Genomic DNA, 113,097 nt, shown 5'->3' on the forward strand with positions numbered 1-113,097 from the left:
ACGTGTACGACGACGCCGGGCTGCTCACCACCCACTACCGGGTGGTGGTCTGACCGGTGACCGGGATGGGCATGCTGGGCTTCGCGCTCGCCGTCGCGCCGATCACGCTCACTCCCGGCACCAGCTTCGCGCTGGTCGTCTCGCGGGTGGGCGCAGGCGGCCGGCGCCAGGGCTGGTGGGTCATCCTCGGTACGGTGACCGGGTTGTACGTGCACGCCGTGCTGGCCGCAGCCGGCCTGGCGGCGCTGGTGCTGCGCTCGTCGCAGGCGTTCTGGACCGTCAAGCTGGCTGGCGCCGCCTACCTCGTCGGGCTGGGCCTCTGGCTGCTGGTCTCCGCGACCCGCCGGCGGCCCGCCGCACCTGAGGCGCCGCCCGCCCCGACAGGATGGCGTCGGCTCCCGGGGCGCGCCCGGCATCCGTACCTCCAGGGGCTGCTCGGGAACGTGCTGAATCCCAAGGCGGCCGCCGTCTACCTGACCCTGGCCCCGCAGTTCCTCGATCCCTCCGGGCCGGTGCTGGCGCCCATGCTGCTACTCGCCACCGCGCACGCCGTGCTGCACACCGGATGGCTGGCCGGCTGGACGGCGGTCACCGGGGCGGCCGCGCGGCTGCTGCGCACCGACCGGGTGCGCCGCGCGCTGGACCGCATCACCGGCGCCGTCCTCGTCGGCCTGGGCGTCCGCTCCGCGCTGAACTGACCTACCACCACAGTCTCGAGGTGATTTTCACCGACGTCGGATACCTGGCCTGCCCGACCCAGTTCCGGGATCCCCGGTTCGGCCTGGTCTACCACCACCGGGTGACAACCTTGCGCAGGGGAACGACTCGCCCCGGACCTGTGGCCGACAGAGCCATCGCGAGATCCACGCTCCGCCGGAGCCGCCGCTGCTCCCGACAGCGATGCAGCACGTTGACCCGGCCGGCACCTCTCCTCGCTCACTCGGTGAACTCGGTCCAGGAGACAGCGCGGTCGAACCGCTGGGCGGCGAGGTCGTCGACGCGGATCATGAAGCGGCCGAAGTAGACGTCGTCACGGGTCTCGAACTGCACCAACGGGAGCCACTCCCGGCGGACCCGCTGCAACTCCTGTTCCACGAGGAAGGCCTCCTGGGCGCGGTCGATGCCGGTGAGGCGGCCTCGAAGCTTCCTCTCCGCCATCTCCAGCTCAGGATCGTTGTACAGGTGGCCGTAGGACACGCCACCGGTGTGCCACGAGTAGCCGCCGAACTGGAAGGCGGCGGAGTCGGCGGCCGGCCAGAGCCGGTCGACCAGGGCACACAGTTCCCGACGATGCGGCATGTCGCGCGCCAGCTGCTGCGCAAAGACGGACAGGTCCGCATCCTCCGCGGTCAACCACGAGGGCACGGCGGCCTGGACGACAGCGAAAAGGTCCTGCTCGGGAGCGATGAAGTCACGGTCCGCGTAGTAGGGATGGGCAGCGTAGTTGGCTGGCAGCTGCGCCACGGTCTCTGTGCCGGCCCTGACATGAAGCAGCCGTCCGTACTGCTGCTCGTCGCTGCGCTCACAGACGTCGTAGTCCTCTTCGTGATGCAGGAACACCAGCAGGGAGCCGTCCGACGGTAGCGGCAGGCGCTCGACCCGCGGCAGCGCGGCACAGTCGAAAGACGCGATGAACGGCAGCGGGTAGCCCTCCGGGTCGGTGGGCCACGGCATGCCGACCGGGAGCTGCGGCAGGCCGCCGGCCTGGCCGACGAGCAGGTCGGCGGGCCGCTGGGGCGGCAGATCCCGAGAATGCGCCGCGAGCTCGCCGTTGTACTGCTGACTTGTCCCGATGGCGAAGCGCAGCAGTTCGGCGAACGTCGCCGTCTCCGTCTCGGTGAAGCCCGCGTCGGTCGCGGCTCGCCGCAAAAGCCCATAGTGATCCACGGACGTCATGCTGACAGGTCTGATTCGACCGGCGGCGGCGTCCCGTATCCGATCTTCGGCATTACCGGACGTTTCGTCTTCGGCTGACTGGCCTCACGAGGGCTGCGGTGATCGTCTTGCCTCAGAGCTGATAAGCCGCTGAACTGCGGTGGTGGAGGTGCGCCCGGCAGGATTTCGACCTGCGGCCTTGGGGCTAGAGGAAGATCGGAGTTGGTGGGTCGACTTGGCTGTACGGATGGCTGTACGGCTACGGCGGAACGACAGTGACTTGCGGCCAGCGTCTGCTGGGGTCATGGCGCGAGAGACGCGCTCGTGAAAGCTCGACCGTGATCCTTCGTGGATTGCGCCGCCACACCCCATCGAGGAGGTCCTCCAGCCCACGCGGGGCACAGACGTGCAGTGTCTCGGCAGAGTCGAGACGCACGGCGACACAGGTAGCGGTTTCGGGCCAGGTGGCCACGGCATCGGCTACGGATCCGAGTGCATCGACTGGACCCGTACCGAACACGCTCTCGTACCAGGTGTGCACCGCGGCTTGGTTGGTCGCCTCCCACGGGACCGCCGGATCATGGCGTCGTAGAAGCTCGGTTGCCGCGACGTCGCTGCCCGGGGTGAGGTCGCTGGCGTCGAAGAATGCAACGTCGACGTCCCGAACGTCCCGGGGGTTGAAGCCGGCTCCATACCGTTGGCCCCAGACGAGATCCCGCAGAACACCCGCCCCTACCCACGCGTCCGGTAGACCAGCTTCCCGCACGGTCGTCAGCACGTTGAGTAGCCACCGACACGACACGATCAGCTCGGCCAATTCGCCCGGTCGGGATGACAGTGCGTTGGCCACACGCCGTTGCGGATCACCCGGGAACTGATTTCCGTTCAAAGTGACGGTGTCGGTCTGCCACATCACGACGGCATCCTCTCACTTTCCCGGCACCACTAGACCGACCTCGTAGGCGCACACGACGAGCTGGGCTCGATCACGGGCCGACAATTTGAGCAGCAGTCGGCTCACGTGGGTCTTCACCGTGTTGAGGCTGACGGTGAAGTGTTCGGCGATCTCCGCGTTCGACCGGCCTGCCGCAACCTGAACCAGCACTTCCCGTTCGCGCTCGGTCAGTTCGTCGAGCGCTCCCGGTGCGGTTGCCAAGGTGTGGCCGGACGTGCTTCGCACGAACTCCGCGACCAGTCGGGTGGTCACCCGTGGGGTCAGCAGGGCCTCACCACTGGCGATGATGCGGATGGCGCTGAGCAGGTCTTCCGGAGGGGTGTCCTTGAGTACGAAACCGCTTGCTCCGGCACGCAGCGCAGCGAAGACGTGCGCGTCCTCACCGAAGGTCGTGACGATCAGCACACGGGCGTCGATGCTGTCGTCGTCGGCGATGTGCCGGGTGGCTTCGAGGCCGTCCATGACCGGCATGCGGATGTCCATGAGCAGGACGTCCGGCCGAAGTGCACGGCTCTGCCGGACCGCCGCGGCACCGTCGGATGCCTCGCCGACCACCGTGAGCCCTGGTGAGGTTTCCAGGAGCACCCGGAATCCGGCTCGTACCAGCGCCTCGTCGTCCACGACCAGGACACGGATCGGCTCGGTAGTGCCGTCGGCGCCGACCGCCGGTTCAGCCACGGCGCTTCCCCTCGCTGCGGTCAGCGTGTGCCGTCCGGCTCGTCGATCGTAGTGGGAACTGAACGCGCACTGCGTAACCACCGTCCGGACATGGGTCGGCCGTGACGGTGCCCTCGTACAACGCGACACGGTCCCGCATCCCGGCCAGGCCGTGTCCGCTGCCGGGCCCGGCCCCGGACGGACCGGCGACGGGGGCGGCGTTGAGCACCGAGATGCTGAGTCCGTCCGGGCCGCTGGTGACCTCGACGGATGTTGTCACCCGGCCGGCGTGGCGGACCACGTTCGTCAGCGCCTCCTGCACGACCCGGTAGGCCGACTCCTCGACCGGTGGTGGTGCGCCGGCCGTCTCGGACAGTGTGAGCGTGATCGGGTAGCCGTCATCGCGGAGATTGTCGACGAGCGACCGGATGTGTGCGAGTGTCGGTCGTTCGACGGCCGGGCCGGCCGTCAGCGCACCCGCCGTGCCCAACGGATTCCCCGAAGCGTCCCGCAACGAGTGCAACACCGCTCGTAACTCGTCCAAAGCGCTGCGGCTGGCCGTCTCGATCGCCGACAGCGCGGCCCGCGCCTCCTCCGGCCGCTGTTCGAGCACCACCCGTGCCACGCCCGATCGGACCGCGATCATGCTCAGCGTGTGCGACACGATGTCGTGGACGTCCGCCGACACCCGGACCCGTTCCTCGGCGCGGACCCGGCGCTCTGCCTCCCGGGCCCGCTCCGCCGTCTCCGCGCGCAGCCGACGCTCCGCCTGTCGACGGGTACCGAACGCGTACCCCACCAACCAGGCGGGAATGGCGAGAACCAGTTGGATCGCGTTCTTCCCGGTGGCCGGGTGCAACTGCATCGCGATCAATTCCGCCGTGGTGACCAGCCCGACCGCGGCCACGCTGGCCCGCAGCGACACCTCGCGCGGAAGCCGATCGGCCACGGTCAGCACCGCGATCCCCAACGCTGGGCCCGCGTTGCTGTGGAACACAGTGAAGCCGACATCGGCCAGCGCCGCCACGGCGAGGACCAGCGACACCGTCACGAGCACCGGTATCGGGACCGCCCGGCGCGCCGCCAGCGGCACGGCCGCGGCGGTGCCGAGGACCAGGATCGCCGCCGTCGGCCCATGTCCGGAACCGCGGAGCAGGACCGGGAGAGTGAACAGTCCGAACGACCCGACGGCCAGAGCGATGTCGAGCAGATCGGGCGATGGCAGATCGGTCCGGCCCAGTCGCATGTGGATCACGCTAGCGAAACGTATCGACGAAGGCGTCATGCGCGAGAATGACCGTGCCGCCTCCGAGGGAGGCCCCGGATCATGCTGGAGAGCGACGCCCGGGCCGGTCGGTGTGGCGCAATGTTCCAGTCATGACAAACCACCGGCTGCAGTTGTCCCGTCCCGCCGTTTTCACCGCGACCGTTTCCGTGATAGCCGGACTGGCCAGCGGAGTCGCGAGGTACCTCCACCGATCCGACACGCTCGAACCACAGATCGCGGGCACTGAGGCGTGGCTGCCGCATCTCGGCGTCCTCGCGGTCGTGACCGTCTGGTTCGCGGTGGCATCCCGCCGTAGCCCGCTCGGCTGGAAAGTGATCTTCGTGCCGCTCGGACGTCCGATGGCAGCACGGATCGGAGCCACATTCCGGTCCGGGGCCGGCGTTCCGGCTTTGCTGCGCTGCCTGGCCGTCGCCTTCCTCGTACTGCTGGAGGTGTACATGGCCTGGCGCATCGGACTGCAGGTCTTCGCCGGGCTGGACCCGAACTTCACCCGCAACGCCTGGGGCGGCCCGTCGTACCTCGGCGCGATGTTCTGCCACTACCTCGACGGCGCCCTGCTGTACCCGATCTGCCACTTCCTGCTCCGGCGAGTCACTGTCCCCGCCCCCCGGGAAGAAGGCGTCGCCGCGTGATCGGACGAGGTGAACCCGGGCCACCTACCGAATGCCGATTCGGATAGAGCGGAATTCGGCAATGCAATACGCCGACGGCTTGTCCTCCGTCGACTGATGCGCGACAGCCGTCCACCAACTGTTCTGCGACGCCATGCTTATCGCGGCAAAGGAGTGCATGCGCCTCTGCTGGTCGACGGCGGGCTGTGTGCCGTTCGAGATGTGATCGTCGCCGCATGTACGAGCGGGCGGACGAGTTGCGGCGATTGCTCGACGAGTGGGACTTGCTCGGTGTCTTCGATGCGGAGACCAACGTCGACGAGTACGGCTGCATGCTCTTGCCGTCGTTGATGAGGCTGGCTTGGTGGTGGAGCGGGCGGCAGCGAGATTCGGGAGTGTCTCGGCGAGGAGATTCGCGGTCACTTCGGCATGTCGCCTGAGGGCGCCGGCACCGGGCCCGTGGCCGAGCGTCTGGTGGCTTCGCGTCTGCCTGGGCTGCCCCGGTCGGCTGCCGAACGATCTCGGCGAACCCGACGTCGGCCAGGATCGAAGCCGGCCACCGCGCCGCCCCGGAGCGGTCGTTGCCGCCGCTGGGCACCTCGAGGACGGCTCAGGTTTCGTCGAAGAGTTGGCCCGTGCTGTGGATCAGGGCTGGGCCGCCACGGTGAGCTTCGCGATGTCTGGGGCATAGACGGTCATCCAGTGCGGATGCAGCCGGTAGTAGACCACGTCGTTGTCCCAGTCGAAGAGGTCGTCGCCGTAGAAGTCCTTCAAGTACGCGAGCACGTCCGGCCAGTCCGTGGCCTGGTCGCCGTTGCGGGGGTTGAGGATCTCCACCTTGCCGTGCGTGAAGACGCCGAGGTCCTCACCGCGCATGTGTGCGGCGCTGACGGCGGGCCGCGCCGCGAGGTGGCGCGCCTTGGCGGCGTCGGGCGCAGTGCCGAAGTACCACTTGCCTCGCAGGAAGTGCCCGTCGACACCGCTGATCCGCGGCTCACCCTTCGCCGTCACGCTGGACAGAGCGAGGGTGCACATGCCGGTGAGGACCTGGGTGAGCTGCTCCGCGTTCAGTGTGCGCGCGGTGTTGATGATCGAGCGGAGGTGGGAGGTGGAGCCGGCGAGGGAGGCGTCAAGGAGGGCTTGGAGCTTTTCGAGATCTTGTGGGGTTTCGCGCATGGAGGCCTTGTCTCTCCGCATCTGTCTGTGCCGTGGTCGGCGCCTCTCACCGGCGCCGACCGATGAACCCATGCTTCACCCAAAGCCTGACACCTTGCGTCATATTTCTTCAACTCTGCCTGCGACACGTCGGGTACCGCCGCCTGGTGTTGGGCGCGGGCGCGGGTGGCGGTGACGGCGGACGAGGACGTGGAGCAGGCGGCGTGGCTGAGGGCGACCCGCTTCGCGTACGCGCAGAGCTCCGGACGGGGCCGAGGGGGAGTTCCTGGCGGGTAAGCGGCAGGCGGCGCGGTACTTCTACCGGTGTGAGCTGCCGAAGATGGGGGCGCAGTTGGTGCGCCACACAGACAACTCTGTCGCCGTGTCGTGCCGGGCCCGGTGACAATGCTTGCCGGACGGTGATACGACGAGGGTCGAAGGGCGTTGCTGAAGTGGGTCGACGGTTGGGCGGAAACGAATGGCCGGTGATGGTCAGTACCGTTCACCTCGGGCGCCATCGGTACCGGGTCATGCGGCCGGCAAAGCCGCCGGGGTTCGCCGGTCTGTACGAGGGCCGTCTTGGAGCCCAGTTCTGCCTCGACAAGGAAACAGCGATGCTGCTCGCGCTGGCGTGGGGGCTGGCTGCCCGGTCGCCGCACACGATCGTCTATCTTCCCCTACGTCGCGCGACAGTTCCTGACCATCACGGTTGGGGGCGCCCGCTCGACCTGGTGTTGCTGCATCACCGCCTCGCGTTCCCGCCGTCGCGGTGGAAGCAGGTCCGTTCCCGGTTGGGGACGGGTCGGCCACACACCGTCGTCCTACCTGGCGAGGCGTGGCCGGCGCGGTCGACCGATGATCACCGGCGAGTCCGGTATCAAGAGTTCCGCGATCATCTGCGGCGGGACATCGCCGCCGACACGTTGGTGCTCACCGGCAGCCGCGAAGCGTTCGAGTTGGAAGCCGACCAGGTCCGTGCCCTGGCCGAGGAGTGCCCCGCCCATCGCGCTCGCATGCCAGGCACGCACTGTTGCGCCGAGATCGGCATGGGCAGAACCCGCCGCCACCCCGACCGACGCCGGCCGTACGCCGAACTTCATGCCGAATACGCGCAGTGACGTTACTGGATACTGCTTCGATGATCAGGTTCCGGTTCGAGCTGTACCCACTCGACGAGGTGTCGCCGTGGGGCAGGGGCCAGCCGAGGCTCCACTGGTTCGGGCTCACCGAGGGCTGGTACTGGCTCGAAGCAGGCGGGCAGGAGCTGCTGCGCGGCGCCCGGGAGGTTCATCCGCATCCCTACGTCGAGTACTACCTGGCCCGGCTCTGGGAAGACGTCATTGCCCTTACACCCGAGGTGCTGGAGCCGGTGCCCGACGATCTGCAGTCGTTCATCGCCTCCCACCCCGAGCAGTGGACGTGTGACCCTCTCGAGTTCGTGGCCGAACCGGATGAGGGACAGACCGACGACGGGAACGCGGACGTGCCCGACCATCCAGTCGTCACGGCCGCGATCTGGCACGGCGAGCATCACCTGGATTTCGGTTACCTGCGCAATCCTCCCGAGCTCCGATTCTGGCGTGCCATCCGTGGCGATCGCGACGAGATCACCATGGATTGGCGGCACGAGGACGACGGCGAGATCGGTTTCACCGCCGACCCCGCAGTCCGACGCAGCGTCCCGACCACCGCTTACCTTGAGGCCGTGCACATCCTCAACCGCGAGCTGATGGACGCCATGGGGCAGCGGGTCGAGGAGCTGGAACGCCGTGGCGGGCTACCTGGCGTGGACCTTGACGTCGTCCATCTGCGGCGGGAACACGAAGACCGGCGGCACTGGTTTGCCAAGAACCTCGATCGCTCCCCGAAGACCGACTGGGACGTTGTCCGCCAAGGTGCCCGCCTGCTGCTCGGCGACGTTCAACGGGCCGACGCCCCGGCGGGCTAGGCATTCCTTCGAGCACCCGACCGGTACATCATCCGCTTATCGGCTAGATGCGGATATCCGATCATGGGAGGTTGGTGGCGCCGTTCCTGCCTCGCTCGAGGTCTTCGGGGGGTACGCGGAACATCAGTAGGTGGACCTAGACTGCGGCTCGTGACGACACCCCCCACTGCGGTCGAGGTGGCCTTCGCGCTGTTGCGGGAGGGCCGTATGGGCGATGCCGAGAACCTCATGACGCGCGAGCTGCAGGCCGTTACTGACAAACACGGTCACGGCAGCCCGGAATGGGCCTCGGCCCAGTGCGACCTCGGCAATGTGCTGCTCAACGCCGATCAGCTCGACCGCGCGATCGAGTGCTACCGGCGTGCCGTCTCCGCGACGCCGCGGGATCACGAGTCCCGCAAGGAGCAGTTGACCTGCCGACTCAATCTGGGCTTGGCGCTGCGCATGGCCGGACGGTTCGACGAGGCCGAGACGGAGTTGCGCCTGGGGGTGCAGGAGCGGCTCGCCTTCTACGGCCGCGAGCACGCCGGGTACGCGTTCGGTCTTGAGCCACTGGCAGACCTGCTGCGGCAGCGTGGCGACGTCGCAGGTGCCCGGCAGGTCGTCGAGGAGGCGGTGGCCAACCTGTGGCGTAACGGGCACGAGCGGGTGGCCTCCGCGTTGGCGCTGCGAGCAGCGATTGTGCACGCCGGTGGCACCGGTGAGCCGCTCTTCGTGGGCCTGGACCAGCTGCCGGACCAGGTCGTCGAGGAGATCGGACGAGTCGTCATTCAGATGCTGGACCACGACGACCCGGCAACCAGGCCCCTGCTCACCTCCCTGGTCGCCGCGTTGGAGGAGCGGCTCGGCATCGACCACCAGGCGACGCTCAATGTCTTGTCCGCACTGGCGAACCTCGGCCGTGATCTCGGTGACCAGGTGGGGCGGGTCGACGCGATCGAGCGCGTGCTCGCTTCGTACGACCGGCAGGGCCGGCAGGAGGAGGCGCTGATGGCGGCGCTCGGCTTGGCTGTGGCGCAGGGCGAAGTCGGCGACGCCCAGGCGGCGCTGGGCACGTACGCGTCGTCGTACGCGAGGGCGGAGCGCATCGGTCGTCCGGAGCTGCGGAGTCAGGTGCTGCGCAACTGGGGTCTGGCGCTGAAGGAGGCCGGCCAGGTGGACCTGGCGGAGCAACGGCTGACCGAGGCAGTGAACCAGGCGCGCCGCGGCGCCGACCATGAGATGGTCGGGCGGGCCTGCATCGCCCTCGGACTGTTCCTTCAGCATCAGGCACGGCTGTCGGAGGCCCGCACGGTCCTGGAGGAGGGCCTGACCGTCATGGATCCCGTACACCCGGACGCGATCATCGGCCGCAGCCACCTCGGTGCGGTTCTGGATGGCCGCACCTGCGGATGCGGCGACATGGCGGGCACGATCGCCGACGCGTTCCGTGGGTTCGTCATCACCAGGCTCCCTGCGGACCTGCTCGACCGCCTCGACGTGGCGATCGTCGACGGCGACTTCAAAATCGACGTGGCACTGCGGCGAGAACCCACCGAGTCCGAACTCGAACGGCTCAACGACGTCTTCCAGACCGCCCACGCGGAGTTCCGCCGCCGGATCAGCGAGCCCCGCTACGCTGGTTGACCGCACGACAGCCGCCGCAGGACCAGGCCGTGCCGGTCGAGGTCCGGACGGGATGCGAGGCTGGACGCGTGGCTTCCCGATCGATGTACGCGTGGACGGCCCTCGGCTGCCCGTCGGCCATCCGGTAGGCACCGTGGACGCGTCGGTGTGTCTGACGACCGGCGAGAGTGCGGTGGAGTGTCACGGAACCGTGCTCACCCTGCGGCAGGCCCATGACAGCCTCGCCCAGGTGGAGATCGTCGCCCGGCTCCTCGGCTCGTACGCTCCGGACGCCCGCCGGCCCCTGACGTGGCGCGACGCATGAGCCTGGTGGCGGCGTTCGTACCGATCTGGATCCTCACCGCGGTGGGTTACGCGGCCTGCCGCTGGGGCCTGCTGGGCGAGGCGGCGGCGTCGGTGCTCGGCCGGTTCGTGTTCCAGCTCGCGATGCCGGCCGCCCTGTTCCTGGCCCTGGCCCGGATGCCGCTGTCCGGGTTCGCCGGCCGCTCGCTGCTCGCCTTCGGGGTGAGCACCGTCGCGGTCGTCGGGTTCGGGTGGGCCGGCGCGAGCCGGCTGTTCGGTCGCGAGCCCGGGGAACGGCCGATCTGGGGCATGGCCGCCGGGTACGTGAACTCGGCGAACCTCGGCATCCCGATCGCCACGCAGGTTCTCGGCGACGTGTCGTTCCTGGCGGTGGTGGTGCTGCTGCAGGTGCTGGTGGTGGCGCCCGTGATCGTGGTCGCCCTGGACCGGCGCAGCGACCCGGCCGGGCGGGTGCGGGTTCGCCGGGTCGCCTCCCTGCCCGTACGCAATCCGGTGATCCTGGCGTCGCTGCTCGGTGTCGCGTGCTCCGCGGCCGGCCTGCGTCTGCCGTCGGCGGCCGACGCGTCGCTGACGCTGCTTGCGGGTGCCGCGGCGCCCGCCGCCCTGGTCGCGCTCGGCGCGTCGCTGCACCCCACGGCGCCGTCGCGGGCCGAACCGACCGGGCCCGCCGAGCTGGCCGCGATCAGCGCGCTGAAGCTGGTCGCACAACCGGTCATCGCGTACGCGGCCGGGCTGGCCCTGAATCTGTCCGCGCCGCAGTTGCTCGCCGTGGTGGTGTGCGCGGGCCTGCCGACGGCGCAGAACACGTTCATCTTCGCCCAGGAGTACGGCGTCGGTGAGGCGGTGGCCAACCGGGCGGTGGTGGTGACCACGACGCTGTCGCTGGCCACCTTGGCCGCAGCGGCGGCGCTCCTCGGGTAGCCCGGCCATACAGTTCTGCCATGTCCGACGGCCCGTGCCACCGCCCCGATCGACACCTGTCAGCACCTGTCACTCTCGGATCTCCATTTCCGTCACCAGGCCGTTGTCGAGGCGGTAGACGTGCGTGACGGTGTGATCGGCGAGCTTCGCTCCCGCTTTGTCATGGACCACTTGGTGAACGGTGACGGCGATGCGGCCGTCGGCCTCGGTGCGGAACGCGGTCGGTGTGACGGTCGGATCGAGCTGGTCCCACTGCCGGCGCCAGTAGGCACCCACCTGGTCCCGGCCGTGAATGACGCCTCCCTCCCAGCCGTTGGGCCACGACACGTCCGGCGTCATGGCGGCCAGCAGCGTGGGGATGTCGCGCCGGTTGAAGGCCGCGTAGAGGTTCGTGAGCAGGGCCTGGGGAGTGAGGCGTCTCGGCGAATCCATCGAGTCAGCATGGCCCGTGGGCACGACCGCATGAAGTCCTCTTTGCGCTCAGCAGAACGCGCGATCCTCGCCGGAGGCGGACGGTAGGGAGCCGGATCGTCCGAGCGCGCCCGGCAGCTCGACGGATGGAAGCGGGTCGGTGACTGCGCCGACACGGGTGAGCGGCGGGTGCAGTGTTCCTGGTCGGATGACGGCGATCAGGTCAGGGCGAGGTGCGCCCCGGTCACGGTCGTCGCCGGTACGTCTCGGTCGGCGCGGTCGCCTCGGCGGCCTGCCGGCGCAGCGTCTCGATCCACGGGTACGACCCCGGGCTGTCGAGCAGGTGGTCCCAGATCACGCCGAGGGCGAAGGCGTCCCGGCCCCGTACCCCCTCGTGCCGCAGCGTGAAGCCGTCCGGGCCGGAGGTCAGCCGGACCGTACTCGGCTCATCGTCCGGCAGGGTGACGAGCGGATCAGGGAACACCGGCTCGTCGGCCGTGGTCCACGTCCATCGCAGAGTCTCGTCGTCGGCCCGGTCCAGCCGGATCGCCAGGTCACCGGCCGGTAGCACCACCGCCGGGATCTCGACTGGCGTGGGCCGGTGACGGACCACCGTCACCCGGTCCAGGTCGGCGTCGTCATCGTCATCGTCATCGTCCGGCTCGTACGGCGGCGGCAGCATCGCCGCCCGGCCGGACGGACGCGGCACCAGGGACAGCAGGGCCCACTCGGCGGCCGTCGCCGGCTTCTGCTCCCAAACGCGACCACCCGGGCCGGCCAGCACGGTGCGCCGGCGCGACTCCTCGGTCACCGCCCAGATGTGCAGCTCGTGCCGCTCGGGCGGGTCGTCGTCGGTGCGTACCGTCTCGTGCAACCGGTCGCGGGCGTGCACCCGCACACGGATCAGCCCGCGCGGGACGGCGACGTCGGTGAGCGCGTTCGGAGGCCCGCCCATCAGGCCGACGAGCGACAGCAGGCCACTGGGGCTCCAGATGGTCGCCTCACTGATGGCGTCCCACCCGCCCTCGACCTCCGCCGGCGGGCCGGGCAGGACCCGCACACGTGCCTCGATCCGGCCCGTGTGGGTGCCGCAGAAACCGGTGAACTGGTACGGCCCGCCGAGGTGCAGAAGACTGTCACCGACCGTGTAGATCGGCATGCCGGTTTCCCCCGGCACTGTCGACACGTCGTACTGGCAGTAGCTGACGGCGATCCGCGTCCAGTCGGACACCGGGCCCTCACCGCGCTGCTCGCCACCGCCCGCATCGGCCATCGCCGGATCGTAGCGCCGTCCTGACCGCACGGTGGGGGCGCCCGGACGGCGGTCCCCACCCCGTCGCGGACGATGACCGGGCCCCGGCGGGGCGTCGGCCGTGACGGCGCGGCGTCCGCGATGCTGTGGGCGTGGAGTACGTGTCCAGAGTGCCGCGACCGCCGCTGGACGGGCTGATCGACGGCCTCTACTACCTGGCGGGTACGCCCCCGTACCCCCGGCTGACGCTGCCGCCGATGCCCGCGGCGCTGCTCATCGTCAACCTCGGGGCGCCGTTCCGCATCCGCGGCGGCACCGACATCGAGACCACCGAGTACGCCGACGGTTGCGTGATCACCACTCCCACCCGCGCGTTCGAGTTCGGCTACCCACGCCCGACCCGCTCCGTCGGCGTACACGTCAAGCCGTGGGGTCTGGCGCCCTTCCTGCCGATGCCCGCGGCCGAGCTGCGCGACCGGCCGGTGACGCTGGAGCAGGTCTGGGGCCGGCCCGCCGTGGCTGAGCTGCGCGACCGGCTGGCCACGGCGGACGGGCCGCACGAGATGCTGACGCTGCTGGAGGAGGAGCTGACGCGACGGCTGTCCGAGACCACCGGCCTGGGCCTCGTCCGGCATGCGAGCGGCGTCATCGCGGCGACCAGCGGTGCGGTGCCGATCGGCTACCTGAGAACGGCGGCCGGTGTCAGCAGCACCCACCTGGCGCAGCGGTTCAAGGCACTCGTCGGCGTCACACCGAAGCGGCTGGCCCGCACCTACCGCTTCGCCGCCGCCGTGTTCGCGATCGACCCCGCCCGGCCCGTCGACTGGGGCGAGCTGGCAAGCGGCGCGGGCTACTTCGACCAGGCCCACTTCGGCCACGAGTTCCGCGCGTTCACCGGGCTCACACCGACCCGGTACATCGAGGTGCGGCGGCGGTTCCTGCGCGAACACCCCGGCCACGCGATCGACGGCTGGTCGCTGCCGGCCGATTGATTTCCTACAAGAACCGCGGCTCACGGCCCGCTAGCGTGGGGGCACCCGAGACAGAGGAGAGCCGGCGTGGGCACTGTGGTCCTGTACAGCTCGGTGTCGGTGGACGGCTTCGTCGCGGACGACAACGACCAGCCCGGCCCGCTGTTCGACTGGTTGACAAGCGGTGACGTCCCGCTGGACGCCAGCGGCGCGTTGACGGTGTCGCAGACGTCCCACGACTACGTCCGGCCGTACTGGGACCGGATCGGGGTGACTGTCGTCGGCCGGCACGTCTTCGACCTGACCGACGGCTGGGACGGGACGCCGCCGAGCGGGATCGACCACGTGGTCGTCGTGACCCACCGGCCCGCGCCCGACGGCTGGGACCCTGCGGCGCCGTTCCACTTCGTCGACGGCGTCGAGGCAGCCGTGGCAAGGGCGCAGGAACTCGCGGGGGACCGCATCGTCGAGGTCGCCGCCGGTGACGTCGGAGGCCAGGCGCTCGCCGCGGGCCTGGTCGACGAGGTACGCATGGACGTCGTACCCGTGGTGTTCGGCTCCGGCAAGCGCTACTTCGGGTCGGTGGACGCGCAGCACCTGCTGGAAGATCCGGACGTGGTGATTCCGGGCGATCGGGTGCTGCACCTGCGCTACCGGGTGCGCCGCTGACCGATCCGGGATGATGTCGCCGTGGACTTCCCGCCGCCGATACCGGATCCAGCTGACGGCACCATCCGCCGCTATGTCATCGCCCCGTCGGACCGGGGAAGCGCTCGCTATCTGGACCTCCTGCACGGTCGCCTCGTCCGTCCGGACGCGCACGCGAACGCTCCAGTGGTGCACGCCCTGCGCCAGGATGCTCGACGCGTCAGCGACGAGGAACTCGTCTTCCTGCTCCAACCCGGCGGCCTGCCGAACTGGCGCCCGCGGTTGGTCGCCGGCTACCTCATCGGGCTCGACAGGCGTACCCGGTTCCGGCAGACCGTCGGCGAGCTGCTCCTGGGCAGCGAGGTCTGCTTCAGCGGCCAGGGCTTCTGTTTCGCCCTCGCGGCCTTCGGTGACCACCCGGACGCGGAGATCCTGACCGCATACCTCGACCGCTACCTGCCCGCACTCGACCTCCGCTACGACCAGCACTGGGCGCTGGGTGCCCTGCGGTACGTCGATCTGCGACTCGGCACGAGCCACGCCGACCGCTACCTCGGCCCCGGCGGCCGGTGGGAACGCTGGGCCGGCGCCGTACCCCAGCCTCCGGACGCCGACACCTATCGAGCACTGATCGCTGATCTGTGCGTGCTGTGAGCGTGCGGCGGTGCCGTGACCGACGCGGTCAGAGCAGCGCGAGTTGGCCCGGCAGCGGCTCGTCGTCGAGGCGAGCGTCGAGCTGCCACAGCCGGAGCTGATCGTCCTCGTGCTGGCGGGTGAGCCATCGGCCCGGCTGGTGAGCGGGGTGGACGGAGCCGGACCCGTGGTGGCGCGGGTAACGCACCTCGGAGCGGCACCCGAGGCTGAGCGCCGACAGCAGGAGATGGCCCCCGGCGTCGTTCGGCAGGTCTGCGGTGTTCACGGCGATGAGGATCAGGTCCTCGGTGAGGAACAACGCGTGGTCCACGTATCTGGGGCTCGCGAGCCAGTGTGGCGCGCCCCGCAGATCTTCCAGGTGTCGTTCTGCGATCGCTGCGTCGGACGCGACGTCGCGGACGGACAGGAAGCCGTCGGTGGTCAGGGTCAGACAGCGGCCGCCGGCCGGGCTGAAACCGGCGAGATCTCCACCGGCGAGTGGCCGCGACACGATGTGCTCGGCGTCGAGCCTGATGAGCATGGCGTCTGACCGGTCGGGGTCGAGCAGCGTCAAGCCGGTCCAGGCATTGCGGGGCGAGTGCACGAACCAGGCGGCCTCGGGCCCGGGTAGCGGGATGCGATGGATCTCTGTGCCTCTCGCGCCGTGGAGGGCGACAAGTTCCCCGGTGCCGGCCAAACGGATCCAGAGGGTGTCGTCGCCGTCGAGGTGGAAGTCGGCGCCGGCGCTGTCGCCGATTCGCTGCCAGGTGCTGCGCCAGCGAATCGCGCCGTCGCGGTCGAGCACGACTATCTGTTGCTCGTCGCCTGCCGCCACCAGCCGGCGGGTGGCACTGACCTTCATCTGCGGGCCGTCGAGCGGCACCGCAAGTCGCGCCACGCGACGCAGTTCCTGGTCGAACAGGTTTACCGTGACACTGTCTCGCTCAGTGACCACCCAGCCGGGGCCCGTTGCCTGCGTGACCTGCCGAATGCCGGGCAGCCGCACCTCGTTGACCAAGCGGGGTTGCATCGCAGCAGCATAGAACCGCTGCATGAGCCCGTCAGGGTGCCGTGCGCGGACCCGCGTCGACTCGCCCGTGCCCTTACCGCGGCCGTCGGAATCGACCTGAGCCGAGGGCCGTCGACATCAGAGTCATGCGACTCCGCCCCGCTCGTCTCACCGCGGCCCGAGCCCGGTGCGACCGTCGATCAGCTCGCGGACGACGTCCAGGTGGCCGGCGTGCCGGGCGGTCTCCTCGATGACGTGCAGAACGATCCGCCGCAGGTCGGTGGTCTGCGACGCCAGCGTCTCGTCCAGGTGCCGGCCGGCGGGTGCCGCCGTCAACGGGGCCGCGGCGATGATCCCGTCGGAGACGTCGCACTGGTCGCGGTAGAAGCCGAAGACCTGGGACGGCGATCGAGTCGTGCGCAGTGGTGTGTTCTCGTCCGGCCAGGGCAACGGCTCCACCGAACCACGAAAGACCTCCTGGAACCAGTGGCGCTCCGCATGCCCGAGATGCTCCACCAGCCCGAGCGGCGACCAGCCGGAGGGCAGGACCGGCTTGCGCAGCGAGGCCAGGTCCAGATCGGCCAGGATGGCTCGGACACTGGCACGCTGATACTCGAGGAACTCACACAGCGCGGCCTTCTCCATATCGACCTTTGTCACGCCGGCAGGCTAGCGGCCGGCACCGACAGTTTCGCGGCCCCTTGCAGACGGCGGACAAGGCGCGTACCGAAGTTCCCCGAGTGAGGCGCACCGTCAACTCGTCCGTCCATTGCACCCGACGAGGACCCCCGCCCGATCTTGATCCACAAGCGAGATGCTTCTCGACGTCCGGCCGTACGCGGTTGACACGTCCAGGTCGGGAGGGGCAAGGTTGTGGTCGGCCACGCGCACCGCGTGGGCACTCTGCATGAGGGAATGACGCCTGTGATCCGGGTAGGCCGAGCGGCCGCCTGAGTGTCGACCACGCGACGGATGACCGCCGCGTGCCTGCGACACGGCGGGGCGGCCCGACGTTTCTTCCGCCCGTCGCAGCTTCTCTCATGCATCGAGGTTCCCCGTTGAGCATGGATGCCCGCATCCAACAGTCAGTCGTCGTCAACCTGTCGCGCCGGCCCGCGCCGGTCGAGGTGGGGCCGTTCGTGATCGGGCTGGACCCGACAACGGCCAGCCCGTACGTCAACTACGCGACGCCGCGTCCCGGCGCCGCCGTCACCGCGGCCGACGTCGCCGCCCTGGTCGTGGCGTTCCACGCCGCCGACCGCAAACCCCGCCTGGAGTACGTCACCAGTTGCGTACCCGATCTGGAGGCGCTGCTGACCGCCGCCGGCTTCACCGTGGAGGCCCGGCACACCTACCTGGTCTGCGTGCCGGACACGCTGGCGTCCCCACCCGTGCCGGACCACCTGAGGCTGTGCGAACCGGGTACCGACTCCCAGCGCGCCGCGCTGATCAGCGTGCAGAACGAGGCGTTCGGCGACGATCCGGTCGCCTCCGAGGCCGACGTGGCTCGCCTCCGGCGTCAGCAGGACGCCGGCGGCGTGGTCGTCACGGCCGTCACCGAGGACGGTGACTGCGCGGGCGGCGGCGGTGCGGCGGCGCCCGTCGGCGCGGTCAGCGAGGTGGCCGGCATCGCCGTCCGCGCGTCCTACCGCCGCCGGGGACTGGCGTCCGCGATCACCGCCGACGTCACCCGGCGGCTGTTCAACGCCGGTGCGGAGGTCGCCTGGCTGGAGGCCGGTGGCGAGGATTCGTGGCGGGTCTACGAGCGCGTCGGCTACCGGCCCGGCGGGCAACGGCTCTACACAGCGGTGAACTGAGCCCCGGCGAGGCGGCCCGGGCTGAGGTTCGACAACCGAGGCCCGGGCCGCGCGCTCCGGGTACACCTGGGCGGTGATCCTCATTCAGCGGGTCCGCGTCCGGTGGACCGCCGCCGCCCGCGGTTCGCCGGCGGCGAACGCCCGCCGCGGCCTCGTCCGGGCGATGCCGCCGCCCCGGCCGCTTCCGGACGCCGAGCTGGTCGTCCACGACGTGCTCGCCGACCAGGAGGTCGGCTACCAACACCGAGAAGGGGTACGCGCCGGAGGCGTCGCGCTGGCCCGCGAGGTCGGACTGTGGCTCGGGCACGACCGGGCGTCGGTCGCCTTTCGGGTACGGCGAGCCGGACCGCGACGTCGACCACCGTGTCCGGCTGTACGGGGGAGTGCGCGCGCGGCGATGAGTGAGAAGCCTCCTGACCGCGCGGGGCGCCGCTAGCTGTCGAACCAGACGACGAGCCGTACGTCGTCGTCGCCGTACCGCTCGGCCAGCTCGCGCATGCGGTCGAGCAGCGCGCGTAGCTGCGGGTCGGCGCGCAGCACATCACCGTGGGTCAGGCGCTCCACCCGCCACATCCGGTCGCCCGCCCGCCATTCGGTTCCCTCCGGGTAGCTGCTGCCCCGGTGGTCCGCGTGCTCGCCGGCCACCTCGCGCCAGGCTCGTCCGTGGTGTCCGGCCTTGCCCACGAAGCGCGGCCCCTGGCTCGTCAGCTCGTACTCATGGATCCGGTCGTCCACACGGGGCGCCTGCGCGCTCCAGTCGACGGATGCCAACTGCGCCCACGTCGCCCAGGTGTGGTCGTGTTCGCCGTCCGCGAGGAGAGCGCGCAGGTCGGCGCCGGCGTCGTCCGGCACGCCACGGCCGGGCGCGACCGGCTCGAACCCGGCATAGTTGCGGACACCGAACAGCAGCCCGAAGGCGTCGTAATGGCGAGGTAGCGCATCCAGGCCGACGTCGGCCAGCCTCCAGGGCGAACCCGGACCGTGCGGCCGGATCTCCACCCCACCGGCGATGTCGGTACCCACGTCACCCACCTTGCAGCCGAGATGGTGCCCGCCACCGGACCATTCGGAACGACGGCGCGGTGTCACGAACGCGGCGTCCGATCCCCGCCGGACATGCGACCCATTGTCGACCAGGCTCTCCACCATGAACAACGCACTTGACGGCAAGGTAGCTCTCGTCACCGGTGGTGGCCGTGGCATCGGCGCGGCGGACGGATCGTCAACATCGGCAGCAACACGGCCGAGCGGGCGGTCTTCCCGGGCTTCTCGCTCTACGCGATGAGCAAGACCGCCCTGATCGGCCTGACCAAGGCGCTCGGGCGCGAACTCGGCGGTCGAGCAATCACGGTGAACCTGGTGAACCCCGGTGCCACGGACACCGAGCTGAACCCGGCCGACGGCCCGAACGCGGACACGATCAACGGGTTCACCGCCCTCGGCCACTTCGCGCAGCCGGTCGACGTGGCCGCCGCCGTGGCGTTCCTGGCCGGCCCGGACGGGCGTTACGTCACCGGCGCGACGGTGAACGTCGACGGCGGATTCACCATCTGACCATCGGGACGGCCCCGAAGGACGTCGACGGCCTGCCACCGGACGGCGGCGCGGCGGCTAGGCTGTGCCGGTGTGGGAGGCGGTGTGCCGGGGTGACCGTCGTGGCTGATGCGGACGATGTCCGTCGGGTGGCGCTGTCGCTGCCGCACGTGGTCGAGATCGACAGTGACGGCTTCGACTTCCGGGTCGCCGGCAAGGGGTTCGTCTGGTCGTATCCCGAGCGCACGTCCGGTAGGCCGCGGCGCATCCGCACCGACATCGCCGTGCTGTACGTGGGCGACGAGGCGGAGAAGCAGGCCCTGCTCCTCGGCGAGCCCGACCTGTTCTTCACCACCCCCGCGTATGACGGGCTACCCCTGGTCATGCTGCGGCTGGCGCACGTCGGCGTCGAGCGCCTGACGGAACTGGTCACCGACGCGTGGCGGATGCGTGCCCCCGACTTGTCGACCGGTGACCCCGACGAGGGCGCCGGCGCGTGACGCCGGCCGTTACGACGACGAACCACCGCCGGCCGCCCGCTGTCCGTCGAGGATCTGCTCCCGGAGGATGTCCGCGTGCCCGCAGTGCTGGGCGAGTTCGCGCAGGACGTGGAGGTACACCCAGCGCAGCGGAAGCGGGCCCCGCCGGTGCCCGGTGAGGACGTCGTCCAGGCCCCGCGTGGAGGTCGCCCGGCGTGACGCGTCGCGGGCGTCGCGGTATGCCCGCCGGACGCCGGCGATCGTGTCGCCGTCGTCGAGGAGGAACGAGTCCTCCGACCGCTCGGGGATGCCGATCTCGGCTCGCGACCGGCCCGTGACGGCCTCGTCGAACCAGACCTTCTCGACGAAGGTCGCGTGCTTCACCAGACCCAGCAGCGTGGTCTGGGAGGACACCAGCGATCGGCGTGCCTGTTCCTCGGTCAGTCCGTCCAGGCAGCGGTCGAGCGCGTCGCGCTGCTCGTCGAGGAACGCCTCGAACTGGGCCTGCGCCGGCTGTGCGACGACCTCGGCGGAGAAGGTGGGCGGGAAGGACGGCATGGACGAAGCATCCCAGATCGACGCCCGCCGCCCGGCGGACAATCGCCGGACCGGTGTCGCGGGTGCCCACGTGCGGCCGGATGAGCGCGGGGTGTCTCAGGCGGGTCGCTCACGTGCCGCGACGATCTCGGCATGGTGGGCGACCGCCCAGTCGGCCAGCGCGGAGAGCGGCTCCAGCAGGCTGAACCCGAGTGGCGTCAGCCGGTACTCGACGCTCGGCGGCAACGTCGGAAACACCTCACGTTCGACCAGGCCGTCGCTTTCCAGCGCGCGCAGTGTCCGGGTGAGCATGCGCGGGCTGATGCCCTCCACGGCGCGGTGCAACTCGTTGAACCGGTGCGGATGCCGGCCGAGCAGGGTGATCAGCAACAACGTCCACTTGTCGCTCACCCGCCGCAGCACGTCGGTGACCGGGCAGCGATCGTACTCGCCGGCCGGAACCGGCATCGGCAGCCGATGATCGCGCAGCGAGGCACTCACATCGGTGTTACCTGTGGACATGAAAGTGCCTTCTTTCGCCCCCGTCGACCTGCTGCCCAGGATGAGGCAGGCCGATGAGCAAACGATAGAGGGGGCGTCGTGGGCGTCGTGGTGGTCAGTGGCGGCACGAACGGTATGGGGCGTGCGTTCGCCCTGGGGCGGGCCGAACGTGGCGACCGCGTCCTGGTGCTCGGCCGCAGCCGTGAACGTGGCGAAGCGACGGCCGGCGGCCTGATCACCTTCCTTCCCGTCGATCTGTCCAGCACGGCCGAGACGCGGCAGGTCATCGAGCACATCCTCGGCGAGTACCAGGTCGTGGACGCGTTGGCGTTGTTCGCCAATGCTGTGGCGCCCCGTCGCATCGAGACGGTGGAGGGACTGGAGCGCACGTTCGCGCTCTACTACGTCAGTCGCTACCTGCTCAGTTTCGGTCTGCGTCCGGCCCTGGACCGGGCGACCGCGCCGGTGATCGTGAACGTCGCCGGTGTCGGCGTCACGAAAGGCGAGGTGCGCTGGGCGGATCCACAGATGACGGCGGGCTACTCGGCCGTCGCCGCGCAGTTGCAGGCCGGGCGGGCCAACGACCTGCTCGGCGTGGGCTTCGCCCAGCGGTCCGGCAGCCGGGCCCGATACGTGCTCTACCATCCCGGGTTCACCAGGAGCGGTGACCGTAGCGCGCTCCCGTTCGTGGTACGGGGGCTGCTCGCGGTGGCGGCGGCGGTCGCCGCCCGGTCCGTCGCGGACGCGGTGGCGCCGATTCACCAGTTCCTGGACGCGCCGCCGACCGCGCCGGTGACCGCCGTCGACCGGGGGAAGCGACTTCCGCCCGGTTTCCCGACCCTCGACCCCCATGACGCCGAGCGGTTGATGGACCTCACGGAGAGGATGCTGCGGTGAGGTGCCGCGCCGACGCTACGGCCGGAAGTAGTCGGACATCATGCCGCTGACCCACTCCGGCTGCCTGACGTCGGCGGGGACGAACTCCTTCAGCACCGGCTTCAGGTCGATCACGGGCGTGCCCGACACCGCGTCGAGCCCCACCACCGTCAGTTCCCGGCCGTCGACGGACTCGATCCGGCAGCACGTCACGCCGATCCGGTTCGGCCGGCGCGGCCCACGACCGGCGAACACGCCCATCGGCGGCAGGTCGGCCCGGCCCCGGTAGGGGCGGGGCTCGCGGTGGTCGCCGCCGTCCGGGAAACCGTCGAAGACGAACAGCACCTCCACATGGGAGAACCCGTCCAGGCCCTGTAGACACGCCTCGCCGAAGCGCTCGTCGACGACGACGGTGCTGCGGACCGCACCCCAGTTGTCGCTGTGCTGGATGTCCGTCCGGTCGTTGCGGACCGTACCGATGGGGGTGATCTCGAAACTGGGCATGCCCGGAGATTAGTTCGGCGTGGCTCGTCTCGGGGCAGACGGGCCGGAGCGTCGTCGCTAGGCTCGTGATCATGGGCATTCTCCGATACGCCGCGTTCACCGCCGACCCCGCCGGTGGCAACCCGGCCGGTGTCGTGCTGGACGCCACCGGAGCGGGCGACGCGGAGATGCAGCAGGTGGCGGCCGAGGTCGGCTACTCCGAGACGGCGTTCCTCGTGCCCGCCGGCGGGGGCGGGCGGTTCACCGTCCGCTACTTCAGCCCCAAGGCGGAGGTGCCGTTCTGCGGACACGCGACGATCGCGTCGGCGGTCGCGTACGCGCAGCGGCACGGCCCCGGTGTGCTGCACCTGGACACCCGCGCCGGGCTGGTCGAGGTCGCCACGAGCGTGCAGGCCGACGGCGCCACCACCGCCACGCTGACAAGCGTCGCGCCGCGTACCGTACCCCTTGCCGCGGACGACCTGGCGGCGCTGCTCGCCGCGTTGCGCTGGTCGCCGGACGATCTCGACGCGACGCTGCCGCCGCGTGTCGCGTACGCCGGGGCCTGGCATCCGATCGTGGCCGGCGCGACCCGGCAGCGCCTGGCGGACCTGGACTACGACATGGCGGCGTTGAGCGCGCTGATGGCCGAACGGGACTGGACGACGATCGACCTCGTGCACCGCGAGTCCCCGCTGGTGTTCCACGCGCGCAACCCGTTCCCGCCCGGCGGCGTGGTCGAGGACGCCGCGACCGGCGCGGCGGCCGCCGCGTTCGGCGGTTACCTGCGCGAGCTGGGCCTGGTGCGGCCGCCCGCGACGGTGACCGTGCGGCAGGGCGAGGACATGGGCCGCCCGAGCCTGCTCACCGTCGGCATCCCCGCCGGGGACGGCGCCGGGATCGCGGTGACCGGCACCGCCGTGCCCATCCCGGAGGACGCCGGATGAGGCCGGACCACGACGACGGCTTCGCCGAGCAGCTTCGGCAGGGGGCACACAGCGTCGCATCCGGGGCGGCTCATTCGTAGTACGGGTGAGAGGCGGCCGCACCGGGCCGCCCGGACAAGGGAGTCATGGCATGCCGCGGTACCTGATCTCGTTCAACGACGGCGCGATGGACCACATCCCCGCCGAGGAGATCCCCCAGGTGGGCAAGGAGACGCACGCCGTCGTCCAGGAGGCCGTGAACGCCGGTGTGTTCGTGTACGGCACCGGGCTCGAACGCCAGCAGGCGACCATCGTGGGTACGGACGGTGCGGTCACCGACGGACCGTTTCCCGAGACCAAGGAGGTCATCGGTGGGTTCGTGATCGTGGACGTGGCCTCCCATGAGGACGCGCTGAAGTGGGCCGCCAAGTTCGCCGCATCGTGCCGCTGCGCGCAGGAGGTCCGCGCGATCATGCCCGACCCCGAGACGGAGGCGATTCTCCGCGCGGCCGGTAAGTGACAGGTCCGAAGTCGACGCGATGACGGGGTGGGCGTGGCACCCGGACGGAGGCCACGCCCACCATGATCGATAGCCTCGTGCGGTGAAACGTGAACTCGCCGCACTCTCCCTGCTGTTCGTCGTCTCCGCGTGCGCGCCCGCGGACCCCGCGCCGTCGACGTCCGCCACCCCGTCGTCGTCCGCCGCGGCGTCGGCCGCTCCTCAGGCCGGCTCGACCGCGCCCGCGGACAAGGTCGCGGCCGGTGCGTGCAACATGGTGGCCCGGGTGGTCGAGCAGCAGGACGTCCGTTTCACCTCGAACTCGCCGATCGCCATGCGTGCCCGCAAGGCGGCCGACCCGGGCGTCCGGGACGCCGGCGAACGACTGGCGGTGGCGGCGAAGGAATCCGGGGACATGTTCGTCCGTAACGACCCGAACGCGGACACCGGCCCGGTCGACGCGCGCATGGCCGAGGCGCAGCGCGGGCTCCTCACCGCGTGCACGGAGCTGTTCGGCCCGCAGCCGTGGCCGTTCGCCCCGTCGCCGACACCGTCCTCCTGAGCGGGGCGGCGCGCGGCGCTCCTGTGGTGGTCCAGCCTCATGCCTGGCCGGCGGCCTGAGCGATGGCGAGCGTGTGCTGGTACTCGCGCCAGTGGGCCAGCTTACCGTCCCGGGTCCGCAACACCCCGATGAATGGCGCGGATCCGGTCGCCCCGGTCACCGTGTGCGTGCCGACGAGTTCGTACTCGACCACGATCACCTCGGGATCCGCCGTCTCGTGTACGACCACGCCGCGGCAGTCGTCGAACCGCACCGGGAACACCGCCCGGCCCGCCCGCGTGTAGTCGAGAACGGGTTGCTTCCCCTCGGTGCGCGTCGGCTGGCCGGGCGCGGCGAAGGGCGTCTCGACCACCACGTCGTCGGCCAGCGAATCCGCGTCGAAGGCGGGCAGACCGGCCAGCCATCTGGCGCGCATGCTCTCGAAGATCTCCTGTGGTGTCATGCCGGCCTCCGAGATAATGAGTCGTCACTCGACTTGTGTCCGTGAGAATAATGAGTGGAGGCTCATTTTGGTAGAGGGTCCGCCGCTGCGCGCCGACGCGCAACGCAACAGGGCACGCATCCTGGACGCCGCCGAGGCGGTCTTCGCCGAGTTCGGCACCCGTACCTCCACCGAGCAGGTGGCCCGCAGGGCGGGCGTTGCCATCGGCACGGTATTCCGTCATTTCCCCACCAAGGAGGACCTGCTCGTCGCGCTCATGAAGCGACTGCTCGCACAGCTCGCCGACGAGGCGGGACGACACGACCTCTTCGGGTTCTTCAGATACACCGTGGCGCAGGCCGCCGCGAAGAAGACCGCAGTCGAACTGCTCGCCGGATCCGGGGTGGACATCCGGCTTCCGGACGCCGTGGGTCACCTGGAGGAGGCGGTGGGCAGGCTGCTGGAACAGGCCCAGGCCGCCGGAGCCGTCGCCGGCTCGGTACGGCTACCCGAGGTGATGGCGCTGCTCACCGGCATGTGCCAGGGCGCACTGCACGGGGGCTGGGACGAGCATCTGCAAGCCCGGACGCTGGCTGTCGTCTTCGCCGGCTTCGAGCGCGGCTGACGGTCCGGCGTGGATCACGCCGCGGTGAACCGCGATAAACCGGTTGGCCGGCCCCGGCGAGCGCTGCTAGCTTGCCGGTGGCCGTGCCGGAGAACGAGGGAGGTGGTACCCGTGACCGCAGTATCGACATGGGTGCTCCCCTCGGGGGTCACGGCCGGGCGATAGGTCGTCCGGGAGCGCCGTCGCACTCCCGAGAGGCACGACCATGCGCTTCACCTCCGAACAACGCCTCGCCGGCGACGTCCGCGAACGCGAGTTCACCCTCGGCGGGATCCCCGGCCTCCTGTGGACACCAGCGTCCGCGTCCGCGCCGGTCCCGCTGATCCTGCTCGGCCACCCCGGCGGACTGCGCCGGATGTATCCCCGCCTGCTGGCCCGGGCGGAGGACTGCGTCGCGCAGGGCTTCGCGGCCGCCACCGTCGAACTCCCCGGCGGCGGCGACCGGCCCGCGTCCGCCGCCGCCGAGCAGGCCCGCGCCGACCTGCGCCGGGCACTGGCAGCCGGTGAGCCGGTCGCCGACGAGGTGGTCGACCGGCTCGTCCTGCCGCTGGTGGAGGCGGCGGTCCCGGAGTGCCGGGCCGCGCTGGACGCCCTGCTCGCGCTGCCCGGGATCGGCGGCCCGGTCGGCTACGCCGGCGGCGTGATCTCGATCGGCGTACGGCTGGCGCTTGTCGAACCCCGCATCGTGGCCGCGCTCCTGTTCGCCGGGAGCTTCGTGCCGCGCACCATCGTCGAGGAGGCCCGGCGGGTCACCATCCCGCTGCATGTCCTGCTCCAGTGGGACGACGAGGGCAACGACCGGCAGATGGCACTGGACCTGTTCGACGCCTTCGGCTCGGCGGAGAAGACGCTGCACGCCAACATGGGCGGGCACACCGGCGTGCCGCAGTTCGAGGGGGAGCCCGCGAACCGGTTCTTCGCCCGGCACCTGAGGTAGGGCAGGGACGCCGGATGTTCGCCTACCAGCTCGCGGTCCAGCTGTACCAGGGACCACCGAGATGCGTGAAGCGCGGAGCTTCGAAGTCCTCGTTCGAGAGGTCCGCGGTGGGGCCCTGCGGCAGGTAGGCGAACCCGGCGTCGTCCAGCATGTACCCGTTGCTCTCGTAGAGCACCACTCCGCCGGGCACCGTGTAGGCCGAGGTGATGCGGTAGGCACCGATCCGGTGCGGCACCCGCACGCTCGACCACTCGGCGTCCTGCGGGCCGGCTGCGGGCAGCGTGGCGACCACCCGCTCGAACGCGCCACGGCTCACCGCCCAGCGGGCCTGGAACGGCGCTCCGGCCACGACCAGCGCCCCTGTCAGCACGACGATCACCGGGGCGACCAGGAACCGCCAGGACCAGCGGCGGCGCTCCACCACGAAGAAACCCACCAGGATGGCCCAGCCCAGACCGGTCACGGCGAGCAGGAGCACCACGCCGAGCATCACGACGAAGACGAAGCCGGGGACACTGACGGCCCAGAGCAGACACACCGCGGTGATCGCCACCCCGAGGTGCAGGGTCCGCCAGGCGTTCCTCGTCCAGCGGTCGGCCGGCCGGCCGCCGCGCGCGCCGGTCACGCGGACCCGTCCACCGGCGACGCCCAGGTGGGGCGCCTGATCAGGCAGAACGGGTGACCCGCCGGGTCGGCGTACACGTGGTCGCCCGGCAACCGCCGTGCGCCCAGCGCGAGCACCGCCTCGCCCGCCGCGTCCTGGTCGTCGACCATCACGTCGAGGTGCATCTGCTGCGGCACCGCCGGATCCGGCCATGTCGGCGGCGGCAGGCCGGGGGCGCGCTGGAACGCCAGCCCGGACGTCGCCGTGCTCGCCGACACGACGGTGAAGTCGTCGTCCGCGTACGTGATCGGGTCGCCGAGGACCGCGCTCCAGAACCGTGCCTCGGCCATCGGATCCGGGCAGTCGACGATCAGGTGGTGGAGCCGCCCGAATGGCACAGCGGTCACCCCGTCAGCTCAGCCGCAGGTCGTGCTCGGCGAGGGCGGCCTCGATGACGCCCAGCGCCTTCGGCCCCATGCCGTGCAGGCGGGCCAGCTCCGCGCGCGGCACCCCGGCGAGCTGGCGCAGTGTGGTGTAGCCGGCGGCGTTCAGCGCCCGCGTGGCTGGTGCGCCGATCTTCGGCAGGCGATCCAGGGGCGAGGTCATCGCCAGATGCTAGACCGCCATGGGTACGGCTCGCCTGCCGTACCCCGGCGTCAGGGCCGGAGTGGGGGAAAGACCCGACGGGCATATCGGGGCGTTTCCGTATGGGACTCGGGTGGGACGCCGCTGAAGAATCGACGAGCATCCAGATACCGGGAGGTGCCGTGTTCCGACGTACCATGGCCGTCGCTCTGGCCGCGCTCACCGTCCTGGCGGGACTGCCCGGCGCGGCGCGCGCCGGTCTTTCGTCGCCGCGCCTCGCCTGGGGCGAGTGCGCCGACGACCTGCCGGACGTCCCGCCGGATCCGCGCGTGCGGTGCGCCCGGCTCCGACTGCCGGTGGACTGGGCCCGGCCGGACGGCCCGACGTTCGACCTGGCTGTGGCACGCCGGTCCGCGCGCCTGCCGGAGCAGCGGGTGGGCACGCTGGTGTTCGGGCCGGGCGGCCCCGGCGACTCGGGGGTGGAACGCATCCGCAGGGGCGACCGGTTCAGCGACGAGTTGCTGGACCGGTTCGACCTGGTCAGCTTCGACCCGCGCACCGTGGCCCGCACCTCCGCGCCCGTCTGTACCGCGGATCCGGCGTCGCGCAGGCCGCCCGTCCCGCTTGCCGGTCAGGCGGACTTCGACGCCGCGGTGGCCTACAACCAGGCCTTGTGGAGCAGGTGCCGCCCGACCAGCCCGGTGTTCGACCACGCCGACACGCTCAGCACCGTCCGTGACCTCGAGGCGTTGCGGCGTGCGCTGGGGGAGCGGCGACTGTCCTTCCACGGCAGCTCGTACGGCACCCTGCTGGGCCAGCAGTACGCCGAGCGGTACCCCGGCCACGTGCGGGCCGTCGTGCTGGAGGGCGTGTTCGACCACAGCCTCGACGTGCGGTCCTTCATACGGACGCAGGCCGCCGCGTTGCAGGACGCGTTCGACGAGTTCGTGTCCTGGTGCGACAGCTCGGCGGACTGCGTGCTCCACGATCGGGACGTGCGATCGGTGTGGGCGCCGGTGCTGGCCCGCGCGGACCGTGGTGAGTACGCCCCCCGTACCGCCTTCGACGTCACCGCCGTGGCACTCGGCATGCTCGCCGGCCCGCGCTGGGCGCAACTCGCCGCGATCGTGCGGGACATGGACGCCGGTACGCCGCCACCGGCCGTGAATCTCTCGATCTCGGTGGCGGCGTTCTGCGCGGACTGGCCCGCCGAGGTACGCGACTACGCCGAGTACGCCGGCCTGGTCCGGGAAGCCAGGACGGCCGCCCCGGACGTCCGGTACGGCGCCGGTCTGCTGGCCGTGCAGACCTGCCTGGGCTGGCCGTCCCCGGTCCGTAATCCGCCGCACGAGCTGAACGTGCACACCCGCACGCCGCTGCTGCTGCTCAACTCCCGGCACGATCCCCGTACCGGCTACGCCTGGGCGGTGAACGTCGCCCGGCAACTCGGCCGGCACGGGCGTCTGGTCACCTACGAGGGCTGGGGCCACGGCACCTACCAGCGCAACGACTGCACGACTGCCGTGGTGGACAGGTACCTCGTCGATCTGACGGTGCCCGCCACCGGCACGCGATGCCCGGCGAGCTGACTCGGCGCCGCTAGACCGCCGGGTCCGACGCCCCGGCGAGCGTACGGGCCGCCGGGCGCCGGTGCGGCAGCGCCGCCAGGCCCAGCGCGAGCAGTAGCAGGACCGCGCCGAGCAGGAACGGCAGCGACAGGGTGGGCTGGCCGAGCCACTCCCACGGCACGTGCCAGCGGGGATGCGGCTCGTTCAGGTGGTGCGTGAGCATCATCGGTGCGCCGAGCAGGGTCGGCGCGGCCCAGAACACCATCGCGACGCCGTACAGAACCTTCGCCGGGCCCTGCACCAGCGGGCGTCGTCCCTCGGTGCGGCGGCTCGCCCAGCCGAACAGCACCCAGCCGCCCAGCGTGCCCAGCGCGAAGCCGAGCAGACCGGCGGGATACGCGGCGCCGGGGGTGGCGCGGCTGAGGGTGAGGTTCATCGAACCCTCGGCGTTGAGCTCCGCGGCGAGGATGTGGTCGCCGCGTTCGGCGTACACGGTGATGTCGGAGGGGATGGACGCCGGGTCGCACTGCGGACTGCCGGGGACGCAGCCGTACGCGTCGGTTCTGACGGGCTCGCTCCGCTCCCACCCGGCGGCGTCCAGGCGCTGCCGCAGGTCGGTAAGGCCGCCGGCCGACGTCTGGTCGAACGACGCGGTCAGCTCGGCCAGCGCGTACTCGCCGCCATCACCGAGGAGCAGCTCGGACAGGAGGTCCTCGTTCAGCGGGTGGCCGTAGATGAGGAACACGGCGGGCGGGTCGTCCCGGTCGATGTGGCTGACCTGCCGGTCCGGGTAGAGCTGCCCGACCACGGCGGCGAGGTCCCGGTGGTCGAGCGGGCGGGAGCCGAGCCACGCGAGCCAGGTGCCGAACGACGCGGCGAACAAACCGCAGACCACCGCGAAGACCGCCGCCCAGGCCACCACGGTACGGCTCGCCGGCCGCCCCAGCCGGGCACGCAGACCATGACGTACGAGATTCGCCGCGACCCGGGTACGCCGATGGGCCGGGCCGACGTCCCGTACCGTCTCCAGGATCTCGGCCCCGCGCGCCCGGCGGTAGTCGCGGGGGTAGGCCAGCAGCAGCCAGCGATGCATGGATGTCTCCCTCGGGAGCCGCGACGGTGGGGGTCAGGCGGTGCGGGGCCGTAGGGCGCGCAGCCGGGACTCGGCGGCGGACGCGAGCTGTCGCAGCCGCTCGGTCTGGCGTGCCAGCTCGGCCCGGCCGTCGGCGCGCAGCCGGTAGTAGCGGCGCAGCCGGCCGTCGACGACCTCTTCGTGACTGAGTTCGGCGAGGCCCTGCGCGACGAGGCGGTCCAGGGCGGCGTAGAGGGTGCCCGGCAGCAGGTTGACGCGACCGCCGGACAGGCCGGTGACCTCCTGGATGATCCCGTAGCCGTGGCGCGGCTCGTCGGCCAGCGCGGTCAGGATCAGGAAGGTCGCCTCGCGCATCTCATTCACCGAGGCAACATATACAGCCGATCAATACATGGTCAACGGTCGCCGAGAAGGTGCCGCTCGGCCATGAAGGCGCGCAACGTCCCGGCGTCCTCGGCGGACATCAGCCACCGGGGGATCACCGTGGCCGGCATGCGTCCCACGTACACGATCCAGAAATCAGGGGTCTCGGTGACCCGCGTGACGCCGTCCCAGGCGATGCCGCCGGACTCCGAACCGCTGCGCATCATGATGTTGCGGTCGTCGATGTCGTAGCCGCCCTCGACGGCGTACCCGCCGGAGCGGCGCCGGGCCCGCCACCGCACCCATGGCGCGTACAGCATCGACAGCACGCCGGCCACGATCAACGCGGTCCACAGCGACGCGAACCGCGCCGACGCCTGGGAGGCGATCCAGCCGATCACCCCGATCGCGGCGAGGACCGCGCCGATGTAGCCGAACCGGCGCAGCCGGGCGGCGGCGAGCGCGGCGGCCACGCGGGCCGGATAGGCGGGATCGGCCGGTACGGCGAAACGGATCTGCACGCCCGAACGATAGTGCCCCGCCCGCCTGTCCCGGGTCGGACCCGCACCGCCCGCCGCTCAGATCCGGCGCAGCACGAACGTCACGAAGCCCAGCATGTTCCGGTACCCCCGCAGCCACTGGTCACGGTGCTCGCGGGCGGCCGTCAGCGCCCCGGCGGCGTCCGGGTGACCGGGGTTGTCCAGCGCCCACTCGGTGAGCGAGCCGGTCCACGACCACTCGTAGTCGTCCCACTCGGCGGTGTCGCTGACGTGCGCGTACACCGGGGCCCAGCCCGCCTGCTCGGCGGCGTCGACCAGACCGGCGAGGTCGGCGTGGTCGTCCGGTTTCGCCCCCAGCGCCGCCAGCGCCCCCGGCGACGGCGGCACCTGCCAGAACCCCTCGCCGACCATCAGGATGCCGTCGGCCTTCACGTGCCGGCCGGCCAGCCTCAGCGTCTCGCCGAAGCCGCCGAGTGCGTGCGTCGACCCGACGCACAGCACCAGGTCGTAGTCGCCGTCCGGCACGTACGCGCGGGCGTCGCGCTCGTGCAGGGTGAGCCGGTCGGCGAGGCCGCGTTCGGTGGCGGCCTCGGCGGCGCGTTCGAGCGCGTACGGGCTGAGGTCCACGCCGTCGGCGTGCCCGTCCGGGTAGTGCGCGAGAGCCTGCAACGCCCAGGCGGCCTCACCGCAGCCGAGATCGAGGATCCGGGCCTCCGGCCGTCGGCCCGCTCGGCGCAGCAGCCGGTTGAGGCTGAGGCCGGAGATCGGGGCCGCGATCGGGTGGTGCGAGTGCGCGATGCTGCTCAGGCGTTGACGGTCCATCGCCGCAGTCAACACGAGGGCGGCGGACCCGCGCACGCGGGTTGCCGTGGCGGTTAGTGCCGGCAGACGATCGTGGCGTCGTCGGTGGCGACGCCCCCGCGTGCCTCGGCCTCGCGGACCCGGCGGATGACGTCCGCCGGGCCGTCGGTCTCCAGCAGGCGCAGCAGCCCCGTCCAGTCGGAGAGCCCGAACGTGTCCACGAGCCGGCTCGCGCCGTTGCTGAGCAGCGCCGCAGTGCCCACCTCGCCGGCCGGGCACGCGCCGGTGACCGCCTCGGCAACCACCGCCGGGTCGTCCTTCGCGACCCAGAAGCCACCAGGGCTGTTGCGGCGGGAGCGCAGTTCCATCAGCAGCCGCCGGTACTCGTCGCCGCTCTCCGGCACGTCCCTCAGCCGCTCCTCGAAGGACCGCGCGATCACCACCTCACGCGGGTCGTGGGCGACGAGCGGCTCACCGTCCGCACGGCCGACGACAGCCACCGCGTCGCCGAGGACCAGGTGCTCGACGCTGTCGCCGGAGAACCGCAGCATCGCCACCGCCGCGAACGGGCTGATCGGATGGGCGACGTCGCACGTGTCGCGGTGCGCGTCGGTGACCCGCTCGATGCCCTCGGCCAGCACGTCGCGCAGGCTCCGCCCCTGCGCCAGCGCGCCGAGCAACGCGCCGCCGAGCCGGGTCGCGTACCAGGCGATGCCGTGATGGCAGACCTCGGCCGCGCCGGCGATGCCGCCGGCACCGTCGACCAGGACCAGGCCGGACGGTACGGCGCCCGCGAAGTCCTCATTGGTACGGCCGGGATGCCCCGCGTCGGTCGCCATCGCTACCCGCATCGGCCCATCATGCCGGGGCCGGCCGGAACGCGATGTCCCGCGCGGCTTGATCTGAAGCCTGGTTGAGGTCCTAGCGTCGTGCTCACCCGACCACCGCCGGAGGTAGAGCACCATGACGACACCGCACCTGTCCGACGCCGAACTCGCGGGCCAGCCGGCCGCCTACTGGACCGGCGTCGCGTACGAGTCGCTCATCGCCTTCACCCGGGCCCAGCAGGCCGCGCACGGCTTCACCCAGCCCCAGTTCTGGCTCCTGCGCAACCTGTCCCCGAACGACCTCCTGCCCGGTGGCGGCGGACTGACCGTGCCCGAGCTGCGGCACGCGATGCGCTCGTACCTGCGGGCCGAGGACGACCTGGACGCCGAGGCGGAGGTGCTGCGCGAACGCGGCTGGCTGACCCGCGACGCGGACGGCCGGCTACGGATCACCGAGGCGGGGGAGGCCGCCCGGCTCCGCCTCAAGCAGCACGCGCCCGCGATCCGGGCCCGCATCCACGACGGCGTCGACGACGCCGACTACGTCACCACTCTCAAGGTGCTCCGGCAGATGATCCGGAACACCGGCGGCACCGGGTAGCGCACGGACCCGGCTCAGGGCGCCCGAAGCGTCCGGATCGCCAGGCGGGCTCCCTGGTGGAGCAGCACGCCGACGCCGGTGTTCGCGACGGCGAGCCCGGCCGCGCCGAGCAGCCCCGCGCCGACGTCCGCCACGCCGGTCGCGACCAGCAGGACCGGCCAGCCCAGCGCGGCGGCGACCAGCGACGACCGCCACCAGCGCCCGAGGAGAAGCCCGAACAGGATCAGCACCGGGATCATCGCGGGCGACCTCCTGCCGTCGGCTGGTTCGAGCCTACGCCCGGCTCACCCCGCCGGTCGCCGGGCGCGGGGTCGTCGTGGCTGCCGGAATCGGCCGTACGGGCGCGGCCGGGCCGCCAGGATGAGGTGATGCGCGCCAGTCAGAAGATCCGCCACCGGCACGCCGACGTCGACGGCCTGGCGGTGTTCTTCCGCGAGGCCGGACGCCCCGGTGACCCGGCGGTGCTGCAGCACCCTCCTCGACGGCGGCCATCTGCTGCTGGAGACCCACGCGGCCGAGTGCGCCGGCTTGATGCGCGCGTTCGTGCGCGACAACTCGTGAGCCGGGACGCGGGCGTACGCGGGTCACGGCGCGGCCGGCGGCTTCGCCTTCTGCGGGTGGATCGTCTCGTGGCGGGCCAGCATGGCGACGAACTCGCCGATCTTGCGCGTCCGGGTCTCCGCGCGTTTGACCGCGTTGAGCCGGTGGATGAGCGCGAACCTGTTGGCGCTGGTCAGGACGTCGAACATGGCCTGGGCGGCGGGCTCGGCCGCGATGGCGGCGAGCAGGTCGGCCGGCACCTCGGCCTCCGACGGCGGTGCGTAGGCCGCCGCCCACCGGCCGTCCGCCTTCGCGGCCTCCACCGCGGCCCGGCCCGCCGGTGTCATCCGCCCCTGCTCCTCCAGCCGGGCCACGTGCCCGACGTTGCGCTGCGACCAGGAACTGCGGGCCCGGCGCGGGGTGAACCGGATCCAGGAGCTCTCGTGGTCGCGCTTGCGGGCCTGCCCGTCGATCCAGCCGAAGCACAACGCCTCGTCGACCGCCTGCTGCCAGGTCAGCGTGGTGACGGTGCCGCCCTTGCGGGTCAGGGCGAGCCAGACACCGGGAGACGTGTCGTGATGGGCGGACAACCACGCGCGCAGCGCGTCCGCGTCGGCCACGATCAGCTCGTCCAGCTCAGCGGTTCCCATGACCGGCAGGCTATGCCGGGGGTACGACATCGGCGCCGGCCCGCCGCTCGTGCGACTTCCGGGCCGCCAGCACCTCGTCCAGGTGCCGCTCGCTCCACGACCGGGCCGCCGCGACGAGCGTCAGCAGGCTGTGGCCCAGCGGCGTCAGCGCGTACTCCACACGCGGCGGGTTCTCGTCGTAGGCGGTACGCGTGACCAGCCCGTCGCGTTCCATCGCCCGCAACGTCTCGGCCAGCACCTTCGGCGTGATCGTGCGCAGCGGCACCCGCAGCTCGGTGAACCGGCGCGGCCCGTGCTCCAGGCACAGCACCACCATCGCGGTCCACTTGTCGCCGATCTGCAACGGCACCATCCGCGACGGACAGGCGGGGTGGAACATGTCCGGATCGAGCGGCGTCACCGCCCGAGCGTAACCCCGGTACCGTTGCGGTAACCGGCACCCCGCGGCCTAGCGTCGCGCCATGACCAGCATCGTCGTCTTCGGCGCCGGCGGCCGGGCCGGCCGCGCCGTCACCGCCGAGGCCCACCGCCGCGGCCACCGCGTCACAGCCGTCGTCCGTGACCCCGCACGCCATCCCGGCCTCACCTCCGCGGTACGCGGCGACGTCACCGACCCGGAGGCCGTCGCCTCGATCGGGTACGGGCACGACGCCGTCGTCCACGCGGTCAGCCCGGCGTCCGGGCCGGAGGCGCTCGCCGCGGCCGGCCCCGACCCGGAGTTCTTCGTCCGGGCGGCAGACGCGCTGCTGCACGGCCTGGCCCGCGCAGGCGTACCGCGGCTCGTGGCGATCGGCCTGTTCGCCACGCTGAGCGACGCGCACGGCCGGCCCCTCCACGACGACCCGGCCGTCCTGCCCGCCGAGCTGCGGCCGTTCGCGCTCAGCCACGCCGCCGGCCTGGACCGGCTCCGCGCGGCGGACACCACTGTCGACTGGCTGGTGCTCACCCCGCCCGCCGCGCTGGACGTGGACGGTCCCCGCACCGGCCGGTACCGCCTCGGCGGCGAGCAGGCCCCGGTGCTTGCGTACCTGTCGTACGCCGATCTGGCGGTCGCGGTGGTCGACGAGATCGAGTCACCGCGCCACCATCGCACCCGGCTCTCGGTCTTCGGGGACGGGAAGGTCTAGCCGCCCGCCGCGTTGTGCCGGGCGACCAGGGCCGGCAGCTCGTCCAGCGAACCGATGCGGAACAGGCACCGCTCGGCCACGTCCGGCATGTCGAGGATGTGACCCCACGGTCCGCGCCGGATCAGGCACGCCGTCATGCCGGCGGCCATCGCCGGGGCGGCGTCGTTGTCCGGCCGGTCGCCGACGTACAGGATCGCCGACGCGTCGCCGCCGCCCTCGCGAACCACCCGGGCGAAGAACTCCGGCGCCGGCTTCGCCACGCCCCAGGCCGCCGACGTGCCGATGACGTCCACCGGCAGGTCCAGCGCCCGCAGCGTCGCCTCGGCGTGCTCCGGCTGGTTGCCGGCCAGGCCGACGCGCAGGCCCTGCTCCCGCAGGGCGGCCAGGCAGGCCCGCGCGTCCGGGTACAGGTCCTCCGCGCCGAACGACTCCGGGTCACCGGCAGCGACCCGGCGCGCGAGTTCGGCGGTGAGGTCGAAGTCCGGCCGGAACGCCCGGAACACCTCCTGGTAGTCCAGCCCTCTGGCGATCACCGCGCCGAAGACCGCGGAGAACGTGTGCCTCGGTACGCCCAGCCAGTCCGCCCAGGTCGCGAACTCGCGGGTCTCGTCGAGGATCGTCCCGCCCACGTCGAAGAAGACCGCCCGGATCATCAGCGGATCGTACTGTCGTTGATCAGCCAGTGGGGGGCCGCCCAGGTGGCGCAGACTGCCCGCATGAATCCCGCCTTCCTCCCCGAACCGCCGCAGAGTCCGGCGGCGAAAGCCGCGTACGAGGACGATCTCGCCGCGGACGGCTACGTCAACAACCTCACCCGCGTCTGGTGCTGGCGGCCCGACGTGCTGATGTCCTTCCAGAACACCCGCACCGAGCTGCTGTCCGAGTCCACGCTGTCCGCGCGTGAGGTGGCGGTGCTGGTCGCCGCCACGGCCGCCGCGCGGGGCGACTCGTACTGCTCGCTGGCCTGGGGCGCGCGGCTGGCCGGGATGAGCGACGAGGAGACCGCCGCCGCGGTGCTGCGCGGCGACGAGGCGGACCTGTCGGAGCGGGAGACGGCGCTTGCGGACTGGTCCCGCCGGGTCGTGACGGACCCGAACGCCACCATCGAGGCCGACACGCGACGCCTGCGCGAGGCCGGCCTGAGCGACCGGGAGATCTTCGAGGCGACCACGCTGATCGCGTTCCGGCTGGCCTTCTCCACAGTGAACGACGCGCTCGGCGCGCGACCGGACGCGCAACTGGCGGAGAAGGCGCCACGGCTCGTCCGGGAGGCGGTCACCTTCGGCCGCCCGGTCTGAACGAGCGGGGCCGCTTCCGTACGGCCACGGCATGTCGTACCGGTGTGGGAGGGTCCGGGCATGACGACGTTCGTGCTCATCCACGGCGGCGGGGGCAGCGCGTGGGACTGGCATCTGCTGGTTCCCGAGCTGGCCGCCCGGGGTCACGACGCGGTGGTGCCGGAGCTGCCGATCGGTGACCGGTCGGCGGGGTTCGCCGAGTTCCGCCAGGCGGTGATCGACACCGCCGGCGACCGCGACGACCTCGTGGTGGTCGGGCACTCGTACGGCGCGTTCACCGCCCCGCTGGTCGCCGACCGGCTGCCGGTGCGCCTGCTGGTCCTGCTCACGCCGATGATCCCGCGGCCGGGCGAGAAGCCGGGGGACTGGTGGGGCGACACCGGCTACCGCGAGCCGGAAGGGCTCAGCGAGGAGCAGCAGTTCTACAACGGAGTGCCGGCCGAGATCGTCGCCGAGGCGCCCGCGCACGGCCGGGAGCAGGTGAGCGCGGAGTGGGACGAGCCGTGGCCGCTGGCCACCTGGCCGGCCGTGCCGACGACGGTGCTGATCGGCCGCGACGACCGGTTCTTCCCCGCCGACTTCCAGCGCCGGGTGGCCGCCGACCGGCTCGGCGTGGTGCCGGACGAGATCGACGGCGGTCACGCGGTGGCGCTCAGCCGGCCGGGTCCGCTCGCCGACCGGCTGACCGCCTACCTGGCGTCCTGACCGTCGGCCGCCGGGTTCAGGAGACGGCGGCGGCCGGGCGCCGGCTTCAGACGACCGCGGCGGCCGGGCGCGCGGGTTCGGGGTCGCGCGTGTGCCGGCGCGTCGGCAGCACCAGCGGCGTGGCGAGCAGCAGCACCCCGGACACGGTGATCGCGGCGAGCGGGCCGACGACTGTGGCGAGGACGCCCCACCCGGCCATCAGCGCGGCCTGGGTGAGCCGGCCGGTGACACTCCACGCGGTCAGGACCTGCGCGGTGTGCGCCTGCGGGGTGCGGCGCAGGCGCTCGGTCGCGTAGATCGGGTTGAACACGCCCATGCACGTGATGAGCACCGACTCGACGGCGATCACGGTCAGCAGCCCGGTGGTCCCCGGATGGGTGAACGCGAGACCGAGCGGGACGATCGACCGCAGCCAGCCGGACGCCGTCATGACCCGCTGCCGCCCGTACCGCCGCACCAGGCGCGGGCTCAGCCGTGCGCCGAGCACGCCGCCGAGCGCGGAGACCCCGAAGACCAGCCCGTACTGCCACGCAGCCACCCGGTACTCACCCAGCAGGAGCACGGCGAGCAGCGGCGCGGTCGCCATGATCAGGCCGCCGACCAGCACCGAGTTGAGGAACAGCCGCCACAGCACCGGGTCGCGGCGCACGAACCGCCAGCCGGTGCCCAGGTCGGCGACGCGTGAGGCGCCCGCCGGGTCGCGGGGCGCGGCCGTGTCGGCGGCCCGGATCCGCCGGACCGCGAGTGCCGAGAGCAGGTGGCTCACCGCGTCGGCGGTGATGGTGACGACCGGGCCGAGCAGCCCGACGAGCGCACCGCCGAGCGGCGGCCCGGCCGCCGTCGCAGCCCAGCTCGTCGCCTCGAGCCGTCCGTTCGCCGCCAGCAGCCGATCACCCCGGACCAGGCTCTTCAGGTACGCCCCGGACGCGGCGGTGAACGTGATGCCGGCCGTCCCGCAGACCACCGCGACGACGAGCAACTGGCCGTACGACAACATCCCGAGCGCGTACGCGGCCGGCACGCTCGCCAGCGCCGCGAACCGGACCAGATCCGTCGCGATCATCACCGGCAGCTTCCGCCGATAGGCCACCCACGGCCCGAGCGGGACCGCCAGCACCGCCGCCACCGCCGGCCCCGCCGCCTCCAGGAGCGACACGGCGAACGCCGACGAGTCCAGCACCCGCACCGCGATCAGCGGGAACGCGCCGAACACCAGCCAGGTGCCGTACGTGCTCACCGCGTACGCCGACCACAGCCACCCGAAATCCGAACCCAGCCTCCGCACGCCCCGCCCCCGTCACCGATGCCCCGCGCATCAGACCGGCCGCTTGGACGCCGGAGCAAACAACCGCCGCCCGGCGCGTCACAACCATCGGCTGGACCCGCCTACTGTGGGCCGGTGGACAGCGAGGCGGTGCGGTCGTTCGTGCGGGCTGCCGAACTCGGGCAGTTCCGGCACGCCGCCGACGAACTGGGCGTCACCCAGCAGGCCGTGTCGAAGCGGATCGCCGCGCTGGAGCGGGAGCTGGGGGTGCGCCTGTTCACCCGTACATCGCGAGGGGTCGAGCTGACACACGACGGCCGGGCGTTCCTCCCGCACGCCCGGGGCGTCGTCGCCGGCGCGGACCGCGCGGTCGCCGCGGTCCGGCCCGGCGCTCGGGCGCCGCGCATCGACGTGCTCGGCCTGCGCAGCGCGCAGGCCGTCCTGCTGCACGACTACTGGCGCGCCCACCCGGGCGTCGACCTCGACGTGGTGACGCTGCGGGTCGACGACCCCCGGCAGGTCGCCACCGCCGTCCGGGCCGGCGACGTCGACGCCGCGTTCCGCACCGTCACCGACCCGGCCGCGCTGCCGCCCGAGGTACGGATGGTCCGCGCCTTCGACTCGCCGCTGCAACTGCTCGCCGGCCCCCGGCACCCGCTCGCGTCCGCGCCCACGCTCACGCCGTCCGAGCTGCGCGGACACCGGCTGCGGGTGCCGGGCATCGTGCCCGGAAGCGAGTGGGGCGAGTTCTACGGGCAACTCGCCGACGCCTTCGACCTGTGGGTGGACGCGACCGGGCCGAACTTCGGCACCGAGGTGCTCCTCGACGAGCTCGCGGACTCCGCGGACGTGGCGACGCTCGTCGGCGCCCGGGACCGCTACCTCTGGCCCGCCGGCCACGACCTGCGCCGCATCCCGATCACGGATCCGGTGCTCGCGTACCCGATCAACCTCATGCTGCCCCGGACCGGTCCGCACCCGGGGCTGCGGCCGGTCATCCGCCACTTCGCGGGCCTGCCGCCGCTGCCCGGGCCGGTCTGGCGGCCCGCCTGGCCCGGGTGATCAGGGCTGCGAGGTTCGCCGCGCCAGGTGGACCGTGACGCCGGCGGTGACCTCGACCGTGCCGGGCAGCACGTCCCGGACGCGGCGGAACACCTGCTCACGGACATGCGGCGGCAGTTCGAGATAGGCCGAGACGGTCGACAGGAGACCGACGTAGTCGTCGGCACTCATCGTGATCCGCCGCGCGATCTCCGACTGGCGTACGTCGGTGAACCACTCGGACGCGCGCAGCTCCGTGCCGGGCCACTGCATGCCGGCCTCCGGCGGCGTCCCGTCCGGCGACGGGATCTCGTCGTCGGCGAGGAACTCGGACCGGGCCGCGGCCACCGCGTCTCGCACCGCCGGGTCGGCCGGCTGCAGCGGCCCGCCGAACGACGCGAACACACCACCGGGCGCGAGCAGCCCGGCGATCCGCTCCCACCGCCGGTCCGGGTCGGTCCAGTGCAGCGCCGCCGCCGCGTACACCAGGTCGTGGCGCTCGCCGGCGCGCAACTGCTCGAACGCGGCCTGCCGGACCCGCACGTCGGCCGGGACGTGCCGGCGCAGTTCGGCGAGCATCGCGGAATCCGGGTCGGTGGCGGTGACCGCGATGCCGCGCCGCGCGAACAGCCGGGTCGCCTTGCCGGTCCCGGCGCCGATCTCCAGTGCGGTCCGGACCGGCCGGTCCGCGTACGCCAGCACCAGGTCGGCCAGCTCCTCGGGGTAGCCGGGCCGGAACCGTTCGTACGCCTGCGCTGCCGCCCCGAAGCTCAACGCGCGATCCGGCATGCCGGTCATCCTTCCACGATCGGTCCTTCGTTCGCGGCTATCGTGCGCGGTGTGGGCGAACCCGGCTGGCTGGACGACACCCGCACCTCCTACGACACGGTGGCGTCCAGTTACGCCGACCTGCTGCGCGACGCCCTGGCGAACGAGCCGTTCCAGCGCGGCATCCTCGCGCTCTTCGCCGAACTGGTCCGGGCGCGGGGGAGCGGGCCGGTCGCGGACATCGGCTGCGGACCGGGCCGGATCACCCGGCATCTCCACGATCTGGGCTTGAGCGCGTTCGGCATCGACCTGTCACCTGCGATGATCGACCTGGCGCGGCGCGACCACCCGGGCCTCCGCTTCGAGGTGGGTTCGATGACCCGCCTCGACCTCACCGACGGGTGCCTGACCGGTTTGCTCGCCTGGTTCTCGCTGATCCACGTCCCGGACGGTGAGATGCCCGCCGTCCTCGCCGGATTCCACCGGGTGCTGCGGCCCGGCGGCGTCGTGCTGCTCGGATTCCACGCCGGTGACGGCAGCCGGCTCAAGACACAGGGGTACGGCGGGCACCCGATGCGCGTCCACGTGCACCGCCGTCCACCAGGGCGGGTCGCGGCCTGGCTGACCGACGCCGGCTTCACCGTCGAGGCCGAGATGACGCATCACCCCGCCCCGGACGTCGAAGGCGGCTTCGTCTTCGCCCACCGGTGAGATCAGGCCCTCGCCCTACGCTTCCGGATCCCCGGCCACGTGCGCGGCGACGGCGTCGGCCACCTGCTCGGGCGGGACGGTGGCGTCGATCAGGTGGGCGTCGGTCACCGACGCGAACGTGTCCAGCGCCCGGGCGACGTGGTCGTGCCGCCAGCCGCGCGCGCCGGCCTCGATCTGGTCGGCGTCGATGCGGGCACGCAGCCGGTCCTCGGGCAGCGTGAGCACGACCTCGCGGACGTCGATGCCGCAGGCGCGGATGCCGCCGAGGATCTCCGCCCGGTACGCCGGAAGGAGAAGGCTCATCGGCACGATCCAGACGCCCGCGTGGTGCCGGTCCAGCCCGGTGACCGTCTGCACGACGAGGTGACGCCACAGGGGCAGGTCCTGGAAGTCGCCGGTCGGCGGGGTGACGAACGCGGTGAGCATCGAGCCGAGGAACTCCGGGTCGAACAGCCGCGCGTCCGGAAGCGACTCCGTGAGCAGCCGCGCGGTGGTCGTCTTGCCGACACCGAACGCGCCGTTGATCCAGACGATCACGCGATCATGATGCCATCACGCGGCGAAGTCGACGCCGGCGAGCGGCACGCCCCGGTACGCGGCGAGGCGCTCGGCCTCCGCGACGACCGCGTCGCGGGTGCTGCCGGTGAGCTTTCGCCACGGCTGGACCGCGACGGTGAACGACCGGCCGGACTTGCGGGGCCGCCACGTGCCGCCCAGCTCACCGTCGGCCAGCACGGCGCCGGGGCGGCCCAGCACCGGCCACAGTTCCTTCGCGCGGGCCGCGTCGGGGACGAGCGTCGCCCGGTCCTTCGCCTGGAGGAAAAGGTCGAACGGCCCGAGCAGGCGGGTCGCCGTGGCGTCCGCCGACGCCAGCGCCGCCTCGTCGGCGGCCAGGATCCAGCGCGTCTCGCCGTCGACGCTCACCTCGACCGCGTCGTGCGGCCAGCGGGCCTTGACCTCCTTGACCGGGGCGTCGAGGTAGTCGGCGACATGCTTGGGCGTGGCCGGGCCGAGCAGCCGCAGGTAGGCGCGGATGAGCTCGAACCGGTCGCCGGGCGCGGCGGCCGGACGGAAGCCGCGGATGCGTTCCAGGATCGGCGGTGACGTGTCGAGCCGCAGCTCCAGCCCGGCGCGTACGGCGGCGAGCCGGAACGGCATCTCGTAGAGGTGGATCGCGTCGCACGGCCGGCAGTGCCGCAGGTAGGGCTCGGGCATCACCTCGGCGAGCCGCCCGGAGACCTCACCCTTGACCGTCGGCGTGCGGACGATCTCCCGCATCCGCGCGGCCACCTCGTCGAGCGCGGCGACGATGCCGATGCCCGCGGCCTTCAACGGCTTCGCCGCGTCGTAGATGCGCTTGCCCGCGTCGGCGTCGGAGAACGGCTCGACCGCGGCGGCCACCGCGCCCACGTCGGCGCGGCGGTAGAGGTGCGGGGCGCCGCGAACCGTCCAGAGCAGGGCCACGTCGTCGCCGGTCAGCGGGGTGACATCGACCCCGCGCGTCGCCAGTGCCCAGCGGCCGCCGTCGGGGCCGGTGTCCTGCACGCCGATGTCGAGCACCGCGGTGTCGGCGAGCGAGCCCTCGGCCCGGTCGAGTTGCTGAGCGCGCACGCGGAAGGCCATCACCTGACGCCTGTCGACCATCGCCACAGCGTAGGCGGCAGCACCGACACGTCCGGCCGTCGGTGGAACGCTGTGGGTGTCTCCGGCCCCGTTTGACACCCATGGCGTTCCACTCGCCGTCGCGGGCCGTGGGGGACTGCGTCAGCGAGCCGCGAGCAGCCGTTCGCGGACCTCGCGGCGCAGGATCTTTCCGATCTGGGAGTACGGCAGTTCGTCGACCACAACGACCCGGCGGGGCACCTTGTAGCCGGCCAGGTGGGTGCGGCACGAGGTCCGGATCGTCTCCGGGGTGACGGCCACCGCCGGGTCGACAACCACCGCGGCGACGACCTCCTCGCCGTCGTCGGTGGGCATGCCCACGGCGGCGGCCTCGCGTACGCCGGGGACGCGGCGCAGCGCCTCCTCCACCTCGGACGGGTAGACGTTGAAGCCGCCGGTGATGATCAGCTCCTTGATCCGGTCGACCACCGTCACGAAGCCGTCGGCGTCCATGGTGACGATGTCTCCGGTACGCATCCAGCCGCCCGGCAGCAGCACCTTGGCCGTCTCCTCGGGCCGGTGCCAGTAGCCGGAGAACACCTGCGGCCCGCGGACCAGCAGCTCACCGGCCTCGCCCGGGGCGCGGTCCCGGGACGGGTCCTCCGGGTCGACGATGCGCACGTCGGTGGAGGGGAACGGCACGCCCACGGTGCCCGGCCGGCGGCTCGGCGCGACCGGGTTGCCCACGGTGATCGGGGACGTCTCGGTCATCCCGTACCCCTCGACCAGCAGGCCGCCGGTCACCTGCTCCCACAGCTCCACGGTGGCCGGTGGCAGCGACATCGCGCCGGAGATCGCGTACCGGATGGAGGTGAGGTCGACGCCGCGCTCGCGGGCGACGGTGGCAAGCTTCGCGTAGACCGGCGGTACCGCGGGCAGGAACGTCGGCGGGCGGCGGCGGACCGCGTCGAGCACCTGGTCGGCGTCGAAACGGGGGAACAGCACCAGTGTGGCCCCGATGCTGACGGCGAAGGTCAGGCAGAGCGTCAGCCCGTAGGCGTGGAACAGCGGCAGCACCGCGTACACCGTCTCCGCGCCGTCGCGCAGGCCCGGCACCCAGGCCCGGCCCTGCGCGGCGTTGGCGCGCAGGTTGCGGTGGGTCAGCACCGCACCCTTCGGCTCGCCGGTGGTGCCACCTGTGTACTGGAGCAGCGCCACGTCCCCGGCCTCGGGCGCGGGATGCCCGGCGGGCAGCGGCCCGGCGGCGGCGACCAGCTCCGACCAGGGCAGCGCGCCGGGCGCGGGGGCGGTCATCGCGGCCCGCGCGGCGCGGACCTTCGGCAGCGGCACCCGCAGCGCCCACCGCTTGAGCCGCGGCAGCGCCGCGGTCAGGTCGACCGACACCACGGTACGCACGGCGCCGCGTCCCGCCACCAGCGGCGCGACCTTGTCCCACACGATCGCGACCGTCGCGCCGTGGTCGGTGAGCTGGCGGTCCAGTTCGTCGGCGGTGTAGAGCGGGTTGTGCTCGACGACCACCGCGCCGAGGCGCAGCACGGCGTAGAACGCGACCACGTGCTGCGGGCAGTTCGGCAGCACCAGCGCCACCCGGTCGCCCGGGCCGACGCCGAGCCGGCGCAGCGCCTCGGCGGCGCGGGCCACCTGGTCGGCCAGCTCGGTGAACGTGGTGGTGGCGCCGTAGAAGTCGAGCGCGACCCGGGGCCCGAACCGTCCGGCCGCCTCGGTGAGCAGGTCGACGAGCGAGCCGTCCGGCTCGGCGATCTCGGCCGGGACCCCGGGTGCGTAGCTGCGGGTCCAGGGTCGCTGAGCGGTCGCGTCCATCGCCGTTACTCCTCGTCGCGCGGATGACGACCCCAGCCTAACGTGACCGGGCGGTAACCTACGCTGACGTAGGTTGCCGGGTAGGTCACACCCGCGCAGGTCAGCGACGGCGGGTCGAATGCTGGTGCACCACCCGCCGGCCCTTCACGATCCCGAAGACGATGACCGCGGCGAGCGCGATCACGCCGATGACGACGAGCCAGCGGACCGCCTCCAGCAGCAGCCCGAGCAGGATGAGCACACCGGCGACCACGCCGACCACCCAGAGCAACGCGCGCATGTCCCAGCCTCCCGTCGTACGGTGGGCAGTGCGCTTTCCCGCTGCTCGTGCGGCCATGCGCCGCCCGGTGGATCAGTGCCGGGCCACGTACACGGTGTTCGCCGCCTCCCGGCCCTGCAACGGGTTCGGGAACCGGACGACGTGCGCCACCGAGGTCGGGAACACCTCGGTGAGCGTGCGCTGGAACGCCGGATCCGGTGGGTCGTTCGACCACAGCGCGAAGACGCCCTCCGGGTGCAGCAGCGCGGCCAGCCGCCGCAGCCCGTCGACCGTGTAGAACGGGGCGTGGCTGGGGTGCAGCACCTGGCGGGGGGAGTGGTCCACGTCCAGCAGCACCGCGTGGAAGCGGCGGCCGGGCTCGTCCGGGTCGAGACCGTCGCCGGCCACAGCGGCGAAGAAGTCCGCCCGGACGAACCGGGTACGCGGATCGGTGGCCAGGCCGGCGGCGAACGGCAGCAGATCCCGCCGGTGCCAGTCGATCACGTCCTCGATCGCCTCGACCACCACCAGTGAGCGCACCCGGGGATCCTCCAGCGCGGTACGCGCGGTGTAGCCGAGGCCGAGCCCGCCGACCACCACGTCCAGCGCCTCACCGGTGAGCGGGGCCAGTCCGAGCCGGGCCAGTTCGATCTCCGCGACCGGGAAGGCGCTGGACATGAGGTACTCGTCGTCGAGCTTCACCTCGTACACCTCGGAGTCCAGTGCCGGGTCACGGCGCCGCCGCAGGCTGATCTCGCCGATCGGCGTCTCCCGCCAGGCCAGTTCCTCGAAACGCGCGCCCACCCGGTGTCCTCTCCGCTGATCCGTCCCCGGATGCTACCGGCCGGTCCCGGCCCGGCCCGGCGAAACGGCGGCGGACGGCGGTCAGTCGGCGGGGCGGGTGGCGACCACCACGGTGTCCAGCGCGTCGACGGTCCCGCCGTCGGTGGCCGGGACCGGCCGGCGGGTCGTCTCGGCCCGCTGCACGCGCAGCCCGGCCAGCCCGTCGACCACCGACTCCGGCGTGAGCAGCACGTCCGGGTCCTGCGGGCCGCCGATGCCACCGGCGAGGTTGGCCAGGTCGTGGCCCACCACCACGAGCGTGCCGCCGGGGCGCAGCGCGGACTTCGCCGCGGCGAGCACCCCGGCGAACTCCGGCGCGGGCAGGTGCAGGTAGCTGATCAGCACCAGGTCGTAGCTGTTCGGCACCGGCCGGTACGCGGTCACGTCCGCGACCCGCCAGTCGACCGTGACGCCCCGCGCGGCGGCCAGCTCCCGCCCCCGGTCGACGGCCACCGCGGAGAAGTCCACCGCGTTGACCCGCCAGCCCTGACCGGCCAGCCAGACCGCGTTGCGGCCCTCGCCGGCGGCGATGTCCAGCGCTGACCCGGGAGTCAGCCCGGTGACCGACTCGACCACGAAACGGTTGGGCTCAGCGCTCCACACCAGTCCGGGCGTGTCGGCGTACCGGCTGTCCCAGGCGCTGCTGTCCACTGTGTTCCCTCCTCCGGCGGCCCCACACCGCCATGGTGACCGTACCGGCCACGGCAAGCGCTCCCACGGTGAGTCCCCACACCGGCGGCAACTGCTGCGCGAGCACGAACACGCCCATCACCACGACGAACCAGCCGAACACCCGGCGCAGCAGGTCGGCCGGGATCCGGCCGGTGAGCCGGCCACCGAGCAGGCTGCCGACGACGGCGGCGGCGGTGACCCCGGCGGCCAGACCCCAGTGGATCTGCACGCTGGACAGGTAGCCGGCCAGGCCGGCGAACGACTTCATCGCGATGACGACCAGCGAGGTGCCGACCGCTACCGGCATCGGCAACCCGCCCAGCAGGGCCAGAGCGGGTACGACCAGGAAGCCGCCGCCGGCGCCGACCAGGCCGGTGACCAGGCCGACGACCACACCGTCCCCGACCACCCGCAGCATCGGCAGCTCGTGCGGCACCGGGCGGCCCTCGGCGGACCGGCGGCCCCGGATCATCGCGACCGCGGTGGCGAGCATCATCAGCGCGAACGCGGTCAGCAGGACGCTGGCCGGGACGAACTCGGCCAGCCGGCCGCCCGCGTACGCGCCGGTCATCCCGGCCACACCGAAGATGAGCCCGGTACGCCAGCGGACCCGGTTCGCCCAGGCGTGCGGCAGCACGGCGACGGCGCTGGTCACACCGACGACGAGCAGCGAGGTGGCGATCGCCTCCTTGGCGGGCAGATCGGCGACGTAGACCAGCAGCGGCACGGCGAGGATCGACCCGCCGCCGCCGAGCAGGCCCAGCGTCACGCCGATCAGCACCGCGCCGGCCAGCGTCAGGACGAGAGTCGTCACTTGCGGCTCCCGTCCCGCAACTGCCCGACGATCGTGTCCAGGTCGCAGCTCGCGCCGCGGTTGTACGGCAGCTTGCTCAGCAGCATGCCCATGGCGCAGGTGTTGGTGAGCGCGGCGAACGTGAGGCCCGCGCCGATGAACGCGGCGACCCACTTCAGGCCGGGGACGAACACCGAACCGACGATCGCGGCGAGCACGATCGAGCCGGCGACGAGGCGTACCTGGCGCTCCAGGTCCCAGCGCGGCCGGCCCTGGTTGACCGGGGCGTTCGTGGCCTGCCAGGCCAGCATGCCGCCGTCGAGCACCTTCACGTTGGGCAGGCCGACGGTGCCGAGCGCCTGACCGGCCTGGCCGGCCCGGACGCCGGAGCGGCAGATCAGCACCACGTCCTCGTCCAGGTGGCTGCGCAGCTCCGCGCGGTGCTCCCGGAGCAGGTCCAGCGGCACGTTGTACGCGCCGGGGATGTGCGCCGCCTCGAACTCACCGGGCGTGCGCACGTCGAGCATCCGGGGCGTACGGCCGGCGGCGATCAGCTCGCGCAGGGTCGCCGCGTCGATGGTGGTGGGGGTGGTCGTGGTCATGCTTCGGTCTCCTTCAGCGGGTGTTCTCGGGCAGGCTCGGGCGCCGGCCGGCGTAGGGACACGCCGGCCGGGCGCTCGGGGGAGAGGTCAGGCGGTGGACGCCATGCGTACGCCGGCCGCCTCGGCCCGGCCGTACGAGTCGTCGATCAGCACCACGTCACGGCCGGCGTTGGCGAGCAGGGACGCGGCTGCGGTGGCCCGGTAGCCGGAGCCGCAGTGCACCCAGACGGTCCCGGCGGGGATGTCGGCGAGCCGCTTCGGCACGTCCGGCAGCGGCACGTGCACCGCACCGTCGATGTGTCCGGCCTTCCACTCGTTCGTCATCCGCACGTCGAGGACGACCTGCGGCGCGGGCAGCCCGGCCGGGGTCTTCCCGGCCTGCGCGGCGGCGAGCGCGGCGAAGTCGGCCACCGCCGTCTCCCGCAGCTGCGACGGGTCCGTGGTCCACTGCTCGGGCTCGCCGGTGGCCTGGGCGGCCGGGCGGTCGATGCCGATGCGGACCAGTTCCCGCTGGGCGTCGGCGACCTGCTCCGGGGTCTGCGCCAGGAACGTGATCGGCACGCCCCAGTCGACCAGCCAGCCGAGCCACGTCGACATCGGCCCGTCCAGGCCGAGGCTGACGGTGCCGGCCAGGTGCGAGGCCGCGTACGCCTTGCGGTGGCGCAGGTCGACCACCCACTCGCCGGCGGCGATACGACGGCGCAGCTCGTCGGCGTCGGCGCGGGCCACCGGCGTGAGGTCGACCGGGGCGGGACCGGCGGCGTTGGCGACGCCCATGTGGGCGTAGTAAGCCGGGTAGGCGTCGAGCCCGGCCAGCGTCTCGGTGACGAATTGGTCGGCGGCCAGCCGCAGCACCGGGTTGGCCTCCTTCTCCCGGCCGATCGTCGACTCGGGCGCGTCGGCCTGGCTGGCCGAGCAGAAGCTGCCGAAGCCGTGCGTGGGCCACACCTGCGCGCCGTCGGGCAGCAGGTCGGCCAGCTTGCGCGCGGAGGCGTACTGGTGGTGCGCCAGCTCGTGCGCGTACTGCTGGCCGAGCAGGTCGGTGCGGCCGGTGGTGCCGAACAGCAGCGAGCCGCCGGTGAACACGCCGGCCGCCGTCCAGCCGCCGTCGGTGGCCTCGTCGAGTGCGTACGACAGGTGGTGGAACGTGTGACCAGGGGTGCCGATCACCCGCAGCCGCATGGTGTCCGACACCGGCACGGTGTCGCCGTCGGCGGCCGGGGTCCGGTCGAACTCGACCGTGTCGGCGGCGGCCACCAGGTACTGCGCGCCGGTGATCCGGGCCAGCTCCAGGCCGCCGGAGACGTAGTCGTTGTGGATGTGCGTCTCGACCACGTGGGTGATCCGTACGCCCTTGGCGCCGGCCAGGTACAGGATGCGGTCGATGTCGCGCTGCGGGTCGACCACGATCGCCATCCGGCCGTCTGAGGCGAGGTAGCTGCGGTCGCCGAGCGAGGAGGTCGCGATGACGGACACGTCGAGGGTCATGCCGTTCCTCTCATTGCCTATATACCCCGGGGGGTATGCGTCGGACAGTCTGCGGCCTGGGTTCTCCAGGCAGGTGTTTACCCGCCCGCGTCGCGGTCACACGGCGCGGGCGGGGCTCAGCCGGTCAGGCGGGCGCCGTCAGGCCAGGGACAGGAAGAGCTTCTCCAGCTCCTCCTCGGTCATCTCCAGCTCCTCGCCCGCCTGGCGGGCGGCGTCGCAGTAGCGCATGCCGGAAGCGATGATCTTGAAACCGGCCCGGTCGATGGCCTTGGAGACCGCGGCGAGCTGGGTCAGTGCGGCGCGGCAGTCCTCGCCGTTCTCCATCATCTCGATGGCGGCGTTGAGCTGTCCCCGGGCCCGCTTGAGCCGGGTCAGCGCCTCGCCTGTCATCTCCGGTCGAAGATTCACGTCGTACCTCCTGCGCTCGAAGATACCCCCGGGGGTACCCGTGCCGCCACCCGTCAGGCGGTCTTGGCCCGGACCTCGTCCATGTCGAGGTCGCGCACGGCCCGGATCAGCTCCTCCAGCCCGGCCGTCGGCAGGGCGCCCGGCTGGGCGAACACCAGCACGCCGTCCCGGAACGCCATCAGTGTCGGGATCGACCGGATCTGGGCGGCCGCCGCGAGGGCCGGCTCGGCCTCGGTGTCGACCTTGCCGAAGACGATGTCCGGGTGCTGCTCGCTGGACTTCTCGTAGACCGGCGCGAACGCCCGGCAGGGGCCGCACCAGCCGGCCCAGAAGTCGACCAGGACGATGCCGTCCCGGTCGACCGTCTCTGCGAAGTCGGTGGTGGTCAACGCCACGCTGGCCATCAGTACCTCCGTCGGTTCGGGTTCCGCCATGTGTAATACACCCCCGGGGGTATCCATTCCGGGCGGGTGGTCCTGGCCGCCTTGATCGACTCCAGCTCGGGGAAGTGGTGGGGTCCGGGGCGGTGGGATGCAGCCACCTCGGCGTACTGGCGGAGCGGGCCGACAACGACGGGCCGGTGAGGGACACGCAGGGTCGCCGGGGGATCGACGGAGCGCTTATCCTGTGCGCCGACCATCCCGGCGGGAAGGGACCCGATGGCGTCGCGGCAGGACCAGCTGCACTCGTACCAGTTCACCGTCCAGCGGGCGGTCGCCGCGCTCGTCATGCGGGAGACGGACCCGCCGCAGTCCCCGTTCCGCCGGCTGGCCGGCGCCGGTCTGGCCAGTGTCCTGGTCGCGGCGATCGCGCTCGGCGGCGTCGCCCTCTACGGCCTGTTCACCGGCGGCGGTGACTCGTGGCGCGAGACGGGCGCGGTGATCGTGGAGAAGGAGTCGGGCGCGCGATTCGTCTACCGCGACGAGAAGCTGCACCCGGTCTCGAACTACGCCTCCGCGCTGCTGATCATCGGGGCGGAGCGGCCGAAGACGGTGCTGGTCGGCCGCCGCGCCATCGAGGGGGTGCCGCGCGGTCTGCCGCTCGGCATCGCCGACGCGCCGGACTCGCTACCCGCGCCGAACCGGCTCGTCCGCGACGCGTGGACGCTCTGCTCGGCGCCGGGCGACGAGGCCGAGCGCGGGGAGGCCGGGCGTCCGGCGGCCGGGCGCGACGAGGCCCGGTCGGTGCTGCTGATCGGGCGGGAGGCCACGGGCGGCCGGGTGCTCGGCGACCAGGGGCTGCTGGCACGGCACCCGGACGGCGGCCTGCACCTGCTCTGGCACGACCGGCGCTACCTGCTGCGCGACACCGACCGGGTGCTCGCCGCGCTGGCCGCCACCCGGGAACGGGCGGTGCCGGTCGCGGCGGCGCTGCTCAACACGCTGCCGGCCGGCGCCGACCTGGCCCCACCGCCGGTGGACGACCTCGGCGAGCCGTCCGAGCGGGTCACCGGCGCGACAGTGGGCGACGTCTACCTGGTGCGCAACTCCGGTGGCGGGCGGCAGTACGCGGTGGCCCAGCGCGGCGGGCTGGCCGGCATCACCGAGTTGCAGGCGGCGCTGCTGCTGGCCCGCACCGGCCAGCGGGAGCCGGAACCGATCACGCTCGGCCGGTTCGCCGCGCTGCCGAAACTGCCCGGTCTGGTGCCCGGCGGGGCGAGCGCGCCGCCCCCCGCACCGCCCCGGCTGGCCACCGCCGAGAGCGGTGCGATCTGCGCGCGCGCCGGTGACGACGCCGGCGTCCGCGAGATCCGCGTCGGCGTCACCGCGCCGGACCTGGCCGCTGCCACGCGGACACCGGGCGGGCGGGCCGGGCTCGCCGACGAGGTGGTGGTGGAGCCGGGACGCGGCGCGCTGGTCGAGGCGGTGTCCGCGCCGGGTGCCACCGGCGGTGCGGTCTGCGTGGTCACCGACCTCGGACGGCGGTACGCGCTGACCGGCGCGGACGTGCCGGGCATGCTCGGCTATGCCGGGGTGCGCCCGGCGCGACTGCCGGCGGGCCTGGTGGACCTCCTGCCGGCCGGTAGCCCGCTCGACCCGGAGGCCGCCCGCACCGTCGCCGCGCCCGCGTGAGCCCTGGTCGGCAGGAGAAGGCTCAGCCGGCGGGGCGGCGCAGCACGCTCACCGCGAAGTCGGCGTCGTCGCGCCACGGCCGCAGATCCCAGGTGGCGAAGCGGTGCTCGGGGCGCAGCCCGGCGGCGACCGCGTCGGCGTCCAGGTCGGCCACCGGGTAGCCGCGGTCGGTGGCGAAACCGACCACCACCAGGCCGTCCGGGCGTACGTGCGCGGCGACGCGGGCCAGCACGTCGCGTTCGGTGCCGGGGGCGACGAAGACCATCACGTTGCCGGCCAGCACCGCGGCGTCGAACGGCTCGGCCTCACCCTGCTCGGCCAGGTCCAGCTCGGCCAGGTCGGCGACCAGGAAGCGGGGACCGGGATGGTCGGCGCGGGCCGCCTCGACGAGCGTCGGGTCCGCGTCCACGCCGACGGCGTCGTGCCCGCGCGCGGCGAGCGCGGCGGCGACCCGGCCGGTGCCGCAGCCGGCGTCCAGGACGCGCGCGCCGGGCGGCACGAGCGCGTCGAGCAGCCGCGCCTCACCGGACAGGTCGGCGCCCTCGGCGGCGAGCTGACGGAACCGGTCCACGTACCACTGCGAGTGGCCGGGCTTCGTGTCGGTCACCCAGCGGGTCGGCTTACCCATGAGGCCACCGTAGCTGATCTTGTGGGAGCGGGTCAGGAGAGCGCCAGGAACGTGCCGGCGGCGAGCGGCCCGCCGAGCGCGACGCCGGCCAGCACCTGCGGCCAGGTGTGGTCGCCGAGCCGTACCCGGGACCAGCCCACGGCCGCGACGAGCACCCAGCCGAGGTTCGCGGCCGGGCCGGCCAGCGGCACCAGCACGGCGACGGTGGCTGCGGCGACCGCCGCGTGGATGCTCAGCTTCCACCAGTGGTTCACCAGCGCACAGGCCGCGCCGACCACGAAGACCACCACGATCACGGCGAACAGCTCGGCCGGCGCGCGGACCGCCGCCAGCAGCAGCAACCCGGCCGCCACCGAGGCCAGCCCGATCGACAGCGGACGGGCCCGCTGCGTGCGGTCGCCGACGTGCCGGTCGGTGAGGCGCCCCCGGCGGACGCCGTGCACGAGCACACCGATCGGGATGACGGCGCAGAACGTGAGCGCGATGCCGCCCCAGAGCAGGAACTGACCGGCCGAGCGGCTGACCCGGGCGGCGGCGACCAGCGGCAGCGCCGTGACCAGGACGGTCGGGGCGAGCGCCTCGGTGAGCAGCCGGGCCGCCCGCGCGCCGGCCCGGCGCTCCCGTGATGCTCGCACCCGATCATCCTGGCACGGACGCTCAGCCCTTCTCGGCCCCGCTGGTGAGTCCCTCGGTGAGCAGGCGTTCCCCGGCGAAGAACAGCACCACGATCGGCAGCGTGAGGATGACCGAGCCGGCCATCAGCACCGTCTTGGGCACCTCGACGCCGTCGGCGAGCAGCGACAGCCCCAGCGACACGGTCCACCGGTCCGGCCGGTCGACCAGGAACAGCAGCGCGAACAGGTACTCGTTCCACGCGATCATGAAGTCGTACAGCGCGACGGCCATCACCGAGGGCGCCGCGAGGGGCAGGCTGACCCGGCGGATGATGCCGAGCCGGCCCGCGCCGTCGATCGCCGCCGACTCCTCCAGGCTCACCGGAATCGTCTCGAAGTAGTTCTTCAGCATGTAGACCGACACCGGCAGCGTCTGCGAGATGTAGACGAGCACCAGTCCGGTCAGCGACCCGCGCAGCCCGGCCCGGGTGAAGACCACGAACAGCGGGATCGCGATGACGATCGACGGGAACAGGTAGACCGCCAGGAACAGCGCGCTGACCTGCCGGCGGCCGAAGAACCGCAGGCGGGACACCGCGTACGCGCCGGGGATGGCGATCACCAGGGTGAGCGCGGTGGCTGCGAGCGCCACCAGGCCGCTGTTGCGGATGAACGTGAGGAAGCCCTGGCCGCCGTCGGAGACGGACTTCAACACCTCGGCGTACGTGGCGACGGTCAGCTCGCCGAACGGCACCCAGAGCGACCCGGGCTCCAGCAGCAGGCGTTCGATCGGGCGTACCGACAGCACCAGCATGTACCAGAACGGCAGCAGCGTGACCACCAGGAACCCGGCGATCACCAGCCGGCGCAGCCAGCGCAGGCTGACCGTCTCGATCCGGTCCCGGTCCATCACGCCTCCCGTCGCGCGCCGAAGAAGCGCAGGTAGATCGCCACGAACACGAGCAGCACCACGGCGAGCACGACGGCCTGGGCGGCGGCCGCGCCGATGTCGGTGCGGGCGGTGAGGAACTGGTAGACCCGGACGCTCACCACCTCGGTGCCGGCCGCGCCGCCGGTGAGCAGGTAGACGTCGTCGAACTTGTTGAACGTCATGATGAAGCGGAGCACGCCGATCAGCGCGATCACCGGCATGAGCTGCGGCAGCAGGATGTGCCGGAACCGCTGGGTGGGTGTGGCCCCGTCGACCCGGGCGGCCTCCTCCAGCTCGCCGGGCACCGCTTGGAGCCGCGCGAGCAGGAACAGGAACGCGAACGGGAAGTAGCGCCACGCCTCGAACGCGATCACCGTCCACAGCGCGGTGGACTCCTGGGACAGGAACGGCACCGGCTGATCCCAGCCGAGGAAGCGCCGCCCCCAGTCGTTGACGATGCCGAGCTGCGGGTCCAGCATCACCTGCCAGACGAACGTCATGGCGACCACCGGCGCCACGTACGGCAGCAGCATCGACGCGCGTACCAGCGTGCGGCCGCGGAACGGCCCGCGTACCGCGAGCGCCGCCACCAGGCCCACCACGATCGAGCCGGCGGTGCCGCCGACGCTGTAGAGCACAGTGGTCCAGAGCGTGTCGGCGAACCCGGGCGTGTGCAGCACCCGGTCGATGTTGTCCAGCGTCAGTTCGCCGAACAGGCCGGTCTTGCGCAGTGTCGCCAGGCGTACCCGCTGGAAGGCCAGCACCACCGTCCAGACGATGGGTATGCCGATCACCGCGACCACGACGAGCAGGGTCGGGCTGACCAGCGCGAGCCCGGCGCGGGACTCGCGGCGGCGAAGTGTCAGCGGACGTCGGCCGGCCCGGCGGGACCGCTCCGGGGTGGGGGAGCGGCCGGCCTCCGGCGCGGTGGTGGTCAATTGACGCCCTTGGCTATCGCCTCGACGTCCTTACGGGCGCGTTCGGCGGCGGCGCGGGCGTCGGACTTGCCGCCGACGACGTCGGCGAGCGCCTTGGGTACGGGAAGCTCACCGAGGATGGCGCCGACGAGCTTGCCCTGGTTCTCGGTCAGGCCCCAGCGCTGGAACGTGTCCGGACTCTTCCGCAGGGTGGCGAGCACGTCCTCGCCGTACACCTCGGACAGCGGCTTCTTGGTGTCCACGCCGGCCGGGCTGGTGTTCCAGGCGGCCCGGAACTTCTGCTTGTCCTCTCGCGTGCCGGTGCGCACCGGGAAACGCCCCTCGGGGGACATGCCGAACCAGCGCGGGTAGCCGTCGGAGAGCATGTACTCCACGAACGACTTCGCCGGGTCGGCCGCGCCGTCGAGCACGGCCCAGGAGCTGACCTCGCCGTACTGGGCCGGTTCGGTGCCGTTCGGGCCCTTGATCGCGGTGACGAAGCCGCTGTTCTTGGCCAGCCAGGCCGGGTCGGACTGGCACTGCGGGCAGGTGGGCCGGGCGTCGGCGCGCAGCCCGGCCAGCTCGTCGAGGATGAACGGCGACCAGATCAGCATGGCCGCCTTGCCGGCGAAGTAGGTGGCCCGGGTGGTGTCGACGTCCTGGGCGCCCTTCACCGAATTGTTCCGCATCAGGTCGCCGTAGAAGCGGAACGCCTCGACGCACTCGGGGGAGTCGAGCGTGACCTTCCCGGAGTCGTCGGTGAGCCGGCAGTTGTTCGCCAGCGCCAGGTGCTCGAACGTCTGCTGGGTGAACACGTCGCCGGGGGAGGTGGCCGCGGTGATACCGGCGACGCCGCCGGTGTTCAGCTTCGCCGCCGCGGCGGCGATCTTCTCGTACGTGTCGGGCGCCGGCAGGCCGGCGGCGGCGAACAGGTCCTTGCGGTAGACGAGTAGCTGGCCCCACCCGTCGCTCGGTACGGCGAGCTGTGCGCCGCCGTCGCTGGTGAGTTCCAGCGCGCGGGGCGTGAACGTGTCCCGGCCGAGCCGGTCGACGACGGCGGCGTTGGCGTCGGCGTCGAGGAGTTCGTTCGCGGACAGCGTGCGCACCCCGGCCAGCGAGACCGAGCCGACCACGTCGGGCAGGTCGCCGGCGGCGGCGCTGGAGGCGATCAGGGACGGGAACTGGTCCTCGTTGACGGTGACCAGGTTGACCTTGACGCCGGTCTTGGCGGTGTAGTCGGCGATGATCGTCTTGGTGGCGGCGACGCGGTCCGCCACGTCTTCCAGGCTCCAGACGGTGATCTGCGAACTGTCGGATTTCTGCCCGTCGTCGCTGCATGCGGCCATGCCGGTCCCGGCCAGTGCCAGGATCAGGCTGATTGCGAGCCGCCGCGTGGAGGGTGATGACATCGGTGGCACTCCTCTCGAAAGAGTACGGCCTGCCGCTAATACCCATCGATTCATCAATCGAATCACATATGCCCATTTTTTGGGTTAGAATCGGGGTCGGCACTTCCCTCGGAGCGACGCCATGAGCAACTGGGTTGTCTCTCTGGCCGGGCCCCGGCACGTACGCCTGGAGCCCTGCCCCACGGACCGGCTCGGTCCGGGCCAGGTCCGCGTCCGCACCCGCTACTCGGGCATCTCCGCCGGCACCGAGCTGACGCTCTACCGGGGCAGCAACCCGCGACTGCGCAAGGACTGGGACGCCGGCTCCCACATGTTCGTGCCCCGCCAGGCCGCGCCCGCGTACCCGGTGGTGGGTTTCGGTTACGAGGAGGTCGGCGAGATCGTCGAGGTCGCGCCCGACGTGGCCGGGCGGCGGCCCGGCCAGCTCGTCTGGGGCATCTGGGGGCACCGCGCCGACGCCGTGCTCCCCGCGACGGCCGCGCATCCGCTGCCACCGGGCCTCGACCCGCTCGCCGCCGTGTTCGCCCGGCCCGGCGCCATCGCGCTGACCGCGGTGCTCGCCGGTGACCTGCATCTGGGCGACTGGGTGGGCGTGTTCGGGCAGGGTGTGATCGGGCTGCTCGGCACGCGTCTGGCCGCGCTCTCCGGCGCCCGGGTGGTCGCCGTCGACCGGATGCCGGGCCGGCTCGCGCACGCCGTGCGGCTCGGCGCGCGCCGGGTGGTCGACGCCGCCGCCGACTCGCCCGCCGCCGCGCTGCGGGCCGCCACCGACGGCCGGGGCGCCGACGTCTGCCTGGAGCTGTCCGGGTCGTACCCGGCGCTGCACGAAGCGATCCGCGCCACCGCGCACGCCGGGCGCGTCGTCGCGGCCGGCTTCTACCAGGGGTACGCCCACGGGCTGGAACTCGGCGAGGAGTTCCACCACAACCGGATCCAGCTCGTGGCCGCCCAGGTCTCCGGGCCCGATCCGGCACCCGGCACGGCCGGCCGGTGGTCCGGGACGCGGATCGCACACACCTTCATGGACCTGGTGGCCGAGGGCAGCGTCGACCCGCTGCCGCTGGTGAGCCACGTCGTCGACGCGGGCGCGGTGGCCGACGCCCTGGCGTTGCTCGACCGCGGTGACGGTGACGTCCTCCAAGTGGTGCTGAGGTTCTAATGGACATTCCGCTTGCCTGCCAGGAGCAGCTGCTTCCCGGCACCGACCTGACCCGGAAGTACGCCCTCGCCGCCTCCCTCGGCTACCAGGGCATCGAGCTGCGCGGGCGGGGCGACCACGCGCTGGCCCGGCGGCTGCCGGAGCTGCGCCGCGCCCGCGCCGCCGGCGTGGTCGTGCCGACCGTCTGCGTCGAGATGGACCACTTCATCGGCGACTTCGACCCGGGCCGCTCCCGCGACGCGGTGGACAACCTGCGGTCCCAGCTCTCGGTGATCGCCGAGCTGGGCGGCGTCGGTGCGATGACCCCCGCCGCGTGGGGCATGTTCTCCCGCCGGCTGCCCCCGTTCGACCCGCCACGCTCGGCCGACGGCGACCGGCGGGTCCTCGTCGACGCCCTGGGCGAGCTGGCCGCGCACGCCCGCGCCGAGGGGGTCACCGTGTTCCTGGAACCGCTCAACCGGTACGAGGACCACATGGTCAACCGGCTCGACCAGGCGGTCGAGCTGTGCCGCGCGGTCGGGTCACCGGCGCTGCGGGTCGCCGCCGACACGTACCACATGAACATCGAGGAGGACGACCCGCACGCCGCGCTGCGCGCCGCCGCGCCGTACCTCGGGCACGTCCAGGTCAGCGACTCCAACCGGCACCAGCCCGGCGCCGGGCACCTCGACTGGGGCGCGCTGCTGGCCACGCTCGACGCGATCGGCTACACCGGCTGGCTGGCGCTGGAGTGCCGGCTGCGCGGCGAGCCGGTCGCCGCGCTGCGCCAGGCCGCCACCGCGCTGGCCCAGGCCCGTCCCCGGCGGGCCGCCGCATGACGCTGACCACCGGGGTACGCGCCGACGCCGACCGCCACGCCCGGCTGCGCCGCCTCGCGCTGGCCACCCTGGACGCCAACTGGGAACACGACCACACCGTCCCCTCCCGCACGCTCTACCCGCACCAGTGGAGCTGGGACTCGGCGTTCATCGCGATCGGCCTGGCCCACGTCCGCCCGGACCGGGCCTGGCGGGAACTGCGCACGCTGTTCGCCGCGCAGTGGGTCGACGGGCGGGTGCCGCACATCGTGTTCAACCCGGCCTCGCGCGCCGGGCCGTACTTCCCCGGGCCGCAGTTCTGGGACTCGGCCCGCGCCGACGGCTCGCCGGCCCGGGCCACCTCCGGGATCGTCCAGCCGCCGGTGCACGCTCCGGCCGCCTGGCTGGTGCACCGCCGCGCGCCCGGCGAGGCGTCGGTGGCCGCGCTGCGGCGGCTCTACCCGAGGCTGGTCGCGCAGCAGCGCTACCTGACCGGTCGGCGCGACGCCGGGGGCGGCGGGCTGGCGTCGATCGTGCACCCGTGGGAGTCCGGGCTGGACAACAGCCCCGCCTGGGACGCGCCGCTCGCAGGGGTGCCCGCCGACGAGGCGGTGATGCGCGCGTACCGCCGGCACGACACCGCGCACGCCGACGCGGCGCAGCGCCCCACCGACCTGGACTACGCGCGCTACGTCGCGCTGGTGGAGGGCTACCGGGCCGGCCGCTACCGGGACGAGGGACTGCTCGGCCGGCACCCGTTCCTGGTGGAGTGCCCGCTGGTCAACTCCGCGCTCGGCGTCTCCGAGTACGCCCTCGCGCGCATCGCCGCGGTGATCGGCGCCGACCCGGGACCGCACCGTGACCGGGGTGCCCGGATCACCGAGGCGCTCGTCACCCGCCTCTGGGATCCGGCCGGCGGCACGTTCTGTCCCCGCGACGTGCGCGCGGACCGGCTCGTGCCGGCCCGGACCGTGCTCGGGCTGATGCCGCTGGCGCTGCCCGAACTGCCCGCCGCGCAGGTGTCGGCGCTGCTGGCCGAGGCGTGCTCGCCGCGCTTCGGGCTGGCCGCCCGGATGGACCGGCCGCTGCCCACGTACGACCGCACCGCGCAAGACTTCGAGCCGCTGCGCTACTGGCGCGGCCCGAGCTGGATCAACACCGGCTGGCTGCTCTGGCAGGGACTGCGTACCCACCGCCGGGCCGACCTGGCCGCCGGGCTGCGCGAGTCGCTGCTCGACCTGGTCGACCTGGCCGGCTGCCACGAGTACTTCCACCCGGACACCGGCGCCGGTCTCGGCTCACCGGCGTTCAGCTGGACCGCCGCGCTGGTGCTGGACGCGCTCGCCCAGGAGTGACGGCGGTGGGCGCCGGGTACGCCGGCACCCACCGGGCCGTCCAGGGCTCAGGCGATGCCGGCCGGGGTGCCGCCGCCGATGCGCAGCGCCGCCATCGGCGAATCGTCGATCGCGTAGCCGAGCGCGTCGACCACCTCGACCACGCCGCTGACCTGCCGGGCCAGCCGCACCGCGAGCTGCGCGGTGGACCGGCGCTCCACCTGGCCGGTGAGCGTCACCACGCCCCGGTCCACTGTCACGTCCACCACGCCGTCGCGGACGCCGAGGCTGCGCCACAGCACCTCCTCGACCACGTCCCGCCGGATGCCGGCGTCCGGGCGCAGGTGCACCTTGAGCAGGTCACCGCGGGTGACGATGCCGACCAGCCGGCCGAGGTCGTTCACCACCGGCAGCCGCTTCACGCCGCGCGCGTCCATCAGCCGGGCCGCCTCCACGATCGTGGCGTCCGGGGTGATCGTGACCGGGGGAGCGGTCATCAGGTCGGCGGCGAGCGTCGCGCCGGCCTTCGCCCGCGCCTCGCGGCGGTGCCGGTCCGGCAGGATCCGCCGCTCCCGGGGCTGGCCCAGGAACTCCACCTTGTACATCAGGTCCGCCTCGGACACCACGCCCAGCACCCGGCGGGTCTCGTCCACCACCGGCGCCGCCGTGACGTGCCGTTCGGTCAGCACGTCGACGATCTCCCGGTACTCCGTGCCCTCCCGTACCGACGCCACGTCCCTGGTCATCACGTCCTGCACCTGCCACGTACGCATGGCGAACCTCCCTGTTGTCCGCCTCCGACGCTAGGCGGCGGCGACGGGCCGGAGCAGGGGCGCAAAGACCAGGTCAGGGGGCCGGAGGTCCCGAATCACCCAGCCGCGACGGGCTCCGCGACCTCGTCGAGGGGCGGCTCGGCGGTCAGCAGGGCGGCCGGCACCGGCTCGACCTCCACCCGGCAGTCGTGGAACGTGGGCGCCTCGCCCAGGTCGGTGTCCCGGACGCCGGTGACCGCGTTGACAGTGGACCGCCCCGGGCTGCGCCGCGCCCAGTACGCCTTGTACGTGAACGCCAGCCCGGGCCGGGCCGCCTCGTCCACCGCCACCGCGGCGAGGAACGCGCCCCTGTCGTTGTGCACGCGCACCGCGTCGCCGTCGGCGAGCCCGCGCGCCGCCGCGTCGGCCGGGTGCAGGTGCACCCGGGGCGGCCCGGCGCGGCGGGTGTGCCACGGCAGCGACGCGAACGTGGAGTTCATCAAATAGCGGTTGGCCGGGGTGAGCAGCGTCAGCGGGAACCGGCGGGCCAGCTCCGGGTCGGCCGCCTCGGCCGGTGGCGTGTACCCGGGCAGCGGGTCCACCCCGAGCGCGGCCAGCGCCGGGTCGTGCAGCCGGGCCCGCCCGTCCGCTGTGGGGAAACCACCCTCGGCGTACGGCGCGGAGCCCACCGGCACGCCGGTGAGCCGGGCGTACGTGCGCTCGCGCAGTTCCTCGTACGTGATCGGGGCGCCGGCCAGCAACTGCCGGGCCAGGTCCTCGTCGCTGTCCCGGAACGCCGGATGGTCGATCCCGAGCGCGGCGGCGATCCGCCGGAAGATCTCGGTGTTCGGCAGCGCCTCACCCGGCGCGCGGGTGACCGGCAGGTTCAGCGTCGTGTAGTGGTGCCCGTAGGACGTCTGGAGGTCCAGGTGCTCGGGCTGCATGGTGGCCGGGAGCACCACGTCGGCGTAGTCGCAGGTGTCGGTCCAGCGCTGCTCCAGCACCACGGTGAACAGGTCGGCGCGGCCGAGCCCGGTCAGCAGCCGGGCCTGGTCCGGGGCGGTCGCCGCCGGGTTGGCGTCGAACACCACGAGCGAGGTGACGGGCGGGTCGGCCTCCCCGGTGAGCACGGCGGCCAGCCGGCTCATGTTCAGCGACCGGGCCGGCGGGGCGGGCATGCCGGCCGGCCGGATCACCGGGCCGTTGTCGACCCGGTGGTGGCCGCTGGTCGTGACCAGGGCCCCGCCGCCGGGGTACCGGAAGTCGCCGGTGACCAGCGGCAGCGCGCAGATGGCCCGGATCGCCTGCCCGGCGCCGTGGTGGCGTTGCAGGCCCAGCCCGACCCGTACCGCCGTCGGCCGGGTGGTGGCGATCCGGTCGCCGAGGCGGTGGATCGTCCCGGCGGGCAGGCCGCACGCGGCGGCGGCGCGTTCCACCGGCCAGTCGTCGAGCCGGGCGCGCAGTTCCGGCCAGCCGGTGGTGTGCGCGGCCAGCCACTCCTCGTCGGCCGCCCCGGCGTCGCGGACGTGCCGCATCAGCCCGAGCGCGAGCGCCGCGTCGGTGCCGGGTAGCGGCGCGACGTGCTCGTCGCTGCGGGCCGCCGTCTCGGTGCGCAGCGGGTCGATCGTCACCACGTACGCGCCGCGCTCGCGGGCCTGCTGCACGAACGGCCACAGGTGCAGGTTGGTGACGAGCGGGTTGGCGCCCCAGAGGACGATCAGGTTCGCCTCGACGATCGACTCCGGTTCGAAGCCGACCGAGGCGCCGTAGAGCGAGCGCAGCGCCGCCCGTGCCGCCGCCGTGCAGATGGTGGTGTCCAGCCGGGACGCGCCCAGGTGGGCGAAGAGCCGGGGCCCCATGGTCCAGCCCTGGATCAGGCCCATCGTGCCGGCGAAGTAGTAGGGCAGCACCGACTCCGGGCCGTGGAGTTCGATGCTCGTCCGCAGCCCGGCGGCCACCCGGTCGACTGCTTCGTCCCAGCTCGCCGGCCGGTACGCGACCCGGCCGACACCCTTCGGGCCGGTGCGGACCCAGGGCGTGGTGAGCCGGTCCGGCCCGTTCACCGCGTCCAGGTAGCGGTTCACCTTGCCGCAGAGCGCGCCCCTGGTGAAGGGGTGGTCGCGGTCGCCGCGCAGCGCGACCGCCCGGCCGTCGTCGACGGTGAGCTGCCAGACGCAGGTGTCCGGGCAGTCCAGCGGGCAGGCGCCGGGGTGGGTGACGGGTGCCATGGCGCGGATGTTACCCCCGGTTCGTGACGTGGCGGCCGTTCGTCGTGGCCGGGGGCGTTTGGCCGGGGCGGGGGCGGGTACCCGCCGGGGCCGAGCGGGGTGGGCGTGGTGCCCGCCGGCGGCGAGGGGAGGGGTGGGATGCGGTTCCCCCTGTTCGTCGAGGCGGTGGCGCGGCGGGCCGAGTTGCCCGCCGACGAGGCCGCGACGGTCTCCCGTGCCGTGTTGCAGACCCTCGCCGACCGGATCACCGCGGACGAGGCGACGGACCTGGCCGCGCAGCTGCCGGACGACGTGGGCGGTTATCTGGAGCCCGCCGGCACCGCCACCACGGGTGGCGCTGTCGACTTCCTGTACCGCGTGGCCGAACGCGCGGCGGTGGACCCGGCGGTCGCGGAGGTGGGTGCCGTCGCGGTGCTCGCCACCCTGCGTGACACGGTGACGGTGGGGGAGTTCCACGACCTCGTCGCGCAGCTCCCGAAGGGCTTCGACGCCATGGTGGACCCCATCCCGCGACCGCCGTACGATGTCTGAGCAGGCTCCCCGCGACCCGGGTTGAGCTGCGGCACCGAGGCCGTCTGCGGCGAAGATTCCACGGCCTGGAAGTATTTTCACCGTAAAATAACTTGTTGCCGGTCACCTACGCTGTAAATCGTCTACGCGCTAGAGGGATGATCGGACGAATTCCTCCGTCCGAGGTTCCAAGGTGCCGTCCCCTCTTCGGCTCAAGCCTCATCGCCGCTCTTCCGGCGCAGGAATCGAGCCATATTCTGCTTCCAATGTGAAGTCCTGGGGGGGATCAATGATCACATTCGTCGATTGCTGCCTGCCTGCCCTCTGTGGAGCGCGACCCGCATCCTGACATGGCAGAGACGATGATCATCAATCGTTTCGGCGCGATCACGGCGGTACACGGCGGACGTCCGGCACTTCTCGGTGAGACCCACGAGGTCACCTACACCGAGCTGGCCGGGGCGGCCGGCGGGCACGCTGCCGTGTTCGCCGCCGCGGGCCTGCGCACCGGAGACCGGATCGCGCTGCTCACCGCACACGGTGCACCGACCGTGGCGGCGATGCTCGGCGCCCTCGCGACCGGATGCGCGTACGTGCCGCTGGATCCGGGCTTCCCGGTCGCCCGGCTGCGCCACATGGTCGACGCCGCCGGCGTCACCGCAGTGGCCTGCGCCGCCGAGCACCGCGACCTGGCATCCACACTGGCCGGCGAGCGGCCGGTCGTCCCGCTGGACGAGGTGCCGCCGGCGCCGCTGCACCCGGTCGCGGCCGACCCGGACGCGCTCGCGTACGTGCTGTTCACCTCCGGCTCCACCGGCGTGCCCAAGGCGGTCGGGCAGACCCACCGCAACCTGGCCCACGTCGTCGACAACCAGATCGCCGCGCTCGGTGTCGGGCCCGACGACCGGCTCAGCCTGCTCGCGTCGTTCAGCTTCGACGCCGCCATCCCCGACCTCTACCCGGCGCTGATCACCGGCGCCGCCGTGGTCCCTGTCGACCTGCGCCGTCAGGGGCTCGCGTACGCCGTCGAGCAGCTCGACCGGCACCGCGCCACGGTGCTGCACTGCACGCCCACCGTCTACCGCTTCCTGCTCGACACGCTCGGCGCGCGCCGGCTGCCCACGGTGCGGGCGGTGCTGCTCGGCGGCGAGCAGGCCACCTGGGCCGACGCGGCCCGCGGCCGGGACCGGTTCGCCCCCGAGTGCGTGCTCGTGAACGGCTACGGCGCGACCGAGATGACGTTCGCCGCCCGGCACGTGCAGCCGCTGTCCGAGGTGGACCCGGATGCCCGCGGGCCGCTGCCGGTGGGCGTCGCGTTCCCCGGCTACCGGCTGGACCTCGCCCCGGACACCGGCGAGATCGTGGTCCGCAGCCGCCACCTCGCCCCCGGCTACCTCAACCAGGACAGCGACCGGTTCGGCGTCGACGCCGACGGGCTGCGGTCGTACCGCACCGGTGACCTGGGCCGGCTGCTGCCCGGCGGGGAACTGGTCTGCCTCGGCCGGCTCGACCGGCAGGTCAAGGTGCGCGGCCACCGGGTCGAGCTGACCGAGATCGAAGCCGTGCTGTCCGCCCAGCCCGGCGTCGCGGGCGTCCGCGCCATCGTGCGCGACGGCGAACTGCTCGCGTACGCCCGGCCGGCCGGTGCCCGCCCGGACCCGGTGGCGCTGCGCGCGGCGCTGACCGCCATGCTGCCCGACTACGCCGTGCCCCGAGCGGTGGTGGTGGTCGACGAGTTCCCTCTCACCGTCACCGGCAAGGTCGACGAGCGGGCGCTGCCCGACCCGGTGACCGAGGTGCCGGCCGAGGAGGCACCGGCCACCGACACCGAACGCGCCGTGCACGACATCTGGTGCGCCGTGCTCGGCCGCGACGCGGTCGCCCGCACGGCCAGCTTCTTCGACGTCGGCGGGCAGTCGCTGCTGCTGGGCCAGGTGCAGCAGCGCCTCGCCGAGCGGTTCGGCGTACGCCTGCCGATGCTGCGCCTGTTCGACCACCCGACCGTCGCCGCTCAGGCGGCGCTGCTGGACGCCCCGCCCGAGGCGGTCCGCGCCCCGGTGCTGCCCGCGCCCGCCGCGCCGGTGCGCGCCGCCCGCGAGTACACCGGCGACGAGATCGCCGTGGTCGGCGTCGCCGGGCGGTTCCCCGGCGCGCCCGACGTGGCGACGTTCTGGTGGAACCTGTGCACCGGCGTCGACTCGGTGCACGACCACACCGACGAGGAGCTGGCCGCGCTCGGCGTCGGCCCCGGCCTGCGCGCCGACCCCCGGCACGTCCGCGCCGCCGGCCGGCTCGACGGGGTGGCCGACTTCGACGCCGAGTTCTTCGGCTTCGCCGCCGACGAGGCCGCCCGTACCGACCCGCAGCACCGGCTGTTCCTGGAGACCGCCTGGGAGGCACTGGAGGACGCCGGGCACGACCCGGAGCGCTTCCCCGGGCTGGTCGGCGTCTACTCCGCCACCTCGGCCAACCGCTACTTCCTGTTCCACCTCATGGACAACCCGGCGGTGGTCGGCGACGTCGACCCGGACGACTGGGAGGCCCGGCTCGTCGGGCGCCAGTTCACCGACCACCTGCCCGGTCAGGTGGCCTACCGGCTCGGCCTGACCGGCCCGGCGATGGCCGTGCAGAGCGCCTGTTCCAGCTCGCTCGTCGCGGTGTGCGTGGCCGCGCAGAGCCTCGCCGACTACCAGTGCGACCTGGCGCTGGCCGGCGGGTCCACGGTGATGTGGCCCCGGCACCGGGCCACGCCGGGCGGGCTCGCCTCGCCCGACGGCCGGTGCCGCGCCTACGACGAGGGCGCCGCCGGATCCGGGTTCGGCTCCGGCGCGGGCGTGGTGGCGTTGCGCCGGCTCGCCGACGCGCAGGCCGACGGCGACCGCATCTACGCGATCCTGCCCGGCTGGGCGGTCACCAACGACGGCCCGGACCGGGCCGGCTTCGCGGTGCCCGGCCCGGCCGGACAGGCCGCCGCCGTCGCGGGCGCGCTCGCCACCGCCGAGGTCGCGCCCGGCGAGGTCCGCTTCGTCGAGGGCCACGGCAGCGGTACGCCACTGGGCGACGCCATCGAGGTGGCCGCGCTGCACGAGGTGTACGCGGGCGCCGCGCCCGCCGAGTCCACGGCGCTCGGCTCGGTGAAGACCAACATCGGTCACCTCGACGCCGCCGCCGGCATCGCCGGGCTGATCAAGACGGTGCTCGCCGTCCGGCACGGGGTGATCCCGCCGAACCTGCACTTCACCCGCCCGCACCCGGAGATCGACCTGGCCGCCGGGCCGTTCTACGTGCCCACCAAGGCGCGGGACTGGCCGGACGACGCGCGCCGGGTCGCCGGGGTCAGCGCGTTCGGCCTGGGCGGCACCAACGCGCACGTCGTGGTGGAACAGCCGCCGCCCGCCGAACCGGCCGACCCGCCCGGCGAGGGGCCGTGGCTGCTGCCGGTCTCCGCGCGTACCCCGGCGGCGCTGCGGGCCGCGCTGGCCCGCCTGCGCGGCCACCTGGCCGGGGTCGCCCCGGCGCTGTCCGACGTGGCCGCCACGCTGGCGCTGGGCCGGCGGGCGTTCGCCCACCGGGCTGCCGTGGTCGCCGCCGACCTGCCGGCCGCGCTGTCCGCGCTGGACGTGCTGCTGGACACCGGCGCCCGCATCGCCGGTGACGGCGGCCCGCTGGGCGAGACGGCAGCCGACTGGGTCGCCGGGCGCGACGTCGACTGGCACGCGCTGCACCCCGAGGGCACGGTCCGGCGCACCGGACTGCCCACCTACCCGTTCCAGCGCCGCCGGCACTGGATCGACCCCGTGCAGAAAGGTCCGCGGTGAACTGGTTCGTCTCCGCCGGAAGCCGACCCGAGGCGCCGGTGCGGTTGTTCTGCCTGCCCTACGCCGGAGCGGGCGCCAGCGCGTTCCGGCGCTGGGCGGCCGAGTTCGGTGCGGGCGTCGACGTGGTGCCGGTGCAACTGCCCGGCCGGGAGAACCGGATCACCGAGGACCCGCGCTTCAGCGTCGCCGAGGTGGCCGACGCCATCGCCTCCCGCGCCGACCGCCCGTACGCGATCTACGGCCACTCGATGGGCGGACGGCTCGGCTTCGACGTGGTCCGCGAGCTTCGCCGTACCGGCCGCCCGCTGCCGCTGCGGCTCTACGTCGGCGGCGCCCGCGCCCCGCACGTCGCCACGCCGGGCCCGTTCGACGGGCTGTCCCGGGCCGGCGACGACGAGCTGCTGCGCCGCCTCGGCGAGGGCGGCGGCCTCCCCGCCGAGCTGCTCGACCACCCGGAGCTGGTGGAGCTGCTGCTGCCGCTGCTGCGCGCCGACTTCGGCCGGGTCGACGACTACCGCCACATCCCCGGCGAGCCGCTGCCGATGCCGATCGTCGTGTTCGCCGGCCGCACCGACCGGGCGGTCAGCCGGGAGCAGAGCGCCGCCTGGGCCGAGCACACCGCTGCCGGCTTCACCCTGCACGAGCTGGACGGCGGGCACTTCTTCCTGCACGACCGGCTGACCGAGCTGGCCGCGCTGATCCGGGCCGACCTGACCGCCGCGCCCACCGACACCCGCCCCGGCACGCCGGACGCGGGTCCGGACCCGGTGCGCGCCGCCGGCCGCGGGACCGCCGGCGCCGCGCACCGGGTTCCGCTCGGCGACACCGGCTGGTCGGTGTGGCGCGACGCGGTGCTGCGGACCACCGGCTTCCCGGCCGACGGGCTGGATCTGTTCGCCGCGCCCCGGGCCGCCGCCGCGGCCGACGAGCTGCTGACCACCGGCGCCGGTGAGGACCGGTTCTCGAAGGAGTTCGAGGAGGCGCTGCGCGCCGGCGCGCAGCGGTTCAGCGAGCTGGCCGCCGACCCGCTGCTGCGCGAGGCGGTCACCTGGCAGAACCGGGGCGCCCTCGTCGCGTTCGACGGGCTGGTGCGCGGCGGCGCCGACGCGGCCCGCAACGTGCGCCGACGCGACCGGGAACGGGCGCTGCTGAAGTACTGGCAGCGCTACTGCGGCAAGAACGAGACCGTCGGCTTCTTCGGCCCCAGCTGCTGGGTCACAGTCGATCCCGCGCAGCCGGAGGTTGCCCGGGTCAACCCCGGCGAGAGCCTGACCCGGCGGCGCTGGGTGTGGTTCGAGTCGTGGGCGCTGTCCGCGTACGCCGAACGGATCGGCGCGGACCTGGCGGTGCGCCGGTGGTGGCCGCCGATGCTGCGGGCCCACCTGGCGGTCCGGGACCGCGACGTGCTGCGGCCCGGCAGGCCGGCGCTGACGCTGACCCCGGTGGAGGCCGCGCTGCTGCGCGCGGCCGACGGCCGGCGCGCCGCCGCCGACCTGGTCACCGACCCGGCGATCGGGCTGCGCCGCCCGGAGGACGGCTACGCGCTGCTCGACCGGCTGGTCGAGCGGGAACTGATCACCTGGGACGCGGCCCTGCCGGTGAGCCCGGACGCCGAGCGGGTGCTGGCCGACCGGATCGACGCGATCGGCGACGAGCCGGCCCGCGCTGCCGCCCGCGCCGGGTTCGACCGGCTGCGTGCCGCCCGCGACGACGTCGCCGCCGCGGCCGGTGACGCGGACCGGCTGCGGACCGCCCTGGACGCGCTCGACGCCACGTTCACCGAGCTGACCGGTGTGCCCGCGGTACGCCGGGCCGGGCAGATGTACGCCGGCCGCACGGTCTGCTACGAGGACAGCGCCCGCGACCTCGACGTGGTGTTCGGCGCGCCGCTGCTGTCCGAACTGGCCGCCCCGCTGGACGTGCTGCTGCGCGCCGCCCGCTGGCTGGCCAACGCGCTCGCCCGCGCCTACCTGGACGTGCTGCGCGGCCTGTACGAGGAGCTGCGCGCCGAGTCCGGCGCCCCGGTGCCGCTGGCCGACCTGTGGTTCCTGGCCCAGGGGATGTTCTGGGGTGACGGGGAACGACCGGTCGACGCGGTGGCGGCGGACTTCGCCGCCCGCTGGGCCGGACTGTTCGGCCTGGACACGCTGCCCGCCGGCACCACCGACGTACGGCTGCGCGCGGCCGACCTCGCCGGCCGGATCGACGCGGTGTTCCCCGGCGACGGGCCCGAGTGGTCGAACGCCGCCATGCACAGCCCCGACCTGCAGATCTGCGCCACCGACGCGGAAGCGCTGCGGCGCGGCGACTACACGGTGGTGCTCGGCGAACTGCACGCCGCCTGGTCGTCGTTCGACTGCGCGGTGTTCACCCCGTCGCACCCGGACGTGGAGCGGCTGCGCGACGCGCTCGCGGTGGACATGGGGCAGCGGCGGGTCCGGCTGCTGTTCCCGGCCGACTGGCCGCGGCGGACCAGCCGTACCGCCGAGTCGCTGACCGGCCCGGCCGACCGGCACCTGGCGTTCCTCGACGCGCCGGGCGCCGACCCGGCACGCGTGCTGCCCACCGTCGACCTGGTCGTCGACGAGGTGGACGGCGAACTGGTCGCCACCGCCTCGGACGGTCAGCGCTGGCCGCTCGTCGAGATCTTCGCCGAGCCGCTCAGCGCGCACGCCGTGGACGGGTTCAAGCTGGTCGCCGCCGCGCCGTACACGCCCCGGATCACCGTGGACCGGCTGGTGCTGGCCCGCCAGACGTGGCGGACCACAGTGGGCGAGAGCGGCCTCGCGGTCCCGAACGGCGAGCGGGACCGGTTCCTCGCCGTCCGGGACTGGCGCCGCCGCCTCGGTCTGCCCGAGCAGGTGTACGTCAAGTTCGGCACCGAGACCAAGCCGTGCTTCGTGGACCTGTCCGCGCCGGCGTTCGCCACCACGCTGTGCGCGATGGTGCGCGCCGCCCGGGTCGACGGCGGCGACGACGTGTCGTTCACGGTCAGCGAGATGCTGCCCGCGCCGGAGCAGGCGTGGGTGCCGGACGGGGCGGGCCGCCGCTACTTCAGCGAGCTGCGCCTGCACATCACCGACGCCGGGCGGGAGGACCACCGGTGAGCCACCTGCTGCCCCTGGGCGACACCGGCTGGTCGGTGTGGCGGGACGTGGTGCTGCGTACCGCCGGGTTCCCGGCCGCCGGGCTGGACCGGTTCGCCGCGCCGGACTGCGCCGCCGCCGCGGACGCGCTGCTCGCCGGCGACACCGGCCTCGAGGTGTTCGGCAAGGCGCTGGCCGAGGCGTTCGCCGAGTCCTCCGCGGTGGCCGGTGAGCTGGCCGCCGACCCGCTGCTGCGCGAGGCGGTGACCTGGCAGAACCCGGACATGCTGATCGCGCTGGACGGGCTGCTGCGCACCGACCCGCAGGTCCGCAACGTTCGCCGCCGCAAGCGCGAGCTGAGCCTGCTGCGCTACTGGCAGCGCTACTGCGGCAAGGCCGAGACCATCGGCTTCTTCGGCCCGGTCTGCTGGGGCACGTTCGAGACCTCCCTCCGCGGGGTGCACACCGTGCCCGGCGACGCGCTCGTGCACCGGCGTCGGGTGTACTTCGAGGCGTGGGCGCTCATCGCGTACGCCGATCGGCTCGCCGACGACCTCGCGGTGCGGCGCTGGTGGGCGCCCGCCCTGCAGCCGCATTTGACCGTCGCCGGGCGGGAGCTGCGCTGGCCGCTGCACCCGCCGATCGCGCTGACCCCGGTCGAGGCGCTGGTGCTCGGCGCCTGCGACGGGCGGACGCCCGCTGTGGAACTGGCGCAGCGGCTGTGCGACGCCGGTGAGGTGCACGGCGCCGACGACGTCTACCTGCTGCTCGACCGCTGGGTCGAGCGCGGCCGGCTCAGCTGGGGCGCGAACCTGCCGATCGCACCGGACGCCGAGCGGGTGCTCGAAGCGCGGATCGCCGCGATCGGCGACGAGCCGGTCCGCGCCGCCACGGCGGCCGAGTTCGGCCGGCTGCGCGCCGCCCGCGACGAGGTGGCCGCCGCGGCCGGCGACCCGGACCGGCTCGGCGCCGCGCTCGCCGCGCTCAACGCCGGGTTCACCGCCGTCACCGGGCGCCCGGCCACCCGGCACAGCGGGCAGATGTACGCCGCCCGCACCGTCTGCTACGAGGAGACCGCCCGCGACCTGGAGTTCCGGATCGGGTCGGCGGTCATCGACGCGCTCGCCGAGCCGATGGCGGTGGTGCTGCGTACCGCCCGCTGGTTCACAGGCGAGGTGGCCGCCCGCTGCGGCGAGCTCTTCACCGAGCTGCACGAGGAACTGGCCGCCGACGGCCCGGTGGGGCTGGCCGACCTGTGGCTGCTGGCCCAGGGCACGCTCGTCGCCCCGGACGGCCCGATCGGCCGGGCCGGCGCCACGCTCACTTCACGCTGGGCCGAGCTGTTCGGCCTGGCCGACCTGCCGGAGGGGCAGGCGGAGCTGCGGCTGCGCGCCGCGGACCTGACCGAGCGGGCCCGGGAACTGTTCCCGGCGGCGCGGCCCGGCTGGCCGTCGGCCCGGCTGCACAACCCCGACGTGCAGCTCAGCGCCGCCTCGCCGGAGGCCGTCGAACGCGGCGACTTCCTGCTGGTGCTCGGCGAGCTGCACCCCGCCTCGGTGGCGTTCGACAGCGCGGTGCTCAGCCCGTTCCACCCGGACCCGGCCGCGCTGCGCGCCGACCTCGACGCCGACCTGGGCCCGGTCCGGCTGCGGGTGCTCTGGCCGGACAGCTTCCCCCGCCGCACCACCCGGACCACGTACGCGCTGGCCGGCCCGGCGGACCGCCAGCTCGGCATCGACACCGCGCACGGCGCCGACGTGGACCGCCTGGTCCCGGCCACCGCAGTGGTGGTCGAGCGGACCGGCGACCAGCTCACCGCGGTCTTCCCCGACGGCGCCCGCTGGCCGCTGATGGAGGTGTTCGCCACGCTGCTCGGCTCGCTGCTGCTCGATGCGTTCAAGCTGCTCGGCGCCGCCGCGTACACGCCCCGCATCACCATCGACCGGCTGGTCGTGGCCCGGCGTACCTGGCGCACCACGGCCGGGGCGTGCGGGCTGGGCGGCCACGCCGACGAGACCGCCCGCTACCTGGCGGTACGCCGCTGGCGCGCCGAGACCGGTCTGCCCGAGCGGGTGTTCGTCAAGGTCGGCACCGAGATCAAGCCCTGCTACGTGGACCTGACCGGCCCGCTGTACGCGCAGTCGCTGTGCGCGATGGTCGACGCCGCGCTGCGCACCGGCCCGGACGTGCCGGTGGTGGTCTCCGAACTGCTGCCCGCACCCACCGAGGCGTGGGTGCCCGACGCCCGGGGCCGCGGTTACGTCAGCGAACTGCGCCTCCAGATCACCGACCCGGCCGAGCACCTTGGAGCACTCCGGTGACCGACACCCTGACCGTCAGCGCCGTCCACGGCCCGGACCTGCCGTGGCCGGACGCCACCCTGGCCGACCTGATCACCGCGCAGGCGGCCCGCACCCCGGACGCGGTGGCGGTGCGCCAGTGGGACACCCGGCTCACCTACCGGCAGCTCGTCGACCGGGCCGCCGGGGTGGCCGCCGCGCTGCGTGAGCACGGCGTCGGCCGGGGCGACCGGGTCGGCGTGTGCGGCGCGCGTACCCCCGACCTGGTGGTGACAGTGGTCGGCGTGCTGCTCGCCGGCGCCGCGTACGTGCCGCTGGAGCCGGGCGGCCCCCGGGCCCGGCTGCGCGGGATCGCCCGCGACGCGGGCGTCCGCGTGGTGGTCGGCGACGCGGCGGCGGCCGAGTTCGGCGACGAACCCGGCGTGGCGGCGCTCGGCCTGCCCGGCCCGGCCCCGCTCGCGCCCTGCCCCGCCCGCCCCGGCGACCCGGCGTACGTGCTGTTCACCTCCGGCTCCACCGGCCGCCCGAAGGGCGTGCTGACCACCCACCGCAACGCGGTCGAGTTCGTCACCGGAGTGAGCGCGCTGACCGGCGCCGACGCCTCGGTCCGCAGCCTCGGCATCGCCTCGCTCGGCTTCGACGCGGCCACGATGGACCTGTTCGTGCCGCTCACGCTCGGCGGCGCGGTGCAGCTGCTCGGCGCCGACGACCGGGCCGACCCGGTACGGCTGGCCCGGTTCGTCGCCGCGCACGAGGTCACCTGGGGCTTCATCACCCCGACCGTGCTGGCGCTGCTGGACCCGGCCGGGTTCCCGTCGTGGCGGGTGCTGCTCTGCGGCGGCGAGGCGGTCCCCGCCGAACTGGTCGCCCGCTGGGCGCCGGGCCGGCGGTTCCTCAACGGCTACGGCCCGACCGAGACCACGGTGCTGGCGGTCGCCTGCGACCTGACCCCGGCCGACACCGACCCGATGCCGATCGGCCGGCCGCTGCCCAACCACCGGGCGTACGTGGTCGACGCCGACCTGCGTCCGGTGCCGGCGGGGGAGACCGGCGAGTTGCTGATCGGCGGGCCCGGCCTGGCCGACGGGTACCTGAACCGGCCCGGCCTGACCGCCGAGCGGTTCGTGCCCGACCCGTTCGGCGAGGCACCCGGCGAGCGGCTCTACCGCACCGGCGACCTGGTCCGGCAGGGCCCGGACGGCCGGATCGTCTACCTCGGCCGCGCCGACCGGCAGGTGAAGGTGCGCGGCCAGCGCATCGAGCTGGGCGAGATCGAGGCGGTGCTGGCCGCCCACCCGGGCGTCGAGCGTGTTGCGGTGGAGGCGGTGCCCGGCCCGGCCGGCGCCGAGCTGGTCGCGTTCCTCACCCCGGCCGGCGCGCCGGACGACGACGAGCTGCGGGCGTACGCGACGACGCGGCTGACCACCGCGATGCTTCCGGCCCGGACGGTGCGGCTGGACGCGCTGCCGGTCAGCGCGACCACCGGCAAGCTGGACCGGCCGGCGCTGCGCGAACTGGCCGCGGCCGCCCCGGCCGCCGTGGCCGACGCGTCCGCCGACGACGACCCGGTGACGGCGGCGGTCCGGCGCGCCTGGACCCGGCTGCTCGGCGCCGTGCCCGCCCCGGACAGCGACTTCCTCGCCGTCGGCGGCAACTCCATCGCCGCGATGCGGCTGGTCGCCGCGCTGCGCGCGGAACTGGGCCGGCAGGTGGACACGCGGGTGCTGTTCGCCGACCGCACGTTCGCCGCGCTCGTGGAGCGGGTCCGCGCCGCCGACCCCGCCGACGCCGACGGGCTCACCACCGGCAACCCGCCGACGCTGTCCCCGCCGCAGCGGCGGCTGTGGTTCATGGACCAGCTCGCCCCGTCCAGCGCGCCGTACAACATCGCCGTCGCGCACCGGCTGCGCGGGCCGCTGGACGTCAGCGCGCTCGGCGCCGCGCTGCGGGCCGTCGCGGAACGGCACGACGTGCTGCGCTGGCGCATCCCGTGCAACGGCGGCGTGCCGTACGCGGTCCGCGAGGAACCCACCGACGTGGCGGTGCCGGTGGTCGACCTGACCGGCGCCGCCGACCCGGACGCCGAACTGGCCGGCATGCTCGCGGCCGGTGCCGGGCACGCGTTCGACCTGGCCACCGGGCCGCCCTGGCAGGTGACCGTGTACCGGCTCGCCGCCGAGGAGCACGTGCTCGCGGTCACCGTGCACCACGCGGTCTTCGACGGCTGGTCCGAGGCGCTGCTCTACGACGAGCTGGCGCTCGCGTACGCCCGCGCGCTCGGCCGGTCGGTGCCGGGCCGTCCGCCGCTGCCGGCCACGTACGCCGACTACGCGGTGTGGCGCGCCGACCGGGACCGGCGCCGGGGCGAGACGGACCTGGCCTGGTGGGCCGCGCACCTGGCCGGCGCGCCCACGGTGCTGGACCTGCCCCGCGACCGTCCCCGCCCGGCCGTGCAGACGTACGCCGGCGCGGAGGCCGCGGTCCGGCTGGACGAGACCGCCGACCGGGCCGTGCGGGACCTGGCCGCCCGGCGCGGCACCACTGTCGCGGCGGTGCTGCTTGCCGCGTTCGGCGAACTGCTGCGGCGGGTCACCGGCGGCGACGAGCACGTGCTCGGCGCGATCGTCGCGGACCGGCGGCTGGCCGCGTTCGACGAGGTGATCGGGTTCTTCATCGACACCGTGCCGGTGCGGGTCCGCTCCGGCGGCGCGAGCTTCGCCGAGCAGGTCGACCGGGCCGCCGCCGAACTGCACGAGGTCACCACCCACCCGGGCGCGCCACTGGAACGCATCGTCGAGGCGCTCGGCGTGGGCCGGGACACCTCCCGCGCCCCGCTGGTGCAGGTGCTGTTCAACGTGCTCAACTTCGTCGCGCCCCGGCTGACGCTGACCGGCCTTGCCGTCGAGCCGGTGTCGGTGCCGAAGCCGGGGTCACCGTTCGACCTGACCGTCTACGTGGTGGAGCGCGACGGCCGGGCCGGCGTCGAGGTGGTGCACAACCCGGACCTGTTCACCGGCGACCGGATCGACGCGCTCCTGACCGACCTGGCCGCCCTGGTCGGCGCGCTCGCCGCCGACCCGGACGCCCCGGCCGCCGAGGTCGCGCCCGAGCTGCCCCGCCCGGCGGTACGGGTCGCGGCGCTCGGCGCGATGAGCGTCGCCACCGCCGAACCGGCCCGCGCGCCGCTGCCCGCCGGGTCGGACGCGCTCACCGCGACCGAGGAGCTGATCGCCGGGATCTGGCGGGACGTGCTCGGCCGCGACGCGGTCGGCGTGAGCGACAACTTCTTCGACATCGGCGGCCACTCGATGGCCCTGGCCGCCGTGCACGCCCGCCTCACCGAGGCCACCGGCCGCTCGATCACCATGCTCGACCTGTTCCGCCACCCGACCGTGCGGGCGCTCGCCGCCAGCCTCGACGGGGCCGCCGACCGGCCGGAACTGGCCCGCGCCGCGATGCGCGCCGCCGCCCGGCGGGGCCGCGCCCGCCGCACCCCGCCACCACGCCGACCTCACCCGTGACGCGATCCCTTGTGAATGAAGGAACCCCCATGCAGAACGACATTCCCGCCGACGACGGCGTCGAGCCCATCGCCATCGTCGGGCTCGCCGCCCGCCTCCCCGGCGCGGCCGACGTCGACGAGTTCTGGCGCAACCTGGTCGACGGCGTGGAGTCGACGACCGAACTGACCCGCGAGGAGCAGCTCGCCCGCGGCGCCCAGCCGCAGGAGGTCGACGACCCGGGCTGGGTCAACCGTGCCCCGCTGGTGGACGGCTACGACGAGTTCGACGCCGGCCTGTTCGGGATGACCGCCCGCGAGGCCGAGATCACCGACCCGCAGCACCGGCTGTTCCTGGAGACCTGCTACACCGCCCTGCAGAACGCCGGATACGACCCGGGCCGCTACGACGGCGCGGTGGGCGTGTACGCCGGCACCGGCGGCAACACGTACCTGCACCGCAACGTGTACCGCAACAAGCGCGTCGGCGGGAACCCGCACGGCGCGGTCTCGCTCGCCACCGGCAACTCGCCGAACTACGTGGCCACCAACGTGTCGTACCGGCTGGACCTGCGCGGGCCCAGCATGACCGTGCACACCGCCTGCTCCACCTCGCTCGTCGCGTTCCACCTGGCCTGTGAGGCGCTGCGCAACGGCGAGTGCGACATGGCCCTGGCCGGCGGCGTCAACATCGAGCTGCCGCACGTCGGCTACCTCGGCATGGACGGCTTCACCTCGCCCGACGGGCGGTGCCGGCCGTTCGACGCCGGAGCGAACGGCACGGTGTGGGGCAGCGGCGTCGGCGTGACGCTGCTCAAGCGGCTGTCCGACGCGATCGCCGACGGCGACACCATCCGCGCGGTAGTGCTCGGCAACGCCATCAACAACGACGGCGCCGGGAAGGTCGGCTTCACCGCCCCCAGCATCGACGGGCAGATGGAGGCCGTCGCCCAGGCCGTCGAGCTGGCCGGCGTCGACCCGCGCAGCATCAGCTACGTCGAGGCGCACGGCACCGGCACCGCGCTCGGCGACCCGATCGAGGTCGCCGCGCTGTCCGCCGTCTACACCAAGGACACCGACGAGCGCGGCTGGTGCGGCATCGGCTCGGTGAAGTCGAACATCGGCCACCTCAGCCAGCCCTCCGGCATCGTCAGCGTGATCAAGACGGTGCTGGCGATGGAGCACGGGCTGATCCCGCCGACCATCAACTACGAGTCGCCAAACCCGGCCATCGACTTCGCCGACACCCCGTTCTACGTGGCGAACACGCTGACCAAGTGGGACACCGACGGCGGACCGCGCCGCGCCGGCGTCAGCTCCTTCGGCATCGGCGGCACCAACGCGCACGTGGTGCTGGAGGAGGCCCCGGCCGCCGGCCGGCCCGAGCCGCCGTCCCGCCCGGCGCAGCTGCTCCAGGTGTCGGCGAAGACCCCGACCGCGCTGGACACCGCCGTACGGCGGCTCGCCGACCACCTCGAGAGCGGCAGCGACGTGGCGCTCGCCGACGTGGCGCACACGCTGCGCGTCGGCCGCCAGGTGTACGCCCACCGAGCCGCCGTCGTCGCCGGTGACCCGGCGTCCGCCGCCGCCGCGCTGCGCGAGCGGCGCAAGGGCCACCGGGGTGCCGCCGAGGGCGCCGCGCCGCGGGTGGCGTTCCTGTTCAGCGGCCAGGGCTCGCAGTACGCCGGAATGGGCGCCGAGCTGTACGCGCAGGACACCGCGTACGCCGCCGCCGTCGACGAGTGCGCCGAGCTGCTCCGCCCCGAGCTGGGCCTGGACATCCGCGACCTGATCCTGGGCCGCGACCCGGAGGCGGCGGACAAGCTCACGCAGACCCGCTACACCCAGCCCGCCCTGTTCACCGTCGAGTACGCCCTCGCCGCCGCCTGGCGGGCCGCCGGGGTCACCCCGGCCGCGATGATCGGCCACTCCATCGGCGAGTACGTGGCCGCGACGGTCGCCGGGGTGCTCGACCTCGCCGACGCGCTGCGCGTGGTGGCCGCCCGGGGCCGGCTCATGCACTCCCTGCCCGCCGGTTCGATGCTGGCGGTCACGCTCGACGAGTCGGAGGTGACCGGCAAGCTGCCCGAGGGCCTGTCGGTGGCCACCGTCAACGGCCCCGGCACCTGCGTGGTCGCCGGTGAGACGGCGCTCGTGGAGGAGTTCGCGGCGAGCCTCGGCGGCAAGAACAAGTCGAAGGTGCTGCGCACCTCGCACGCGTTCCACTCGCCGATGATGGACCCGATCCTGGACGAGTTCACCGCGCTGATGGCCACCGTGCCGCTGCGCGCCCCGGCGGTGCCGTTCGTCTCCAACGTGACCGGCACCTGGATCACCGAGGCGCAGGCCACCGACCCGGCGTACTGGGCCGCGCACCTGCGCCGCCCGGTCCGCTTCGGCGCGTGCGTGGCGACGCTGCTCGCCGAGGGCACCTGGGCGCTCGTCGAGTGCGGCCCCGGCCGGCAGCTGGCCAACCTGGCCCGGATGCAGGTCGCCAAGGCCGGTGAGGCGCAGCGCGCGCTGACCCCGCTGGGTAGCCTGCCCGGCCCGGGCGAGCAGACCGGTGACCTGGCCGCGCTGCTCGGCACGGCCGGCGCGCTCTGGTGCGCCGGGGTGCCGGTGAGCGTCCCGGCCGACCCGCACGCGCGGCGGGTGCCGCTGCCCACGTACCCGTTCGAGCGGCGCCGCTACTGGATCGACCCGGACCCGGAGCAGGAGCTGGCGGCGGCGCCCGTCGAGACCGGCCCGCGCCCGCTGCCGGAGTGGTTCGCGGTACCGGTGTGGCGGCAGGCCGCGCCGGCCCGCACGGCCGAGCCGCTGGGCCGCTGCCTGGTGCTGGCCGACGGTCCGCGCGGCGACGCGCTCGTGGCCGCGTTGCGCGCCGCCGGCGACGACCCGGTCGAGGTACGCGCCGGCGAGGCGTTCACCGCCACCGCCAACGGCTTCCGGCTGCGCCCCGGCGTACGCGCCGACGCCGAGGAACTGGTCGCCGCGCTCGGCGCCGACCTGCCCCGGCGGATCGTGCACGCGTTCGCGCTCGACGGTGACCCGGCCGGCACCGACGCGGCGGCCGCCTGGGCGGCGCAGGAGCGCGGCTTCTTCGGCGCGCTGCACCTGGTGCAGGCCCTGGCCGGCGCGGGTGTGACGGCCGACGAGGCGGGCGTCCGCCTGGACCTGGTCACCGCCGGCATCGGCGACGTCCGCGGCGACGACCTGACCCGCCCGGAGCACGCCACGCTGGCCGGCCTGGCCCGGGTGCTCCCGGCCGAGCTGCCCGGCCTGACCGTGCGGCTGCTCGACACCGACCCGGCCGCGCGCGGCGTGGCGGCCCTGGTGGCCGAGCTGCGCAGCCCCGTCGACGCCGAGCACCCGGAGGTGGCGCTGCGCGGCGACCGCCGCTGGCTGGCCGGCTACGAGCAGGTCACAGTGGCCGCCGAGGACGAGCCGGGCGTGCTGCGCGAGGAGGGCCGCTACCTGATCACCGGCGGTCTCGGCGGCATCGGCGTCACCCTCGCCGAGGACTTCGCCCGCCGGGCCCGTGCCAAGCTGGTGCTGCTGGCCCGCTCCGGGCTGCCCGAGCGGGACGAGTGGGACGCGCACCTGGCGGTGCACGGCGGCGCCGACCGGGCCGGGCGGGCCATCGCGGCGATCCGCCGGATGGAGGCCGCCGGCGCCGAGGTGCTGGTGCTCGCCGCCGACGTCACCGACGCGGACGACCTGCGCCGGGTCCGCGACGAGGCGGAGCGCCGGTTCGGCGGGCTCGACGGCATCGTGCACGCCGCCGGTCTGCCCGGCGGCGGCATGGCCGAGGTGAAGGACCGCGACGAGGCGCGGCGCGTGCTGGCCCCGAAGCTGGCCGGCACCCTGGCGCTGGCCCGGGTCTTCGGTGACCTGCCGCTGGACTTCGTCGTGCTCTGCTCCTCGATCACCGCGGTGATCGGCGGGTTCGGCCAGGTCGACTACTGCGCCGCGAACAACTTCCTGGACGCGTTCGCGCGCTCCGGCACCGGGTTCCGCGCGCCTGTGGTGTCGCAGAACTGGGGCGGCTGGGCGGAGGTCGGCATGGCGGTGGAGACCGCCGCGCCGGCCGCGTTCCGGGCCGCCGGGCGGGACACCGTGACCACGGCGGTCGCCCACCCGGTGCTCACCACGATGGTGGCCGGCCCGGACGGGACGGTGCTGCACGGCCTGGTCTCGGCGGACACCCACTGGCTGCTCGACGAGCACCGGATCGGCGGGGTGCCGGTGGTGCCGGGCACCGCCCACCTGGAGTCGGTGCGCGCCGCGGTGGTCGCCGCGCTGCCCGCGCCGGGGCCCGACGCCGCGGTGGAGCTGCGGGACGTGGTGTTCCTGGAGCCGTTCTCGGTGCCGGACGGCACCGTGGCCCAGTACCGGGTCGAGCTGACCCCGGCCGAGGACGGCACCGACTTCACCGTCGCCAGCCTCGCCGCCGGCCAGGCGCGCACCCACGTCCGCGGCACCGCCGGGTGGACCACCGACGCGGCCCCGCCGGCCGCCGTGCCCGCGGTGGCCGGGCGGCGGGTCGACGACGACGCCTCGTTCGGCCGGGGACGCACCAGCATGCTCACGTTCGGGCCGCGCTGGGCGGCACTGGCCGAGCACCACCTCGCCGACGGCGAGGAGCTGGCCCGGGTGCAGGCACCCGCCGCCGCGGTCGGTGACCTGCCCTCCTGGGGCATGCACCCGGCGCTGCTGGACGTGGCCACCGCGTTCGGCCGGGGCCAGGGCTCCGGCACCTACCTGCCGCTGTCGTACGGCCGGATCGTGGTGCGCGGCGCGCTGCCGGCGACGTTCCACAGTCACCTGCGGCACCGGCCCGCCGCCACCGACGAGGTGGTCGCCGCCGACCTGTCGCTGCGCGACCCCGACGGACGGGAGCTGGTCTCGATCAGTGACTTCGTGCTGCGCCGGGTCGACCAGGACGCGGTCACCGGCAACCTGGGCGAGGCCCCGGCGGCGGACGCGGACGCCGCGGCGCCGGTCACCGAGGACATCCGGCCGGTCGACGGCGCGGAGGCGTTCCGCCGCAGCCTCGCCGCCGGTCTCGGCGCGCAGGTGGTGATCACCACCCGCACCGTCGCCGACATCCGGCGCCGCGCGGCCCGGGTCACCACCGACAGCCTCGCCGAGGAGACCGACGCGCCGGCCGGCTCGGCCGGGGTCACCGGCGGCGGCTCGGCGGCGCCCGGCACCGAGCTGGAGAAGACGATCGCCCAGGTGTGGCGCGACGGCCTCGGCGTCACCGACGTCGGCGTGGACGACGACTTCTTCGCCCTCGGCGGCAACTCGCTGGTGGCCGTGCAGCTCATCGCCGCCATGCGCAAGGCGACAGGCGTACGGCTGCCGATGCGCAGCCTCTTCGAGACCCCCACGGTGGCCGGCCTGGCCGCCCGGATCGAGGAGCTGCGCGCCGAGGCGCCCGCCGACGCACCGGCCGCTCCGGCGGCGATCCCGGCCATCCCGCGGCTGCCCCGCGGCTGACACCCCGACGCAGAACCAGGAGACACCGCACCATGAGCGAGACAACCACGACGCTGCCGGTGGTCGTCGAGAGCGACGGCCGGGCGCTGACCGACCTGATCGCGGCCCGGCGCGCCGAGCTGCGGGACACCCTCGTCACCAGCGGCGGGCTGCTGTTCCGCGGCTTCGACGTGGGCGGCGTGGACGGCTTCGACCAGGCCGTCCGCGCACTCGCCGGCGAGCCGCTGACCTACACCGAGCGCTCCTCGCCCCGGCACTCCATCAAGGGCCGGGTCTACACCTCGACCGACTACCCGCCGGACGAGGAGATCTTCCTGCACAACGAGAACTCGTACCAGGCGCGCTGGCCGCTGACGCTGTTCTTCTACTGCGTCACGCCGCCGGACAGCCAGGGCGCCACGCCGCTGGCCGACGTGCGCCGGGTGTTCGAGCTGATCGACCCGGCGGTCCGCGAGGAGTTCATCCGCCGCCGGTGGATGCTGGTGCGCAACTTCCACGGCGACTTCGGCACCCGCTGGCAGGAGGTGTTCAACACCGAGAGCCGCGCCGAGGTCGAGGCGTACGCGGCGGACAACGGGATCACCGTGGAGTGGGTCGGCAAGGACGGCCTGCGTACCCGCGCGGTCCGCGACGTGGTGCACCACCGGCCCGGGTCGGACACCCCGCGCTGGTTCAACCACGCCACCTTCTTCCACCTCAGCACCCTGCCCAAGGATTACCAGGAGGGGCTGCTGGCCATGTTCGGCGCCGACGGGCTGCCGTCGAACACCTACTACGGCGACGGCGGCGAGATCCCCGCCGACGTCATGGACCACCTGCGCGCCGCCTACCGGGCCGCCACCGTCCGCTTCGACTACCAGCGCGACGACGTGCTGGTGGTGGACAACATGACCGCCGCGCACGGCCGGGAACCGTTCACCGGCCCCCGCAAGATCGCCGTCGCGATGGCCGAGCCGTACACCCCCGAGACCGCAGGAGCGAACTGACATGGCCGAACCCCGATTCCTGGTCGTGCGCAACGACGAGGAGCAGTACTCGATCTGGTCGGCCGACCGGGACCTGCCCGCCGGCTGGCACGACACCGGCTTCGCCGGCACGCGCGAGGAGTGCCTGGCCCACGTCGACGAGGTGTGGACCGACATGCGTCCCCGCTCCGTGCGCGAGGCCCTCTCATGAGCACGAGCCAGGAGTGGACCTTCCCGGCCTCGTACGCCCAGGAGCGGGTGTGGATGGCCAACCAGCTCGACGCCGGGTCGCCGGTGTTCAACGTGTCCTTCCCGTGGCTGTTCCCGGCCGGCGTGGACGCCGATACGGCCGGTGACGTGGTCAACCGGGTGATCGCCCGGCACGAGGCGCTGCGTACCCACCTGCGGACCGACGACGGCGCGCTGGTGCAGGTCGTGCGCGCCCACGAGCCGGCGTCGCTGCCCGTCACCGACATCACCCACCTGCCGGCCGGTGAGCAGCGGGCCGAGTTCGAGCGCATCCGCGGCGAGATGGCCCGCACGCCGATCCCGCTGGACGCGGCGCCGCTGTGGCGGGCCCGGCTGATCCGCATGGAGGAGGGGCTGGCGCTGGCGTTCGTGGTGCACCACGCTGTCTTCGACAGCCACTCGGCGGTGCTGTTCCACGCCGAGCTGGTCGCGTTCTGCGAGGCCGCGCGCACCGGCGCCGAGCCCGCCGTGCCCGAGCTGCCCATCCAGTACGCCGACTTCGCGGTCTGGCAGCGTCAGCAGCTCACCGGTGCGGAGCTGGACCGGCAGCTCGCGTTCTGGACCGGTCACCTGGCCGGCGCGCCGCCGGTCACCGGGCTGCCGCTGGACCGGCCCCGCCCGGCCCAACTCGGCTTCGCCGGTGACGAGGTGCGTTTCACGCTGCCCGACGGGCTGCTGGACCGCGTCGGCGCGCTGGCCACCGGCGCGCAGGCCACGCCGTACATGGTGCTGCTGGCCGGTTTCGCGGCGCTGCTGTCGCGGATCTCCGGCGACGCCGACGTGGTGGTCGGCGTCTCCACCGCGGGCCGGGACAATCCGGAGCTGACGCCGCTGATCGGCATGTTCGTCAACCCGGTGGCGCTGCGCTGCGACGTCTCCGGTGACCCGACGTTCGCGGCGCTGCTCGGCCGGGTCCGCAACGGCCTGATCGACGCGATGGAGCACGGGCAGACGCCGTTCCAGAAGATCGTCGAGGCGGTCGACCCGCAGCGTGACCCGTCGGTGCAGCCGATCTTCCAGACCGCGCTGAACTGGATCCCGGACTCCGGCCTCGACCCGGTGGAGCTGGGCACCACGAAGGACGACCTGGCCTTCGACATCACCACCGGCGACTGCCGCCTGGTCTACCGCACCGAGTTGTTCGACCGGGCCACGGCCGAGACGGTGGTCGACCGCTACGTACGGCTGCTCGCCGCCGCGGTCGCCGAGCCGGAGCGTACGGTCGGCGCGCTGCCGCTGCTCACCGACACCGAGCGGGATCGGGTGCTCGGCACCTGGAACGACACCGTCCACGACGTGCCGGTGACCACTGTGGTCGACGAGGTGCAGCGGCAGGCCGCCGCCACCCCGGACGCGGCGGCGCTGGTCTGCGACGGCGTGACGCTCGGCTACGGCGAGCTGAACACCGCCGCGAACCGGCTGGCCCGGCTGCTGGTGGCGCGCGGCGCCGGCCCGGAGACCCGGGTCGCGCTGGCGCTGCCCCGCTCCTGCGACCTGGTCGTGGCGATGCTGGCGGTGCTCAAGGCCGGTGCCGCGTACGTGCCGGTGGACACCGCGTACCCGGCCGGCCGGATCGCCTACCTCCTGGCCGACGCCGCGCCCGCGCTGGTGGTGACCGCGCCGGACACCGCCGCCCTGGTGCCCGGTGACGCGCTGGTGCTCGACGGCGAGGTCGGCTCGGACCAGTCCGGCGACGACCTCACCGACGCCGACCGGGTCGCGCCGCTGCGCCCGGAGCACCCGGCGTACGTGCTCTACACCTCCGGCTCCACCGGCCGCCCGAAGGGCGTGGTGGTCGAGCACCGGGCGGTGACCGCGTACCTGGCCTGGGCCCGCGCGACCTACCCGGGGCTGGCCGGGGTGGCGCTGCTGCACTCGCCGGTGTCGTTCGACCTGACCGTGACCGGCCTGCTCGGCACGCTCACCGCCGGCGGCACGGTACGGCTCGCCGCGATCGACGATCCCGCCGCCCGCGCCGGTGGCCGGCCCGCGTTCCTCAAGGTCACGCCGAGCCACCTGCCGCTGCTCGACGGCGAGCTGTCGCCGACGGCCGACCTGGTGATCGGCGGCGAGGCGCTGACCGGTGAGCAGCTCGCCGCATGGCGGGCCGCGCACCCCGACGTGGCAGTCATCAACGAGTACGGCCCGACGGAGGCCACTGTGGGCTGCGTCGCGGCCCGGATCGCCCCCGGCGAACCGGTCCCGGCCGGTCCGGTGCCGATCGGCACGCCCACCTGGAACACCCGGGCGCTGCTGCTCGACGCCGCCCTGCGGCCGGTGCCGCCGGGCGTGGTGGGGGAGCTGTACGTCACCGGCACCCAGCTCGCGCGCGGCTACCACTACCGGCCCGCCCTGACCGCCGAGCGCTTCCTGCCCTGCCCGTACGGCCCGCCCGGCGCGCGGATGTACGCCACCGGCGACCTGGCCCGCTGGCGTGCCGACGGCACGCTGGACTACCTGGGCCGCCGCGACGACCAGGTCAAGGTGCGCGGTATGCGGATCGAGCTGGGCGAGGTGGAGGCCGCGCTGCTGGCCCACCCGGACGTGCGCGCCGCCGCCGCGGCGGTCCGCACCGACGGCGGCGAGCCGACGCTCGTCGGCTACCTGGTGGGCCCGGCCCACGAGGACTCGGTCCGCGCCGAACTGGCCCGTGAGCTGCCCGCGCACCTGGTGCCGGCCGCCCTGGTCCGGCTGGACGCGCTGCCGCTGACGCCGAACGGCAAGCTGGACCGTGCCGCGCTGCCCGCCCCGGCGGCGGCCGAACCGGCCGAGGACAGCTACGTCGCGCCCCGCACCGAGGCCGAGGCCCTGGTCGCCGAGGTGTACGCCGAGATCCTCCAGGTGGAGAAGGTCGGCGCCCACGACGACTTCTTCGCCCTCGGCGGCAACTCGCTGCGCGGCATGCGGGCGATGGCCCGGATCCGCGCCGAGGTGGACGTCGACCTGCCCATGCGGGCGCTGTTCAGCAGCCCCGTGGTGGCGGACCTGGCCGCCCAGATCGAACAGCGGATCGCCGCCGAACTCGACGGGCTCTCCGACACCGAGGTCGCCGCGCTGCTCGCGGCGGAAGAGGGAACCAACTGATGACGGACCTGAAGGATCCGGCCCGCGAGGCGGCCCGGCAGGCGCTGATCGCCCGACGGCTGCGCGCCCGCCAGACCGCCCCCGCGGCCCGGATCACCCCCCGCCCGTCCGGCGCCGAGGTGCCGCTGTCCTACGCCCAGGAGCGGGTCTGGTTCATGGACCAGCTCGCCCCGGGCGAGGCGGCGTACCACATCGCGGTGCCGCTGCGGGTTCGCGGACCACTCGATGTGGACGCGCTGCGCGCCGCCCTGACCGGGCTCGCGGACCGGCACGAGTCGCAGCGCACCCGCTTCCCGGCCGATGCCGACGGCCGCCCCACTGTGGTCGTCGCGGACACCGCCGACGTGCCGCTGACGGTGGTGGAGGCGCCCGACGAGGCCGCCGCGCAGGCGCTCGTCGACGCGGCGGCGGCCGAGCCGTTCGACCTGGCGAACGGGCCGCTGCTGCGGGCCCTGCTGATCCGGCTCACCGCCGACGACCACGTGCTGTTCCTCGCCCAGCACCACATCGTCGGCGACGGCTGGTCGGTGGACGTGCTGCTGCGCGACCTGATCACGCTCTACCGGGGCGGCGAGCCGCCCGCCCTGCCGATCCAGTACGGCGACTTCGCCGTCTGGGAGGCCCAGGAGCTGGACGGCCCGCAGGCGCGGGCGCACGTCGACTACTGGAAGCAGCGGCTGGCCGGCATCACCCCGCTGGAACTGCCGCTGGACCGGCCGCGCCCGGCCACCCAGACCTACCGGGGCGACTTCGTCGAGTTCCAGCTCGACCCGGCCGCCACGGAGGCGCTCAACACGCTCACCCGCGACAGCGGCGGCACGCTGTTCATGACGCTGCTCGCCGCGTACCAGGTGCTGCTGGCCCGGCACGCCGGCCAGGACGACTTCGCCATCGGCGCGTCGGTGGCCGGCCGGTCCGCGCCGGAGCTGGAGAACGTCGTCGGCATGTTCATCAACATGCTGCCGCTGCGCGCCGACCTGGCCGGCGACCCGACGTTCGCCGAGCTGCTGGAACGCACCCGCCGTACGGTGCTCGACGGTTTCGAGCACGCCGAGGTGCCGTTCGCCAAGGTGGTCCACGAGCTGGGCCTGCCGCGCGACGTCAGCCGCTCCCCGGTGTTCCAGACCATGTTCGTGCTGCAGAACTACGAGATGGGCCGCTTCCGCGGCGTGTCCCGCACCGACGAGGTCACGTTCTCCTGGACCCCGATGGAGTTGCAGGCCACCCGGTTCGACTTCGAGCTGCACGCGGTGGAGACCGTCGACGGTCTCTGGGGCAAGCTGGTCTTCAACACCGACCTGTTCGACCGGGTGAGTGTCGAGCGGATGGCGCAGCGCTGGACCACCTTGCTGGACGCGGTCGTCGCCGCGCCGGACACCCCGGTGTCCCGGCTGCCGCTGCTGCCCGCCGCCGAGCGGGACCTGCTGGCCGCCTGGAACGACACCACCGCCGACTTCCCGCGCGCCGAGACGCTGCACGGCCCGATCGAGGAGCGCGCCGCGGCCACCCCGGACGCGGTGGCGGTCACCATCGACGGGCACAGCCGCACGTACGCCGAGCTGAACGCGCAGGCCAACCGCATCGCGCACCGGCTGCGCGCGGCGGGCGTCGGCCCGGAGACCCTGGTCGGGGTGTGCGCGGAACGGTCGGTGGAACTGGTCGCCGGCCTGCTCGGCGTGCTGAAGGCGGGCGGCGCGTACCTGCCGCTGGACCCGGAGTACCCGGCCGACCGGCTCGCGTTCATGGTCGGCGACGCGGACGCGCCGGTGGTGCTGGTCCAGTCGCACCTGCGCGACGTGCTGCCCGGCACCGGCGCCACGGTGCTCGAACTGGACGACGCCACGGTCTGGGCCGGTCAGCCCGAGACCGACCCCACGCCGGCCGCCGGGCCGGAGAACCTGGCGTACGTCATCTACACCTCCGGCTCCACCGGTCGCCCGAAGGGCGTGCCGAACACGCACCGGGGCATCGTCAACCGGCTCGACTGGATGCAGAAGACGTACGGCCTCGGCGCCGACGACGCGGTGCTCCAGAAGACCCCGGCGAGCTTCGACGTGTCGGTGTGGGAGTTCTTCTGGCCGCTGCGCACCGGCGCCCGCCTCGTGCTGGCGAAGCCCGGCGGTCACAAGGACGCCGGCTACCTGCGCGACCTGCTGGTGTCCGAGCGGATCACCACCGCCCACTTCGTCCCGTCGATGCTGACCGTCTTCCTCGCCGAGGACGGCGTGGAGGCGGCCACCGCGCTGCGCCGGGTGATCTGCTCCGGTGAGGAGCTGCCGCTGGCCTCGGCGGCCGACTTCACCGCCCGGCTGCCCTGGTGCGGCCTGCACAACCTGTACGGCCCGACCGAGGCGGCCATCGACGTGACCGCCTGGGCGTGCGAGCCGGACCGGCTCGCCGAGGTGACCAGCGTGCCGATCGGCGCGCCGATCGCCAACCTGCGGCTGCACGTGCTCGACCCGTCCGGCGCGCAGTGCCCGGTCGGGGTGGCCGGCGAACTGCACATCGGCGGTGTCGGGCTGGCCCGCGGCTACCACCGCCGGCCGGCGCTGACGGCGGAGAAGTTCGTCCCCGACCCGTTCTCCGGCGAGCCGGGCGCTCGCCTCTACCGCACCGGTGACCTGGCCCGCTGGGTCGTCGGCCCGGACGGCGCCGGGGTGATCGAGTTCCTGGGCCGCATCGACCACCAGGTCAAGCTGCGTGGTCTGCGCATCGAGCTGGGCGAGATCGAGAGCGCGCTGCGCGACCAGCCGGGCGTCACCGAGGCCACGGTGATCGTCCGCGAGGACAGCCCGGGCGACAAGCGGCTCACCGCGTACCTGGTGGGGGAGGCGGAGCACGCCGCGCTGAAGGCGGCGCTGAAGGACACGCTGCCCGAATACATGGTGCCGGCCGCGTTCGTCACGCTCGACGCGCTGCCGCTGACCCCGAACGGCAAGCTGGACCGCAAGGCGCTGCCCGCGCCGGTGGTCACCCGCGAGGCGTCGGTGGCGCTCGTCGAGCCGCGCGACGACACCGAGCGGGCGCTGGCCGCGATCTGGTCCGAGGTGCTGGGCGTGGACACGCTCGGCATCGACGACGACTTCTTCGACCTGGGCGGGCACTCGATGCTGGCCACCCAGGTGGTCGCCAAGATCCGCAAGGCGGAGCTGGGCGGCCGGGCGGTCGGCGTGATGGACCTGTTCCAGCAGCGCACCATCCGGGACCTCGCCGCGTTCATCTCCGGTGACGCCGCGCACGAGGGGCCGCGCCGGCTGCTCTACGAGCTGACCAAGCCGATCCCGGCGGGCAAGCGGGTGCTGACGTACGTCTGCGTTCCGTACGGCGGCGGCAGCGCCATCGTCTACCAGCCGCTTGCCGACGCGCTGCCGGCCGGGTACGGGCTGTGGTCGCTGGCGATCCCCGGCCACGACGTGGGTCTCAGCGAGGACGCGCTGCCGTTCGACGAGCTGACCAGCCGGGTCGCCGACGAGATCCTGGAGCGGGTCGAGGGACCGATCGCCCTGTACGGCCACTGCGGCGTGGGCAGCGCCATCCTCGCCGACGTGGCCCGCAAGGTCGAGGCGGCCGGCCGGGACCTGGAGGCCGTCTACATCGGCGCCATGTTCCCGTTCGCCCGTCCGAAGGGCGTGATCGCGGCGCTCCGCGACCGCCTCGAGCGGCTCAGCAGCAACAGGCACTCGGCGAGCTGGCTCAAGTCGATGGGTGTGGACACCGACGAGCTGGACCCGGAGCAGGCCGACCGGATCATCAGCAACATGCGGGCCGACTCCCGCGCCTCGGAGGAGTACTTCACCCGGCTGCTGGACCAGCAGGCGGAGAAGCTCCGGACGCCGATCATCTCGGTGGTCGGCTCCGAGGATCCGGTGACCGACTACTACCGCGAGCGGTACGCCGAGTGGCAGTTCCTCAGCGACACGCTCGGCCTCGTGGTCCTCGACCAGGCCGGGCACTTCTTCCTCAAGTACCGCGCCGAGGAACTGGCCGAGATCGTCACGCAGGTGCACCCTGCGGTGGTCGCCGGTGACGTCAGCGCGCTGACGCCGGAGGCCCGGGGCGAGGACGCCGGCTGGGTGGTGGCCGACACGCTGCGGGTGGGGGAGGACCGTAAGCCCACCAAGACGGTCAAGCCGAGCATGGGCCGGTTCATGGCCATCACGACCGGTCAGCTCATCTCCAGCACCGGTTCCGCGCTGACCGCGTTCGCGCTGCCGATCTGGCTGTTCAACCGCACCGGCTCGGTGGCGAACCTCGGTCTGCTCTGGGCGCTCGCGCTGATCTGCGGCGTGCTCATGCTGCCGGTGGCCGGCGCCCTGGTCGACCGGGTCAGCCGGCGGCGGATCATGATGACGGCGAGCTGCTTCGCCGGGTCCGTCCAGCTCGTGCTGGCGGCCCTGTTGTGGACCGACAACCTGGTGCTCTGGCACATCTACATGCTGGTGGCGCTCAGTTCGGTGGCCGGTTCGTTCCAGCGGATCGCGTTCCAGTCGGCGGTGCCGCAGCTGGTGCCCAAGCGCTACCTGGGTCACGCCATGGGCATCACCCAGCTCTCCACCGGTGTGGCCACGCTGCTCATGCCGGCGTTCGCGGCCGGCCTGCTCGCCACCATCGAGCTGAAGGGCATCCTGCTGGTCGACGTGGCCAGCTACGTGTTCGCGGTGCTCACCCTCGCCGTGGTCCGTTTCCCGGACGCGCTGGGCTGGCGGCCCCGGGAACGACTGCTGGTGGCCATCGCCAACGGTATGCGCTACTCGTGGCGGCACCGCGGGTTCCGGCTGATGCTCGGCTACTTCGCGCTGGGCAACATCTTCCTGGCGCCCGCACTGGTGCTCATCACGCCGCTGGTGCTGTCGTTCGGCAGCCCGACCCAGGTGGCGCAGGTGGCGCTGGCCGAGGCGGTCGGCGCGGTGCTCGGCGGCGTGCTCATGTCGCTGTGGGGCGGTCCGCGCAAGCGCCGCATGATCGGCGTGCTCATCGGCAACCTGGGCACCGCGATCGGCTGCGTGCTGATCGGCCTGGACGCGTCGGTGGCGATGATCTGCGTCGGCTTCTGCTGGCTGGCCATGTCGATGACCACCGCGCAGTCGATCTACGCGACGATCGTCCAGGTGAAGGTGCCGCAGCGCTTCCACGGCCGGGTGTTCAGCCTGAACCAGACCATCTCCTGGTCGACGCTGCCGATCGGGTTCGCGCTGCTCGCGCCGGGCGCCACCGCGCTGTTCGAGCCGATGCTCGCACCCGGCGGGGCGCTCGCCGGCTCGGTGGGCGCGGTGATCGGCACCGGCCCGGGCCGGGGCATCGGTTTCGCGTACATCTGCTTCGGCGCGGCGCTGATCCTCATCACGCTGGGCGGTTTCGCGATCCGGCTGCTGCGCCGGTTCGACCTGGAGGTGGAGGACTCCCTGCCGGACGACCTCATCGGTGCCCAGGAACGGGAGAAGCGCCTGGCCGCCAAGGCCGAGAAGAAGGAACTCGTCTCGGTCTGACCGTGTCGATCACGGAGTTCGCGCCGGTTCCGGGCACCCCGGCCGACGCGAACTCCGTGGTCACCGGGCGGGGGCCCGGTCGGCCATCCCGTGCGAACGCCGGGGCTGCACGATGAGCAGCGCCACCAGCAGATGGGCAACTGCTACCGGCATTGCCGCCTTCGCACCGGCCACGCCGAACGCGAGCAGCGGGAACGGCACGGCGAGGAGCAGGACCGCGGCCAGCCGGAACCAGTACCACCGGGCGTCGGCCAGCAGGCGCAGCAGTCCCAGGCTGCCGGCGGCCAGGGCGCTCACGATCAGCCCGCCCCGGCTGAAGATCACGGACGACACCTCGGTGAGGGCCCGGCCGGAGACCTCGACGAGTCCGCCGGCCGGGGTCAGCTGCCACAGCACCGGGACCGCGATGGCGATGCCGAGGTAGAGCAGCAGGTGGGTGCTCAACCAGGGCAGGGCGGGCAGGGCCGCGACAGCCTGGATCGGGTGCCGGCGAGGCACATCGACGTTCACGGCGGGAGCGTATCGGGAGCCCGCCAGCGTGCGACTAGCCTCGACGCCATGATCGACGAGTTCACCGACGCGCTGCTGCGGGAGATGGGGCGCCTCGATCCGTGCGCCGCCGTGGTCGAGGCCGGTGAGCCGGACGTCGACGGCCTCACCGACTACAGCCCGGACGGTCACCAGGCCCGCGCCGACCTCGCCGCCCGCGCCCTGCGCCGGATCGAGACGCTGCCCGCGACCCCGCTGCACGCCCACCTCGCCGAACGGCTGCGCGCCCGGATCGCCTTCCACGACGCCGGGGAGGACCTGCGGGAACTGCACGTCGCGGCCACCGGCCCGCTCCAGCTCATCCGCCAGTGCGTCGAATCAGCGGTGCCGGGCCGCGACGCCGGGCGCGCGGCCTCCGAGGACGGCTGGGCCCGCGTCGGCGCGCGACAGGCCGCCATCCCGGCCGCACTCGACGGGTACGCCCGGAGCCTGTTGCTCGCCGCCGCGCGCGGTCACCTGCCGGCCCGGCGTCAGGTGGACCTGGTGACGCGGCGCTGCCGCACCTGGCTCGACGACGACCTCGCCCTGGTGCAGCGGTACGGCGACGGCCCGCAGCGCGCCTCGTTGCAGGCGGCGGCGCAGGGCGCGCGGGAGGCGTACCGGCGGTTCGCCGCGACGCTCACCGCGGACCTGGCGCCCCGGGCGCACGAAGACGAGGCCTTCGGCCCACAGCGGTACGCCCTCTGGGTGCGGGCCTTCCTCGGCGCGGAACCGGACCTGCGGGACCTGTACGCGTGGGGCTGGGACGAGTTCACCGCGATCGAGGCGGAACTGGTCGCCGAGGCGAAGGCCCTGGGCGGCACCGTGCCCGAGGTACGGGAACGGCTCGACCGTCCCGACGCGCCGGGCGTCCTGCGCAGCCGGGACGAGTTCGCCGCCTGGCTCCAGGAGCTGCTGGAGGCCACCACCGAGCGGATGCACGGCGTCCACTTCGACATTCCCGCGCCGCTGCGCCGCGTCGAGTCACGGGTCACCACGTCGGGCGGCACCGCCTACATCGCGCCGTCGCGGGACCTGACCCGGCCGGGCCGGGTCTCGTGGCTGCTGCCCGCGGGGCAGGAGTACTTCTCCACCTGGTGGGCGTACAGCACCGCGTACCACGAGGGCGTCCCCGGCCACCACCTGCACCTCGGCTCGGAGGCGTGCCGGGGCGGGCCCGGGCAGCGGCTGAACCTGCTCGGCGGGCTCTCCGGAGCCCAGGAGGGCTGGGCCCTGTACGCCGAGCGGTTCATGGACGAACTCGGGCTCTACGAGCAGCCGGGCGCCCGGCTGGGACACCTGTTCATGCAACTGCTGCGGGCGGCCCGGGTGGTGCTCGACATCGGCCTGCACCTGAAGCTGCCGATGCCCTCCGGCGGCGGCGCGCCGTGGACGCCCGACGCCGCGCTGGACCTGCTGCGCGACCGCTGCCACCAAGGCCCGTACGCACCACTGGAACTGGCCCGCTATTTGGGCCGGCCCGGGCAGGCGCTCACCTACAAGGTGGGGGAGCGGGTGTGGCGGGACGGCCGCGCGGCGTTCCCCGGCGACCGGCGCGCGTTCCACAACCGGGCGCTGGAACTCGGCTCGTTGGGACTGGACCAGCTCAGCAGCGCGCTCGCCGCCTACCCGGCGTCGTCGGCGGGCAACTCCTCCGGGTCGGCCACCCAGGCGGAGTAGACAGGCAGCGCGTGCCACGGGCCGCCGGCCGGGTCGGTGGTCACCGCGACCACCGCGTACGGGTGACCGAACCGCAGCTCGGCGACGCGCGCGATCCCCTCCGGCGGTAGCGCTGTCGCCCGGCCGAACGCGGTCACCGCGGCGGCCTCGAAGCCGTAGCGGCCGAACCGGGCCACCGCGGACTGCGCGGCGTCGAACCTCGGCCCGGCCAGGCCCAGCAGCTCACCGAGCGCCCGGGCCGCCGCGTCGAAGCCGAACCCGCGCGCGGTCAGGTCGTGCCGGCTGCGTGCCGACCAGCAGGGCAGCACCGCCGTGGCGCGTTCCTCCCGGCCGTCCGCCGCGAACGTGTTCACCGGCTCCTCCCGCAGCGTCCACAGTGCCGTCTCGCCCAGCGGCAGGTCGAACAGCGACCGGTGACCCGGTACGGCGTCCGGGGCGAACGCGGCGGCGCTCGCCAGTTCCTGCGCGGCGGCCAGCACATCGGCCGCCGGTACCTCGGGCGCGGCGGCCACCGACACCACGAGCATCCCCGCGCCGTCGTCGCCGGTGCGGGCAGGCACCGCGTGCGCCGCCACGTCACCGGCCCGGTCGGTGGCCGCCACCCAGCAGCGGTGCCCGGACGGCGGAGTACGCAGCACCCGGCTCAGCCGGCCGGACCAGGCGCTGCCCGCGCCCAGCTCCGCACCCGCGGTGGTGTCGAACGGGTCGGCCCACGACACCCGGGTCGCGAGCGCGCTGGCCAGCATCAGCAGGGTGTCCGGGGCGACGTCGACCGGGAAGCTGTCGATCAGCCCGCCGGTACGCTCCCGGGCCCAGGCGTCCAGCGCCGCCTGGTCCGGCAGCGGACCACGTTGGGTGGCCTCCGGCAGGGCGGCCCGCCACGCGGCCAGCTCGGCGGCCGGGGTGCGTTCCCACAGCGCGGTGGCGGCGGCGACCATCGGGTGCGGCGCGGCGAGCAGCGCCCGGGCCTCGGCGGCGGCGTCGTCCGGGTCGGCGCCGAGCGCCTCGGCCAGCGCCGCGCGGGCGTCGCCGGTGGCGGCCGGGCCGGTCAGCGCCAGCAGCAGCCAGGCGCCCAGCGATGAGGCGACGTGGTGGGTGTCACCGGCGGCGCGGTGCAGCCGCTCGGCGTAACGGGCCAGGGGTGCGCGCAGAGGAGTCACGGCTCCACTCTGCCCGCCGGCGCGCCCGGCGGCACGCCCCGCGTCAGGACCACAGCTCGAACGGCTCGTCGATCTCCGTACCGGCCAGGAACGCCGGTAGCAGTTCCGGCAGTCGCCCGGGATAGCAGCGCGGCCGCTCGGCGAGCACCTCGGCCAGCGGCCACCAGCGGAACCCGAAGTAGTCCTCCACCTCGTAGTCCAGCCGCAGCGCCTCGTCCACGTCCGGTCCGGGGCCGGGCAGCCGTACCGTCACCACCACCTCGTCCTGGAGGTGACGGCGCTGGCGGTGCCGGAAGCTGGCCCGCCGCCGCCAGGTGGGAGCGCCCACCTCGTCCGGGCCGATCGCGATGCCGGTCTCCTCGCGCAGTTCGCGGACCGCCGCCTCCCGGTACGTCTCGCCCGGGTCCAGCCCGCCGCCGGGCAGCTCCCACCACACGCCGAGGTCGGGGTGGTCCGGGTCGCGGGTGTGGAACAGCAGCAGGCGGTCGGCGGCGTCGAGCACCACCAGCCGCACCGCGCTGCGCTCGAACAGCGGCAGATCGTCGGGCAACTCCACGCCCCCAGCGTAAGGAAGGGCCCCCTGTTAACGCCTCCCGTAGTAGAAGGGCCCCTTGTTAACAGCGCGCCTCGCGGCGCCCGCCCGGTGCCGGGGTCGCTCAGCCGGCGTCGACGATCCGGGCCACCTCGACCGGCAGCGGGTACGGCCGCTCCACCGGCAGCAGCGCCGCCGCCCCGGCCTCGTCGCCGTCGGTGAGACGACCGTGCACCGACCGGGCCAGCCCGGTGACGTTGGTGAGCCCGACCACCCACTCGTCGACGTACCGGCGTACCGCGTCGCCGGTCAGCCCGACCTGCAGCGAGCGGTACGGCAGCGGCGCCTGCGGCAGCGAGCGTTCCGGGTCCCACTGCACCCGCACCGGGCTGACCCGCAGGCTGTGCCGCCAGGCGTCCCGGTCCGGGTGCAGACGCGGGTCGTAGCTGCTGAGGCAGGCGTGGCGCAGGGCCCACTCGAAGCCGGCCCGGCTGATGTCGACCGCCAGCACCCGTTCCTGGCCCGGCTTGAGCGCCCAGCCGCAGCGGTACATCATCCAGCGGAACGAGGGCTTGATCCAGGTCATCCGCTCCCGCTTGAACGGCGGCACGAACCGCCCCGCGCGCAGCGCCGCGTCGGCGATCTCCGGCGGGTACGCCTGGTAGACGGTGACGGCGGTGCCGGTGTACGCGGCGCGGATCTGGTGGCGGGGCACTGTCACCGGGGCATGATGGCACCGCGTACCCGCTCCGGCGACCCGATTCCGGGCCTGGCGCACCCCGACCGATAGGCTGCCCGCCGTGGCAGGTCTGTTGAGGAACGTGGCGTCGAAGCTCGGCCGGATCACCCGGGGCGTACCCGTGCCCACCCGCCCCGGCGGGCCGATCCCGGCTCAGGTCGCGCGCCGCCGCCAGGTCAGCGCGTTGCAGCGTCGCGAGCTGTCGTACGCCCCGGAGCCGGACGGGCAGGCCGACCCGGGCGAGATCGTCTGGACCTGGGTGCCGTACGAGGACGATCCGCGTCAGGGCAAGGACCGCCCGGTGCTGGTGGTGGGCCGGCACAGCCGCACGCTGTTCGGGCTGATGCTGTCAAGCCAGAGCGACCGGGACGGCCAGCGGCACTGGCTGGCGCTCGGCCCGGGGGAGTGGGACCGGGACGAGCGGCCGAGCTGGGTTCGCCTGGACCGGGTGCTCACCATGCGCGAGGACAGCATCCGCCGCGAGGGCGCGGTGCTGGACCGGCCCCGGTTCGACCGGGTCGGGCAGGCGTTGCGCGCCGGCTACGGCTGGCGCTGACCCACCGGACAGAGCCGCCCCGGCACCCCGCGACGAGCTAGCGGACGAGCCGCTCAGCACTCCGCGACGAGCTGGCGGGCCGGGCGGGACGCGCCGAGCGTCTTCGCCTCGTACATGGCCGCGTCGGCGCGGCAGAGCGCGTCGGTGAGCTGGTTGGGGCAGTGCACCGGCGCCAGCCCGACGGAGGCGGTGACCTGGATGCTGCGCGCACCGAGCGGGATCGGCGCGGCGAGCGCCTCGCAGAGCCGCCGGGTGGCGTGCTCGATCCACCGGCGGTCCGGCGTCGGGCTGGCCAGCAGTCCGGCGAACTCGTCGCCGCCGAGCCGGGCGACCAGGTTGGGGCCGGCGAACGCGGCGAGCCGCTGCGCGACGCTGACCAGCACCTGGTCCCCGGCGGCGTGCCCGTAGCGGTCGTTCACCTGCTTGAAGTTGTCGAGGTCGAGCACGACCGCGACGAGCGGCTGGCCGGCGGGGTCGGTGAGCAGGGCGGCGGCCAGCCGGAAGAACGCGCGGCGGTTGGGCAGCCCGGTGAGCGGGTCGTGGCTGGCGGCGTGCCGCTCGGCGGCCAGCTCGGCCTGGAGCAGCTCGATCTCGGCTTCGGCGCGCAGCGCGCGGCGGCGTAACTGCCAGGCGGAGACGAGCGCGCCCGCTGCGGAGATGCCGGAGGCGATGGTCATCGGATCCGCCAACGCGTCCTCCTCACCGCAGTCCCGAAGCCGCGCGGAGCGGCGTCCCCGGGGCCGGGCTCAGGTCACCGTACGTGAGCGAACCGGCACACCGTATTTCGAGTATCATCCTCTCCGTCCATTGCAGATGCAATAGCAGATGCACGTGCATCTCACTCCTCAGTCGACAGACGTCGCCACCCACCGCTCCTCCCCGCGGCCTCGGCTGGCTCATCCCGAAGGACGCCCATGCAGCAACCCCCGAACGGCGTGCCCGTGACCGAGTTGCCACCGATGCGCTGGCTGAAGAGCCGCCGCAGCAACCCCAGCGGCAACTGCGTCGAACTGGCCGAGCTGCCCGACGGCGGCGGCATCGCGGTCCGCAACTCGCGGCACCCGGAGGGCCCGGCGCTCATCTACACAGTGGACGAGATCGCGGCCTTCGTGCTCGGCGCGCGGGACGGCGACTTCGACCACCTGATCCCGCCGTCCCGTACACGGGACTGACTTCGTCCGTCCGGAGGAGTTCACCTCACTGTCGGTTCATGGCATGCTTACTCGTCGGTCCGGGAGGGTGCCCGGCCGGGGCGGTCGGGATGCGAGGGCGGTCAGGTGGCGACGGTGCCCGTCGAGGGTGGTCCGACAAGCGGTCCGACAGTGCTGCGCATGCTGCTCGGCGGGCAGCTGCGCCGGCTGCGGGAGAGTGCCGGGGTCAGCCGGGAGACCGCCGGCTGGGAGATCCGCTCGTCGGAGTCGAAGATCAGCCGGATGGAGCTGGGCCGGGTCGGCTTCAAGGAGCGCGACGTGGCCGACCTGCTCACGCTCTACGGCGTCACCGCTCCGGAGGACCGCGACGCGCTGCTCAAGCTGGCCCGCGACGCGAACAGCCCGGGCTGGTGGCACCGCTACGGCGACGTGCTCCCCGCCTGGTTCCAGTCGTACCTGGGCCTGGAGGCGGCCGCCGCGCTGATCCGCACGTACGAGGTGCAGTTCGTACCCGGCCTGTTGCAGACCGCCGCGTACGCCCGGCAGGTGATCCTGCTCGGCCACCGCGGCGCGTCGGCGGCGGAGCTGGACCGGCGGGTGGAGCTGCGGATGCAGCGCAAGGAGCTGCTGCGGCGGCCCAACCCGCCGCAGCTGTGGGCGGTGCTCGACGAGGCGGTGCTGCGCCGACCGATCGGCGGCGCCGCGGTGATGCGCGAGCAGATGGACGCGCTGATCGAGGCGACCTCGGGACCGCACGTGCGGTTGCAGATCGTCCCGTTCGCCGCCGGCGGGCACGCCGCGGCCAGCGGCGCGTTCAGCATCCTGCGCTTCGGTGACGCCGACCTGCCCGACATCGTCTACATCGAGCAGCTCACCAGCGCCATCTACCTGGACAAGCGCGACGACCTCGACTTCTACGCCGAGGCGATGGAACGGTTGTGCGTGGAGGCCGCGCCGCCGGAGCGGACCCCGGAACTGCTGGCCCGCCTGCGCGACGAGCTCTACCCGGCCTGACCGGCGCGGTGGCGGGCAGTAGCATGACCGCCGACCGAAGACAGTGGACGGTGGCACCCGAGTCGTGGAGGCGGCCTTGACCAGCGACGCACCAGGTACGGCACCCGAGTCGGGCCGGATCGACACCACGGTGGCGCATCCCGCCCGCCGGTACAACTACTGGCTCGGCGGAAAGGACAACTTCCAGGCCGACCGCGACTCCGGCGACGCGATGGCCGCGCGGTTCCCGACCATCCGGATCAGCGCGCTGGAGAACCGGCGGTTCCTGCGCCGCGCGGTGCGCCACCTGGCCGGTGAGGCGGGCATCCGGCAGTTCCTGGACATCGGCACCGGCATCCCCACCGCCGACAACACGCACGAGGTGGCGCAGGCGACCGACCCGCGCGCCCGGGTGGTCTACGTCGACAACGACCCGATCGTGCTGGCCCACGCCCGCGCGCTGCTCACCAGCTCCGCCGAGGGCGCCACCGCCTACCTCGACGCGGACCTGCGCGACCCGGAGCGCATCCTCGCCCACCCCGACCTGCGCCGCACGCTGGACTTCTCCCAGCCGGTGGCGTTGATGCTGCTGGCGGTGCTGCACTTCGTGCCCGACGACGAGGACCCGTACTCGATCGTCGGCCGCCTGCTGGACGCCCTGCCCGCCGGCAGCTACCTGGCCGCCTCGCACGCCACCCACGACTACCTGCCGGCCGAGGTGGCCGCCGAGGCGAAGGCGGCGGCCCGCGGCGGCGGTCCGCACGGTGTGATCAACCTGCGCAGCCGGGAGGAGGTCGTGCGCTTCTTCGACGGCCTGGAACTGGTCGAGCCGGGCATCTGCTCGGTCGCCGAGTGGCGCGCCGACGGCGAGCCCGAACCGCGCCCGTCGGTGATCGACGTCAGCATGTACGGCGGGGTCGCCCGCAAGCCCTGACGCCGGGCCCCGGGCCGGGCGGTTGACGGGCACGGGGACCGGACGGGCACACTGGAGGCATCATGTCGCCGTTCACGCCCGCCCTGCGCCTGCACGACCGGTACGTCCTGCGCGAACGCATCGGTCTCGGCGGGATGTCCGAGGTGTGGCGCGCCGACGACGAGGTGCTGCACCGGCCCGTCGCGGTCAAGGCCCTCGCCGGGCAGCTCGCCGCCGACCCGCAACTGCGCGCGGTCATCCAGCGCGAGGCCCGCGCGGCGGCGCGGCTCACCCACCCGCACGTGACCCAGGTGTACGACTACGGCGAGGCGACGCTGGACAGCGGCGTCGTCGTCCCGTACCTGGTGATGGAGCTGGTGGAGGGTCAGACGCTCGCCGACCGGCTGAACGGCGGGCCGCTGGCCTGGCCGGACGCGGTCCGCACGGCCGGGCAGGTCGCCGGCGCGCTGGCCGCGGCGCACCGGATCGGCGTGGTGCACCGCGACATCAAGCCGGCGAACGTGATGCTCACCGAGACCGGCGCGAAGGTGCTCGACTTCGGCATCGCCGCGCCCGCCGGCCCGCACCCGGTCACCGGGCAGACCGGCGCGCTGCTGATGGGCACCCCCGCCTACTTCGCCCCGGAACGTCTCGATCCCGGCCCGGCGAACCCGGCCGGCGACGTGTACGCGCTCGGCGTGCTGCTGTACCGCAGTCTCACCGGCCGGGCACCGTTGCCGGTGCGCAGCTGGGACGACGTGCTGGACGTGCGGCGCACCCGGCCGCCGGTGCCGCCGCTGCGGGTGCCCGGTCTGCCGCCGGAGATCGCCGACCTGGTCCTGACCTGCCTGGACGTGGATCCGGAGCGGCGACCCACAGCGGCCCGGCTCGCCGACCGGCTCGGCGCGGGCCGCCCGGTGGACCCGCCGACCGCGATCCTGCCCACAGTGGCGCCGGCGGCGCACCCGCCGACCCTGATCGAGCGGTCCCCGGCCGCCGCGTCCCGCCCGGTCCCGCCGGCACGTCCCGTCGCGCCGCCGCGCCCGGCGGTCTCGTCGAACCGGCTGCTCGGGCTGCTCGTCGCCGGTGCCCTGGTGCTGCTGCTCGCGGTGGTGGGCTCGCTGGTGTGGGGCGACGGCTCCGGCACCCCACCGGCCGCCGCGCCCACCGCCGGCCCGTCGACCGGCGCCGCCGAGCCGCCCGCCCCGGAGCCCAGCAGTGCCGCGCCGCCGTCGACGGCGCCCGAACCGGTGACGCTGCGTCAGCTCGGCGACCGTTTCGGTGAGCTGATCGACCGGGCCGAGTCGATCGGCCTGATCGACCGCAAGGTTGCCGACGACCTGCGCAAGAAGGCCGCCGAGCTGGACCGGGGCAAGCCGAAGGACCGGAGCAAGCGGGTCGAGGATCTGCGGGAGAAGATCGACGACGCGGCCGAGGACGACAAGATCGACCCGGTCATCGCCACCGCGCTGCGCAAGCTGCTCGACGGCTACGAGCGGCTGCGCGGCGGCGCCGACGAGGGCTGACCGTCACCGGAGCGTGCCGGCGACCACCTCGCCGGTGCCCGTACCGGCCCGGGCCACCGGCTCGCCGTCCGGCGACCAGATCCCCGAGCCCCCCGCGGCCCGCGCGTACCCGCCCCCGGTCGAGCCGGCGAAGCTCGCCGTCACCACCCACACGCCGTGCGCGGCGGCGACCCGGCGGGCGCGTTCCTCGGGCACCGCCGCGTCGTCCGCCGACTCCAGCACCCCGGCCAGGTAGGCGTCCGCGCCGAGCGTCACCGTCGCCGCCGCGTGCTCCGGCGTCCCGGTGTCCTTGCACACCGCCAGGCCCAGCCGCCAGCCGTCCACATCGAGCACCGCCGGCTCCCGGCCCGGTCGCATGTGCCGCGGCTCCGCGCCACCCAGGAACATCTTCCGGTACGCGACCCGCACGCCCTCGGCGTCGACCGCGAGCACCCCGATGTGCGGGCCGGGCACCGGCGCCCCGGCCAGCGCCAGTGTGCCGGTCTCGGCGCAGGCCGCCCGCAGCGCCGCGAGCCTCGGGTCGGCCGGGTCCAGCGGCGCGGCGGTCAGCTCGTACCCGGTCAGGGACATCTCCGGGAAGACCACCACGCGGGCCCCGGCGGCGCGCACCGCGTCGGCGTGCCGGGCGGCGTTGCCCTCGACGTCGTAAGAGCGGGTCAACGGCTGGGCGACGGCGATCCGCAGCGGCGTACGCATGGCGTACACGATAATGGTTTCCATCACGCGTGGTCGTCCGCGGCTTCGCCCCGTAACGTTGGTCCGATGATCGGAAACGCACAGCTGCTCGCCGTCCCCCGGGTGAGCACCGCGCGGGCCGCGGAACCGTCCGGCGACGGGGTGACCGGATGGGTCACCGGCCTGATGGAACGGCTCGGTGGCCCGGGCGCCGGCCTCGCGGTGGCGCTGGAGAACCTGTTCCCGCCCATCCCCAGCGAGGTGATCCTGCCGCTGGCCGGCTTCACCGCGAGCCAGGGCAAGATGAGCCTGGTCGGCGCGATCGTCTGGACCACGATCGGGTCGATCGTGGGCGCGCTGGCGCTGTACTACATCGGCGCGGCCCTCGGGCGGGACCGGATGCGCGCGCTGGCCGCGCGGCTGCCGCTGATCAAGCTGGAGGACGTGGACCGCACCGAGGCGTGGTTCCTGCGCCACGGCGTCAAGGCGGTGTTCTTCGGCCGGATGATTCCGATCTTCCGCAGTCTCATCTCCATCCCGGCCGGGGTGGAACGGATGCCGGTGCCGGTGTTCCTGCTCTACACCGCGCTGGGCAGTCTGATCTGGAACACCACGTTCGTGCTCGCCGGTTACCTGCTGGGCGAGCAGTGGCACGTGGTCGAGGCGTACGCGGGCACGTTCCAGAAGGTCGTCATCGTGGCCGTGCTGGCCGGTGCCTGCTGGTTCGTGGTCAGCCGGGTCCGCCGCTCCCGCCGCACCGCCGGGGCCGCGCCGCAGGAGGCGGAGGCGCCGCCGGAGCCGCAGCCGACCCCGCAGGGCACCGTCTACCGGGGCGGCTGGTACTCCCAGGCGGAGGACTGAGGCACGCTCAGCACGGCGGGTAGAGCAGGCGGGTGCCGGCGGCCCGGGCGGCCCGGTCGCTGAACCGGCAGCCGAAGTCCGGCGCCGCCACCGCGCGCCGGTCGGTGACCGCGTCACCGGCCGGGCGCTTGCCGGTACGCACCCAGCGGGTCAGGTCGTCCCACGCGGCACCGGCCTCGGCCGGGCTGAACTCGCAGTGCTGCGCGGTGCGCACGGCCCGCTGCACCAGCAGCCGGGACCGGCCGTGCCGGGCCACGTCCCGGGCGTACGCCTGCTCCATGCCGAACGGCACGAACAGGTCACCGAGCCCGTGCAGGCTGAGCACCGGCGCGGTGGGCCGCCCGGCGATCCGGGGTACCTCGGTCAGACCGGGCGAGAGCCGCTGGCGCAGGTTCTCCGGCGCGACCCGCTGCACCGTCGCGTCGAGGTTCACCGGCTGGTTCGGCGCGTACCTGGTGAACAGGTTCGTGGCGAGCTGACCGGGCCGCCGGGCGGGGGAGCCGTCCGCCTCGCTGACCGCGATGCCGAACAGGAAGTCCTTCCACACCGCGAACGCGGCGTCGGCGCCGGGCCGTGGCCCGCCGGAGCGTTCCACGGTGACCGCGCGCAGCTGCTTGCCGAGCGCGTTCGTGGTGTCCGGGCCGCCCGGGGTCAGCCCGGCCAGGCCGAGCGTGACCTGGATCCGGGGCACCGCCGAGGTCAGGTAGTCGGGCGGCGTCGGGTACGCGCGCACCCCGGCCAGCGCCTGCGCCACCAGGTTGTAGTCCAGGAAGAAGTCGAACAGCTCCTGGTCGCCGAGCACCCCGCACATCGGCAGCGCCCCGGCGTAGAAGCCCGGGTACTGCTCCAGCGACCGGCCGATGACGTGACCGCCCATCGACACCCCGGCGATCAGTACCCGGTGCGGGCGCCGGACGGTACGGCTGAACAGGTCGGCCAGGGCGCGGGTGCCGCGTACGCCGGAGCGCACGTCGTAGCCGTTGCGGTCGTACGACGACGACGCCCACGCGTACCCCTGTGCCACCAAGCGCTGCCGCAGGTCGAAGCCGGGCGGCTCGGGCGACAGCTCGGTGCCCTGGCCGCGGTAGCCGTGCGCCCACATCACCAGCTCGCCGTTCCAGCGCGCCGGGATCTCGATGACGTACCCGGCGTTGGCGTGCACGCCCTGCCGCACGGTGGTGGCGGCGCCGTTCACGACCAGTGGCGGCAGCGGCGGGTTGACGATGGTGTAGCCGGGCAGCGGGCCGCTGCCGTCGTCGCGGCCGGTGGCGGCGGCGGGGGCAGCGCCGGTGAGGCCGAGCGTCAGCGCGAGGGCCGCGCCGAGGGCGAGCAGCCGGCGGCGGACGGGTGAGGGCTGCATCGCTGCTCCCCGGGGACGGGTGCCACCCCGGGACGGGGGTGACGACGCGGGACGGATGCCTACCGGCCGGTAGCGTCCTGAACCTAGGCCGGGCGTCGAGGGCTGTCAATGACTGACTGACCACGCCGTCAGCGTCCGTCCCGCCGCCCGCTCACACCAGGCCGTGCGCCAGCATCGCCTCGGCCACCCGCCGGAACCCCTGGATGTTCGCCCCGGCCACGTAGTCGCCGGGCAGGCCGAACTCCTCGGCGGTCGCCCAGCACCTGTCGTGCACGTCCCGCATGATCTCGCGCAGCCGCTGCTCCGACTCGCCGAACGTCCACGTGTCGCGGCTGGCGTTCTGCTGCATCTCCAGCCCGCTCACCGCCACGCCGCCGGCGTTTGCGGCCTTACCCGGGGCGAACCGCACCCCGGCCCGGCCGAGGATCCGCACCGCCTCCGGCGTGGTGGGCATGTTCGCCCCCTCCACCACCGCGACGCAGCCGCCGGCGACCAGCGCGGCCGCCTCCGCGCCGCCGATCTCGTTCTGCGTGGCGCAGGGCAGCGCCAGGTCGCAGGGCACCTCCCACACGTTGCGGTCAGCGACCGCCACGGCGTTGCGCGCGTGCTCCGCGTACTCGGCCAGCCGGCCCCGGCGCTGCTCCTTAAGCTCGCGCAGCAACGCCAGGTCGATGCCCTTCTCGTCGACCACGTAGCCGCCGGAGTCCGAGCACGCCACCACCGTGCCGCCGAGCTGGTGCACCTTCTCGATCGCATAGATGGCCACGTTGCCGGAGCCGGACACCACCACCCGCTTGCCCTCCAGGCTGTCCCCGGCCTGGCGGAGCATCTCGTCGGCGAAGAACACCGCCCCGTACCCGGTCGCCTCCCGGCGCACCTGCGCGCCCCCGTACGCCAGGCCCTTGCCGGTGAGCACTCCCGCGTCGTACCGGTTGGTGATCCGCTTGTACTGCCCGAACAGGTAGCCGATCTCCCGGCCGCCCACCCCGATGTCACCGGCCGGCACGTCGGTCTGCGGGCCGATGTGCCGGTACAGCTCGGTCATGAAGCTCTGGCAGAACCGCATCACCTCGCGGTCGGAGCGGCCCTTCGGGTCGAAGTCCGCGCCGCCCTTGCCGCCACCGATGGACAGCCCGGTCAGCGCGTTCTTGAAGATCTGCTCGAACCCGAGGAACTTCACGATGCCCAGGTAGACCGACGGGTGGAACCGCAGACCGCCCTTGAACGGGCCGAGCGCGCTGTTGAACTCCACCCGGAAGCCGCGGTTGACCCGTACCCGGCCCCGGTCGTCCTCCCACGGCACGCGGAAGATGACCTGCCGTTCCGGCTCGCAGACGCGTTCGACCACCTCGGCGTACTCCGGATGCCGGGCCAGGGCCGGACCGATGCTCTCCAGCACCTCGCGGACCGCCTGGTGGAACTCGGGCTCTCCCGGGTTCCGGGCGACCACGCCGGCGAACACCGACTCGACGGTCTCCGGCATCACGGGCACCTCCTCTCGCCTGGGACGCGGGCCCCCTGGCCTGCGTCGCCCCAGGATACGAACGGTGCGCGGGGTGGGGTTCACTGGTCGGCGTGGACGCCACCATCTGGACGACGGCGCGGGACGCGCGCGCCTGGCTCGACGCCGCGAACGGCCGCGGCGACACCGAACTGACCTGTCGCATCCTCAAGATCGGCGAGGAGGCCGGCGAGGTCGCGGCGGCCTGGATAGGGCTGCTCGGGCAGAACCCGCGCAAGGGGGTGACGCACACCCGCGAGGAGGTCGCCGCCGAACTCGCCGACGTGGCGTTCACCGCGCTCGTCGCGATCGAGAGCCTCGGCCTGGACGCGCAGGCCGTGCTGGCCGCCTGCGCCGGCAAGGTGCGGGAACGGACCGGAGGGGGAATGAACCGGGACGCCGACACGGACGTATGACCCGATGGGGACCGGCGAGAGGGGACGACCATGACCGCATCCGAGGACGACCCCGGCCTGGCCCGGCCCCGCTGGTCCGGCGGAGCCCGGCTGCTCGCGGCGGCGGCGGTGCTCGTGGTGGTGCTCGGCGCGGTGGCGGTGGCGGTGACGCTGTCCAACCCGGCCCGCCTCGGCGTGGTCTTCTCCGGCGGCGCGCCGGCGTCACCGGTCACCGGGAACGGCGGCTCCGGCGCGGCGGGCGCCGCCGAGGTGGCCGGCGCCGAGACGCTCGCCGCACCCCGCGGCGACCGGCAGCGCGCACAGTTCGAACTGGTCGACGGGCTGACCCGGTTCACGTTGCGGGCCGCCGACCTCGGCGACGACCTCTACCGGATCGGCGCGCCGGACGGCTCGGGTGTGACCCCACGCCCGCAGCTCGTGGGCGACCGGGTCCGGCTGCGGGTGGAGGAGAACGGCCGCCCCGGCCCGTCCGCCGTCGAGGTGGTGCTCAACTCCCGGGTCACCTGGCGGCTGCGGCTGATCGGCGGCGTCAGCGAGCAGCGCCTCGACCTGGGTGAGACCCGGCTCGCCGGGGTCGACCTGGTCGGCGGCGCGTCGCGTACCCGGCTGCTGCTGCCCCGGCTCGACGGCTCGCTCACCGTCCGGATGACCGGCGGGGTCAGCGAACTCACAGTCACCGTGCCCGGCGGGCCGCCGGCCCGGGTGCGGGTGGCCTCCGGCGCCGGCTCCCTGACCCTGTACGACGAGCGGCGCGGCGGGATCGCCGCCGGTGACCTGGTCAGCTCGCCGGGCTGGGACCGGGCCGCCGACCGGCTCTACCTCGACCTGGTCGGGGGCGCGAACGCGGTGAGCGTCACCGCGGAGTGAGCGTAGAGTCGGGCGGTGGACCGCACCGAATCCCTGCCCGCGCAGACGCTCCCACCGGGCGTCGGCCCGACCGACCCGGGCAGCGTGCTGCTGCCCGGCCACGACGTCCCGCTCGGCCGCTACACCACTGTGCGCCGGCTGCTGCCGCAGCGGCAGCGCCGGATGGTCGGCGCCTGGTGCTTCGTCGACCACTTCGGGCCCGACGACGTGGCCGACCGGCCCGGCATGGAGGTGCCGCCGCATCCGCACACCGGGCTCCAGACCGTCACCTGGCTGCTCGACGGGGAGATCCTGCACCGCGACAGCCTCGGCAACGTCCAGCCCATCCGCCCGGGCCAGCTCAACGTGATGACCTCCGGGCGGGGCATCGCCCACTCCGAGCGCTCCCCGCTGGTCCACCCGCCCCTGATGCACGGCGTGCAGCTGTGGGTGGCGCTGCCCGACCCGGCCCGCGCCGGTGACCCGGACTTCGCCCACCACGCCGACCTGCCCCGGTTCCGCGACGGAGAGCTGGACGTCACGCTGCTCGTCGGCGACCTCGGCGGGGAACGCTCGCCCGCCGTCGTGCACACCCCGCTGGTCGGCGCGCAGATCGAGGTCCGCGGGCCGGCTCCGGCCACGCTGCCGCTGCGTCCGGACTTCGAGTACGGGCTGCTGGCCATGTCCGGCGCCGCCGAGTGCGACGGCACGGCACTGGCCCCCGGCGCGCTGCTCTACCTGGGCCTCGGGCGGGACGCGCTGACACTGCGCGCCGAGCCGGGCACCCGGCTGCTGCTGCTCGGCGGCACCCCGTTCGAGGAGCCGCTGGTGATGTGGTGGAACTTCGTCGGCCGCTCGCACGAGGAGGTGGTGGCCGCCCGGGAGGACTGGATGGCCGGCCGCCGCTTCGGCGTGGTCGCCGACGACGCGGCGCCGCCGCTGCCCGCGCCCGCGCTGCCCACCACCCGGCTCAAGGCCCGTGATCGCGGCGGCGACGTCCGCGGCTGACCGTCGTACCCGAATGCCGCGCCGCCGCCGGGGTAGTCGGCGGCATGCCGACAACCACCGTCCCGCGCGACGTCGCGGACAAGAAGCGGCTCGCCCGCCGGCTCGCCGGAGACGGCCGCGGGTTCGCCGAGTGCTTCGGGTTCCGGGTGACGAACAACCCGGCCCAGTTGTTCCAGGTGCTGTACCTGGCCGTCCTGCTGGCCCGCCGGGGCGACTTCCACCGCGCCGTCGACGCGGCCGGCGCGCTGCGCGACGCGGGCTGGGACACCGCGGCCCGGATGGCCCGCTCCCGCCACGAGGACCGGGTACGCGTGCTGCGCGCCGCCGGGCTGCGCGGTGACCTGCCCGCGATCGCCGACACCCTCGGCGACCTGGCCCGCACGATCGTCGAGACGTACCGGGGCGACCTGCGCCGGCTGCGGACCACCGCGCACCAGGATCCGGGCGAGGAACGGCGGCTGCTGACCGCGCTGCCCGGAGTGGACGACGAGGTGTGCGACCTGTTCCTGCGCGAGGCGCAGGCGCTGTGGCGTGAGGCGGCGCCGGTGGCCGACCGGCGGGCGCTCGCGGCGGCCCGGCGGCTCGGGCTGGGCCGTACCGCGCGCGACCTCGCCGGACTCACCGGCAGCGGGGAGTCGGAGCAACTGTCGTGGCTGGTCGGAGCGCTGGCGCGAGTGGACCTGGAACGGCGGTACGCGGAGGTGACCGCCTGAGCGCACGCGTGCGCCCGGACACACTTCCGCGATTCTCACCCGTTCGGCTGATGTCGCGTCGTATGATGATCGTGGCAGCGATGCCCGCCCGGTTCGGGCGAACATCTCACCGCTGCGCGGTCGCGACCCGGTTCGGGCGTGAACCGCGCAGGACAGGTGCTGCGTGGCGCCCCAGGTCGCGGTTCGTGACCCGGGGCGCTCGCCTGTCCGGGGCGCGTCCACAGGGGAGCGCCCACGCGCGACAGTCGTACACCGGCCCTTCTCCGCACGCGCGGAGGCCGGCGGCCGTGTCGCCCGCCGGCCCGCCGCAGTGCTCAGATGCCGCGCAGGTGCTGCGACACGCGCGGGTGGTCGACCCGGGCCTGCGCCGCGCGCTGCGACGGGCTCACCTCGGGCGCCGCGTCGATGCCGGCCGAGCGGGCCACCTCGGTGCCGTTGGCGTAGTCCACCGGGGGCAGCGCCCGCAGCGCCCGCAACACGTCCGGCGGCGCGCCCTCCCGTTCCGCCTCGCGGATGACGTCGTCCTTGCCGGCCGGGTAGTCAAGCGCGGACAGGTACTCAAGGACATCCGTGTAACTCGCCATGGGTCGGGCTCCTCGTGGCAGTAGTCGGGGTCATGACCGGGCGGCGGTTACCCGTCGCGCCGCCCCTCACGCCCGTAGGCGCGGAAAACCCGCAGTCGCCGCGCGCCGGTGGCCGGCGCCGTTTCCGGCGCGCCGTCGCGGGTAGCCGCGGTGGGCGCACCGAAGGGGGTACCACGGATGCACTACCTGACCTTCGTGAGCCGGGTCGCCCGGCTCACCGGCACGAGCGAGGACCGGGCCGCCGCACTCACCGGGGCCACGCTGGAGACGCTCGCCGAGCGGCTGACCGGCGGCGAGGTGCTGGACCTCGCCGCGCAGCTACCCAAGCCACTGCAGGGGCTGCTCCGGCCCTATCCGCGCGACGAGGCTGCCGAACGGTTCGGCGCGGCCGAGTTCGCCGCCCGGGTCGCCCGCCGGGCGGACTGCGACGAGAACACCGCCCGGGACGCCGTACGTGCGGTGTTCGTCACGCTGCGCGAGGCGATCCGGGGCGGGGAGTTCCAGGACGTCGTGGTGCAGTTCCCCCGCGACTACCGGGACATGGTGGAACCGGCCCTCGCCCCGGCCGCCGCGCGCCGCTGAACCGGCGGCCGGTCAGCCGATCACACCGGCGTCGCGCAGCGCGGCGATCCGGCCGGCGTCGATCCCGGCGCCGGCCAGCACCTCGTCGGTGTGCTCGCCCGGCGACGGCGGCGGCCGCCGGACCGACGTCGGGGTGGCCGAGAAGCGCGGCGCGGGAGCGGGCTGGGTGACGCCGTCCGGCGCCACGAAGACCTCCCGTGCCCGCAGGTGCGGGTGCTGCGGCGCCTCGGCCCAGTCGAGCACCGGTGCCACGCAGGCGTCCGTGCCGGTCAGCAGCTCCGTCCACTCGTCGCGGGTACGGGTGCGGAACAGCCGCGCCCAGGCCGCCCGCAGCGCCGGCCAGTTCGCCGGATCGTCCCGGTCCGGCGCGTCGTCGCCGTCGAGCGGGAAACCGGTGAGCCGGACCAGTTCGGCGTAGAACTGCGGCTCCAGCGCACCCACCGCGACGTAACGCCCGTCGGCGCACTCGTACGTGTCGTAGAACGGCGCGCCGCCGTCGAGCAGGTTCACCCCGCGCGGGTCCTGCCACAGACCGATGCCGCGCAGTGCGTGGATCTGGGTGGCGAGCACCGACACGCCGTCCACGATGGCCGCGTCGACCACCTGGCCGGGCGCGCCGCCGCGCACCGCGTACAGCGCCGCGACCACGCCGAGTGCGAGCATCATGCCCCCGCCGCCGTAGTCGCCGAGCAGGTTCATCGGCGGCACCGGGCGTTCCCCGGCGCGGCCCACGCCGTGCAGCGCGCCGGTCAGCGCCAGGTAGTCGATGTCGTGCCCGGCGCGCTGCGCCAGCGGCCCGTCCTGTCCCCAGCCGGTCATCCGCCCGTACACCAGGCGGGGGTTGGCGGCGAGGCAGGCGTCCGGGCCGAGGCCGAGCCGTTCGGTCACCCCGGGCCGGAAACCCTCCACCAGCGCGTCCGCGCCCGCGACCAGGTCGAGCACCAGGTCACGCCCCGCGGGCTGCTTCAGGTCGACGGCGATCGAGCGGCGGTTGCGGTTCAGCAGGTCGCCGGGGAAGGCGCCGAACCCGCCCCCGCCGGCCCGGTCGACGCGCACCACGTCGGCGCCGAGGTCGGCAAGCATCATCGCCGCGAACGGACCGGGGCCGATCCCGGCCAGCTCGATCACCCGTACGCCGGTCAGTGGTCCCTGGTTGGTCACCCGCGTCACCATAGGGGCAGGTGTGACCCGGCGCCACGCCCTCCGCCGGCGCCCAGTGGTTGACCAGGGCAATCATGCGTGTCCCGACTTGGCGTCCGGTCCGGCGGTGACCTAGCCTTGTGCAGGCGAGGGGAGTACTTCCCACGAATCATTCCGGTCAGTACGGCGAGCCGCCGAGGCGAGCCCCGGGTGGTTGCCCACGAAAACGTGGGTGAAGGAGACCTCGAACATGACACGGTGTTCGAGGAGGCTCCATGCCCGAATTGTCGCCCCTGGCCGCGGCCGGGTTGTCGTCTGTCGGCACGCCCACGCTGTGGGCCGTGACGATCGTCGGTGTGCTCGTTTTGCTGGTGCTCGACTTCCTGGTCACCAAGAAGCCGCACGAGGTCTCGATCCGTGAGGCGCTGGGCTGGTCGGCCTTCTACATCGCCCTGCCGCTGGCCTTCGGCGCCTGGATCTGGTCCCGGTACGGCAGCCAGCAGGGCGTCGAGTACCTCACCGGTTACCTGGTCGAGAAGTCCCTCTCGGTCGACAACCTGTTCGTCTTCATGCTGCTGCTGGCCGCGTTCGCGGTGCCCGCCGTGCTCGCCCAGCGGGTGCTGCTCTACGGCATCGCCGGCGCCCTGGTGCTGCGCGGCGTGTTCATCGCGCTCGGCGCCGCCGCGCTTCAGACGCTCGACTTCGCCTTCCTACTGTTCGCGCTCATCCTGATCGCCACCGCGGTCAAGCTCCTGCGCGACGCCCTCTCCGGGCACGAGCAGGAGGTCGACATCAACAAGATGCGGTCGGTCCGGCTGCTCCGCAAGATCATGCCGGTGGTCGACGACTACCACGGCACCCGGATGACCATCCGGCAGGCGGGCCGGCGGGCGCTCACCCCGTTCGCGCTGGTCGTGGTCGCCGTGCTGGCCACGGACATCGTGTTCGCCGTCGACTCGGTGCCCGCCGTCTACGGCATCACCGAGGACCCGTACCTGGTCTTCGCCACCAACGCGTTCGCGCTGCTGGGGCTGCGGGCGCTGTACTTCGTGCTGCACGCCGCGCTCAGCCGCCTCGTGCACCTCAGCTACGGCCTGGCCGCCATCCTGGCGTTCATCGGCGTCAAGCTCGGCCTGCACTGGGCGCACGGCATCTGGAAGGGCGTACCGGAGATCCCCACGCTCGCCTCGCTCGGCGTGATCATCGGCGTCCTGGTGATCGTCACCATCACCAGCCTGCGGGCCACCCGCAACAGCGGCGACGGCAAGCGCACCGTCGTGCACGAGGTGCAGGGCGGAGGTTCCGCCTGACTCGGTGGGAACCCCTGCCCCGGCGGGAGCGGCGGTGGTACGACTGACGGGTGGGAATCGTCTCGCCCGGCTTCCAGGGCCGGCCCCGTACGTCCGCGCCCGACCTGCCGCCGGGGCAGTACCTCACCGAGGACTTCCCGGTGCTCTCGGCCGGCCCGACGCCACGCGTGCCGCTGGACACCTGGGAGTTCGTGCTGACCAGCGAGGCCGGCGCGGAGTACCGCTGGTCCTGGGACGAGATGATGGGCCTGCCGCAGGACACCCCGACGGTGGACCTGCACTGCGTCACCCGCTGGTCCAAGCTCGGCACCACCTGGCAGGGCGTCTCCCTGGACACGCTGCTCGACGGCGTCGACACCGAGGCCCGGTACGCGCTCGCGCACTCGTACGGCGGCTACACCACCAACCTGCCGCTGGACGACCTGCGCGGCGGACGGGCGTGGGTGGTGCACACGTACGACGGGGGGCCGCTGCCGGCCGAACACGGCGGACCGGCGCGGCTGCTCGTACCGCACCTGTACCTGTGGAAGTCGGCGAAGTGGGTGCACGGCATCCGGCTGCTCGCCGACGACCGGCCCGGCTTCTGGGAGACCGCCGGCTACCACGACTACGGCGACCCGTGGCGCGAGCAGCGCTACCAGGGCGACTGAGGTGACGGCGCAGGCGCAGGGCCGCCGCGTCGCGCCGCTGATGTGGCGGGTCGCCCGGCTGGTCGAGCGGCGGATCGAGACACCCACCGCGCAGACGCTGGTGCTGGACGTGCCCGGCTGGCCCGGGCACCTGCCCGGGCAGCACGTCGACCTGCGCCTCACCGCCGAGGACGGCTACCAGGCCGCCCGGTCGTACTCGCTGGCCGGCCCCGCCGACGGCGAGCGGATCGAGGTGACGGTGCAGCGGGTGCCCGACGGTGAGGTGTCGCCGTACCTGACCGACACCTACGCCGAGGGCGACCCGGTGGAGGTCCGCGGC

At 73.6% G+C, this 113,097-nt stretch carries 111 protein-coding genes and 1 pseudogene (2 of these 112 only partly in view); 56 read left to right on the forward strand and 56 right to left on the reverse strand.

The genetic code is table 11. The annotated features are described in order from the left end of the window. Positions 1-53, forward strand: partial view of a metallophosphoesterase gene (locus SM452_RS17475; RefSeq protein WP_262014436.1) — the 3' portion only. Its footprint begins 694 nt before the window's first position; the window shows 53 of its 747 coding nt (coding positions 695-747); the start codon falls outside the window, past its left edge; it ends in the stop codon at positions 51-53. Positions 54-65: 12 nt separating this feature from the next. Beyond that, on the forward strand, positions 66-698 hold the full coding sequence (locus SM452_RS17480) for a LysE family translocator (protein ID WP_463840388.1): 633 nt from the start codon (positions 66-68) through the stop codon (positions 696-698). Positions 699-936: 238 nt separating this feature from the next. On the opposite strand, the gene SM452_RS17485 is transcribed toward SM452_RS17480, so the two are convergent. From SM452_RS17485 to SM452_RS17500, 4 genes are all read right to left on the reverse strand, one after another. Continuing rightward, positions 937-1,887 carry a DUF1963 domain-containing protein gene (locus tag SM452_RS17485; RefSeq protein WP_463840294.1) on the reverse strand — a complete coding sequence of 317 codons (951 nt, stop codon included), beginning with the start codon at positions 1,885-1,887 and terminating at the stop codon, positions 937-939. 247 nt (positions 1,888-2,134) lie between these two features. After that, positions 2,135-2,788 carry a nucleotidyltransferase family protein gene (locus SM452_RS17490; protein ID WP_463840389.1) on the reverse strand — a complete coding sequence of 218 codons (654 nt, stop codon included), beginning with the start codon at positions 2,786-2,788 and terminating at the stop codon, positions 2,135-2,137. A gap of 15 nt (positions 2,789-2,803) precedes the next feature. Further along, entirely contained in the window at positions 2,804-3,508 is a 705-nt protein-coding gene (locus SM452_RS17495; protein ID WP_463840295.1) for a response regulator, read from the reverse strand. Continuing rightward, complete coding sequence (locus SM452_RS17500) at positions 3,501-4,733, reverse strand: sensor histidine kinase (protein ID WP_262015498.1); 1,233 nt, start codon at positions 4,731-4,733, stop codon at positions 3,501-3,503. Before SM452_RS17500 ends, SM452_RS17495 begins: the two co-directional genes overlap by 8 nt. A gap of 131 nt (positions 4,734-4,864) precedes the next feature. Here SM452_RS17500 and SM452_RS17505 point away from each other — a divergent pair, with 131 nt between their 5' ends. Then, a complete protein-coding gene (locus SM452_RS17505; protein WP_463840296.1) occupies positions 4,865-5,407 on the forward strand; it encodes a hypothetical protein in 543 nt (180 codons plus the stop codon). Positions 5,408-6,031: 624 nt separating this feature from the next. On the opposite strand, the gene SM452_RS17510 is transcribed toward SM452_RS17505, so the two are convergent. Beyond that, positions 6,032-6,562, reverse strand: a complete 531-nt coding sequence (locus SM452_RS17510; RefSeq protein ID WP_463840297.1) for a pyridoxamine 5'-phosphate oxidase family protein — start codon at positions 6,560-6,562, stop codon at positions 6,032-6,034. 464 nt (positions 6,563-7,026) lie between these two features. Here SM452_RS17510 and SM452_RS17515 point away from each other — a divergent pair, with 464 nt between their 5' ends. From SM452_RS17515 to SM452_RS17535, 5 genes are all read left to right on the forward strand, one after another. Next, complete coding sequence (locus tag SM452_RS17515) at positions 7,027-7,659, forward strand: hypothetical protein (RefSeq protein WP_355509463.1); 633 nt, start codon at positions 7,027-7,029, stop codon at positions 7,657-7,659. Positions 7,660-7,679: 20 nt separating this feature from the next. Next, positions 7,680-8,489 carry a DUF5984 family protein gene (locus tag SM452_RS17520; RefSeq protein ID WP_463840298.1) on the forward strand — a complete coding sequence of 270 codons (810 nt, stop codon included), beginning with the start codon at positions 7,680-7,682 and terminating at the stop codon, positions 8,487-8,489. Positions 8,490-8,639: 150 nt separating this feature from the next. Beyond that, complete coding sequence (locus SM452_RS17525; protein ID WP_463840299.1) at positions 8,640-10,115, forward strand: tetratricopeptide repeat protein; 1,476 nt, start codon at positions 8,640-8,642, stop codon at positions 10,113-10,115. Between the two features lie 133 nt (positions 10,116-10,248). After that, entirely contained in the window at positions 10,249-10,419 is a 171-nt protein-coding gene (locus SM452_RS17530; protein WP_355509457.1) for a hypothetical protein, read from the forward strand. Beyond that, positions 10,416-11,339, forward strand: a complete 924-nt coding sequence (locus SM452_RS17535) for an AEC family transporter (RefSeq protein ID WP_355509455.1) — start codon at positions 10,416-10,418, stop codon at positions 11,337-11,339. Before SM452_RS17530 ends, SM452_RS17535 begins: the two co-directional genes overlap by 4 nt. 69 nt (positions 11,340-11,408) lie before the next feature. On the opposite strand, the gene SM452_RS17540 is transcribed toward SM452_RS17535, so the two are convergent. Beyond that, positions 11,409-11,771: a nuclear transport factor 2 family protein gene (locus SM452_RS17540; RefSeq protein ID WP_402805419.1), complete on the reverse strand. Its 363-nt coding sequence runs from the start codon at positions 11,769-11,771 to the stop codon at positions 11,409-11,411. A gap of 223 nt (positions 11,772-11,994) precedes the next feature. Beyond that, complete coding sequence (locus tag SM452_RS17545; RefSeq protein ID WP_463840300.1) at positions 11,995-13,023, reverse strand: hypothetical protein; 1,029 nt, start codon at positions 13,021-13,023, stop codon at positions 11,995-11,997. A 131-nt stretch (positions 13,024-13,154) separates the two neighbouring features. On the opposite strand from SM452_RS17545, the gene SM452_RS17550 reads away from it, so the two are divergent. The 3 genes from SM452_RS17550 (at position 13,155) to SM452_RS17560 (ending at position 15,275) form a co-directional block, all read left to right on the forward strand. Beyond that, a complete protein-coding gene (locus SM452_RS17550; RefSeq protein ID WP_463840301.1) occupies positions 13,155-13,994 on the forward strand; it encodes a helix-turn-helix domain-containing protein in 840 nt (279 codons plus the stop codon). Positions 13,995-14,060: 66 nt separating this feature from the next. After that, positions 14,061-14,642, forward strand: a complete 582-nt coding sequence (locus SM452_RS17555) for a dihydrofolate reductase family protein (RefSeq protein ID WP_355509445.1) — start codon at positions 14,061-14,063, stop codon at positions 14,640-14,642. Between the two features lie 21 nt (positions 14,643-14,663). Next, complete coding sequence (locus tag SM452_RS17560; protein WP_402805428.1) at positions 14,664-15,275, forward strand: DUF6000 family protein; 612 nt, start codon at positions 14,664-14,666, stop codon at positions 15,273-15,275. Positions 15,276-15,303: 28 nt separating this feature from the next. On the opposite strand, the gene SM452_RS17565 is transcribed toward SM452_RS17560, so the two are convergent. Further along, complete coding sequence (locus SM452_RS17565; protein WP_463840302.1) at positions 15,304-16,308, reverse strand: hypothetical protein; 1,005 nt, start codon at positions 16,306-16,308, stop codon at positions 15,304-15,306. Between the two features lie 123 nt (positions 16,309-16,431). After that, positions 16,432-16,923, reverse strand: a complete 492-nt coding sequence (locus SM452_RS17570) for a DinB family protein (protein WP_262015487.1) — start codon at positions 16,921-16,923, stop codon at positions 16,432-16,434. Between the two features lie 404 nt (positions 16,924-17,327). On the opposite strand from SM452_RS17570, the gene SM452_RS17575 reads away from it, so the two are divergent. Then, on the forward strand, positions 17,328-18,080 hold the full coding sequence (locus SM452_RS17575) for a GNAT family N-acetyltransferase (protein WP_463840303.1): 753 nt from the start codon (positions 17,328-17,330) through the stop codon (positions 18,078-18,080). Positions 18,081-18,512: 432 nt separating this feature from the next. Here the strand turns inward: SM452_RS17575 and SM452_RS17580 are convergent, their stop codons facing one another. Further along, positions 18,513-19,103, reverse strand: coding sequence for a hypothetical protein (locus SM452_RS17580; protein ID WP_463840304.1), 591 nt, complete (start codon positions 19,101-19,103; stop codon positions 18,513-18,515). A 183-nt stretch (positions 19,104-19,286) separates the two neighbouring features. On the opposite strand from SM452_RS17580, the pseudogene SM452_RS17585 reads away from it, so the two are divergent. After that, a pseudogene (locus SM452_RS17585) lies at positions 19,287-19,634 on the forward strand (SDR family NAD(P)-dependent oxidoreductase); the annotation flags it as partial. A 101-nt stretch (positions 19,635-19,735) separates the two neighbouring features. Continuing rightward, the gene (locus SM452_RS17590) at positions 19,736-20,113 is read left to right on the forward strand and encodes an MmcQ/YjbR family DNA-binding protein (RefSeq protein ID WP_262015483.1); all 378 of its coding nucleotides are present in this window, start codon (positions 19,736-19,738) and stop codon (positions 20,111-20,113) included. A gap of 9 nt (positions 20,114-20,122) precedes the next feature. On the opposite strand, the gene SM452_RS17595 is transcribed toward SM452_RS17590, so the two are convergent. Together SM452_RS17595 and SM452_RS17600 are read right to left on the reverse strand one after the other, a co-directional pair. Beyond that, complete coding sequence (locus SM452_RS17595) at positions 20,123-20,650, reverse strand: DinB family protein (RefSeq protein ID WP_355509434.1); 528 nt, start codon at positions 20,648-20,650, stop codon at positions 20,123-20,125. 96 nt (positions 20,651-20,746) lie between these two features. Next, entirely contained in the window at positions 20,747-21,151 is a 405-nt protein-coding gene (locus SM452_RS17600) for a winged helix-turn-helix transcriptional regulator (RefSeq protein WP_463840305.1), read from the reverse strand. A gap of 78 nt (positions 21,152-21,229) precedes the next feature. Here SM452_RS17600 and SM452_RS17605 point away from each other — a divergent pair, with 78 nt between their 5' ends. Next, positions 21,230-22,027 carry an SDR family NAD(P)-dependent oxidoreductase gene (locus SM452_RS17605; RefSeq protein WP_463840306.1) on the forward strand — a complete coding sequence of 266 codons (798 nt, stop codon included), beginning with the start codon at positions 21,230-21,232 and terminating at the stop codon, positions 22,025-22,027. A gap of 15 nt (positions 22,028-22,042) precedes the next feature. Here SM452_RS17605 and SM452_RS17610 read toward each other — a convergent pair whose 3' ends face one another. Further along, complete coding sequence (locus SM452_RS17610) at positions 22,043-22,510, reverse strand: SAM-dependent methyltransferase (protein ID WP_262015479.1); 468 nt, start codon at positions 22,508-22,510, stop codon at positions 22,043-22,045. Positions 22,511-22,581: 71 nt separating this feature from the next. On the opposite strand from SM452_RS17610, the gene SM452_RS17615 reads away from it, so the two are divergent. The 3 genes from SM452_RS17615 (at position 22,582) to SM452_RS17625 (ending at position 24,476) form a co-directional block, all read left to right on the forward strand. Beyond that, on the forward strand, positions 22,582-23,436 hold the full coding sequence (locus SM452_RS17615; protein ID WP_463840307.1) for a PhzF family phenazine biosynthesis protein: 855 nt from the start codon (positions 22,582-22,584) through the stop codon (positions 23,434-23,436). A gap of 130 nt (positions 23,437-23,566) precedes the next feature. Beyond that, positions 23,567-23,935 carry a YciI family protein gene (locus SM452_RS17620; RefSeq protein WP_463840308.1) on the forward strand — a complete coding sequence of 123 codons (369 nt, stop codon included), beginning with the start codon at positions 23,567-23,569 and terminating at the stop codon, positions 23,933-23,935. An 82-nt stretch (positions 23,936-24,017) separates the two neighbouring features. Beyond that, a complete protein-coding gene (locus tag SM452_RS17625) occupies positions 24,018-24,476 on the forward strand; it encodes a hypothetical protein (protein WP_402805451.1) in 459 nt (152 codons plus the stop codon). Positions 24,477-24,513: 37 nt separating this feature from the next. Here SM452_RS17625 and SM452_RS17630 read toward each other — a convergent pair whose 3' ends face one another. Further along, complete coding sequence (locus tag SM452_RS17630) at positions 24,514-24,918, reverse strand: nuclear transport factor 2 family protein (RefSeq protein WP_262015475.1); 405 nt, start codon at positions 24,916-24,918, stop codon at positions 24,514-24,516. A 67-nt stretch (positions 24,919-24,985) separates the two neighbouring features. Between SM452_RS17630 and SM452_RS17635 the strand changes: the two genes are divergently transcribed. Both SM452_RS17635 and SM452_RS17640 read left to right on the forward strand, forming a co-directional pair. Then, positions 24,986-25,522, forward strand: a complete 537-nt coding sequence (locus SM452_RS17635) for a TetR/AcrR family transcriptional regulator (RefSeq protein WP_228532401.1) — start codon at positions 24,986-24,988, stop codon at positions 25,520-25,522. Positions 25,523-25,727: 205 nt separating this feature from the next. After that, positions 25,728-26,459 (forward strand): alpha/beta hydrolase, encoded by a 732-nt coding sequence (locus tag SM452_RS17640; protein ID WP_463840309.1) that lies wholly within the window; start codon positions 25,728-25,730, stop codon positions 26,457-26,459. Positions 26,460-26,481: 22 nt separating this feature from the next. Here SM452_RS17640 and SM452_RS17645 read toward each other — a convergent pair whose 3' ends face one another. Genes SM452_RS17645 through SM452_RS17655 form a run of 3 tightly spaced genes read right to left on the reverse strand, consistent with a single transcriptional unit; the run spans position 26,482 to position 27,669 of the window. Beyond that, a complete protein-coding gene (locus SM452_RS17645; RefSeq protein WP_355509422.1) occupies positions 26,482-27,084 on the reverse strand; it encodes a hypothetical protein in 603 nt (200 codons plus the stop codon). After that, on the reverse strand, positions 27,081-27,470 hold the full coding sequence (locus SM452_RS17650) for a VOC family protein (RefSeq protein ID WP_355509420.1): 390 nt from the start codon (positions 27,468-27,470) through the stop codon (positions 27,081-27,083). The genes SM452_RS17645 and SM452_RS17650 overlap by 4 nt, the downstream gene beginning before the upstream one ends. A gap of 4 nt (positions 27,471-27,474) precedes the next feature. Next, positions 27,475-27,669 carry a helix-hairpin-helix domain-containing protein gene (locus SM452_RS17655; protein ID WP_318333767.1) on the reverse strand — a complete coding sequence of 65 codons (195 nt, stop codon included), beginning with the start codon at positions 27,667-27,669 and terminating at the stop codon, positions 27,475-27,477. A gap of 176 nt (positions 27,670-27,845) precedes the next feature. On the opposite strand from SM452_RS17655, the gene SM452_RS17660 reads away from it, so the two are divergent. Beyond that, complete coding sequence (locus SM452_RS17660; RefSeq protein WP_463840390.1) at positions 27,846-29,237, forward strand: alpha/beta hydrolase; 1,392 nt, start codon at positions 27,846-27,848, stop codon at positions 29,235-29,237. Between the two features lie 10 nt (positions 29,238-29,247). Here SM452_RS17660 and SM452_RS17665 read toward each other — a convergent pair whose 3' ends face one another. Genes SM452_RS17665 through SM452_RS17685 form a run of 5 tightly spaced genes read right to left on the reverse strand, consistent with a single transcriptional unit; the run spans position 29,248 to position 32,824 of the window. Beyond that, on the reverse strand, positions 29,248-30,309 hold the full coding sequence (locus tag SM452_RS17665; RefSeq protein WP_463840310.1) for a hypothetical protein: 1,062 nt from the start codon (positions 30,307-30,309) through the stop codon (positions 29,248-29,250). A 33-nt stretch (positions 30,310-30,342) separates the two neighbouring features. Beyond that, on the reverse strand, positions 30,343-30,663 hold the full coding sequence (locus SM452_RS17670) for a PadR family transcriptional regulator (protein WP_194801797.1): 321 nt from the start codon (positions 30,661-30,663) through the stop codon (positions 30,343-30,345). A gap of 41 nt (positions 30,664-30,704) precedes the next feature. Beyond that, positions 30,705-31,193, reverse strand: coding sequence for a YcxB family protein (locus SM452_RS17675; RefSeq protein WP_262015468.1), 489 nt, complete (start codon positions 31,191-31,193; stop codon positions 30,705-30,707). Positions 31,194-31,250: 57 nt separating this feature from the next. Then, positions 31,251-31,994: an SAM-dependent methyltransferase gene (locus SM452_RS17680; protein ID WP_355509412.1), complete on the reverse strand. Its 744-nt coding sequence runs from the start codon at positions 31,992-31,994 to the stop codon at positions 31,251-31,253. A 53-nt stretch (positions 31,995-32,047) separates the two neighbouring features. Next, positions 32,048-32,824 carry a hypothetical protein gene (locus SM452_RS17685; protein WP_357209640.1) on the reverse strand — a complete coding sequence of 259 codons (777 nt, stop codon included), beginning with the start codon at positions 32,822-32,824 and terminating at the stop codon, positions 32,048-32,050. Positions 32,825-32,936: 112 nt separating this feature from the next. On the opposite strand from SM452_RS17685, the gene SM452_RS17690 reads away from it, so the two are divergent. Further along, positions 32,937-33,401 carry a MarR family winged helix-turn-helix transcriptional regulator gene (locus SM452_RS17690; protein WP_262015465.1) on the forward strand — a complete coding sequence of 155 codons (465 nt, stop codon included), beginning with the start codon at positions 32,937-32,939 and terminating at the stop codon, positions 33,399-33,401. A 14-nt stretch (positions 33,402-33,415) separates the two neighbouring features. Here SM452_RS17690 and SM452_RS17695 read toward each other — a convergent pair whose 3' ends face one another. From SM452_RS17695 to SM452_RS17705, 3 genes are all read right to left on the reverse strand, one after another. Then, a complete protein-coding gene (locus tag SM452_RS17695; RefSeq protein WP_262015464.1) occupies positions 33,416-33,640 on the reverse strand; it encodes a hypothetical protein in 225 nt (74 codons plus the stop codon). 345 nt (positions 33,641-33,985) lie between these two features. After that, positions 33,986-34,591 (reverse strand): YdeI/OmpD-associated family protein, encoded by a 606-nt coding sequence (locus SM452_RS17700; protein WP_463840311.1) that lies wholly within the window; start codon positions 34,589-34,591, stop codon positions 33,986-33,988. 10 nt (positions 34,592-34,601) lie between these two features. Further along, the gene (locus SM452_RS17705; RefSeq protein ID WP_463840312.1) at positions 34,602-34,991 is read right to left on the reverse strand and encodes a winged helix-turn-helix transcriptional regulator; all 390 of its coding nucleotides are present in this window, start codon (positions 34,989-34,991) and stop codon (positions 34,602-34,604) included. Between the two features lie 61 nt (positions 34,992-35,052). Here SM452_RS17705 and SM452_RS17710 point away from each other — a divergent pair, with 61 nt between their 5' ends. Further along, positions 35,053-35,718: an NAD(P)-dependent oxidoreductase gene (locus tag SM452_RS17710; RefSeq protein ID WP_463840313.1), complete on the forward strand. Its 666-nt coding sequence runs from the start codon at positions 35,053-35,055 to the stop codon at positions 35,716-35,718. Here the strand turns inward: SM452_RS17710 and SM452_RS17715 are convergent. Then, positions 35,715-36,371, reverse strand: a complete 657-nt coding sequence (locus tag SM452_RS17715) for an HAD family hydrolase (protein WP_463840314.1) — start codon at positions 36,369-36,371, stop codon at positions 35,715-35,717. The genes SM452_RS17710 and SM452_RS17715 overlap by 4 nt on opposite strands. A gap of 63 nt (positions 36,372-36,434) precedes the next feature. Between SM452_RS17715 and SM452_RS17720 the strand changes: the two genes are divergently transcribed. Beyond that, positions 36,435-37,016, forward strand: coding sequence for a carboxymuconolactone decarboxylase family protein (locus SM452_RS17720; RefSeq protein ID WP_463840315.1), 582 nt, complete (start codon positions 36,435-36,437; stop codon positions 37,014-37,016). Between the two features lie 60 nt (positions 37,017-37,076). Next, on the forward strand, positions 37,077-37,721 hold the full coding sequence (locus tag SM452_RS17725; protein ID WP_463840316.1) for an alpha/beta fold hydrolase: 645 nt from the start codon (positions 37,077-37,079) through the stop codon (positions 37,719-37,721). Positions 37,722-37,767: 46 nt separating this feature from the next. Here SM452_RS17725 and SM452_RS17730 read toward each other — a convergent pair whose 3' ends face one another. Beyond that, a complete protein-coding gene (locus SM452_RS17730; RefSeq protein WP_463840317.1) occupies positions 37,768-39,006 on the reverse strand; it encodes an MFS transporter in 1,239 nt (412 codons plus the stop codon). Between the two features lie 114 nt (positions 39,007-39,120). Here SM452_RS17730 and SM452_RS17735 point away from each other — a divergent pair, with 114 nt between their 5' ends. Next, positions 39,121-40,047 carry a LysR family transcriptional regulator gene (locus tag SM452_RS17735; protein ID WP_355509392.1) on the forward strand — a complete coding sequence of 309 codons (927 nt, stop codon included), beginning with the start codon at positions 39,121-39,123 and terminating at the stop codon, positions 40,045-40,047. On the opposite strand, the gene SM452_RS17740 is transcribed toward SM452_RS17735, so the two are convergent. Beyond that, positions 40,048-40,815, reverse strand: coding sequence for a class I SAM-dependent methyltransferase (locus SM452_RS17740; protein ID WP_463840318.1), 768 nt, complete (start codon positions 40,813-40,815; stop codon positions 40,048-40,050). 42 nt (positions 40,816-40,857) lie between these two features. Between SM452_RS17740 and SM452_RS17745 the strand changes: the two genes are divergently transcribed. Further along, on the forward strand, positions 40,858-41,505 hold the full coding sequence (locus SM452_RS17745; RefSeq protein WP_463840319.1) for a class I SAM-dependent DNA methyltransferase: 648 nt from the start codon (positions 40,858-40,860) through the stop codon (positions 41,503-41,505). 15 nt (positions 41,506-41,520) lie between these two features. Here SM452_RS17745 and SM452_RS17750 read toward each other — a convergent pair whose 3' ends face one another. The 11 genes from SM452_RS17750 to trxA form a co-directional block, all read right to left on the reverse strand. After that, positions 41,521-42,042 (reverse strand): P-loop nucleotide/nucleoside kinase family protein, encoded by a 522-nt coding sequence (locus SM452_RS17750; protein WP_463840320.1) that lies wholly within the window; start codon positions 42,040-42,042, stop codon positions 41,521-41,523. A gap of 15 nt (positions 42,043-42,057) precedes the next feature. Beyond that, positions 42,058-43,149, reverse strand: coding sequence for a DNA glycosylase AlkZ-like family protein (locus SM452_RS17755; protein WP_463840321.1), 1,092 nt, complete (start codon positions 43,147-43,149; stop codon positions 42,058-42,060). Between the two features lie 120 nt (positions 43,150-43,269). Then, positions 43,270-44,949, reverse strand: a complete 1,680-nt coding sequence (locus tag SM452_RS17760) for a long-chain-fatty-acid--CoA ligase (protein WP_262015448.1) — start codon at positions 44,947-44,949, stop codon at positions 43,270-43,272. Positions 44,950-45,049: 100 nt separating this feature from the next. After that, positions 45,050-45,229, reverse strand: a complete 180-nt coding sequence (locus tag SM452_RS17765) for a hypothetical protein (RefSeq protein WP_262015447.1) — start codon at positions 45,227-45,229, stop codon at positions 45,050-45,052. Between the two features lie 72 nt (positions 45,230-45,301). Next, positions 45,302-46,012, reverse strand: coding sequence for a polyamine aminopropyltransferase (locus SM452_RS17770; protein ID WP_355509379.1), 711 nt, complete (start codon positions 46,010-46,012; stop codon positions 45,302-45,304). Between the two features lie 81 nt (positions 46,013-46,093). Then, positions 46,094-46,702 (reverse strand): class I SAM-dependent methyltransferase, encoded by a 609-nt coding sequence (locus SM452_RS17775; protein WP_262015446.1) that lies wholly within the window; start codon positions 46,700-46,702, stop codon positions 46,094-46,096. Further along, entirely contained in the window at positions 46,641-47,537 is an 897-nt protein-coding gene (locus SM452_RS17780; protein ID WP_355509377.1) for a sulfite exporter TauE/SafE family protein, read from the reverse strand. The genes SM452_RS17775 and SM452_RS17780 overlap by 62 nt, the downstream gene beginning before the upstream one ends. Beyond that, positions 47,534-48,118 (reverse strand): rhodanese-like domain-containing protein, encoded by a 585-nt coding sequence (locus SM452_RS17785; protein WP_114920221.1) that lies wholly within the window; start codon positions 48,116-48,118, stop codon positions 47,534-47,536. Before SM452_RS17785 ends, SM452_RS17780 begins: the two co-directional genes overlap by 4 nt. An 87-nt stretch (positions 48,119-48,205) precedes the next feature. Continuing rightward, positions 48,206-49,606 (reverse strand): MBL fold metallo-hydrolase, encoded by a 1,401-nt coding sequence (locus tag SM452_RS17790; RefSeq protein WP_355509375.1) that lies wholly within the window; start codon positions 49,604-49,606, stop codon positions 48,206-48,208. A gap of 138 nt (positions 49,607-49,744) precedes the next feature. Further along, positions 49,745-50,014, reverse strand: coding sequence for a metal-sensitive transcriptional regulator (locus SM452_RS17795; protein ID WP_463840322.1), 270 nt, complete (start codon positions 50,012-50,014; stop codon positions 49,745-49,747). Between the two features lie 53 nt (positions 50,015-50,067). After that, positions 50,068-50,418: a thioredoxin gene (gene trxA / locus SM452_RS17800; protein WP_355509371.1), complete on the reverse strand. Its 351-nt coding sequence runs from the start codon at positions 50,416-50,418 to the stop codon at positions 50,068-50,070. A gap of 255 nt (positions 50,419-50,673) precedes the next feature. Between trxA and eccB the strand changes: the two genes are divergently transcribed. After that, on the forward strand, positions 50,674-52,086 hold the full coding sequence (gene eccB, locus SM452_RS17805) for a type VII secretion protein EccB (RefSeq protein WP_355509369.1): 1,413 nt from the start codon (positions 50,674-50,676) through the stop codon (positions 52,084-52,086). Positions 52,087-52,108: 22 nt separating this feature from the next. On the opposite strand, the gene SM452_RS17810 is transcribed toward eccB, so the two are convergent. Genes SM452_RS17810 through SM452_RS17830 form a run of 5 tightly spaced genes read right to left on the reverse strand, consistent with a single transcriptional unit; the run spans position 52,109 to position 56,585 of the window. After that, a complete protein-coding gene (locus tag SM452_RS17810) occupies positions 52,109-52,714 on the reverse strand; it encodes a class I SAM-dependent methyltransferase (protein WP_355509367.1) in 606 nt (201 codons plus the stop codon). 32 nt (positions 52,715-52,746) lie between these two features. Continuing rightward, positions 52,747-53,349, reverse strand: coding sequence for a phosphatase PAP2 family protein (locus SM452_RS17815; protein ID WP_355509365.1), 603 nt, complete (start codon positions 53,347-53,349; stop codon positions 52,747-52,749). Between the two features lie 22 nt (positions 53,350-53,371). Then, positions 53,372-54,238 (reverse strand): carbohydrate ABC transporter permease, encoded by an 867-nt coding sequence (locus SM452_RS17820; protein ID WP_013285935.1) that lies wholly within the window; start codon positions 54,236-54,238, stop codon positions 53,372-53,374. Further along, positions 54,238-55,197, reverse strand: a complete 960-nt coding sequence (locus tag SM452_RS17825; protein ID WP_355509362.1) for a carbohydrate ABC transporter permease — start codon at positions 55,195-55,197, stop codon at positions 54,238-54,240. The genes SM452_RS17820 and SM452_RS17825 overlap by 1 nt, the downstream gene beginning before the upstream one ends. Continuing rightward, positions 55,194-56,585, reverse strand: a complete 1,392-nt coding sequence (locus SM452_RS17830; protein ID WP_355509360.1) for an ABC transporter substrate-binding protein — start codon at positions 56,583-56,585, stop codon at positions 55,194-55,196. Before SM452_RS17830 ends, SM452_RS17825 begins: the two co-directional genes overlap by 4 nt. A gap of 121 nt (positions 56,586-56,706) precedes the next feature. Here SM452_RS17830 and SM452_RS17835 point away from each other — a divergent pair, with 121 nt between their 5' ends. Genes SM452_RS17835 through SM452_RS17845 form a run of 3 tightly spaced genes read left to right on the forward strand, consistent with a single transcriptional unit; the run spans position 56,707 to position 59,896 of the window. Beyond that, entirely contained in the window at positions 56,707-57,744 is a 1,038-nt protein-coding gene (locus SM452_RS17835) for a zinc-binding dehydrogenase (protein ID WP_355509358.1), read from the forward strand. Then, the gene (locus SM452_RS17840) at positions 57,744-58,562 is read left to right on the forward strand and encodes a sugar phosphate isomerase/epimerase family protein (RefSeq protein ID WP_355509356.1); all 819 of its coding nucleotides are present in this window, start codon (positions 57,744-57,746) and stop codon (positions 58,560-58,562) included. Before SM452_RS17835 ends, SM452_RS17840 begins: the two co-directional genes overlap by 1 nt. Then, the gene (locus tag SM452_RS17845) at positions 58,559-59,896 is read left to right on the forward strand and encodes an MGH1-like glycoside hydrolase domain-containing protein (RefSeq protein ID WP_463840323.1); all 1,338 of its coding nucleotides are present in this window, start codon (positions 58,559-58,561) and stop codon (positions 59,894-59,896) included. The genes SM452_RS17840 and SM452_RS17845 overlap by 4 nt, the downstream gene beginning before the upstream one ends. 47 nt (positions 59,897-59,943) lie before the next feature. On the opposite strand, the gene SM452_RS17850 is transcribed toward SM452_RS17845, so the two are convergent. Both SM452_RS17850 and SM452_RS17855 read right to left on the reverse strand, forming a co-directional pair. Then, positions 59,944-60,648 (reverse strand): CBS domain-containing protein, encoded by a 705-nt coding sequence (locus SM452_RS17850; protein ID WP_463840324.1) that lies wholly within the window; start codon positions 60,646-60,648, stop codon positions 59,944-59,946. A gap of 95 nt (positions 60,649-60,743) precedes the next feature. Continuing rightward, the gene (locus SM452_RS17855; protein WP_463840325.1) at positions 60,744-62,855 is read right to left on the reverse strand and encodes a molybdopterin-containing oxidoreductase family protein; all 2,112 of its coding nucleotides are present in this window, start codon (positions 62,853-62,855) and stop codon (positions 60,744-60,746) included. A gap of 138 nt (positions 62,856-62,993) precedes the next feature. On the opposite strand from SM452_RS17855, the gene SM452_RS17860 reads away from it, so the two are divergent. The 10 genes from SM452_RS17860 to SM452_RS17905 all read left to right on the forward strand — a co-directional run bounded on the left by SM452_RS17860 (position 62,994) and on the right by SM452_RS17905 (position 91,354). Continuing rightward, entirely contained in the window at positions 62,994-63,386 is a 393-nt protein-coding gene (locus SM452_RS17860) for a DUF2267 domain-containing protein (RefSeq protein ID WP_194801725.1), read from the forward strand. 329 nt (positions 63,387-63,715) lie between these two features. Further along, positions 63,716-67,183, forward strand: coding sequence for an AMP-binding protein (locus SM452_RS17865; RefSeq protein ID WP_450067782.1), 3,468 nt, complete (start codon positions 63,716-63,718; stop codon positions 67,181-67,183). Further along, a complete protein-coding gene (locus SM452_RS17870; RefSeq protein WP_463840326.1) occupies positions 67,180-70,290 on the forward strand; it encodes a thioesterase domain-containing protein in 3,111 nt (1,036 codons plus the stop codon). Before SM452_RS17865 ends, SM452_RS17870 begins: the two co-directional genes overlap by 4 nt. Further along, positions 70,287-72,590, forward strand: a complete 2,304-nt coding sequence (locus SM452_RS17875; RefSeq protein ID WP_463840327.1) for a lantibiotic dehydratase — start codon at positions 70,287-70,289, stop codon at positions 72,588-72,590. The genes SM452_RS17870 and SM452_RS17875 overlap by 4 nt, the downstream gene beginning before the upstream one ends. Then, positions 72,587-76,090, forward strand: coding sequence for an amino acid adenylation domain-containing protein (locus SM452_RS17880; protein ID WP_463840328.1), 3,504 nt, complete (start codon positions 72,587-72,589; stop codon positions 76,088-76,090). Before SM452_RS17875 ends, SM452_RS17880 begins: the two co-directional genes overlap by 4 nt. Before the next feature lie 29 nt (positions 76,091-76,119). Next, positions 76,120-81,570, forward strand: a complete 5,451-nt coding sequence (locus SM452_RS17885) for a type I polyketide synthase (RefSeq protein WP_463840329.1) — start codon at positions 76,120-76,122, stop codon at positions 81,568-81,570. A 32-nt stretch (positions 81,571-81,602) separates the two neighbouring features. Next, positions 81,603-82,556, forward strand: coding sequence for a TauD/TfdA family dioxygenase (locus SM452_RS17890; RefSeq protein ID WP_262015431.1), 954 nt, complete (start codon positions 81,603-81,605; stop codon positions 82,554-82,556). Position 82,557: 1 nt separating this feature from the next. Then, a complete protein-coding gene (locus tag SM452_RS17895) occupies positions 82,558-82,746 on the forward strand; it encodes an MbtH family protein (RefSeq protein ID WP_135239827.1) in 189 nt (62 codons plus the stop codon). After that, on the forward strand, positions 82,743-85,868 hold the full coding sequence (locus SM452_RS17900; RefSeq protein ID WP_463840330.1) for a non-ribosomal peptide synthetase: 3,126 nt from the start codon (positions 82,743-82,745) through the stop codon (positions 85,866-85,868). The genes SM452_RS17895 and SM452_RS17900 overlap by 4 nt, the downstream gene beginning before the upstream one ends. Continuing rightward, positions 85,868-91,354 carry an amino acid adenylation domain-containing protein gene (locus SM452_RS17905; RefSeq protein WP_463840331.1) on the forward strand — a complete coding sequence of 1,829 codons (5,487 nt, stop codon included), beginning with the start codon at positions 85,868-85,870 and terminating at the stop codon, positions 91,352-91,354. Before SM452_RS17900 ends, SM452_RS17905 begins: the two co-directional genes overlap by 1 nt. A 60-nt stretch (positions 91,355-91,414) precedes the next feature. On the opposite strand, the gene SM452_RS17910 is transcribed toward SM452_RS17905, so the two are convergent. Further along, entirely contained in the window at positions 91,415-91,864 is a 450-nt protein-coding gene (locus SM452_RS17910) for a hypothetical protein (protein ID WP_355509332.1), read from the reverse strand. 48 nt (positions 91,865-91,912) lie between these two features. Here SM452_RS17910 and SM452_RS17915 point away from each other — a divergent pair, with 48 nt between their 5' ends. Continuing rightward, on the forward strand, positions 91,913-93,562 hold the full coding sequence (locus SM452_RS17915; protein WP_355509331.1) for a DUF885 domain-containing protein: 1,650 nt from the start codon (positions 91,913-91,915) through the stop codon (positions 93,560-93,562). On the opposite strand, the gene SM452_RS17920 is transcribed toward SM452_RS17915, so the two are convergent. The 3 genes from SM452_RS17920 to SM452_RS17930 form a co-directional block, all read right to left on the reverse strand. After that, positions 93,508-94,722, reverse strand: coding sequence for a hypothetical protein (locus tag SM452_RS17920; protein WP_463840332.1), 1,215 nt, complete (start codon positions 94,720-94,722; stop codon positions 93,508-93,510). The two genes, SM452_RS17915 and SM452_RS17920, sit on opposite strands and share 55 nt — an antisense overlap. A gap of 43 nt (positions 94,723-94,765) precedes the next feature. Next, positions 94,766-95,278 (reverse strand): NUDIX hydrolase, encoded by a 513-nt coding sequence (locus SM452_RS17925; protein ID WP_463840333.1) that lies wholly within the window; start codon positions 95,276-95,278, stop codon positions 94,766-94,768. Between the two features lie 100 nt (positions 95,279-95,378). Then, positions 95,379-95,975 (reverse strand): DUF4291 domain-containing protein, encoded by a 597-nt coding sequence (locus SM452_RS17930; protein WP_463840334.1) that lies wholly within the window; start codon positions 95,973-95,975, stop codon positions 95,379-95,381. Between the two features lie 79 nt (positions 95,976-96,054). Between SM452_RS17930 and SM452_RS17935 the strand changes: the two genes are divergently transcribed. Next, positions 96,055-96,549, forward strand: a complete 495-nt coding sequence (locus SM452_RS17935; RefSeq protein ID WP_355509323.1) for a type II toxin-antitoxin system PemK/MazF family toxin — start codon at positions 96,055-96,057, stop codon at positions 96,547-96,549. Positions 96,550-96,602: 53 nt separating this feature from the next. Here the strand turns inward: SM452_RS17935 and SM452_RS17940 are convergent, their stop codons facing one another. Continuing rightward, the gene (locus tag SM452_RS17940; protein ID WP_355509321.1) at positions 96,603-97,238 is read right to left on the reverse strand and encodes a GGDEF domain-containing protein; all 636 of its coding nucleotides are present in this window, start codon (positions 97,236-97,238) and stop codon (positions 96,603-96,605) included. 225 nt (positions 97,239-97,463) lie between these two features. On the opposite strand from SM452_RS17940, the gene SM452_RS17945 reads away from it, so the two are divergent. The 4 genes from SM452_RS17945 to SM452_RS17960 all read left to right on the forward strand — a co-directional run bounded on the left by SM452_RS17945 (position 97,464) and on the right by SM452_RS17960 (position 101,132). Further along, the gene (locus SM452_RS17945) at positions 97,464-97,721 is read left to right on the forward strand and encodes a DUF397 domain-containing protein (RefSeq protein WP_135239836.1); all 258 of its coding nucleotides are present in this window, start codon (positions 97,464-97,466) and stop codon (positions 97,719-97,721) included. A 105-nt stretch (positions 97,722-97,826) separates the two neighbouring features. Next, entirely contained in the window at positions 97,827-98,714 is an 888-nt protein-coding gene (locus SM452_RS17950) for a helix-turn-helix domain-containing protein (RefSeq protein ID WP_194801709.1), read from the forward strand. 76 nt (positions 98,715-98,790) lie between these two features. Next, positions 98,791-99,627 carry an SAM-dependent methyltransferase gene (locus tag SM452_RS17955; RefSeq protein ID WP_463840335.1) on the forward strand — a complete coding sequence of 279 codons (837 nt, stop codon included), beginning with the start codon at positions 98,791-98,793 and terminating at the stop codon, positions 99,625-99,627. Between the two features lie 62 nt (positions 99,628-99,689). Then, the gene (locus SM452_RS17960) at positions 99,690-101,132 is read left to right on the forward strand and encodes a serine/threonine-protein kinase (protein WP_463840336.1); all 1,443 of its coding nucleotides are present in this window, start codon (positions 99,690-99,692) and stop codon (positions 101,130-101,132) included. Positions 101,133-101,135: 3 nt separating this feature from the next. Here the strand turns inward: SM452_RS17960 and SM452_RS17965 are convergent, their stop codons facing one another. Then, on the reverse strand, positions 101,136-101,828 hold the full coding sequence (locus tag SM452_RS17965) for a carbon-nitrogen hydrolase family protein (protein WP_463840337.1): 693 nt from the start codon (positions 101,826-101,828) through the stop codon (positions 101,136-101,138). Positions 101,829-101,894: 66 nt separating this feature from the next. Between SM452_RS17965 and SM452_RS17970 the strand changes: the two genes are divergently transcribed. Next, a complete protein-coding gene (locus SM452_RS17970; protein WP_463840338.1) occupies positions 101,895-102,668 on the forward strand; it encodes a DedA family protein in 774 nt (257 codons plus the stop codon). 7 nt (positions 102,669-102,675) lie between these two features. Here the strand turns inward: SM452_RS17970 and SM452_RS17975 are convergent, their stop codons facing one another. Together SM452_RS17975 and gdhA are read right to left on the reverse strand one after the other, a co-directional pair. Next, a complete protein-coding gene (locus SM452_RS17975; protein WP_355509315.1) occupies positions 102,676-104,028 on the reverse strand; it encodes an alpha/beta hydrolase family protein in 1,353 nt (450 codons plus the stop codon). A gap of 151 nt (positions 104,029-104,179) precedes the next feature. Continuing rightward, positions 104,180-105,511, reverse strand: coding sequence for an NADP-specific glutamate dehydrogenase (gene gdhA, locus SM452_RS17980; RefSeq protein WP_262015417.1), 1,332 nt, complete (start codon positions 105,509-105,511; stop codon positions 104,180-104,182). Between the two features lie 92 nt (positions 105,512-105,603). Between gdhA and SM452_RS17985 the strand changes: the two genes are divergently transcribed. Genes SM452_RS17985 through SM452_RS18000 form a run of 4 tightly spaced genes read left to right on the forward strand, consistent with a single transcriptional unit; the run spans position 105,604 to position 108,512 of the window. Next, positions 105,604-105,945, forward strand: a complete 342-nt coding sequence (locus SM452_RS17985; RefSeq protein WP_355509313.1) for a MazG-like family protein — start codon at positions 105,604-105,606, stop codon at positions 105,943-105,945. Positions 105,946-105,975: 30 nt separating this feature from the next. Next, positions 105,976-106,812, forward strand: coding sequence for a hypothetical protein (locus SM452_RS17990; RefSeq protein WP_355509311.1), 837 nt, complete (start codon positions 105,976-105,978; stop codon positions 106,810-106,812). A 15-nt stretch (positions 106,813-106,827) separates the two neighbouring features. Next, a complete protein-coding gene (locus SM452_RS17995) occupies positions 106,828-107,799 on the forward strand; it encodes a pirin family protein (RefSeq protein WP_355509309.1) in 972 nt (323 codons plus the stop codon). Between the two features lie 44 nt (positions 107,800-107,843). Beyond that, positions 107,844-108,512: a hypothetical protein gene (locus SM452_RS18000; RefSeq protein WP_355509305.1), complete on the forward strand. Its 669-nt coding sequence runs from the start codon at positions 107,844-107,846 to the stop codon at positions 108,510-108,512. A gap of 314 nt (positions 108,513-108,826) precedes the next feature. On the opposite strand, the gene SM452_RS18005 is transcribed toward SM452_RS18000, so the two are convergent. Continuing rightward, positions 108,827-109,096: a DUF2795 domain-containing protein gene (locus SM452_RS18005; RefSeq protein ID WP_091427162.1), complete on the reverse strand. Its 270-nt coding sequence runs from the start codon at positions 109,094-109,096 to the stop codon at positions 108,827-108,829. Between the two features lie 177 nt (positions 109,097-109,273). Here SM452_RS18005 and SM452_RS18010 point away from each other — a divergent pair, with 177 nt between their 5' ends. Next, positions 109,274-109,678, forward strand: a complete 405-nt coding sequence (locus SM452_RS18010) for a DUF2267 domain-containing protein (RefSeq protein WP_262015412.1) — start codon at positions 109,274-109,276, stop codon at positions 109,676-109,678. Between the two features lie 12 nt (positions 109,679-109,690). Here the strand turns inward: SM452_RS18010 and SM452_RS18015 are convergent, their stop codons facing one another. Further along, entirely contained in the window at positions 109,691-110,851 is a 1,161-nt protein-coding gene (locus SM452_RS18015; protein WP_355509303.1) for a CaiB/BaiF CoA transferase family protein, read from the reverse strand. Between the two features lie 242 nt (positions 110,852-111,093). Here SM452_RS18015 and SM452_RS18020 point away from each other — a divergent pair, with 242 nt between their 5' ends. The 3 genes in view from SM452_RS18020 to SM452_RS18030 are tightly spaced (at most 50 nt apart) and all read left to right on the forward strand, a layout consistent with a single transcriptional unit that may run on beyond the window. After that, the gene (locus SM452_RS18020) at positions 111,094-112,128 is read left to right on the forward strand and encodes a TerC/Alx family metal homeostasis membrane protein (RefSeq protein ID WP_463840339.1); all 1,035 of its coding nucleotides are present in this window, start codon (positions 111,094-111,096) and stop codon (positions 112,126-112,128) included. Positions 112,129-112,178: 50 nt separating this feature from the next. Beyond that, the gene (locus SM452_RS18025; RefSeq protein ID WP_114920245.1) at positions 112,179-112,778 is read left to right on the forward strand and encodes a sulfite oxidase-like oxidoreductase; all 600 of its coding nucleotides are present in this window, start codon (positions 112,179-112,181) and stop codon (positions 112,776-112,778) included. A 40-nt stretch (positions 112,779-112,818) separates the two neighbouring features. Further along, a protein-coding gene (locus SM452_RS18030; protein WP_262015500.1) for a ferredoxin reductase crosses the window boundary here: on the forward strand, positions 112,819-113,097 show its 5' portion. Its footprint extends 441 nt past the window's final position; the window shows 279 of its 720 coding nt (coding positions 1-279); the start codon lies at positions 112,819-112,821; its stop codon lies beyond the right edge, outside the window.

It is taken from the genome of Micromonospora sp. SYSU B005, assembly GCF_055362685.1.

Excerpts from the sequence above, each read along its gene's own strand:
- SM452_RS17760 (WP_262015448.1), bottom strand. The coding sequence starts at position 44,949 with ATGGACGCGACCGCTCAGCGACCCTGGACCCGCAGCTACGCACCCGGG.
- SM452_RS17965 (WP_463840337.1), bottom strand. The coding sequence starts at position 101,828 with ATGCGTACGCCGCTGCGGATCGCCGTCGCCCAGCCGTTGACCCGCTCT.
- SM452_RS18015 (WP_355509303.1), bottom strand. The coding sequence starts at position 110,851 with ATGGTGACGCGGGTGACCAACCAGGGACCACTGACCGGCGTACGGGTG.
- SM452_RS17640 (WP_463840309.1), top strand. The coding sequence starts at position 25,728 with ATGCGCTTCACCTCCGAACAACGCCTCGCCGGCGACGTCCGCGAACGC.
- SM452_RS17670 (WP_194801797.1), bottom strand. The coding sequence starts at position 30,663 with ATGCGCGAGGCGACCTTCCTGATCCTGACCGCGCTGGCCGACGAGCCG.
- SM452_RS17865 (WP_450067782.1), top strand. The coding sequence starts at position 63,716 with ATGGCAGAGACGATGATCATCAATCGTTTCGGCGCGATCACGGCGGTA.
- SM452_RS17535 (WP_355509455.1), top strand. The coding sequence starts at position 10,416 with ATGAGCCTGGTGGCGGCGTTCGTACCGATCTGGATCCTCACCGCGGTG.
- SM452_RS17900 (WP_463840330.1), top strand. The coding sequence starts at position 82,743 with ATGAGCACGAGCCAGGAGTGGACCTTCCCGGCCTCGTACGCCCAGGAG.
- SM452_RS17720 (WP_463840315.1), top strand. The coding sequence starts at position 36,435 with ATGAATCCCGCCTTCCTCCCCGAACCGCCGCAGAGTCCGGCGGCGAAA.
- SM452_RS17725 (WP_463840316.1), top strand. The coding sequence starts at position 37,077 with ATGACGACGTTCGTGCTCATCCACGGCGGCGGGGGCAGCGCGTGGGAC.
- SM452_RS17500 (WP_262015498.1), bottom strand. The coding sequence starts at position 4,733 with ATGCGACTGGGCCGGACCGATCTGCCATCGCCCGATCTGCTCGACATC.
- SM452_RS17790 (WP_355509375.1), bottom strand. The coding sequence starts at position 49,606 with ATGACCCTCGACGTGTCCGTCATCGCGACCTCCTCGCTCGGCGACCGC.
- SM452_RS17850 (WP_463840324.1), bottom strand. The coding sequence starts at position 60,648 with ATGCGTACGTGGCAGGTGCAGGACGTGATGACCAGGGACGTGGCGTCG.
- SM452_RS17505 (WP_463840296.1), top strand. The coding sequence starts at position 4,865 with ATGACAAACCACCGGCTGCAGTTGTCCCGTCCCGCCGTTTTCACCGCG.
- SM452_RS17820 (WP_013285935.1), bottom strand. The coding sequence starts at position 54,238 with ATGGACCGGGACCGGATCGAGACGGTCAGCCTGCGCTGGCTGCGCCGG.
- SM452_RS17740 (WP_463840318.1), bottom strand. The coding sequence starts at position 40,815 with ATGCCGGATCGCGCGTTGAGCTTCGGGGCGGCAGCGCAGGCGTACGAA.
- SM452_RS17520 (WP_463840298.1), top strand. The coding sequence starts at position 7,680 with ATGATCAGGTTCCGGTTCGAGCTGTACCCACTCGACGAGGTGTCGCCG.
- SM452_RS17480 (WP_463840388.1), top strand. The coding sequence starts at position 66 with ATGGGCATGCTGGGCTTCGCGCTCGCCGTCGCGCCGATCACGCTCACT.
- SM452_RS17665 (WP_463840310.1), bottom strand. The coding sequence starts at position 30,309 with ATGCATCGCTGGCTGCTGCTGGCCTACCCCCGCGACTACCGCCGGGCG.
- SM452_RS17855 (WP_463840325.1), bottom strand. The coding sequence starts at position 62,855 with ATGGCACCCGTCACCCACCCCGGCGCCTGCCCGCTGGACTGCCCGGAC.
- SM452_RS18010 (WP_262015412.1), top strand. The coding sequence starts at position 109,274 with ATGCACTACCTGACCTTCGTGAGCCGGGTCGCCCGGCTCACCGGCACG.
- SM452_RS17685 (WP_357209640.1), bottom strand. The coding sequence starts at position 32,824 with ATGCGGGTAGCGATGGCGACCGACGCGGGGCATCCCGGCCGTACCAAT.
- SM452_RS18005 (WP_091427162.1), bottom strand. The coding sequence starts at position 109,096 with ATGGCGAGTTACACGGATGTCCTTGAGTACCTGTCCGCGCTTGACTAC.
- eccB (WP_355509369.1), top strand. The coding sequence starts at position 50,674 with ATGGCGTCGCGGCAGGACCAGCTGCACTCGTACCAGTTCACCGTCCAG.
- SM452_RS17905 (WP_463840331.1), top strand. The coding sequence starts at position 85,868 with ATGACGGACCTGAAGGATCCGGCCCGCGAGGCGGCCCGGCAGGCGCTG.
- SM452_RS17540 (WP_402805419.1), bottom strand. The coding sequence starts at position 11,771 with ATGGATTCGCCGAGACGCCTCACTCCCCAGGCCCTGCTCACGAACCTC.
- SM452_RS17970 (WP_463840338.1), top strand. The coding sequence starts at position 101,895 with ATGATCGGAAACGCACAGCTGCTCGCCGTCCCCCGGGTGAGCACCGCG.
- SM452_RS17895 (WP_135239827.1), top strand. The coding sequence starts at position 82,558 with ATGGCCGAACCCCGATTCCTGGTCGTGCGCAACGACGAGGAGCAGTAC.
- SM452_RS17615 (WP_463840307.1), top strand. The coding sequence starts at position 22,582 with ATGGGCATTCTCCGATACGCCGCGTTCACCGCCGACCCCGCCGGTGGC.
- SM452_RS17545 (WP_463840300.1), bottom strand. The coding sequence starts at position 13,023 with ATGGCCGATGCGGGCGGTGGCGAGCAGCGCGGTGAGGGCCCGGTGTCC.
- SM452_RS17845 (WP_463840323.1), top strand. The coding sequence starts at position 58,559 with ATGACGCTGACCACCGGGGTACGCGCCGACGCCGACCGCCACGCCCGG.
- SM452_RS17715 (WP_463840314.1), bottom strand. The coding sequence starts at position 36,371 with ATGATCCGGGCGGTCTTCTTCGACGTGGGCGGGACGATCCTCGACGAG.
- SM452_RS17510 (WP_463840297.1), bottom strand. The coding sequence starts at position 6,562 with ATGCGCGAAACCCCACAAGATCTCGAAAAGCTCCAAGCCCTCCTTGAC.
- SM452_RS17860 (WP_194801725.1), top strand. The coding sequence starts at position 62,994 with ATGCGGTTCCCCCTGTTCGTCGAGGCGGTGGCGCGGCGGGCCGAGTTG.
- SM452_RS17655 (WP_318333767.1), bottom strand. The coding sequence starts at position 27,669 with ATGACCTCGCCCCTGGATCGCCTGCCGAAGATCGGCGCACCAGCCACG.
- gdhA (WP_262015417.1), bottom strand. The coding sequence starts at position 105,511 with ATGCCGGAGACCGTCGAGTCGGTGTTCGCCGGCGTGGTCGCCCGGAAC.
- SM452_RS17810 (WP_355509367.1), bottom strand. The coding sequence starts at position 52,714 with ATGGGTAAGCCGACCCGCTGGGTGACCGACACGAAGCCCGGCCACTCG.
- SM452_RS17620 (WP_463840308.1), top strand. The coding sequence starts at position 23,567 with ATGCCGCGGTACCTGATCTCGTTCAACGACGGCGCGATGGACCACATC.
- SM452_RS17755 (WP_463840321.1), bottom strand. The coding sequence starts at position 43,149 with ATGGTCGACAGGCGTCAGGTGATGGCCTTCCGCGTGCGCGCTCAGCAA.
- trxA (WP_355509371.1), bottom strand. The coding sequence starts at position 50,418 with ATGGCCAGCGTGGCGTTGACCACCACCGACTTCGCAGAGACGGTCGAC.
- SM452_RS17785 (WP_114920221.1), bottom strand. The coding sequence starts at position 48,118 with ATGACCACGACCACCCCCACCACCATCGACGCGGCGACCCTGCGCGAG.
- SM452_RS17890 (WP_262015431.1), top strand. The coding sequence starts at position 81,603 with ATGAGCGAGACAACCACGACGCTGCCGGTGGTCGTCGAGAGCGACGGC.
- SM452_RS17885 (WP_463840329.1), top strand. The coding sequence starts at position 76,120 with ATGCAGAACGACATTCCCGCCGACGACGGCGTCGAGCCCATCGCCATC.
- SM452_RS17945 (WP_135239836.1), top strand. The coding sequence starts at position 97,464 with ATGCAGCAACCCCCGAACGGCGTGCCCGTGACCGAGTTGCCACCGATG.
- SM452_RS17490 (WP_463840389.1), bottom strand. The coding sequence starts at position 2,788 with ATGTGGCAGACCGACACCGTCACTTTGAACGGAAATCAGTTCCCGGGT.
- SM452_RS17835 (WP_355509358.1), top strand. The coding sequence starts at position 56,707 with ATGAGCAACTGGGTTGTCTCTCTGGCCGGGCCCCGGCACGTACGCCTG.
- SM452_RS17610 (WP_262015479.1), bottom strand. The coding sequence starts at position 22,510 with ATGCCCAGTTTCGAGATCACCCCCATCGGTACGGTCCGCAACGACCGG.
- SM452_RS17680 (WP_355509412.1), bottom strand. The coding sequence starts at position 31,994 with ATGGACCGTCAACGCCTGAGCAGCATCGCGCACTCGCACCACCCGATC.
- SM452_RS17575 (WP_463840303.1), top strand. The coding sequence starts at position 17,328 with ATGGATGCCCGCATCCAACAGTCAGTCGTCGTCAACCTGTCGCGCCGG.
- SM452_RS17840 (WP_355509356.1), top strand. The coding sequence starts at position 57,744 with ATGGACATTCCGCTTGCCTGCCAGGAGCAGCTGCTTCCCGGCACCGAC.
- SM452_RS17660 (WP_463840390.1), top strand. The coding sequence starts at position 27,846 with ATGGCCGTCGCTCTGGCCGCGCTCACCGTCCTGGCGGGACTGCCCGGC.
- SM452_RS17830 (WP_355509360.1), bottom strand. The coding sequence starts at position 56,585 with ATGTCATCACCCTCCACGCGGCGGCTCGCAATCAGCCTGATCCTGGCA.
- SM452_RS17630 (WP_262015475.1), bottom strand. The coding sequence starts at position 24,918 with ATGACACCACAGGAGATCTTCGAGAGCATGCGCGCCAGATGGCTGGCC.
- SM452_RS17710 (WP_463840313.1), top strand. The coding sequence starts at position 35,053 with ATGACCAGCATCGTCGTCTTCGGCGCCGGCGGCCGGGCCGGCCGCGCC.
- SM452_RS17960 (WP_463840336.1), top strand. The coding sequence starts at position 99,690 with ATGTCGCCGTTCACGCCCGCCCTGCGCCTGCACGACCGGTACGTCCTG.
- SM452_RS17595 (WP_355509434.1), bottom strand. The coding sequence starts at position 20,650 with ATGCCGTCCTTCCCGCCCACCTTCTCCGCCGAGGTCGTCGCACAGCCG.
- SM452_RS17915 (WP_355509331.1), top strand. The coding sequence starts at position 91,913 with ATGATCGACGAGTTCACCGACGCGCTGCTGCGGGAGATGGGGCGCCTC.
- SM452_RS17690 (WP_262015465.1), top strand. The coding sequence starts at position 32,937 with ATGACGACACCGCACCTGTCCGACGCCGAACTCGCGGGCCAGCCGGCC.
- SM452_RS17695 (WP_262015464.1), bottom strand. The coding sequence starts at position 33,640 with ATGATCCCGGTGCTGATCCTGTTCGGGCTTCTCCTCGGGCGCTGGTGG.
- SM452_RS17765 (WP_262015447.1), bottom strand. The coding sequence starts at position 45,229 with ATGCGCGCGTTGCTCTGGGTGGTCGGCGTGGTCGCCGGTGTGCTCATC.
- SM452_RS17975 (WP_355509315.1), bottom strand. The coding sequence starts at position 104,028 with ATGCAGCCCTCACCCGTCCGCCGCCGGCTGCTCGCCCTCGGCGCGGCC.
- SM452_RS17565 (WP_463840302.1), bottom strand. The coding sequence starts at position 16,308 with ATGCAGCGGTTCTATGCTGCTGCGATGCAACCCCGCTTGGTCAACGAG.
- SM452_RS17600 (WP_463840305.1), bottom strand. The coding sequence starts at position 21,151 with ATGTCCACAGGTAACACCGATGTGAGTGCCTCGCTGCGCGATCATCGG.
- SM452_RS17700 (WP_463840311.1), bottom strand. The coding sequence starts at position 34,591 with ATGGGAACCGCTGAGCTGGACGAGCTGATCGTGGCCGACGCGGACGCG.
- SM452_RS18000 (WP_355509305.1), top strand. The coding sequence starts at position 107,844 with ATGCCGACAACCACCGTCCCGCGCGACGTCGCGGACAAGAAGCGGCTC.
- SM452_RS18020 (WP_463840339.1), top strand. The coding sequence starts at position 111,094 with ATGCCCGAATTGTCGCCCCTGGCCGCGGCCGGGTTGTCGTCTGTCGGC.
- SM452_RS17990 (WP_355509311.1), top strand. The coding sequence starts at position 105,976 with ATGACCGCATCCGAGGACGACCCCGGCCTGGCCCGGCCCCGCTGGTCC.